The following is a 115,343-nucleotide window of genomic DNA, read 5'->3' as shown; positions in this document are numbered from 1 at the left end:
ACCTACGAACGGGCAAAATGGGTTTCAGCCTGAGCGGGTTCGGCCGGGGCAACTACAACGTGCGCGGCCAGTTCGACAACACCCAGCAGACGTTCGGCACCAACGGCTCGACGACCCGGCAAACCGCCGATACGCGCAACAACGGCCTTTTCGGGCAATATACGCTGGGCTGGGATTACGACATCAGCAAGACCAGCGCCCTGACGGCCAGCCTGCGCTACGGTGCCCGCAACAACTATCAGTATCAGGATAATTTCATCACCCGCACCGTCAGCAATCAGGGATATTTCCCGTCGCTGAACGCCCGCAACGTACTGACCAGCGATCTGTCGGGCACGGTCGACGCCAACCTCGACTACACCAAGACCTACAAGCCGCAGCAGGAATTGAGTGCGTCGGTGCAGTACAGCCGGAACAACCGCACCAACGATTTTACAGCCGATATTCTGAACGGAGCGGACAACTTCATGACCATCGCCAACCGGCAGCAGAACCTCAACCAGAGCCACAATCAGGAAACGACCGTACGGGTCGATTACCAGACGCCCGTCGGCCCTAACCAGCTGCTGGAGTTTGGCGGGAAAGGCATTTTCCGGCAGGTCGAAAGCGCGTATCAGTACAACCTGGCTACCGGCCCGACGGGTGGGTTTGTGACGGATTACAGCCGGGCGGCCAACACGCTCAACTACGATCAGAACATCGCGGCCGGCTACGTGTCGTACACGCTGACAACCAAAAACAAGTACACGATCAAGGCCGGTACGCGCTACGAATACACGACGATCAGGGCCTTCTTCGACCAGTCGCAGGGAGGGGAGCAGGCCGGGCAGCGGCTACCCATTCCGAACTACGGCAATCTGGTGCCTAGCATCAATATCTCGAAAGTGCTGAAGGGTGGCAAGACGATCAAGCTGGCCTACAACCGCCGGTTGCAGCGACCGGGGATTCAGTTTCTGAACCCCAACCCCAACGCAGCAAACCCGTTGAACATTGTTGAAGGAAACCCGCTGCTGTCGCCCGAACTGACCGATAACTTCGAGTTGGGTAGTAGCACCAACATCAAGTCGGTGTACCTCAACGCGACCTTGTTTGCCCGCACTACCAACAACTCGATCACCAGCGTGCGCGACACCAATACGTCGGCTATTGGTACCATCGTCAACCCCGTGCTGGGTCAGGCTCTCCGCACGACGTACTTCAACATCGGTAAGGAAGATGCGTATGGTGTCAACCTGTTTGCCAACGCGACGCTGTTCTCGAAGTTGCAGGTCGGTGGTGGCATCGACGCCTACTACTCGTTCCTGACCAATAACAGCACCAACGAAGTCTACCGGGCCACGAACTCCGGCTTCGTCATCTCCGGGCGGCTGTTTACCAGTCTGACGCTGAAAAATGGCTGGGGTGTGCAGGGCTTTGCGTTCGCGCGGGGCAAGCAGGTACAGCTACAGGGCTATCAGGGTGGTTTTGGCTTCTACAGTCTGGGCGTGAAGAAAGACCTGAAAAACAAGCGGGCCAGCTTCGGTATCGCGGGTGAAAACTTCTTCAATTACCCAATGCGTATCCGGTCGGAGTCGAGTTCGGTGCTGTTTGCCCAGCAAAGCGTGACGAGCCTGTACAATGCCGGTATCCGCGTCAATTTCAGCTACAAGTTTGGCAAGCTTAGCTTCGATCAGCAGCCCAAACGCCAGCGCAGCAAGGGCGGCAACGACGACCTGAAAGACGAAGGCGGCAACGACGCAAACGGCGGTGGTGGAGGCCAGCCTGCACCTGCTGCTGGCGGGGGCGGTGGAGCCCGCCCGGCAGGGGGCGCCCGGCCGAAGTAAGGCGTAGCTCGGCCCTAAGGCCCTCACCCCAACCCCTCTCCCAAAACGGGAGAGGGGCTTTTTTTTACAGTTTAGGTGACTGTTGAGTGATTTGAACTTCTTTAAGCCACACCATAACTGATATTGACTATGAGGGGCGCATCGAGTACGTCTTCGATGAAAGAATTGCGTCGTGAGTTGAGACAGCGGCAAACAGAAGCGGAGACGATATTGTGGGGCTTACTGCGTGATAGAAAAGTAGTCGGAGCGAAGTTTCGAAGACAGCACAGTTTCGGATACTTCATCGTTGACTTCTATTGTCAAGCGTACCGGCTAGTTATCGAGTTAGACGGATCGGTACATAATTCGCCCGAAGCTCGGCTTGCAGATGAAGAACGGGAAGGTGTATTACGTGATTTAGGGGTATTAGTCATCCGCTTTTCAAACGATGAGGTACTGTACGATGTAAATCACGTTCTGGAAAAGATTCGCGAGATCCTTGTGTAAAAAAAGCCCCTCTCCCGTTTTGGGAGAGGGGTTGGGACGGTCGGCCGCTGCCGTGAGGGTATTTACCCCGAAAACCTACAACATAGCTGCGCCGAAGACACCTGCGCTGTCGCCCAGTTTGGGTTTCAGGAAACGAGTGTTGACTTCGCCACTGTTGAAAATGTATTTCTTGATGCGTTCAACGCCTTCGGTGTACAGCAGGTCTATATTGCCGAGCCCACCACCCAGCACGATAGCGTCGGGGTCGAGGACGTTGATGATCGCTGACATCGACTTGGCGAAGTACTCCAGCAACCGGTTAACGGTCTGACTGGCGAACAGATCGCTGCCTGCGTGATAACGCTCCATGATCTCCGGCAGCAGCCGTTCTACACCACTAATCTGATGGTAGTACCGTTGCAGCGCCGGTCCGGAAATAACCTGCTCAACGCAGCCGCGCTTGCCGCAGTAACACGGGTAGCCGTTTTCTTCCACCACGTTGTGGCCCCATTCGCCCCCAATACCCTGTAGGCCATTCAGCACGATTGTTTGCCCGTCGCGACCGCGCACCGCGACGCCACCACCGACGCCCGTGCCCATGATGACACCGAACACCGTCTGATAATCGGGTACAACGTCGGGAACGATACCCATCGTCGCTTCCGACAGTACGAAGCAGTTAGCGTCGTTGGCAACTTCGACCGGTAGGCCCAGCAGGTTGGCTAAGTCCTGCTTCATCGGCTTTCCGTTGAGCACGGTCGTGTTGCAGTTTTTCATGGTCTGCCGAACGGGGTCGAACGTGCCCGGTGTACCGAAGCCGATCCGTTCGGGCGTAAGGCCCGTTTCGGCTTTTACCTGTTCGATGAGTGTTTTGGCCTGATTCAGGATATGCTCGTACCCTTTGCTGGCTTCAGTTTCGATACGTTTGCGGATTACGACGCTATCGAGCGAGGGAAGCGTACCGATTTCAGTTTGGAGAACGGCACACTCAATTTTGGTGCCGCCCAGATCAATGCCCCAGTAAGACTGCATAGTTGGGATAGGTGATAAAGGACCACGAAGTACGATTTTATTAACCAATGAACGTACTTTTGCCCCCATAAATAATTGAATTTTCATTCTCGGTCACTACTCCGTTATGCTCACGCCAGGTCAGCACGCACCATCTTTTTCGCTGTACAACACCGAAAAAAAGCAGGTGTCGCTAAGCGATTTTTCCGGCAAGAATCTCATTATGCTGTTCTTCCCGATGGCCTTTACCAGCACCTGCACGGCGGAACTTTGCCAGATGCGCGACGACATCGCTACCTACGCCGGTATGAACGCCGACGTAGTCGGTATCTCGGTCGATTCGCCCTGGACGCTGGCCAAATTCCGCGAGGAGCAGCACCTGCCGTTCGATCTGCTGTCGGACTTCAACAAAGAAGTGTCCCGCGCCTACGAGACCATTTACGAAACGTATCAGCTCGATCTCAAAGGTGTCAGCAAGCGGTCGGCGTTCGTGATCGACGGAGACGGTATCGTTCGTTACGCCGAAGTACTCGAAAGCGTGAAAGACGTCCCCAGCTTCGCCAATATCCAGCAAGTGCTCAGCACATTGTCCAATGGTTGAATGATAGAGTGACAGAATGATTGAATAGCTCGCGCAAGCATTTTTCAATCACTCTGTGCGCTACAGCATTCAATCACTCATTCACTCAATCGCTCATTCACTAATTGGCTTGGTATCATAATTTCTTTCATGGGCTGCCGCAGCTGGCCTGGAAAGCGGCCCAAACCGACGAACAGACGCAGCTTGACCTGGAGCTGATCGTCGACTCGCTCGACTTCGGCCCCGGCGACCGATTGCTTGATGTGTTCTGCGGCTACGGTCGGCACGCGCTGCCGCTGGCCCGAATGGGGGCGCACGTTACGGGCGTCGATATTGCGGCCGACTATATCGCGGAATTGACCGATGCGGCCCGACGCCAGAAACTGCCGGTTATGGCTATCGAGGGGGATATTCTGACACTGCCGACAGACGATGTTCAGGCCAGCGCGGGCGCGACCGGGCAGTTCGACGCGGCCTACTGTATGGGAAACAGTTTCAGCTTTTTCCCCCGCCCCGACTTGCAGCAACTCCTGACCCGGCTGGCCAACTGGTTGCGACCCGGCGGGCGACTGCTTATTCATTCGCAGATGGTGGCTGAATCTGTGCTGCCCGACTACCAGCCGCGTAACTGGCAACCGATTGAGCTGGGCGACGGATCGACGCTGTTATTTATGGTCGAAAACGAATACCACCCCCTCGATGGTCGTATCGATTCGCACCTGACCTACGTACACGGCGCGGAAACACAAACCCGCACGGCTCAGCACTACGTCTACACCCTCGCTGAGCTGGGTCAGTTGTTTCGGGCGGCTGGCCTGCCGATTATCGATGTGTACGGTACGGAGCAGGGAGACGCTTACGCCGTGGGCGATGCCGACGCCTGGCTGCTTGCGGAAAAGATCACGGGCTGATACGTTGTACGGCTACTCAGCGATTGGTAACTGTTTCTGTTTTCCGACAGGTGATAGACGACCAATATACGTTTTCTTCGGCGATCGTTTCAACGGCAGAAACAGCCTTACGAACGTGTAACCAGGTTGTTATAATTATTCGGATAAAGTAAAAACTTATAGGTAGTATCGGTATAAACCCGTAGTTTTCAGGCATATTAACACCGTTAACTGTTTTACCGCTAACCTACCGAAATGGACGTTTTAGAACGCAAACCACGAGCACATGAGCAAGTTCGGGCAGGCATCATCACTACCGCCCGCAAAATAGCGCGTCAGGAAGGCTGGCAGGCCGTTTCAATCCGTAAGATCGCCGATGCTATCGAATACAGTGCCCCCGTCGTTTACGAATACTTTGATGGCAAAGATGTGCTGTTCAGCGCTATTCGGGAAGAAGGGTTCGACTACCTGCACGAGCAATATCACCGGATCATGAAGCTGTACCGGGACCCGGAAAAGCGACTCTACGAAATTTCCCTCATTCAATGGGAGTTCGGACGTCGCCAGCCTGAATTGTATCAGGTCATGTACAATCTGGAAGGAGCCTATTGCAGTATACCCGGCCATCAGTCGGAGAAATTACAGGCGATCAGTGATACGGTTTGCGAAATTATTTTTGCGTTTATTCCCAAAGCGAAAGAAAGTATTCGCCGGCTTTATTTTGAATGGTGGGCCCTATCGCATGGCATGATTTCGCTGGCTATGACCATGCAGGACAGCCAGTTGATGGAGCAATCGGAGCAGACCTACCGCGAATCGATGCGGCAGTTTGTGCGACGGCTGCGGTAGAGCAGCGACCGTTTTAAAAACATTTAAATTCCATTGTGGGTAGTAAAGCAGCGATGACCAACCGGTTGTCGCTGTTTTGGTATTTACTATGCAACAGTCAGCAGATACCGGGTCGATGCACCTGGTTCATGACGATCTTCTTTTTATGCGTTGGGTATACGACCTGCCAACCTGGCTGTTTGGTTTGCTTACCGTCGGGGTATTTGTTGGGGCAGCTGTGCTGGGCCTACGCCTTACACACAGCCGACTGAACCGAAGTTCGATGGCGACTCTGATCGATAACGGTACGGTTGGCTGGTTCTTTTCGGGGGTATCGCTGCTGTACGGCCTGTTGCTGGGCTTGCTGACCGTAGCGACCTGGAGTAGTTTTACGCAGGCGAGCAGTCTGGCGTCGCAGGAAGCTTCTATCATCGCCGTATTGTACCGCGACCTGTCGGGTTATCCCCATCCTATTCGAGACACGTTGCAGGGCGATGTAAAGGAATACACCCATTTTGTGATCGAAAAAGCGTGGCCCGCACAGCGAAAAGGGTATATCTACGAAACTGGTTTGCTGACTCAGTTTCAGAATCACCTGTTGCCGTTCGAACCACGCACTAAAGCGCAGGAAGTACTCCACGGCGAAACGCTGGTAACGTTTAACCGGTTGGTGGAAACCCGACGGCTGCGCATCGAATCCGTCAAGGGCAGCGTACCGAGTGTGCTCTGGAGCGTCGTGATGCTGGGCGCAATCGCCACCATTGTATTTTCGTATCTGTTCGTGGTGAGCAGCTATCGGCTCCATGCCCTGCTGACGGGTATTATGGCGGGAATGGTCGGTCTGCTGGTCTTTCTGATCGCGGCCCTCGACCATCCATATTGGGGGGAAGTGAGCGTATCCGCTGATGCGTACCAGTTGGTGCTCGACCGGGTTATCAATCAGAAAATAGGGCTGCAACCTATCGATTGACAAATACTAGTGCATGGGTAAGAGCTTGATCTTGCCGCCCGTAACGTCGTCGACGCTGTGCTGAATGATGAACGCTTTCTCATCGACACCGTACACCAGCGTGCGTAACCGGCTGATTTCGAGTCGGGTCAGCACAACGTACAGCACGATCGTCTCCTGCTGACTATGCCCTTTTTTGCCATATCCCTGCTGCCCGGTCAGGACCGTGATGCCCCAGCCGTTGTCGATGATCTGCCGTTGAATGGCTTCGTGCTGTTCCGAAACGATTAGCACTGCCGTGTATTCTTCGACGCCGTGCAGAATGAAATCGATCGTTTTCGATGCTGCGAAGTAAGTAATCATCGAGTACAGCGCCAGATTGACGCTCAGAAAGAAGGCAGCTGCTCCAAAGATCAGCACGTTCATGACCAGAATTACGTCGCTGACTTTTAGTATCGGACGGCTGCGGCTGATGAGCAGAGCCGCAATTTCGGTACCGTCGAGCACGGCACCGCCCCGAATTGCCATGCCGATACCTGCCCCGATGAAGAAGCCCCCAAAGACCGACGTAAGCAGCAGATCGCGGGTTACGTCGGGGTAGGGAATCACGAGCAGCGACAGCGACAGCCCGGCGATGGCCAACGTACTGCGCAGCGCAAACAACCGACCAAACCGGCGGTAACCAAGCGCGATGAACGGCAGGTTGATAACCAGCAGCAGGATCGCGAGTGGTACGTTCAGCAGCTGAGACAGCAGCATGGAAATACCCGTAACGCCCCCATCAATGAATTGACTCGACAACAGGAAACCTTTCAGACCCATACCAGCACTGAGCACACCCGCGACGATAAACGTGGTGTCTTTTATGAGTCGAAAGGCCGAGTTGTTTTTAGACATAGGGAGGGGGCGTTTGATGCATGTAGTATACGGTTTTCGATGGCGCTGGTCAACTGGCCAGACGCTGTAAACGGGGCCAGAAACCCGACTCAGTACAACCCATCTACCGAGAGATAGCGCTCGCCGGTGTCATAGCAGAACGTCAGGATACGACTGCCCACGCGAAACTGAGATAGTTTTTTCGCTACAGCCGCCAGCGATGCTCCCGACGAGATACCAATGAAGATGCCTTCCTCGCGGGCCGCGCGTTCGGCCCAGGTAAAGGCTTCTTCCTTGCTGACGGTGATAGTACCGTCTATGGTGTCGGTGTGCAGATTTTGCGGAATAAAGCCCGCGCCAATACCCTGAATGGGGTGCGGACCGGGCATACCGCCACTAATGACCGACGATAATTCCGGTTCGACGGCGAAGGTATGCATGGCCGGAAACTGCTCTTTCAGCACTTCCGATACACCCGTAATATGCCCTCCCGTGCCGACACCCGTAATGAGTGCGTCGAAACCGTTGGGAAAGTCGGCCAGGATCTCGCGGGCGGTGGTTGCTTTGTGAATGGCGATGTTGGCGGGGTTGTCGAACTGCTGCGGCATCCACGAGTTGGGCGTTTCGAGCAGTAGCGCGTGGGCCCGTTCGATAGCCCCTTTCATGCCCCGTTCGCGGGGAGTGAGATCAAACTGAGCGCCGTAAGCCGCCATGATCCGTCGACGCTCAATACTCATCGACTCCGGCATCACCAGAATCAGCTTGTAGCCTTTTACGGCCGCCACCATCGCCAGCCCGATGCCGGTATTTCCCGACGTGGGTTCGATAATCGTACTGCCGGGTTTAAGGAGCCCCTTCGCTTCGGCATCGTCGACCATCGCCAGGGCTATACGATCTTTTATGCTGGCGCCGGGATTGGCCCGCTCCAGCTTCATCCAGACTTCGTGATTCGGAAATAACCGGCTTAGCCGGACGTGGGGCGTCTGCCCAATGGTATCGAGAATACTGTTTGCTTTCATATCGGATAGGGTTTAAGGTTCAAGGTCTAACGTTCAAGGCTGCTACTGAGACAACCTTAAACGTTAGACCTTAAACTTTAAACTCAAATAACAAAATTGATTGGTTCGGGCGACTCCAGCGACTTGAGCCGGATGTCGGTCTGGTGCTGATGGAAAACCAGCGAATGGGGTTCTACACTCTGCGTCAGCCAGACGTTGCCGCCAATGATCGAGTCGTGCCCAACGACGGTATAGCCGCCCAGGATCGTGGCATTGGCGTAGATTACCACGTTGTTTTCAATCGTCGGGTGCCGCTTTTTCTGCGCCATCGACTTGGCTACGTAGGTCGCCCCGAGCGTCACACCCTGGTAAATTTTGACATTGTCGCCAATGACCGTCGTTTCGCCGATGACGACGCCCGTGCCGTGATCGATGAAAAACGACCGGCCAATCTGCGCACCGGGGTGAATGTCGATACCCGTCTGCCCGTGGGCATACTCGGTGAGCATACGGGGCAGCAGCGGCACGTTCATCCGCATCAGTTCGTGGGCAATCCGGTAGACGGAAATGGCGTAAAAACCGGGATACACTGCCACGACTTCCTCCATGCCGACAGCCGCCGGATCGTTGTCGGCGATGGCGTGGGCGTCGAACAGCAGGTTGTCATAAATGACCGGCAGCCTGTCGAACAGCTGATTGGCCAGCGCTTCGGGCGTATCCGGCAAGTTGGTGTCTAACGGGCACAGCAGGTTGACAAGCTGCGTATTGAGCGACTGGTATGACTCGTCGATATTTTGCGAAAACGCCTGACAGTCCTGCGTGACGGGAAAGAGCAGGCGCATCAACTGGTCGATGAACTGCCCGGCCGCCGGACGCGACGGTAGTTTATAACGGTACTGGGCGCGTTGCGCCAGCAGATGATCGAGAAAAGGAGCGTTGGCAACCGTCATAGCGATAACCCGAGTGGCTTAGATTGATAGTGGAAAACCTGCCCCGCTGTGAGGAACGCAGCCAACAGCCGCCAGGACTGAGCGGGCATCTGTTCGTCGTTGGGGCGGCTAATATCTCATTTTTCAACTCGATACGGCTCTGTTAAGTTCGAGAGACGGGTTTGGCGTCAGCTTTGCAAACAACCTGCCAACTCTTCGTTATAAGTTATGTCTATTAAAGCAATAACCCCCTTCGGCATCTGCCTGCTGGCAACAGCAGGCTTTGCGTGGCTAGCAAATACATTTATTCAACCAACCGGTGTCAACGGTACCGCGCCGGTTGAGCAGGCATCTATGCTGCCTTCGTTCACTAGTAAATCCGGCAAGCTAAAACCGTCATCTGCCGTGCCAAAAGCCGCCGTCAACGTCGTTAACGCATACCCCAAGCTCACGTTCGATGCACCCGTCGAATACACATATGCGCAGGACGGCACCAACCGGGTGTTTGTGGTAGAGCAGGCCGGGCGCATCCGGTCGTTTGACAACAGTGTCAACGCCACGTCAGCACCGGTTTATCTGGACATCCGCAACAAAGTAGGGTACGGTGGCGAGATGGGGTTGCTGGGTCTGGCTTTCCACCCGAAGTTTCGCGAGAACGGCTATTTCTACGTCAACTACACCAAAAATAATCCGCGCGAAACCATTATCAGCCGATTTAAAGCCGCATCGCCATCGGCCACGACGATTGACCCGGCTACCGAGGTCGTCCTGATTCGGTTCAACCAGCCCTACGCCAACCACAATGGCGGTAAGGTGCTGTTCGGACCTGATGGATACCTGTATATCTCAACGGGTGACGGCGGCAGCGGGGGCGACCCACAAAACAACGCGCAAAATCGCCAGAGCTGGCTGGGTAAAGTGCTGCGTATTGACGTGAACAGCACCGAAAAAGGCCACTACGGTATTCCCGCCGACAATCCGTTTGCGAAGGATGCCAAGGCTCGACCTGAGATTTTCGCGTATGGCCTCCGTAACCCGTGGCGCATCAGTTTCGACGACAAAAACCGGCTTTGGGCGGGTGACGTCGGACAAAATGAGCTTGAAGAAGTCGACATTCTAACGAAAGGGGGCAATTACGGCTGGCGCATTGAAGAAGGTCGTCAGCCATACAAGGAGCCGGATGGCAAGAAACCTGATAACCTGATTGAGCCGATTTGGCAGTACAAACACGATGATGGCAACGTTTCGATCACCGGTGGCACTGTGTATCAGGGCAGTGCGGTTCCGTCGCTGAAAGGCAAATATATCTACGCCGACTTCGCCAGTGGACGCGTCTGGGCACTGACCACGACCGACGGCAAGAAAGTGACGAACCAGGAAATTGTTGCCCGTGCCGGTTCGATTTCAGCTTTCGGTGAAGACCAGAAAAAAGAGCTATACCTCTGCGACCTGTCTTCCGGCAAGATCCTGCGACTTGGCCGCTGATTTATCTTGAACTGTGATTTTTATGATTTTATGATTTCATGATTTCATTGATTGCAGGAAAAGGAAATCGTAATCCATTAGAGAAGTCAACCGAATCACAGTTCAAGATTGTCTGAACTATGATTCGGTTGACTTTTTGATTTCACTGATTACAAGAGAAAAAAATCATAGTTCATCCGCGTAATCAGATGAATCACAGTTCAAGACAATCTTGAACTGTGATTCATCTGATTTTTTGATTTCACTGATTACAAGAAGAAATCATAGTCCATCAGAGAAATCAGCGACAATCACAGTTCAGACAATCCTGAAGAAAAATCATAGTCCATCCGCGTAATCATAAAAATCACAGTTCAAGACATACCGCTTAATCAAAACACAACGCATGGCGTAATCTACATGTGTATGTTGCTGACCGTTTATTAGTCAACTACCCACCGTATACATCATGTTTCGTCGTTTACAGTCGCTGGTCAGCGACTATTTCCGTGTATCGTACCACGAAGGACGCGGTATTCTGGCTCTCTTGGCGTTCGTACTAATTGCCCTGCTGACGACCGTTTTGTATAAACGGCTGATGCCTACCCGCCCGGTCGACACGTCGGTTACGGATCAGAAAAAACTGGATAGCTTGCTGACGCTGATGCAGGACGAAGAAGCGACTCAGCCACGTTACGGTCGTAGTGAAGACCATGACCGCACCGACGCGGAACGATTTTCTCCCCACACCCGTCGCGCTGCCGAACGGTTTTTATTCAATCCAAACACCGTCAGTGTTGCCGATTGGGAGCGGTTGGGCGTACCGCAATGGATGGCCGAACGAATCGATAAGTATCGGAGTAAGGGCGGGCAGTTCAGGCAGAAAACCGATCTGCTGAAAATCTATAATTTCCCGCCAACGCTGTACGCTGAGCTAGAACCGTACATCACATTACCCCAAAACAATGCGTCGGCAGCTAACGGGGGTACACGTCAGTACGAGAATCGTCCGGCATCGTTTAGTTACGCGTCTGGCAATCGCTACCCCGACCGGCCTCGTACCGAACGGGCTGTGCTGCAACCGTTCGACATCAACACCGTCGATAGTGCGCAACTTGTCGCACTCAACGGCATTGGCCCCGCGTCGGCGAGCCGGATTCTGAAATTCAGGAATGCACTAGGGGGCTTTGTCTCGTCGGCACAGTTTGCCGATATCTACGGGCTAGATTCCATGGGGCGGGTCGAACTGACGCGGCTGGGACAGGTTCGCTCAGCCCCACGACGAATTTCCATCAACACCGCCAGCGCGACCGATCTGGATAAGCACCCGTTTCTGTCGCGTCGTCAGGCCGAGGTTATCGTCCGGTATCGCGAGCAGCACGGTGCCTACACGTCCGCCGAATCGCTGAAGCCAATCCGTATTCTCGACGCACCGACGATCGAAAAAATCGCACCGTATTTAGAATTTTGAATGACGGAGCGATAGAATGATTGAATCGATTTAGAATATATTCAATCATTCTATCACTCCGTCATTCTATCATTTCCTTAAAAGTTCGGCTTCAGCAGGTACTTCGTGTAGAAGTCATCGATGGCTTTTACGGCGTCTTCGGGGGTGTCGACAATCGTAATCAGCTTCATGTCTTCGGGGTTGATATTGTGTTCCTGCCCCAGCATGACCTCTGTGATCCAGTCGATCAGGCCCTGCCAGTACGTGCGGCCGACGAGCACGATCGGGAAACGCGCGATTTTCTTGGTTTGAATCAGCGTCAACGCTTCAAACAGTTCATCGAGCGTACCCATCCCGCCGGGCATTACGACGAAGCCCTGCGCGTATTTGACGAACATCACCTTGCGGACGAAGAAAAAGTCGAAGTTGATGCTTTTGTCGGCGTCTATGTAAATGTTGCTATGCTGTTCAAACGGGAGCTTGATGTTCAGACCGACCGATTTGCCGCCCTGCTCATACGCCCCTTTGTTGCCCGCTTCCATGATGCCGGGGCCACCGCCCGTAATGACGCCGTAGCCGTGCCGTACCAGTTTGGCCGCAATTTCTTCGGTCATCTTGTAGAACGGGTTGTCGGCTTTGGTGCGGGCCGACCCGAAGATCGACACGCAGGGACCGATCTTGGCCAGCTTGTCGAAGCCTTCGACGAACTCGGCCATCACTTTAAAAATAACCCACGAGTCGGCGGTTTTTATCTCGTTCCAGTTGTGATCCTGAAAGGCTTCTTTGATGCGTTGCTCGTCGGGGGTGAGCAGTAATTCGTCGCGTTTGGGTAAGTCCTGCGTTATGCGTTCGGTGCTCTGTGTTTCGGAGCGCTGAACATTTTCTTTCGTTGTTTCCATACTAATTCTTAACAGGCAGTGAGGGTGACTGACGGGCACATAATTGATTGATTCTTACTACACTTTGCAAATTGTCGAGTCTGTCTGTCAGCCATGCCAGTCAGATTAATTGCAGAGGGGATTGTAATAACGGATATTTTTGGAAAAACGTTTTGTTTTCGCGCTGTAATACGAGCCAACTGCCCATGCCTCAATCCATTGCCATCGGTGCCGATCACGCCGGATTTATGTATAAGGAAGCCATCAAAACCTGGCTGATCGACCACGACTACACGGTCGAAGATTTTGGTACGTACTCAGCCGATTCCGCCGACTACGCTGACTTTGCTCACCCCGTCGCCAATGCTGTTGAATCAGGAAAGGCCGAGCGGGGTATTCTGGTGTGTGGGAGTGGGGAAGGCGTATCAATGACGGCCAACAAGCACCAGGGCATTCGGGCCGCGCTCGTCTGGCGTCCTGATCTGGCGCAGGTAACCCGGCAGCATAACGACGCCAATATTCTGTGCCTGCCCGAACGATTTATTGATCTCGATACGGCCTACGCCTGCATCGATGCGTTTCTAAACACCGAGTTTGAGGGCGGTCGTCATCAGCGCCGGGTCGATAAAATGAGCTGCTGATTCGTAGAGACGCAATCCTTTGCGTCTCTGCACCCGGATGGTTGTTACACCGGATGAACTGGCTGATACGTTGTCCCCGGCAGCATCCTGCTGTCGGAGCCGACAGGCTAATTGGTAGGGACCCTTTTAGCCGCTAACGCGTCTCCGACAGCAGGATGCTGTCGGAGACAGCCTTGTCGCTCTACTCAAGCGTGTTGGATCGTGACCCCAACACCACACCATATACCGTTATTTCCGGCGGCTTTCCAGGAAGGCTTCGATGCGGTCCATGGCGATGGTTAACTCATCGACCGAGGGCAGGCAAACGACGCGGAAATGACCGTCGTTGGTGAAGTTGAAGCCCGTTCCGGCCACGACCAGTACTTTTTGTTCCGTCAGCAGATCGTACACAAACTCGTTGTCGTCGGCGATGCGGAACTGACTCAGGTCAATTTTGGGGAATACGTACAGCGCGCCCTTTGGCTTGACGCAGGTTATACCGGGAATGGCAACCAGCCGGTTATAAGCCAGCATGATCTGCTTGTAAAGCCGCCCCATTGGCATTACCAAGTCGTTGATGCTCTGGTAGCCACCGAGGGCCGTCTGAATAGCGTACTGCGTCGGAACGTTGGCGCAAAGCCGCAGACTCGCCAGCAGGGTCAGCCCTTCGATGTACGATTTGGCCTGCTGCCGTGCGCCACTCAGAATCAGCCAGCCACCCCGAAAACCTGCCGCCCGGTAGTTTTTCGACAGGCCACCCATCGAAATACAAAGCGTGTCGTGAACGAAACGGGCCATGTGGTGATGCACGGATCCGTCGTACAGGATGCGGTCGTAAATCTCATCGGCAAAGACGATCAGGCTGTGCCGCTCGGCGATACGAGCGATGCCCTCTAGTATGGCCTGATCGTAAACGGCACCCGTCGGATTGTTGGGGTTGATAACGACGACAGCCCGCGTCCGGTCAGTGATTTTGCTTTCGATATCGGCCAGATCGGGGTTCCAGTTGTTGACTTCGTCGCAGTGGTAGTGAATGGGCTTACCCCCGCAAAGGGCTACCGATGTGGTCCAGAGCGGATAGTCGGGCGAGGGGACCAGTACTTCGTCGCCCTCGTTGATGAGCGCCTGCATCGACAGCAGAATCAGCTCGCTCACCCCGTTGCCAATGTACACGTCGTTGATCGTAACGCCCGGCAGTCCGAGCGTCTGCGTGTAGTGCATGACCGCTTTACGGGCCGCAAACAGCCCCCGCGAGTCAGAATACCCCTGCGCGTTGCGGATGTTGAGGATGATGTCGTGAACGATCTCGTCGGGTGCATCGAAACCAAACGGAGCCGGATTCCCGATGTTCAGACTGATGATTTTGTACCCCTGACTCTCCAGTTCGAGGGCTTTTTCGTAGACCGGGCCACGGATGTCATATTTCAGATGCGTCAGTCGTTCACTCTTGCGTATTTCCCGGTCGGTACGTTCCATGCCGCAAAAGTACGGAAAGCCCTAGTGAAACACCATAGGCCGCCCTTCCTGCGGAACGATGAAGCGGCTGGCCGGCAGGTTCCGGTTCAGCAAAGCCTGTTTCAGATCAGCCGCCGGTTCGTACAAACCATCGTCTCCCTGTTGAAATGTGCCAAAGTGAATGCCCACTGCCTGAGGTACTTTCAGATCGAGCATCGTCTGTACGGCCCCGGCGGGCGACATATGGACGGGGGCCATAAACCACTCCGGCCGGTAGGAGCCAATGGGTAGCAGGGCGAGTTTGATCGGCCCCGCCTGCTCGCTTAGCCGCTTGTAATGCGGTCCGTAGGCGCTGTCGCCACAGAAAAACAGGGTGCCAAACGAGGTATGCAGCAAGTAGCCCGCCCACAACGTTTGGTTGCGGTCGAACAGACCCCGATTGCTGAAGTGCTGGGCCTGCGTGCAGGTCAGCGACAGCTTGTCGTTGACGCGGAGGGTGTCGTTCCAGTCGAGTTCTTTACTCACGCGACCACCCGCTCCCTTCGGCAAATACGATACGCCCAACGGTGTGACAAACAGCGGGTTGTACGCCTTGACGAGTTTTTTGATCGTGGGCAGGTCGAGGTGGTCGTAATGGTTGTGGCTCAACAGCACGACGTCGATAGGGGGTAATTCCTCAAAGCGCAGTCCCGGTGGCCGCTTGCGCTTGATACCCAGCCACGACGTTGGCCCGACGCGCTCCGACCAGACGGGGTCGGTCAGGATGTTCAGTCCGTTGGTTTGAATCAGAAACGTCGAGTGGTTAACGAATGTCAGCACAACGCTGTCGCCTTCCACGCGGGTTTGTGGTTTGCTGCCTACATACGCGTCGGGCTGTTCGGGCCACGGGCCTTTGTCGCGGTGCAGCAGCCATTCGAACACACTACCCGCCGATTGCTTTGGCTGACCGGGGTTGACGAATTGCTTGCCGTTGAAGTGATCCGTTTTCGGGCCCCGGTAGCGGGGGCGCAGCCCGGCAGTTGAAACAGCATAAAACAGGCGAAAACCAGTAAAAAATAGCGTTGCATCGATGGGGTAGAAACCGGTCGGGGTAGTGTCGTTATTGTTCAACTACGGATGTGCGGTCAGGGTTATGTTGCCGAAACGAAACGGTTAGACAGCGTCGCCACCCAGTAGGTTCTCCAAATCCTGTAAGTCCTGAGGGCGGGCCAGTGCACGTTTGTTTCGAATCAAGTCTGGCAGGCTGATAACGTTCGTGGGGATACCGTTGATTGGTAGAACAATGCGGTTTGCGTAACATTCCTCAAACGTCACGCCCAGTGTGAACGTCATCAAATCAATCCATTCATCGTATCGGCTGAACGATAAGTAGTTAGGGACTGTCGTAAAGTCCGCTAGTTCGAATTCGCTATCTGTATATCCGTAGCGATGCAGGGCACGTAATAACCGCTCCGCATTTTCGGTAGACGGTTTTACAAAAATATCGATGTCTCCTGTTGTCCTCACATAACCATGAGCAATAACAGCATGGCCCCCAGCACGACGTATTCAACGCTTTCTTCGTTGAATAGGCTTATTAGATTTAAGTACCTGTCCTCCATTGCCGAGTGGCGGGTTTGCCGGGTTTGCGTAGTAAATGGCTTTAGCCCGGCGGATGAGTTTCAGAGCCGCGTCGAGCCGTTCCTGCGGTGTTTTCGACCACCAGTATGCCTTGTCGTATTTCGGAATATCGTCGGGATTGCTGGATTTATAAATCTTCGCCATAGCCTGATAACAAGTCGCGATGCCTGATCGGTTTATGCATACTTACCGAAAAGTTGGCCGATTGCCAAACCTTACGCCAGAACAGCTACTTATACCGGCTCGACATATGCGTTTATGGAAACCAAAGAAAAGCTTAGTCCCCACGAGTTCAATAAGATCAAAAAGAATATTCAGGACATCAAACTGGCCCTGCTGACGACCCAGTTGCCGGATGGTAGCCTGCGTAGCCGCCCCATGCTGACGCGCCAGCTTGACCCCGACGGAACGATGTGGTTTTACACCCGCAAAAATTCAGATAAAGTCGCCCAGATCGAACAGCATCCTGCCATTGCCCTCGGCTTTTCCAGCCCCGAAAAACAAGTGACAGTCAGCACATCGGGAACGGCGGAGGTGGTAAGCGATCAGGCGAAAGTCGATGAATTGTGGGACGACAATGTGCAGGAATGGTTTCCCGAAGGCAAAGATGACCCGAATATCGTACTGTTACGCATTACGACGCTGGCCGGAGAGTGCTGGTCAGATGAAAAGTAGCGTCAGCCAAGTAGCGTAATTAGCATTGCTCCAGCAACCATAATGCCCGCGCCCAGCAGTTTGCGGGCAATATGTTGTTCCCGGAAAAAATGGTAGCCCAGCCCCACGCTGACCAGTGCCGATAGTTGAAACAGGGCCAGCGTATAACCGACTGACATTCGGGACAAAACGATGTTACTGGTAAACTGCGTCAGCCCGACCAGCACACATAGCCCGGCAAGTTGACCTTTGTGAGACATCAGGGCGGTGAACTGGGGTTGCCAGCCGCGCCGGGCGGTCAGGCTTATCCAGCCGAGGGTAAAGGCGAAGCTTAGTCCACACCAGTAAAAGAAAGCCACGAAGGGTGTCGATTCCAGAATAGCTTTTTTCAGAAACGCACCGTCGGCGGCTGAAAAAACGAGTGCCAGCAGCCGCAACCGTACTTCGGGTCGTTGCAGCGTATCCCACGACAGCGGTTCATGCCGGTTGGTAATGACGACGTAACTGCCCGCGATGATAAGCAGCATACCGACCATGCCCCAGCCGTTCGGTACTTCGTGGAGCAGCAGCACGCCTAACAGCAACCCAACGACCGATTTATAGGCGTTGATTGGCCCCAGCACCGACAGATCACCGACACGCAGTGCCCGCACCAGAAACACGTTGCCCAGCACCGCAAACAGGCTGGTTAGTACCATGTTCAGCCAGAACGTGTCGGACAGGCCAGCGAACATCAGTTGCTGCCATCCGGTTAGACAAGCTACTGTAAGCAGCCCAAACGTGGCACTTGTAAGAATCAACGGATCGATGGCGCGGTGGGTCAGTTGTTTCTGAAGAACGTTTGCCAACGGGTTGGCCAGAATCCGCACCAGCACGGCAAAGCCCGTCAGCGAAAATAGCGTCGTCTCCATCGAGGTAACTGGTGAAGGTTTGTTACTACCAAAGTAACCGGTTTTTTGATGGGAGAATGACCAGACAGTTTCCCGTGTCTGCGAAGACACCGCGCCACGGAGGCAGACACCTTCCCGGTAGGTTGCGGATGGCTGACGCATAGGTGTCTTCCTCCGTGGCGCGGTGAGGACACAGACACAGGAGAATCAGTACGTTGCTAAGAACGAGTAACCCACCAATAAAAAAGCCCCGGCTTTGCGTGCCGGGGCTGATTATCAATAGTTCTTATCGTTGCTGAAATCGAGGTATCGACTGTTGCCCGTACCCCGGCTCGGCTTTTCATCGCCGTCGCGGTTTGGCCGTCCCGACTGATTCGGGTGTCCATCGCGTCGACTGTTGCTTTGTGGCTGACTGTTACTGTTGCGGCTGTCGCGCCGGTCGTTTGATTGACCATTGCGGTTGTCCCGCCCTGATTCTGACCGGCCCCCGGCAGGACCGCCCTGCCCAGAGCGACCCTGACCAGACGAGGGGCGGCTGTTCGATTGAGACCGCTGACCCGATGGGGCGTCTGACCGCTGCTCGTTGCTCCGGCTTTGCTGCCCCGATGGACGGTTGCCATTGCCGCTGCGTTGTTGCTGTGGCCGTTGACCACGACCCTGCCCACGCTGCTGTTGCGGAGCTTTCGGCGTTACCGTCGATGCATCGATGTTGAGCACGTACGGGTGTTCTTCGATGACGGGCACCTTCTTGCCAATCAGCTTGTGAATGTCGCGCAGGTACTCGGTTTCTTCCTCATCGCAGAACGACAGCGCAATACCGTCATGCCCCGCCCGGCCCGTCCGCCCGATGCGGTGAACGTAAGTTTCGGGGATGTTCGGCAACTCGTAGTTAATCACGTGCGACAGTTCATCGACGTCGATACCACGGGCTGCAATGTCGGTCGCAACCAGCACCCGGGTTTCGCGGCTTTTGAAATTGGTCAGGGCGCGTTGCCGGGCGTTCTGCGACTTGTTGCCGTGAATGGCTTCGGCCTGAATACCAGCCTTTACCAGATCTTTGGCAACCCGGTCTGCACCGTGTTTCGTCCGGGCAAATACCAGCACCGATTTGATGCGGCTATCTTCCAGAATATGTGTCAGCAGTTTCCGCTTGTCGTCTTTGCTGACGAAATACATGGCCTGCTGAATCGTGTCGGCGGTCGACGAAACGGGGGTTACTTCAACCTTCGCCGGATTGTTCAGAATCGTATCGGCCAGTTTCGCCACATCGGGCGGCATCGTTGCCGAGAAAAACAGCGACTGCCGACGCTCCGGCAACTTGGCAATTACCCGCTTTACATCGTGGATAAAGCCCATGTCGAGCATGCGGTCGGCCTCGTCCAACACGAAGTATTGAACGTCGCGCAGGTTGATAATGCCCTGGTTCATCAGGTCGAGCAGACGACCCGGTGTTGCCACCAGAATATCGATACCCGACCGGATGGTGTTGACCTGGCTGTGTTGCGAAACGCCACCGAAGATAACGGTGTGCTTCATGTTCAGGTGACGGCCGTAGGCAGCAAAACTCTCGTCGATCTGAATAGCCAGTTCGCGCGTTGGGGTCAGCACCAGCGTTTTGATTCGCCGGGGCGCGTTTGCCTGCTTTGCCTTGTCGGCGGTGAGCAGTTGCAGAATGGGAATGGCAAAAGCGGCTGTTTTACCGGTGCCGGTCTGGGCGCAGCCGAGCAGGTCCCGGCGGTTGAGCAACAGGGGAATTGCCTGCTGCTGAATGGGTGTGGGTGATGAGTACCCTTCTTCGGTCAAAGCCGCCAGAATAGGGTCAATCAGTTCTAAATCAGTAAATTGCATGAATGAAGTGGACGTCGGCAGGCAAGGGTGACATACCCGCTTTGGGTATTTACAATCACCGGCATCCAACGTCGGAAAGTGAATTATGTCCTTATAACCCGGTATCTGCAAAGAAAGTGCCACGATAGATCGGGCGGTCTCTACTCGTAGATGCTACCCGCTGTCGTTTCAACCAAACCTTTGGGTAGCAGCCAGGCCATAAGTTTACCCAGCTTGTTGAGGGCGCCCGTAACCAGTTCGGCCTGCCCCGATAGCGTAGCCGCAACCGCCTGCCGCGCTACCTCGGCCGGTGTCATGTTTACTTTTTCCGCTGCTTTCCGTCCTTTCTCGCCGATCTGCGCCCGGTCGACAAAGTTGGTATCGGTAGCGCCGGGGCAGACGCAGGTAACGCTGACTCCCGTTTTCTTCAGCTCCTGCCGCAGGCCACGGCTGAATTGCAGGACAAATGATTTGGAAGCAGCATACAGACTCAGGCGGGGAATCGCCTGATAAGCTGCCGAACTGCCGATGTTCAGCACGTAGGCGCGGGATTGCTGCTTGAGTTGGGGTAGGAACAGATAGGTCAGCTCGACCAGCGTAGTCATGTTGACCTGCATCATCGCGAGGTGTTCGCCCAGCCGGTGCTGCTCAAACAGTCCGCTCAGCCCGTAGCCCGCATTGTTAACCAGCAACTGCACGGTGTATTGCCGTTGCTGGCACCAATCGAATACCCGCTGGGCTGCACCCGTTTCGGCCAGATCAACCGCCAGCGTATCGGTCTTGATACCATACGTCGACGCCAAACGAGCGGCTTCTTTCGTCAGCAGATCGCCCGAACGGGCTACCAGTAGCAGATCGTACTTACGCCGGGCTAATTCGTCGGCGATGGCCAGACCAATACCTTTGCTGGCACCGGTGATGAGGGCGTAGGGCATTTATAAGTTGTAAAGTTATAAGGTTGTAAAGTTGAAGAGTTGCTAACGCCAGTACTAAACGTAACAGACGTTGGGTGCTGGAAGGCGCCAAAAAGCAAAGAGTTGTAAGGTTGTAGGTTACACTGGAGGCAACGTTACAACCTTACAACTCTATGACTTTACAACTCAATTAGATATTGACCTTCGAGATAAACCGGTGGTAGAACGGCGTTTTGCTGTGCTCGTTCTTCGGCATGTACTTACCCGTCACGACCGGTACGTACATTACCCGACGGCGACTTGCTTCGCCGACATGGGGCGACTGCTGCGCCCGGTGCCACAACCGACCGTCGTGTACCGACAGGTCGCCCGCGTTTATATCGAAACCAATTTCTTTCTTGTCGGGGTCGTTATCGACGAAATACTTTTTGCGGAACAGCATTTTCAGGATGCCCTGCTTGTGCGTACCCGGAATTACGCGCAGACCACCGTTTTCGTAGGGCGTAGCGTTGAGGTGAATACCCACGTTCAGCATTGGCATGATCCGCTGACCCAGGAAGATATCGCGGGGGCTGTCGGTGTGCCAACCCATCTGCGAGAACTTGCTGTTGGGCGTTTTGATGTAGTGGTTCAGGATCAGCCCGTCTTTCTCGATTTCGGCGATGCGGCCTTCGTACGGCTGCAACAGGTCAACAACGGCCTGTAGACGGGGGTCCTGCAAAAATTCATGCAGGGCACTGCTATGCTGCGAAAGGAAACACATTCGCTGAATCATCGGGTTTCCACCCTCATCCTGCCCAAATTTCAGCGGAACACCGTTAACCTTGTCGCGGCCTTCGGCCAGCCACTCTTTTTCAATACGGTCAACTTCGCTGATGAATAATTTTACCGTTTCGGGATTGATAAAATTTCGAAAAACGATTACACCATGTTTGTTGAAAAACTGACGTTGTTCGGACGTAATCGTTTCGCCCAGTGTGAAGGGCGGTAAGTCTATTTTGCTCATATCGGTGGTTTACAATTCGGGGTCTCCGCGTTCGATGCCAACCGTTGCCGGGCGCTGTTGTGTACGCCAGGCTCAATGGTTTTGTAAAGCCCCAAATCTACAAAATTTACAATTTTAGGAATACGTAGACTGAATTTAATTAATGTGACTTTAACTATTTTCAGGCTGTTTATACCCCTCATTTAGACCGATTAACGGTTTAATTTACTACTAATCAACGGGTTGTTTTGATTTTTCGGGGATTTGACCGTTTTGTACAATTTATCTCCCTGACCGGGTAAACCCGTAATTTTTAAAATAGGTTTGCCTCAATCAGGCCTTGTATCGACCTGATTCCAGCCCGACAGCGCCAGTTTTTTGCCCAGCCAATACAGCGGATACGTAAAGACGAAAGCGCCGATAACGTCGATTGTATAGTGTACGTGCTGAACCAGTAACAACCCCCCGACGATCAGCGAGCCGACAAAGGCAAAAAGTCGGTCGCCGGGTCGGCGCAGGCAGAGAAACATCAGGAAAATCGTCGATGTGTGCCCGGAATAAAACAAATCTTTGGTGATGTACGACTTGCCGTAGAAGGCATTGCTGATCGGGTCAATGAGCGGAATAAGACCAACGGGCGGGTTGAGCGGTACCAGGTTGATACTGAGCATTCGTGACAGACTAACGATCAGGTAGCCATAGATAAACAGCATGAATATGGCCGGGCTGCGTCGGGCACGGACAACCAGAATGGCGGCTGTGGCCCAGATCAGCAGGAAGATGGCGATGGAGACGTCGCGGGGTGGCAGTTGAGCCAGCACCCAGTCGCTCAGGACGGGGCCGGTATGCTTTTCGATTGTCTGGAAGAACAGCGGAAACGTCAGCAGTAATGTAATAACCCCGATCAGTCCAAGTATGAATTTCCAACGGAAAGTTGTCGATTGCCAGGCGACTCGCCAGGCCAGATCTCCCGTCGGATCTGGTGTAAGTATACCCATGTAATATACGCTGCAAAAGGCGGCAAAGGTACGAACCGATGCGCCACGATGCTAACGGGTCGAATATGATACTTGACAGACGTACTACACGGTCGTGTGTACTATTTATTTGCTATGTATAATACAAATGTAATAGTCTGTCATTACTTTTGCTCAGCGACCCAAACCAATACGTGCAGCACGTGTCGGTTTATTTACCTGACTATCATGGCAAACAAAAAGAAACAGCTGTTGCGGATTATATTCGATGTGCTTGACAGCATGAACCAGCATATTTTACTTAACGTAGACCGGTCTATCGCGGCTGCCGACCCCGACGAAGCTATCGATATGGCTTACGATGAAATGCAGCGGCAGTTCAAGGGAGCTGATATCCGGCTGACACGCGTTCGTATCGGCTTCTCTGCTGCATAACGCAGGGTAGCCTGGCAAACAGCATCTTGCTGTTTGGATGTATGTGTAGTTTAAGCAAACAGCATCTTGCTGTTTGAGACAATCGGTCAGACCATCAGCAGCCGCCAGATGCCGGAGAGCAGGAGCAGGAGCAAACCGGCGGGAGTGAGCACTTTCCAGCACAGAAACATCATCTGATCGACGCGGACGCGCGGTAACGTCCAGCGAACCCACATCTGCACCAGCACGGCCAGAAAGACTTTGCTTAGCAGCCAGAACGCCCCGTGACGTTGCCCCAAATGGTGCCGGGCGCTCCGCTTGTCCAGTCGGCGAGCCGGACGGGCCCCAGGTTGGGTAGGGGCGTATTCCAGCTACCCAGAAACAATACCGCGCCCAGAAACGACACGAGCAGCATCATGGCGTATTCTGACAGGTAGAGCAGGGCAAACCGCATCCCCGAATACTCGGTGTGAAAACCGCCCACAATCTCGGATTCACCTTCGGGCAGGTCGAACGGGGCTCGGTTGCTTTCGGCCAGGGTGCAGATGAAAAAGATGACGTAAGCAACGATCAGGAAGGGGTTGCGAACGATATTCCAGCTAAAAATACCGCCCCAGTGCGTCACGTCGATGCCCAGCGATTTCAGGCCAAAGAGGTAATTCGTGTCTGTGGTAAAAATGCCCTGCTGTGCGCTGATAGTCTGTAAATCAAGCGTCTGGCAAATCATGACGACGCACAGGATCGTCAGGCCGAGGGGGATTTCGTAGGAGATGATCTGCGCCACCGACCGCATGGCGCCGAACAGCGAATACTTGTTGTTGGAGCCCCAGCCCGCCATCAGAATACCGACGACATCGAACGACACGATGGCCATGAGGTAGAACACACCCACGGCCGCGCCCGATCCCTGTAAGTCGGGGGTGAGGGGCAGCACGGCAAAACCGGCAAAGACCGACGCGAAGATAACCGCCGGGGCCAGCAGAAACAGCCGCTTATCGGCTGCCGTCGGTACGATGTCTTCCTTTTGCAGCAGCTTCAGCAAATCGGCGAAGAGTTGCAGCAGTCCCCACTTCCCCGTCTCCATCGGCCCCAAACGGTCCTGCATAAACGCCGAGATTTTTCGCTCGGTATACACACCGACGACGACAAAGCCAGACGACAACGCAAGAAAGATTGGGAGGGCAAGGAGCATGCTGCGCGGGTTTAATGTTTAAGGTTTGTAGTTCAAGGTTTGGCTGATTACATCAACTTTAAACGTTAAACAACAAACCTTAAACGCAACGATTAAAATTCTGCCTGTTTGGGGGCGCGGGGGAAGGGGATAACGTCGCGGATGTTGCCCATGCCCGTTACGAACAGCACCAGCCGCTCGAAGCCCAGTCCGAAACCAGCGTGCGGAGCCGAACCAAACCGGCGCGTGTCGAGGTACCACCACAGTGCGTCGGGCTCGATACCGACTTCTTCCATGCGGGCCACCAGCTTGTCGTAGTTGTCTTCGCGCTGCGAACCGCCGATGATTTCGCCGATACCCGGAAAGAGCACGTCCATCGCCCGAACGGTGGGGCCAAATACCTGCCCCCGGTCATTGGTGGCGGGTTCGTCGTCCTGCTTCATGTAGAACGCCTTGATCGCGCGGGGGTAGTTGGTCAGGATAACGGGCTTCTTGAAATGCTTCTCGACCAGATACCGCTCGTGCTCCGATTGCAGGTCGACACCCCAGCTAACCTCATACTGGAACTGCCCTTTCTTGGCTGGTTTCGAGTTGAGCAGAATCTCGATGGCGTCGGTGTAGGTCAGCTTTTGAAACTCGTTGTCGACCACAAACCGCAGCTTTTCCAGTAAGCTCAGTTCGCTTTGCTCTTCTTTCTTCTTCGTTTTTTCTTCCTCCTTGAGCCGGTTGTCCAGAAAAGCCAGATCGTCGGCGCAGTTGTCAAGGGCGTAGCGAATGACAGTTTTAACGAAGTCTTCGGCGAGCGCCATGTTGTCTTCTAGTTCGTGGAAGGCCATTTCCGGCTCAATCATCCAGAACTCGGCTAGGTGGCGGGTCGTGTTGGAGTTCTCAGCGCGGAAAGTCGGGCCGAAGGTGTAGATCTTGCCCAATGCCATCGCCCCCAGTTCGCCTTCCAATTGACCCGATACGGTCAGGTTGGTTTCGCGCCCAAAAAAGTCCTGACTGTAGTCGACCTTGCCTTCCTCGGTAAGGGGTGGTTTGGTCGCGTCGAGGGTTGTTACGCGAAACATTTCGCCGGCTCCTTCGGCATCAGACGCCGTAATAATCGGCGTGTTGAGGTAATAGAACCCGTTGTCGTTGAAGTACTTATGTACGGCAAACGCCAGCGCGTGGCGAACGCGCAGGATAGCACTGAAGGTGTTGGTGCGGGGCCGCAGGTGGGCGATCTCGCGCAGAAACTCCAGCGAGTGCCGCTTGGGCTGTAGCGGGTATTTGTCGGGGTCGGCGGGGCCGTAGACGAGCACGTCGCTGATTTTCAGTTCGACCGCTTGCCCCGAACCCTGCGACTCGACCAGTTCGCCCGTAACCGACAGGCAGGCACCCGTCGTGATGAGCCGCAACAGATCGTCGGACAGTTGGTCCGGCTGGGCTACGGCCTGAATGGTATTGATGGTGGAGCCGTCGTTGAGGGCGATAAATACGGCGTTTTTACTTTCGCGTTTGGTACGCACCCAGCCTTTCACGGTAACGACCGTGCCGACAGGGGCGGTCTTCAATAACTGCTGTATGGATTGATAAGGCATAGAATCAACGGAAACCGGCTTGCATTCGATGCGCAAAAATAGGCATTGTCGACCGAACCGCCGAGCCCGGACGTAAGTTGAGCGTTGCTTCCACAAAACAGTCCTTTTCGACGTATATACTAACCTGTACCTTATACGCAACGTATAGCCATGTTTGTTTGGCGATGGTAGGGGTAACCTTAAACAGGCTGGTAACGACTTGACCAGCCCGGATGGACTAGCAGTCAGTATCAATCAGTTATCGAACCAGTGATGGCGGTCGAGAGACTGGGCCAGAAAACTAAATTCCGACCGGTGAACATCGACTTGTACCCGCAGCGGAAAAGCCGTATCCCAGCGCCACCACTCCGGGACTTCCGCCAGACCGAACTGAATTTCAAACGTGAGTAAGTCACTGTCAATTGGCGTGAGCCTGCGGGCCAGTTGCAGCGGTTCGGGGAGCAGAATATCGTCGTCAGCGCCATTCAACAGCCATTGTTGCAGCAGATCAACGTCGTCTGGCGTGAAGAAGGTGCTGAACGGAACACTCGGTCGGACGGCTTCGTACTGCGGATTTGTCGAGCCACGGGGCCACACCGTTCCCTGCAACTGTACCTGATTTTTGCGGGGGTACAGGCCAAAAGACAACGTACAGGTATCTCCTTCGAAGCGCATGTTGCTTTTAGCCCGGTACGGGCGGGTTGATTCGTTCAGTGCGAATGATTTCGCTATACACACTACCAGAAATTACCGAATCTGTTTAACCAAGTCAAGACAAAACCAGTAACGTTAGCTTGGTTAAAGTCAAAATTGAGGGACTACCCGGCTATTGATTGACGGGCATGTTGGTACTTTTGCAGCCAAAGAATCCCGCAAACAGACACTATGACACGTACCTTGTACATCGTTCGCCACGCAAAAGCCGAGGATCGGGCTACTTTCATGAGCGACCATGATCGCGAACTGATTTCAGAAGGCATCATGGCGGCTGCTCGCATCGGACGGTTTCTGCATGACAAATCGGTTCAGCCCGATCAGGTGATCAGCAGCACGGCCCCCCGCGCCCGTGACACGGCAAAAGTTATCGCCGAGCAGATTGGATTCGACCGGGAGCAAATACAGCTCGATGAAGCGTTGTTCGAGGGTGGGCCGAAGGCTTATTTAGCGGCTGTCAATGGCTTGCCCGATTCAACACAGTCGGCTATGATCGTGGGGCATAATCCTGACGTATCGTACTTCGCGGAGTTTCTGACGCATCAGTCCGTTGGTTCGATGAGTAAAGGGGCGGTAGTAGCGGTGCAGTTCGATGGACTGAACTGGGCGGAAGTCTCCGGCCGGACGGGGTCGATTTTATTTACCATCGCGCCGAAAGAGCTGCGCCAAAGCTAGTTTTTAGTTCAACGTCTAACGTTTAAGGTTTAACGTTGACGCACACGCCAGTAGTCGTAACTTAGCAACGTTAGACATTGAACCACAAACATTAAACTCACTAATGAACCGCAACCGACGCATCTTTATCGTGGTTTTCGTCGTCTTCACGACTATTGTTGCCCTGCTCGCTATCGACATGGGCCGCCGGACGACAGCCCCCTGGAACAAGCGACGGGAGGCTGAACGTGCGTTTGATGGGACGAACAAAACCAAAAAAGACGTTACGCAGGTCGACACCCTGGGCGATACCCTGCTGACTCCCTAGCCTATGTCATTCCTACAAGCCCTTCACCACGTCGCCATTATCTGCGCCGACTATGAGCGGTCGAAGCGATTCTACACCGAGACGCTGGGCCTGACCGTTGTGCAGGAAACCTACCGCGCCGAACGGCAGTCGTACAAGCTGGATCTGGCCGTCAACGGTCATTACCAGATCGAGCTGTTTTCGTTTCCGAATCCACCCGCCCGCCCGTCGCGGCCCGAAGCATTGGGCCTGCGCCATCTGGCGTTTGCCGTAACGGACATCGATGCCGCGATAGCCGACCTGAACAGCAAAGGCGTTGAGACGGAACCAGTTCGCACTGATGAACTGACGGGGAAACGATTCACGTTTTTCGCCGACCCCGACGGGCTGCCGCTCGAATTGTATGCGGCATAAAACACGGACGTCATTCTGTCTAGCTAGTTTTCGTGCTAGGTAGAACGACGTCCGTGTTTAACTGATTTTTCGAGTATTATCGCAGCGCAATGTGTAGCGCGTCGACCAGTGCTTGTGCATCCTCAGGCGTATTGTAGAGGTGCGGGGCAATGCGCAGCACACCCGACCGGGCCGACACGGATACCTGCCGTTCGTGCAGTACCTGCGCCACCGTCATCGGATCGGCCTGTTCCGGCAACCACAACCCAACGAGGTGATGAGCGCGCCCAACCGTGCCGTCGACGGGGTCGACGTGGCAACCCAGCGTTTCCAGTTCGGACCAGACAGGGGCCATCAACGCTTCGGTATACTCCTGAATCCGGGCCGGTTGCCAGTCAAGCAACTGTGTCAGAGCCGCGTCGAGCATCGGCATCTGGATAAAGTGCGTTTGTTCACCCACGTTGTAGCGGTACGCTTTGGGGCGGTACGCCGACTGGTAATCCATCAGCCGGTGAAACTGATTGCTGTCGAGTCGGTTCATCCAGCTTTCTTCCAGGGGAATACCGTCGTCAAACGCAGGGCCGAAGCAGGCCAGCCCCATCGAATACGGCCCCATTAGCCATTTGTAGCCCGCGCAGATGAGTACGTCGGGCTGTACCGCCTGCCAGTCGAACGGGAGTGCCCCGACCGACTGCGTACCGTCGACGGCCAGCCATGCCCCGACCTCCCGTGCCCGCTGCCCAACCGCGACCAGGTCGAAGCGGGTACCGTACATCCAGTGGGCGGGCGGCACCACAACCAGCGCCGTATCGGGCGTAATGGCGTCGAGCAATTGCTCGTTCCAGCGCGGGCCTTTCGGGAAACCGGTGGGCATCGGCACCGTACGTATGGTCAGTCCCAGTTCTGCTGTGACTCGGTCCCACGCGTAAACGTCGCTGGGAAATTCATCGCCCACCAGCACGATCTGCTGCCCCGCCCGGATACCCGGCTTGCGCGACAGGTTACGGGCCACAATCGCCATCCCGTACGACACCGATGGAATCAGGGCCACCCGCTCCGGGTCGGGCAGGTTGATGAGCTGGGCGAACTTATCCCGTACTGATGCGCTGCCGTCGAAAAAGTCGTCGGGGCGCAGACCGAAGGGGTTCGCATGGCGCGTCAGCGCGTCGTGTCCCGCCTGCTCAACCGCCTGACTAGATGGCGACCGTGTGGCGCAGTTGATGTAGTGAACACCGTCGGGCAGGCGAAACAGGTGTTTCTGGCAGGGGAGGAGGGTAGACTGGACCATGAAAACAGGTGATAACGAATGTCTCAAACAGCAAGATACCGATCGGCGCTCCGATGTTTGAGGCATTTTGAGTATAACTAAGTACCAGGTCAAAAACAGTTTAACACAGAGGCACAGAAAACGCAGAGATAGATTGACAGTAATGCGCTAATTGTCAGCTAACTAAACTTCTGTGTTCTCTCTGCCTCTGTGTTGAATAATTTATGACCTATCACTTACTACTTCACCCGAACGTAGCGCTCGATGTTCAGCCGGTCAATTCCTGCGTCGGGTATTTTCTCGACGCCCTGCTGAACGAGGGTATCGTTCTTAATCGTGATGGCAAACGGAAAGGTGTGGCCTTCCCACTGCCGGTCGGTGCAGTAGTCGAGGTGTTCGGTATAGGTGCTGTCGGCAAGTGTGTAGGTTCCTCCGCCGGAGTTGTAGCTGGGCGATGGGCCTTTGCCGTGCGTCAGGTCGTGGTTGAAAAACGCGAAGTGTGAATCGTTGATGATCTTAATAAACGACGCGTCTTTGGTGTAGTCGGTTGTGGTCGTGTCGCCCTTCTCGATGAGCGTGCTCGATAGGAGTCTCCACGTACCGACGATGGGTAGCGACGCTGATTTTTCGTCGGTGGTCTGATTGGGCTTCGATTGGCAACCGATAAACAGGGTAGTGAGTAGAAGTAGTTTTTTCATGGCACTTTGTCATTCCGACGATAGGAGGAATCTTCGGAAAATTGAAATTTAGTTGACAACTACCGAAGATTCCTCCTATCGTCGGAATGACAACCGGGAAAAAGCATCTCGTTAAAAATCAATGTCCGTCAGCTCGAAATTCTGTTTGAGCGGGATGAGGCCGCCCTCTTCGGCGCCGGGATGGTAGATGATCGTTTCGGGCTGAATACCTTTCTGTACGTTGCCGATGTCGCGCCGTCGATTGCCGTTGGCGTCGACAACCAGCCGGACCCGGTAACGACCGGGTTTTAGCCGGGCAAAGCTGTACGATTTCGCGCCGTATGCCGACCGAATGAGGTTGTATTTGTCATCCAGCAGTTCAACGATGAATTTGTCGTCGGGGCGGTTGACGCGCCCGGCGATCAGGCCAAAACTCTCGTCGTCGGCCAGCCGGTATTTCGAGAAAAAACGGGGCAACGTATCGCCCTGTACACTGATGAATGATCCCTTTTCGAGCAACAGTATCAGACTATCACGCAGGTTGGTTTTCTGCTTGATGTTCAGGCGCGAATAGCTGTTGCTCCAGCGTAGCATGCTGGTGTCGAGTTTGATTGGCTTTGTGCTGTCTGGGCCGATGATGATCGAGGGCAGCGCGTACCGTAAGACGGGCTTGTTGAACGTCAGTATAAAATCAAGATCGTTGTCGATAGGGTCGCCATTGGTGGGGGTTACCTGCACAGACAGTGGTTTGCGGTCGCGGGCGCGGGTTTTTAGTGGTGAAAAGTAAACCCGTTCTTTTAGATCGGTGCTGTTACCAACGGAGTCGACGGCCGTAATGCCGATGTTGATAGTGTCGCCGGCGGCCCGGTTGGCGGGTCGGTAAATGCGAATCAGTTTGGGCGATTCCAGAAACGAAATCAGACTGTCGCTGGCCGTTGTCGATGCGGGTTTCGTGACTTTAAGCGTGTAGCTGGCGATGCCGCTGCTGAGTTCAAGCCCCAGTGTTTCGTCGGTCCGTTCGCGTCGGGTAACGCGGGGTTTGCCATAGCCCCGAAACGCCACCAAGTTAATATCGGTATAGTCGCGATTGAGATTCAGCACACTGTCGCGGAAGGCCACGCGTTCGCCGGGTGTGTTGTTCACCAGATTCAAATCCTTGTCGTCGAACCCGTACACTTTGTACTTGCCCGCCCGGACGTTTTCGATGCGGAAATTGCCGGTGCTGTCAGTACGGTCGAAATACTGCGGGCGTTTGCGGTTGATCGGCAGCGTATCGGTGGGGGCAAACAACCCGACCACAAACCCCAGAATAGGCAGCCGACTTTCGTCGTCAATTACCGTTCCTGTCAGGTAGAGCGAGTCGATAGACGGGCCGGTGCTGAACACGATTTTGGCATCTTTCGCGATGTTATTTTCGGTAATGTCCTTGATGCCGTCGGAAAAATCGATCGTATAGGTGGTGTTCGGCTGGAACGGTTTGGCGAAGGTCAGCCGGACGCCTTCGGGCAGCGATTTAACGAGGTACGTATTACTATCCTGGGGCGTTACGGTGATTTTCTGCTGAATATTTTCCGTCTTGACGTACTCGTTGAAATACAGCTCCACCGTCTTGCCATCGTAGTTCAACTGCCGCATCGTCGGGACGGAAGCAACAACCTGCGGGGCCAGCGAATCTTTCTTGCCGCCCGGCGGCTGCGCCACCTGCGCGCAGTTCTGAAGCAGGAAAGGAAGCGTAATCAGGACAAACAGAACCAGCCAGCGAAGCACTTTATACACGGGTCCAACCGCAGAAAAGGGATATGGAATCAGGCTTTCGCTCTTTCGCTCTTTCACTCTCTCACTCATTAAGTACGTCCACAAAGGTAAACGCCCGTTTATCGTTAAACCGTACCGGCCGACATAAAATGGGGGGTTGCTTCGTTACGTTTACTAGAAATTTAAGAAAATTTAAGCGTTGCCGGTAGCCTTGCGGTCAACCCGCTAGTTTTGCCAGTACGTAATCCCGTGCCATTCCCACCTAATTACCCACGAATGACCCGTATTTCTGTTTATCTGTCGGCCCTGCTGCTGGCGTCGGTCTGTGGGCTGTGCGGCTGTTCCAGCCCCGCCGACGACCTCGACGGGCAGGTGTCCGACGCCCTCAGCGACAACGCCATCGACGTGTCGGAAGCCGACGCCCTGCGCGTGTACATCGGTCGCGAAAACCGCGAACTTGGTAAGGACGACAAAACCAAAGCCATCGTCCTGCCCGACGGTACGGTCGACAACGCGGCTTTACTGGCGTTCGTGAAGCGCAACAAAACGTACCGCAAGCTGGCGCGTGAGGGCAAAACGCCGAGCATCGCGCTGTCGGGCGGAGCCGTGGCAACGACGAAACCGATCAGCCTGAAACTGTACCTTGAAGCCAGCGGGAGCATGTTTCCCTACGACGCGCCGGGTGGCAACGGCACGTTCAAACGCACGCTTAACGATGTGCTGACCGAGTTCGACGCGACCAATGCCGGGCAGGGCAAAATCTACGTCGTCAACACCGAAGTAAATCCGCTGGGGCTGTCGCTGTCGCAGTTTTTCAAGGAGCGCAACATCTTTACCGTCGCCAAAACGAAGGGCAAAACGACCAGTACCGATTTCGAAAAAATCTTCAAAACGATTCTGTCGGAAACGTCGGGCAACGACCTGAGTGTGCTGGCGTCGGACCTGATTTACTCGGACCCGGCCCTGACGGGGATGAGCGCGCAGAAGACCCTCGACGCGGCCAGTTCGCTGCTCTCGACGGTGTTCAACCCCTACGTTGACACCCATTCGATGTTGGTACTCAAGCTCGACGCCGACTTCGACGGAACGTATTATAGCTGGAACAACGCCAAGCACCCGTACAAAGGCGACCGGCCGTACTACCTCTGCCTGATTGGCCGCAACGAGGTGATGCAGCAGTTGTACACCAGCCCGGTTTACGCGCAGATTCGCCGGTTCGATCAGTTGCCGGGCTTCGCTGATTCGTGGTTCTTCGGCAAAACAAACGGCTCAGCCGCACCCGCTTATACGGTGCTTGTGAACGACCCCGCGAAGAAAGGCCGGTTCAAACGCTCGGCCGACGAAGTGCGCGAACGGGCTAAAGTCGTCCACGCCCTAATCGATGTGCAGCCCGACGTTGCCGATAAAAACCTGACGATCCCTGTCGCTGTCGACCTGTCGGCCCTGCACCTGCCCGCGTCCGTCCTGACCGACGCCAGTCAGTATGTCGTAGATGGTAAGGACAATTTCAAGGTATCGTCGGTGCAGCCGTATCAGGGAGCCAACGGCATGACCCATAAGTTGCTGCTGACCACCACCCGCCCATCGCGGGGCGACCGTACGGCGAGTATCCGGCTGCGTCGGCAGTTTCCGCCCCGCTGGATCGCCAACACGACCACGACCAACGACACAAAACCCGACGCCAACTCGACTTTCGGCCTGGAAAACCTCCTGCAAGGCGTCGACCGCGCCTACAACCCCAACAACCAACCTGAATATTTCACGCTAACGATCAATTTAGAATGATTGAGTGATGGAATGATAGAATGGTTTGCGCCAGCCCTATTCACTCATTCCATCACTCTATCATTCACTCATTGCAAAAACATGGAAGAATCGCTCTATAATTTTTACAACCTGTTTGTCAACAGCGCACTGCTGGAGGATCTGTATCAGGAAGAACTGCTGTCACCCCTGACGTGGACAGCCATCGGAATCGCCTTCGTCGTGGCGTTTGCCTTTTATATCTGGCCGTTCAATAAGGTCAGTTTCAGTGGTATGGGTCATTGGTTGCTGATGATGGGCGTCAGTGCCGCGACGGTGTTCGTGATCTCGCTGGTGACGCTCTACCAGAAAGCCGGTCAGGAAATCCCGCGCGACGAAGCCGATCTGGAGCAGGGCAACCTGTTCGACGAGGGCGTCAGCGTGTTCCTGAGCTATTCGTTTACGATGGCCCTGCTGACGGCGGTTATCTTCTTCATCATCTCCCTCATCCTCAAAAACTTCAGCAAAAACGCCCGGCATCGCCCCATGCTCTGGCCTTCCAAATAAGGGTTGACCGTTGACCTCACCCCCGGCCCCTCTCCTAAAACAGGAGAGGGGTGACTAGCGGTAAAGTAGCCTTCGGCTATTTTTCTGGTGTCTGTTCTGTATTGAGTACGTAACGAACTACTGTTTGTCTCTGACGACACCCCTCTCCTGTTTTAGGAGAGGGGCTGGGGGTGAGGTCAACCCCTTACTCCCACAAAACTGAAAACTATGTCTAAACTATTTGTCTTTGCGATTGGCGGGACGGGTTCGCGGGTGCTGAAGGCACTGACGATGCTGCTGGCGTCGGGCGTGAGCCTGAAAAATACCGACGAGGTTATCCCCATCGTGCTCGATCCCCACGCAACCAACGACGACCTGTTGCGGACCAAGGAACTGCTGCGCGAATACGGCAATATCCGGGCGGGGCTGCAAACCAAACCGACGTCGGGCTTTTTCGGGACGGAGATCAAGACGCTGAACCGCTCCATCGGCGGCAATGCGACCATCGCCGATACCTACGTGTTTGAGTTGCAGGGCGTGCAGCAGGAGAAATTCCGCGACTACATCAACTACGAAGGACTCGACGCGCCGAGCAAGGCGTTCGCCAGCCTCCTGTTTTCGGAGGAAAATCTGGAAACGAAGATGGACATCGGCTTCGTCGGTAACCCCAACATCGGTAGTACGGTGCTGAATCAGTTTCGGTATTCCGACGTGTTTCAGGCGTTTGCCGAGAACTTCGGTGCCAACGACCGCATCTTCATCATCAGCTCTATCTTCGGCGGGACGGGCGCGGCTGGCTTCCCGATTCTGCTGAAAAACATCCGGGGGGCGCAGGCCATCGGGCAGATTCCGAACCCGGCCTTCCTGCGCGATGCCAAAATCGGGGCCGTTACGGTGATGCCGTATTTCAGCCTGACCACCAACGACAACAAGCTGATCGATCCGGCTTCGTTTATCGCCAAAACCAAGGCTGCGCTCAACTATTATCAGAAGGGCGTCAACCCGTCGGTGAATGCGCTGTACTACATCGGCGACGATCAGACGAAGGCGTACACGTACGACCCCGGCGCGGGTGGACAGAAAAACGAAGCGCACTTCGTGGAACTGGCGTCGGCATTGGCGATTGTCGATTTTATGAATATCGACGACAGCAGCCTGAGCGTGTCGAACGGGCGACCAACAAGCCCGGTGTATAAGGAGTTCGGCGTGGAGCAGGACGGCACGACGCTGCAACTGGGCAACCTCGCCAGTGCGACGAAAGAGCAGATTAACCTGCCGCTGACCAAGATGGCCCTGTTCAGCACGTACCTCAGCCAGCGGCTCAAGTCGGCGGCAGGCACGGTGCAGTGGGCTAAGGCTAACCCGCCCATTTCGAGTTCGTTCGTCAACTCCGGCTTTTTCAACAGCGTCAAAAACTTCGATACGGGCTTTCGGCAGTGGCTGTCGGAGATGAGCGCCAACAAACGTTCGTTCGATGCGTTTGTGCTCGACGCCAGTAATCTGGGCCACACGGTGCGGGGCTTCGAGCCGAAAAAGCGCGGCCTGTTCGGCGGTGAATCGGACGTCAAGCTTGACATCGTGGACGACTTCGACCAAACGCTCAACAAAACCGCCGAGGGTAAAGCGTACCCCAGCGAAGCCGATAAATTTATCCAGCTATTCTCCGAAGGCACCGACCGCTTCACCCGCGACAAACTGCCGAAGGTGATGGATTATTAGTTCAAGGTTCAAGGTCTAATGTTCAACGTTGGCTACCGCCTGCTCACAGCTACTGCGCGTAGACATGAACATTAAACCTTGACCCTTAGACCTTAAACCACCTATATGCCTACAACATTCAGCTTACATAATCCGACGCCGGGGCTGCACTGGTACGTCAGCAAGCCGCTCGGTACGGATCAGATTGCCGCCATCCGCGACCCGCAGGGAGGGCAGACCGTGAAGCAGCCGACGTCGATTCCGAGTCCGTTTGCGCGGGTCGATTTAGTACGCTCGGCCTTCCTGAACCTGGCCCTGCGCCCCGACCTCAACGGCACCGTCAACGATCAGCGCGTTGTGTCGGATGCGCTCGACGTGGGCGAACTGTTTTTCAACTACGACAAGCTCAAAACCTACGTCACGATTACGCCCTTCGACGTCCGCACCGACCTCGATCGGCTGCGTAACTCAGCAAACACCGGACACCGGCGGTTGGGCGACGCGCTCAAACTGTTTCTCGATCAGGACGCGGCTGAGTACAACTTCAACGAGATCAACCGGCTATTCATCCTCAGCTACCGGGGGCGGGTTGTCGGTGGAACATCGCCCAAAACGCTGTTTTTCAGCGGGGGCAACGATCTGAGCTGGGTCGACGTGTCGATTGGCAACGACCGGCTGTTCGATCAGTCGACTACCCCGTTGTATCAGCGCGACATCGAATACCAGAAATTCTGGTACGCGATCAAGCTGTTCATGCCCAACTTCCGGGAGCGGTTCCGTGAGGTCGACGATTACCTGAACCGGAGCCGGACGCTCCTGCAACAGCAAAACCCAACGCTGTTTTACCAGCACATCGAAGCGCAGAACGGGCAGTCGCTGCTGACGCGCGAACAGTTCGACAACGAATTCGAAGAGCTTACCACCGGCCCCGGCGACATCGTGGAGGTGCTGGGCTTTCCGCTCCGCAAGAAGAAATCCGACTCGCGGGCTATCGCGCAGGTCAGCGATTTTATCATCAAATCCGACAAGTACAACCGGATTTACGGTAGCAGTTTGCCGCGCCCGATGGTGCTGCAAAACCGCTTCTTCCGGCAATTCACCTACGTGCCGCAGGCGCAGTGGAACCCCAACACGCCCGTGCCGTACTATGTCCGCGAGTCGTGGCGCGACAATGCGCGGTCGCTGCCCGGCCAGCCCGGAAACTATCCCTGGCTCACCGTCAGCGACTTCCTGGAGCCGTACCTGATTCGCCTGCCGTACCCCACCGATCGGGGCCGTTTTTACGATGGCAACCTGCAAACCCCGGCGACCGACAAAGGCTTTTTGTTGCCGTTGAAACGCGATTTCTTTGATTTCTTCGACGTCGACGATCTGCTGACGGGCCGCGTTCGGCTCAAGATGGTGCCGCAGGGCGGGGGCATTCAGGTCACGCTCGACATCCCCGTTACGGCCCCCGGTCAGCCCGGTAATCAGTTCGTGACCTTTGAGCGACTCTACAGCCCCGCCGTGGGGCAGTCGGCCGCGCCGAACGAAACGACCAACGAGGGGATCATTCTCGAAAACTCGTTCACCGTCAACATCTATCCGTTCGTGCGGTCGGGTTCGGTGACGGTGCCTGCCGATTACCGCGTGCAACTGATCGAGTCAGGTTTCGACAGCCAGAATCAGTACAAGCTGACCTACTATAAGCAGCAGGACAACGCCGACGTCGTGCCCGAATCGACGCATCAGCGCACGGCCCGGCAGCAGAACACCGACGGGTCGAGCGTGTACGACGTGCTGCGGCAGGAGTTTGACTACGTGCAGACAAACATTCGGGCCGATGGTCGCGAACTGAACGGCCTGCTCATCCCACGCTGGCAGGTGTACAATGGCGGCAGCAAGCAGTTTGCCTTTTCGGTGGACTTTGGTACGACCAACACGCACATCGAATACAGCGTCGACGGCGGCACACCCCGCCCGTTCGACGTGGCCGAGGTCACTCCGCAGGTTGCGACGCTGGTAGCTCCGGCGCAGTACAACCCGGCCCTGTTCGAGCTGTTCCTGCTCTACGATCTGGAGTTTGTGCCGCCCACGATTGGCCCCGGCCGTCCCGACAGCTTCCCGACGCGCACCGCCATTGCTGAGCCGCTGAACCTGAGTTTCAACCAGCAGACGCAGGCCCTGGCCGACTTCAACATTCCGTTCTACGTCGAGCGGCAACCGGCCGGATCGAACCGCATCACGACCAACCTGAAATGGGCCAAAAACAACGATCAGACCGAACGGCGGGTCGAGGCTTTTCTGGAAGAACTGCTGATGCTGATCAAAAACAAGGTGCTGACCGAAGGCGGCAATCTGTCGCAGACGACGGTATTCTGGTTCTTCCCGGCTAGTATGACCCCCGGCCGCGTCAGCCAACTTCGCGCCGACTGGCAGACGCTCTACGACCGCTACATCGGCGGTTCGCAGGGACGGTTGCGCGAGGTGTCGGAGTCGGTGGCCCCGTTCTACTACTACAAGCAGAACCCCACGCTGAGCGCGTCGGCCCGGCCGGTTATCAACGTCGACATTGGCGGGGGAACTTCGGACGTGGTGGTCTACGAACGCAACGAACCGCGTCTGCTGACGTCGTTCCGCTTCGCCGGTAACGCCATCTACGGCGATGCTTTCAGCGAGTACGGTGCCGCCACGCACAACGGCTTTGTTCGCAAATATCAGGACCGGATTCAGACGCTGCTCGACAGCCAAAGCCTCGGTAACCTGAGCGATAACAACCGCCGGATGCTCGATACCAACCGCTCGGAAGACATTCTGGCGTTCTGGTTTTCGATTGAAAAGAGCAACGACGTGAAGGCCAAGAGTATGCTGTCGTTCAACGGGATGCTGGCCAAAGACGAAGACCTGAAAGTGGTGTTTGTGCTGTTTTACACGGCCCTGATTTACCACATCGCGCAGTTGATGAAGCACAAAGGCATCGGCTTGCCGGGGGCCATCACGTTCAGCGGTACCGGCTCGAAACTGCTCACCATCATCAGTACCGACGATCAGACGCTGGGTAAACTGGCCCGTATTATTTTCGAGAAGGTGTACGACCAAACCTACGACGCGAGCGGCCTGACGCTGTTCTACGAGCGTAAAGGCCCGAAGGAAGTGACCTGCAAGGGGGCGCTGATGCAGCCCGCCAACAGCCGCCCGGTCGATACTGAAGCGATCAGCTACGTCTACCCGGCCACGTTCCAGGATGAATATGCATCGTTGACCTACGCCGACCTGCGCAAGCCGGAGGTGACGAATTCGCTGCTGAAAGAAACAGCTGCGTTCATCGATTTCTTCTTCGAGTTGAACCAGCAGTTCAGCTTCGCGCGGAACCTGAACGTATCGGCGCGGTCGCTGTCGATTGCCCAGCAGGAGCTACGGACGCACCTCGATACGTCGCTCATGGATGGTATTCAGCGGAAGGAAAGCGAAGTAGCGGCCGAGTTCAGCGGTATGTCCGACGCGCTGGCGTCGCCTATTGAGGAAACGCTGTTTTTCTACCCGCTAATCGGCGCGATCAACAAACTGGCAAACGCTTTGGCTTAATTGGTGTCGCTACAAAAAATGGCTGTGTGCAAAGGTAATGTGGTGTCAGGTCAGGGGCCTGACACCACGTCTACCACATCTGTAATTGGTACGGTGTAACCAAACTAGGTATGCGAACGAAATTTCTTTTTCTGGCTCTACTAACCAGCACCGCGACCCTGTCCGCGCTGGCGCAGACGCCGAATGATAATCAGGCGGCTGTCGATACGCTGACGAAAGAGGTGGCGAAAGCCGTTTTTTCGACGATCAATCAGCCCAAAGCGCAGGAGATTTACAGTCAGCTGCTGACCTGTGGCGATGGCTGCGATGCCCGCGACATCATCCGAACCGTGGGTAGCTGGGATCAGGTGGGGCAGCGAATCGAAGACCTGAGTACGCTGAAAAACACGAAGAATTTCGTGAGTATGGCCCCGGCCGACGCCAACGCGGCTATCCGGCAGCAGCTGGCGCAGTTCTACCAGAAAAATAAGCCGTACGCCAGCTACGCCAAGGCCCTGCCGCCCGCTGTTCAGCAGGGTATCCTCGCAAAAATAGACGTCATGCTTCCTCCCAACGCCACGGCGACTACTGCTGACGATGATACACCGCCCAGCGATGACCCGGCGGTGGAAGATGCGCAGTCGCCGGGTGTAACGAGTGGTGAGACGGGCGGGGACAACATCAGTGGCTCCGCTATGCAAGTCAGCAAACTGGAGCGGGATCTAAACGAGGCAAAAGACAAACAAATGTGGATGTTGCTGGGTGGCCTGCTGGCCGGATTGATCGTCGGGGCAGGGGGGATGTATATGCTGGCGAAAAAGCGGTACAGTGACGAGTCAGATGCGTACGACCGAGAAATTCGCCAGTTGTCGGCTGAACTGGATAGTGAGCGCAGAAAGGCGAAACCAGCACCCTCGACCAGCCGTACAAATCCTGCCCGCGAAACGGTAACCCAACAGACCGTGCCCCGCCCGACCGCTTCGGCTATTCCACCGACGCCATCGACCGAAGCGCAGCCGCCAATTGATCTGTCGAAACCCGCGCGGTCGGGCGATGTGAGCATGGGTGATGAGCCAGCACTGGTGCAGTTTGTTCCCGAACCAGCCATGCCCGTGTCGTCGCAGCAGTCGCAGTCGTTCAGTGCACCCCTGCGCCTGAACCTGCGCGCAGTCAGGTTTTCTACTGCCCGCCCCCGGACCCGAACGGGCAGTTCGACCCCAGTCAGCGAACGGATATGTTGTCGCCCGAATCGGCCTATCGGTTCAGTATCGATGCTGCTCAGCCTGACGCGGCTACGTTTCGTTTTGAAGCGGAACCCGGCCGACTGGCGCGGTTGCTCACATACCGCAACTACATGATCGAACCGGCCTGCGACAGCGAAAACACCTATGCAACAGGCCACACCCGCGTCGCGATGCGTCGGGATGGGGTGGCCGTGCAGGAAAACGGCGTTTGGCGCGTCAAGACGAAGGCGCTGATTCGGTATGAATAACGGTATTCGGTTTACCGTTTGTGGCGGGTCCGCGGTACGTCACAGAAAGACAGTAAATCGTAATAGCTTCTCAACGCGGCATGATGCTTAGTTCCAGATGCGACGGTTGTGTAGCAGAGCGAAAAATACGGTGCGTTGCCTTCTGGAAGTCAGCCTCCGTAGCTGCAAAGATGTTGGGTATATACCGCTGCGGATTTCGGTCGATCAATGGAAACCAGCTGCTTTGTACCTGCACCATAATCCGGTGACCTTTGAGGAACACATGGTCGAGCGAATGCAGGTCGACCGTAAACGTTTCGACTTTGTCGGGCTGTAAGGGCTGCGGTTTTTCGAAGCTTTTGTAGAATCGGCCGCGCAGAATATCGTTGGCGACCATAAATTGATAGCCAGCCATTTTAGGCTCCCTGGGATAGGTTTCCGGGTAAACGTCGATCAGTTTAACTACCCAATCGGCGTCGCTGCCCGTGGTGGCGGCAAACAGTCGGGCCAGTAGGGTGCCTGTTACGGCGACGTCTTCAGACAGCGGTTCGGTTTGCCAACTCAATACATCAGGACGATTTTGCACGAACCGCTGATCCTCGGTCAGCCACGTAAACCAGCGAGAGCCGGGTCCGTACGTCTGTTCAATCGGCCGGGACCGGTACGGCACCGGGTGAGCCGGATCAGAGATGTAATTGTCGACACCAGTCCCAGCAGTAGGTTTTTCAAACGACAGTTGCCCATTCTCCCGCAGATACAGCTTACGTTTGACGGTACCTGCCGGGGGCCATTGGGTGTATGTCTTCCACTGATTCCGGCCCGTTTGAAATGAAGTGACTTCGGGGAAATTACCCTCACCTTTGCCCTTCAGGTGGTGCGCGAACCACGGCGCAAACATACGTTGTCGGAAGTCGACAGCGGTGGTGGTATCGAAGCTGATGTTACCCAGCTTACGGCCATCTCCCCGCGCCCAGCCACCATGATTCCAGGGGCCGACAACCAGGTGATTCTGCCGCTTATCGTCACCTTTCTCCCAAAGCTGGTAGGCCGTAACGGGGCCGTAAAAATCTTCCTGATCCCACCAGCCAGCTACGTTCTGAATCGCTACTTTGGGTTTGCCAATTCGACTGGCAAGCCCCTGTTTACGCCAGAATTCGTCATAGTTGGGGTGACTGACGAAGTCGTTCCAGGTGGGTAGCTTACCATGGAAATACGTTTTGTTGACATTAAGGAGTGCCCCTAGCTTCAAGTACCAGTCGTAGGTATCGTATACACCAAACGGGAAAAGCGTATCGGTTCTGGCGGCTTCTTCCATGAATGCGTACTCAAATCCGTAGCTCAGCCGAAAAGCCCCCTGATGATGAAAATCGTCGCCCAGCCACATATCGGCGGGGCTGGCCTGCTCCGAAATCGCTTTCAGCGCCGGGTGCGGATCAATGGCACCCATTACACTTGTCCAACCGTCGTATGAACCACCATACATGCCCACCTTGCCGTTGTTGTTTGGTGCGTTTTTGAGCAACCACTCAATGGTGTCGTAGGTGTCGGTGCTTTCGTCGATGGCTTTCGGGTCGGCAGGGTTGCGCGAAAACCGCTGCATCTGAAACGTTCCCTCCGATTTGTACCGGCCCCGGATGTCCTGCGCTACGAAAATATAGCCTTCATCGGACAGCGGTCGGGTGTATGCCTGCTGGTCGGGGGCATCTCTGTCGCTTACACCGTAAGGCGTCCGGGTGAGGAGAAGGGGTAGTGGCTCCCCGGCTGTTTTTGGCGTGAAAATGACAGTGTTGAGCCTGACGCCATCGCGCATCGGAATCAGCACTTCCTGCCGGGCGTAGCGGGTTGAGGAAGGCGTCTGGGCAGCGGCCAGTCCGGCGACAATAGTCAGGCAGGTAGCCAGGGTAAGCATTAGAATTTGCTTCATCGCAGGTATCTGGGTTGATTAATACGACCTGGTGGGTCTGTTAGCCGGTTAAAAGGGTTGTTTACCGCAAATACGTAATATAGCAGGGACAGCCCGCTGAAGAAAGAGAAACGGAGAGAAAGCTTCATGATTTTGATGTCGCCGACACTATTCGTTCATATCCGGGCGGTTTCTGGCGTTCGGGATCTGGATAGCGTCTTGCGGGGATGTCCCGTTATCAATACAGTCCCATTCAGCAATAATTCAGGTACGAGCAGGGCGAATACGATCAGAAACCAGAAAAAAGATACGGCCGATTCGGCGCTCATCTGTCGCATGAAAGGTAGGGGCGCAAATACGCGGGAGAGGACGAAAATGAATGTGACACCGTAACTCCGGGCCATCCAGATTTTGTGTAGCTCGATCTGTTTGTTTCGGACTGCCAGCCACGCCACTACGGTCGTTAGCAGCCAGATGGTTGCCTGAACGAGGTTCTCAATCAGAAAATTGATGTTCTTGGGCGGGTAAACGCAGGTGATGGCGAAGGCAAAAGGGGCGGCAAACAGAATGGAGAAGACATACGCTTTTCCCAAACGCCGGTGCAGGGCCATCTTCCGTCGGCGCAGGCGGGTTGAAAACTGAAACGGCCCGACAACAAAGGCTGTAGTCGCAAATAGAATGTGAGGAAACAGGAGCCACTTCATCGACAATAACCTTGTCAGACTGGCCGGTACGTAAAGGGCGAGATATACCTCGTACCCGAATACCAGCAGGGTCATTAATCCCATGATGGCAAACAGCGTCAGCTTGGGGTAATTCCGGGTGGTTGGCGACAGATTCCGTTCAGAGAGATTCATACGTGTTTTGCCGATCAAGGAGAGGATGTGGTTAATAGCTAGAATCACCGGGTGATGGCATAAACGAGGCAGCAGGCTACCCCGTCGGTAGCCTGCTGCCTTAATACCCGCTTATTTCGATGCCTGCGCTGTGGTGGCGCCTTTCACGGCGTATTCGACCAGATAGTACACTTCCTGCCGACTAAACTTGCGGATCTCGTCCAGTTCCCTGAGGTACTGCTTCCGGTCAACGCCCGGCATTGCTTTCTTGAAGGCGTCTTCCATGTTGGGTTCATCCAGCAGGGATTTCATATCTGGAAGCAGAATCATGGAAGAGAAGTTGTACGGAGACTCGTCGGCCGAGGGATACGCCAGAGCTGAGGAAATCCAGGCGAATTCCTTACCCTGATTGACCAAATCCTGGTACATAGGCGTTACCTTGTTGACCCGACTGGCATACTCAGCCTCCTGCCCGTTTTTGACTTTAATGCCGTTTATCACCCATAAGGGTGCCTTGTCTGGCGACAGCGCGCTAGCGGGACCGGCGTATGCTTTTTGCTCCCAGATTTCAAATTTGGCCACTTCCTTTATCTCGCTCATCCGCTTGTAGAGGTCGCTCATCTTGGTCTGGTAGTCTGCGCCCATTACCTTCTCCATTGTCGCTTTTGAGTAGGGGTTATCCATGTATGCGGGGTCGCTGAAGGTGTTGATTGTGATGTAGTCGTATTCTTTGTTGGGATTAGACGTCATATCCAGTGCCAGCATATACCAGCCGCTGATTGATCCCTGGTCGGCCTGGTATTGGTGAATTTTTTTGAATCGCACCGGCGACCCGGTCATTTTCCATCGCACGGGCTTCGGCGAAGGTGTGGCCGGGCTTAATCTTATGGTAGTAAACCGTCGAATACAGCTTCTTCGGGGTCTGCCCAAACCCATTCAACGAGATAGACAGTGCCAGCACAAGGGCGGATAATAAACGGAATGTGGGGGTTGTTTTCATGTTTATACGGACTTGAACAGGGTGAGGAAGTAGACTAATTATTTTTTTGCCTGCTCCGTGGTGGGGGCTTTTACGGCATATTCCATTAAGTGATACTCTTCCTGCCGGACCACGTCGGCGAGGTTATTTAGTTCTTTGAGAACTTGTTTTCGGTCGACACCAGGCATGGCTTTTTTGTAGGCTGCCTCGGCGTTCGAATCATCAATCATCGATTTTCGATTAGCCATTTGAATCACCCAGGCCATATCATATTTTTTCTCGCTGCCCCAGGGAAATGCCAGCCCAGCGAAGGTATAAACACCACCGTCGCCCATGTTGAGTCGCTCCTGCATGTAAGGCTTCAGCTTTTTGACCTGATTGATATACTCCTCGTACTGCCCATTTTTCACCTTCGCATCGGCTATCATCCAGACCGGTAACTTATCAGGCGAAGGAATGGGCGTAATACTTGCTCCGTCGTAAATTTCCCATATCTCGCTTTTAACCAGTTCTATCAGTTCGCGCGACTGTTTGGTAAGTTCGGTGACCTTTTCCTGGTAGTTGTTGCCCCAACCTTTCTTCAGTGCAGCTTCCGGGTACGCGTTATCCATGTAATCAACATCGCTGAAGTTCTTGATCGTGATGTAATTGTATTCTTCATTAGGGTTAGTCGTTGTGTTGAGGGCCAGCATGTACCAGCCGTCAATAGTCCCTTCATTAGTTTGTGCCTGATGTACTTTCTTGAACTCATTCTCGAAGGCGCGGGCTTCGGTGAGGGTGTGGCTGGGCTTGATTTTATAGTAATGCACTTCCGAAAACATCTTTTTCGGAGCCTGCCCGAAAGCGGTGGTAGCCATGAATAATAGCGCCAGCGCAAGGGCGGGCAGGGAGCGGAACGTAGGGTTGGTTTGCATGTGAAATAGAGGAGTTGTGGTTTATTAAAAGATGTGGATAGAAGGCGAAAGCGTTAATGTGCTGGCGTTGCTCTGCGCATGGGCTGGCGTTGCCAGTATGTGAGCGATCGCCAGGCCCATTCGAGCGGACCAAACTGATAGTAGCGCAGCCAGATCGGGCTGATGATGAGTTGCAGCGTCCAGATGGCGGCTACCAGAAAATAGAGCTGGTAGAATTGCCACTCGTCGTATTGATTCAGCCCGTAGCCATAGAAAACGAAGGTGCAGATCAGTGTGTGCATGACGTAGTTGGTGAAGGCCATCTGCCCCACCGCCCCCAACCGGTTGAGTAGCCCCTGCACCGCGCCCGATTTGACCAGTAGAATCACCAGACTGGCGTGGGCCATCACCAGCAGGATACGCTGGAAGGAATAGATTAGCGACGTCCAGATGATCGGGTGCGTTTCCAGATAGGCCAGAAACCGTTCGGAGGTGGGGTAATGCTGATAGCTGTAGTAGAAGCTGAACGTTACCAGTGGCAGACCGAAGCCGTAGCCAAGCAGCATCGTCTGCCAATAGCGTCGGCGGGGTAATTGCCCCGTCACGAAGCCCCATTTGTAAAGCGCCATACCCAGCAGCATCAGGGCCAGCGGATCGGGAATGTAGGGTAGCAGGTAGTTGGTCTGGTAATTCAGCACCTCCTGCCGATACCGGGAAGCTACCGTGAAATAGTTGGGCGATTTCATTAGCCGGGTATGCTCGGCGGCTTCGGCTTTATCGGGGAAAAACTGTTTTTTTGCTTCCTGCCAGGTGGTAATGGCCTGCTGCTGACTGGCGGTTAGTATCTGACCCCGCTGCTGCGCGTTCTCGGCACTCAGAAAGGCCAGTCGTTTGTTACGGATGTCCTGATGGAACTGCACCGTAATCAGCGCGAATCCCACGACCGCGACCAACGGTACACTCAGGGCCAGATAGAGCGGCTTCATCCGGCGAAACCAGAAGGCAATCATGCCGATGATGCCGTAGTAGTAGAGGATGTCACCCATCCACAGCAGCACGTGCGAATCGATCAGGCCGAACAGCACCAGCCAGCCCATACGCCGGAAAAACAAGCCTGTTGCCGACTGCCCTGCCTGTTCCTTTCGGGCCATGAACAGAATGATGCCGACGCCAAAAATCATCGAAAACAGGGCGCGCATCTTGCCTTCAAACAGGATCGTGATGACGGCGTAAACCCAGAAATTGACGTTGGTCGGATCGCTTCGAAAGCTGTCGTCGAAATTATCCCCCAAAGCAAAGAATGGAATGTTCATCAGCAGAATACCCAGCAGGGCCACGCCCCGTAGGATGTCGATGGTCTGGATGCGCTCGGCCTGGGATACGGGTCGGGCGAGAGTTGATGTACTGACAGCGTCAGAAGCGAGAGCGGTGTTCATGAATAGAAGCGTTTTGGGAGAGGAAGATTTGAGCGGTGAAGCGGGTTAGGGGCGCGGTGGAGCCAAAGGTTCGATTACCGGTTCGGAGCGACCAAACAGCCATTTGGTCCGCAGCGGGTCGAGGCCGGGCCAGCCGGTCGAATACAATTGATTGCGGAAGGACCGAAAGGAATTATCGGTCGTTGATACGGGTGGTGGGATAGGGGTCGGTTCATATACGACCGGTGGAGCATGTCGGTTGTCGGGATTGCGAATAGTGCCCAGTAATCGTCGGAGCCAGCCAACTCGGTTTCTGGATACCTGTGTATGGGGGTCCGCCAGCTGGCCTTCCCGCCGGGCCAAGATTGGCATAGCAACCGGATCGACATAATCCGGGTTGCCATGCCGCCTGGCTGGGGAAGAATCGGCTGCTGTCGAATTGTCCTGCCCGTTAGCGGATAGCGTCATACCAATCAGCAACAGGACACCCAGGAGAGCGGTGACAGACATGTTCATAGGGAGTGTGGAAAAAGAGGAAGAGTCCTTACCGACGGTGTACTGGCTTATTTTCTTCCCGCCATTTCGGTCTGCTGCGCACTAGCTTGAAAATCAGGATGCCCAGCCTGCCAGAGGGCGAAGGCGAACATGTTGGCGAAGTTGCGGAAGGTGACGGCCTTATCTTCGGTGAAGTGGCCGTTGTCGTAGTTGACCTGCATCAGCACCGGCTTACCCGACGTGCTGGCGTTTTGCAGCGCAGCGGCAAACTTACCCGGTTGCCAGGTAATCACGCGGGGGTCGTTCATACCGCCTACGCAGATCACGGCCGGATACTTCGTACCATTCTGCACATGCTGCATGGCGTCCATTTCGTAGAGGGCCATACATTCTGTCGAGTCTTTCACGGTGCCAAACTCCGGCGTGTTGACGGGGCCGTTGGGCGAATTTTCTAGGCGCAGGGCATTGTTACACCCCACATTGCTGATGGCAGCGGCAAACAGATCGGGCCGCTCGGTAATGGCCCGGCCGATCAGGATACCGCCCGCGCTGGTGCCCATGCCGATCAGGTGAGTCGGGCTGGTGTACTTGTTGTTGACCAGATACTCCCCGCAGGCGATGAAGTCTTTCCAGGTGTTGGGCTTGGTGGTTTTATAGCCCGCCTTGTACCAGTTCTGGCCTTTTTCGGAGCCGCCCCGGATATGGGTCTGCGCTATGATGACTCCTTTGTTGAGCATCGCCAACGGGAGGGTACTGAAATACGGCGTGGCCGAATAGCCGTAGGCCCCGTAGCCTTCCATGAAGCACACCGCGCTGCCGTCGCGTTTCAGCCCTTTTTTATAGATCAGCGAGAGGGGTACCATCGCGCCGTCGTGACTCGGTACTTCGACTTCTTCCACGACCAGTTCGTCCACGCCCGGATACGTGGCCGGCACGTTGAACACACTAGGAGTCATGGCTTTTGTAACGGGATTATAGGCATAGTACGTAGTCGGCTGTTTCCAGGACGTAACGGCCAGGATCATGTCGTTGCTGCGGGGAGCATCCAGCGTCATCAGCCAGGCTGAGCCCGTCAGGGGTAATTTGACATCCGCCCATTGGTTAGTACGCGGGTCGTATTGCCGAATCTGATCATTGATGCCATCGTTGAGCGTGACAAACAGATAGTCTTTCGATGACACGATGCCGGTGATGTTGAGCTTACCCTGCGGCAGCAGTACTGTGGCGGTGGACGGGTTCGGATTGGCCGCATCGGTCACCAGAATCTGTCCTTTGGGCGTACCCTTCACGCTGTATAGAAACAACTGGCTACCTAATTTAAGAAAGCTGTAGACACTGTCGGTCGGGGCAGCCAGTCGTTTCCACTGAAGCGTAGCGTTCCCCAGGCTGGAGGGATCGGCGATGAACGCGTCCGCCCGGTTATCGACCGACGCTAGGATGCCGTACAGCTTCGTGTAATCGTCTGATAAGTACAGAATAGGAATTTGTTCGGGCCGGATGCCGAGGGTAGGATCATTGGCGCGCGAGAACAGGTCGGGGTCTTGGGACGGCTCTGTTCCGATGCGGTGTAGCCTGGCCTTCATGTCTGTTAGAGCCTTCGGGTCTTTCACATCCATCGAATTTCTGGGTGTGTAGACGAAGCTGCTGTTATCCGGCATCCATTGAACCCAGCCCGCAGCCGTGATCTTTTCGGGCTGGAAAGTACGTGTGGCTACGTTCATAACGTACAGAGTCGACACTTCGGCTCCTCCTTCCTGCAAGGCAATGGTTACCAGTTGCCCATTGGGGCTGGGCGAAAAACTCGATACCGAATAGGTACGGGTCTTGTCATAAGCTATCGGGTCGAAGAGTAGCTTTTCTGGGCCGGTCAACCCTTCGCGGGTGTACAGCTTGCTCACTTTTTCACTGGGGAGCGTTTTGCGGTAGAAATAGCGGTTGCCTCGTTTTTCTATAGCATTGTAGCGTACGGGCTTAAGCTTGTCGTAAGCCACGAAGGTTTCGACGAGTTGGTTGCGGCCCGGAATCTTGTCGAGTACGCTGTTGGTGTAATCGCCCTGTGCCTTGAACCAGTCTTTGGTTTCGGGACTGTTCATGTCCTCCAGCCAGCGGTAATTATCCGTGACGGCCTTGCCGAAATACGTATCGACAACAGGGCGCTTGGGCGTAGACGGTAGCGTCTGGGCTGAAGCCGTCAGGGCGAAGAGAGCAGGGAGAAGTAGTGAAATTTTCATGTGTTGCCGGGCTTGATTGACGTGGTCATTGATTGCTCAAAAATCAGCCAGCCGACACAGGCAGGCATTTAATTTGGGGTCAATTGCATTCAATTTTGGGTCATCGTATCCCGAACGAGTATTAACAGTCCACTTTCGTATGTGAATCGAGCGCCCGGTAGGCCGGTTTTTCGACGTATGAACGCGCCGACGATCAGGCGGGCGATGCGGCTAGGGCCGCTGTTGAGCCAGAAACTCGGAGGGTGTCTGTCGGAAGGTCTGTTTAAAGACCGTTGAGAAATAGCCCGGACTCTCGAAGCCGACGCTGTAGGCCGTTTCGGTGATCGAATGGCCGGCCCGTAGAAACTGAACGGCTCGCTGAAGCCGGTAGTGGCGAATAAAATCGATGGGCGTTAGACTGGTAACGGTCGTCAGCTTACGGTGAAGCGTCCGGCGGCTCATGGCTACGGCCTGCGCCAGCTCGTCGACGCTGAGGGTGGCGTCGTCCAGGCGGCTTTCGATAATCTGCTGCAACTGATCGACAAATGGGCTGGGAACGGGTTCGGCATCAGACGTGTCCTGCCTCGATAGCTGCTGGTAAAGCCGCGTTCGCAGATTGGCCTGGCGGGTCAGCAGGTTAGTCAGCCGCAGGCGCAGTTCATCGACGTGAAACGGTTTGGTCAGGTAATCGTCGGCTCCCCGCTCCAGTCCCTCGACCCGGCTGCGCTGCGCGGCCCGGGCCGTGAGCAGAACCACCGCAATGTGGTTGGTCGTCGGGGTCGATTTGATGCAATTCGTTAGCTGAAAGCCATCCATCCGGGGCATCATCACGTCTGTCAGTACCACATCGGGTAGTTCGCGCTGGCAGATCGCCCAGCCTTCTTCCCCGTCGGTAGCGGTCAGCACCCGATACCGGCCGGTCAGTTCCCCGGCTATGAACGTCCGCAATTCGTCATTGTCATCGACGATCAGCACCAGTGGCGTATCGGTTGTGGTGACGGCAATCGGCTGCTCGGCTGAGGGTGGCTGGGGAGTAGTCTCCGGGACCGCCACCGCCGTGTGTGGGTGCGACAGAGAAAGGAACGGAGCACCGGGCTGGGCCGAGGTGGGCAGGAGCGGCAGGGTCAGCGTAAAGGTCGTGCCGGGGGGATCTTCCGTCCGACTGTCGACCGTAAGCGTGCCACCGAGCAGCTCGGTCAGTTCCTTAGCGAGGGCCAGTCCGATACCGGTGCCTTCGTAGGCACGGGTTTGGGAGGTGTCGACCTGGTAGAACCGGTCGAAAATATGGGGCAGGTGCTCCGTCGGGATGCCGATCCCCGTATCAGACAGGCGGAGTCGTAGCTGGGTGGGCGTTGGCTGGTCGATCGTCAGTAACACCTGCCCACCCGTCGGCGTAAATTTCAGCGCATTGCTGACCAGATTGGTGATAATTTTTTCCCACTTGTCGGCATCGAACAGGTGCGTTTGGTCGGCGTGAGCACCGGGCTGACCAAACGTGTCGACGTGCAGGGTTATGTGCCGGTGGAGCGCCATCGGGAAGAACGGATCGATCAGCCGGTGAATAAACTGAACCGCATCGCCCCGCACCAGCGACACCGCCATCCGGCTCCCTTCCAGCTTGACGAGGTCGAGCAACTGGTTGATAAGGCGCAGGAGTTGTTCGGCGTTCTGATAGATCGAGCGAAGCGACCGGCGGGTTGTCGCGTTCAGGTCCGGCGTTTGTAGCAGCGTCTCGGCGGGCGACAGGATCAGCGTCAGCGGAGTGCGAAATTCGTGGGTGATGTTGGAAAAAAAGCGGGTTTTTACTTCATCGACGGCCCGGAGCTGTTCGGCTTCCCGGCGTTTGAGGATGATCTCCTGCTGCTGCTGTACCTGCCCAATCCGAAACCGGATGAAGCCCAGCACCAGACCGCCAAACGCCAGGGCGTAGAGCAGGTAGGCCCACCAGGTGCGCCACCAGGGGGGCAGAATCACCAGCCGGATCGCGGCACCCTTCTCGTTCCAGACCCCGTCGTTGTTTGAGGCTTTCACCCGGAACACATAATCGCCCGGAGCCAGAAACGAATACGTGGCCGTGCGCTGAGTCCCGCAGTATACCCACCCGCTATTCACGCCGTTGAGCTGATACGCATACCGGGCTTTTTTCGGGGCTATATACGTAAGGCCCACGAAGCTAAACGAGATGATATTGTCGCGGTAAGCCAGCGTTAGGGGGGAATCCGGAAACAGGCGGGTCGAATCCAGCACCTGCGCCTGGGTGATGTACACGGGCGGCTGGTACGGGTTTTCGCCCATTTCCGAGGGGCTGAATACCACCAATCCGTTCGTAGAACCAAACGCCAGTTCGCCCGTGGAGGTGCAGACCCGGGCACCCGTAAAGGTCTGACTCAGCAGCCCATCCTGGGCGTCGAACACCCGAAGTTTGCGCGTGGCGGGGTCCAGTCGGCATAACTCTTTCCCAGTGGCCATCCAGAGCATACCCGTCTGGTCGGCAATCAGGGCCACAACCTGGTTATCCGGCAGGCCGTCATGGCTGGTGAACGTTGAAACGGCGGCTGTTTTTGGATCGATACGAAACACGCCACCGATGTTGGTCGACACCCAGATGGCGCCATCGGCCGTTTCTCCTAGTGTCAGTACGTCCCGGCTGTAAAAAATCTTTCGATTGCCGGCCGGATGCGGGTGGTAACTGGTAAAATGACCGGTGCGGGGGTCTAGTTTGCAGGCACCGACGCCCGCTACGGCTGCCCAGATGTCGCCCGCCCGGCTCACCAGGATGTCGTTGACCTGACCACCACCTTTACCGATGGGGTAATCCTTATCGACCCGGTAAAGCGTGTGCCGGCCGTTGGTGGGGTCGAACTGCGCCAGGATTGACCGGCCACCGACCCACAGCCTTCCCTGCCTGTCCTCACCGATGCTGGTGACGGGAAAGCCGACCCGGTACTGCCGAAGCTGCCCCGTGGCATCCCGGCTTTGCAGGCCCGCCGGGGTCGCCACCCAGACCCGGCCGCTCCGGTCGCCGTGGATGGCCGAAATTACATCGGGGGAGTCGTTGTCGGTGAAGTTTTCGGGTGCAGGCCGCCCCGTTGCGAGCGGCTGTGATGCGTAGCCGGGGTGCGAGGTGTGGTTCGATGGGTCGAGCCGAAACACACCGTCGAGGTGAGAGCGATGGGGGTTGCTGAACCACAGATTGCCCCGTAAATCGGCGGTCAGCATCGTAACGTTGTTCTCAGTCCGGGGCGTCGCGTTGTGGTCTGGAACTGGTTGGTAAAAGGCAAATCGGGGCGTCAGCCCTGAGTAATAGTCGATGCCGTTGGCGGTACCGATCCAGAACGTACCCCGGTTGTCGGCCAGTAGTGCCCACACCTCGTTGTGGCTCAGCGAGTTTGCGACAGTGGGATTTTCCTGGTAGTTGTCGTAATAGCCGGTGGTGGGGTCAAGCCGAAACAGGCCCGACCGCGTGCCAACCATCAGGTTGTGGTGCTGATCTTCCCCCAGCCCCTTCGGCAGTATTTCCTGGTTAGTCAAATAGACCCGACCCGTTGGGGCGTAGGTCGTCGCGGAACTGCTCTGGCCGGATAATCCTTTTTTCGGCAGTAACCGGTGCAGCCCGTTGTATTTGGTGCCCAGCCACAGACTATTGTCGGCCGCGAGATATATCGACTCCACTCGAATTTGCTGCCTGGCCGGGTCGGCCGCGAAATGGAACGGACTGAACTGACCCGTGCGCCGGTTGAGCGTGAACAGCCCGGCAGACGTACCTACCCACAGCGTGCCGAACCGGTCTTCCTGAATCGTCCACACCCGCTGATCGGCGCCCTGCGGAACGGGTATGTTGTAGAGCCGATACTGTTTGGTGTAGGGATTGAATCGGGCTAGTCCGCCTTCCGAGCCAATCCAGAAAAAACCCTGTTTGTCTTCGAACAGGGTGTAGCAGATATCGTAGGGCGCAAACCGATTCGTTCCCGGCTGTTCGACCCGAAAGAAGTTAATCCGGCCGGTTTGTTTGTTGAGTCGATGCAGCCCACCACCCGGCGTGACAAACCAGATGTCGCCCGACCGCGACTCGACCATGTCCCAGATGGTGTTGTGGGCCATGTGGTTGTTGGGGTCGCCGGGGTCGGGCTTATACATGGTGAACGAGTAGCCATCGTAGCGATTGAGACCGTTGCCGGTGCCAAACCACATGAAGCCCTTCCGGTCCTGATAGATGCTGAAAACTCGATTGTGTGACAACCCCTGTTCCGTGCCGAGGTGCTCGAATCCCAGTGGATGCTGCCGCAGTGGATGCTGCCCGCGCGCGAAAGCCGTAATAAATACAGGCAGAACAACGACAAGCAGTCGGCAGCGTTGACGTATGTGTCTAGGCATGGAAATGAGTAGGACCGGACTGTCTGTTGAGACTAATTTTTCAGCATCTGAAAACTATCAAGTTGTTGAATATAAGGCTATTTGGTGGCGATTGCGTCGTAAATCCAAACCTGAACTTATTATTCGGTAGCTGGTCGGTAGCAAAGAGCTACGGGATGATTGGTCTGGTGCGGCCTCAGCGGCCGGCCGAACGCCTGTCAGCCTGATTGCGTTATACGGGCGGTACGATCACATGGATTAAACGATAGGTGCCCGTTCTGGTCAATGACTTATATAGGCACATACATAGGGGAGCGTCGCTACTCCGCTGCTGTGTGCGTAATACCTCGTAAACCAATCTATGCCCTCACAAATGCGCTATTACGTCTGGTTTTGTTTGTTTCTGCTAAGTCAACTGGCGGGCTGTTCCGGCTGCTCGCGGTCGGGTAGTCATCAGCCCCGCCGGCCGAAACGAAACCCGCCAACCGACAGCGTTACGACGCAGGCAACGACGAAACCGACCCTGAAACAGATCGGCGACGGCCCGACGGAAGTCGCGATGCAGAAACGCAACGGCGTGTATCTGGTGCCCGTCACGATCAACGGGCGTGCCATGCAGTTCATCCTCGATACCGGGGCCAGTCTGATTTCGATGTCGACCAGGGAAGCTGAATTGCTTTTCCGGGAGGGAACGATTACCAACCGCGACATCATCGGGCAGTCGGAGTTTCAGGATGCCAACGGTGATATTTCGCCCGGTGCCATCGTGCGGCTGCGCTCGGTCCGGATCGGCGACCGGGTGCTGGAAAACGTCAACGCCAACGTGGTTGGCAATGCGAAGGCACCCCTGCTGCTGGGGCAGTCGGCCCTGTCGAAGTTTGGTCGAATTTCGCTCGATTATCGACGAAATGTCGTGACGTTTGACTGAGTTTGGGTGTTTTGCCGGTATAGGCCGAACTTTGTTGCTACATACTACGACAACCTGTCTACGGGCGTACGTTCCCGACAGGGCGTCCCGGCTGACCCAACCAGACAATGACTGAAACGGAACTCACCGACCAACTGCGCGAACAACTTATTCTGAACGGACCCGATGCCTGGCAGTCGGGCGACTTTTTGTACCGGGCTGATCAACTGGGGTTATCGGATGATGATGCCCGCAAACGCGCCCTTGCCGTTCGGGATGAAGTGCTGGCGAATACCCTGTTGCTGGAACAAATACGCGTCCGGATCAGTCGGCTGATCGAGCCGTCGCGGGTGCATTTGTATGAGCAGGACCTGAGCAAGATTCTCAACGCGGCCGGGTCCGTGGGCCTGTCGGCCGACTTTGTTCGTAACCGCTGGATACCAGCGGAGAAAGCTCGTCTGAGTCCGGTGCCGCCGATAGTGCCAATCGAAACTCGCGCCGAATCGGAGCCGCCAACGCCCGAACCTACAGTTGTTGAGCCGTCGCGCCCGGTTTCGGTACCGCCAGTAATCGAGCTGCCACCTTTGGAAGAACCGTTGGCTCCAGTCGTCGTGCCTGAACCCGTAGCTGTAAGGCCGGCGCCGGTTGTTGTGCCCGAGCCGCAGCCTGTCTACAGCGAAAAGGCCGAACCGTCGCCTGGGCCACCGCCGGTTGTGCGGTCGTTTACGGCTACACCCGCCCGTGTGCGGAAAGGACAACCCGTTACGATTGACTGGGACGTTGCCAACGTGCTGGCCGTAACTATCGACGATCTAGGCGAGGGGCTATCGCCAAAGAATCGGGGTGGGTCAAACCGACGAAATCAACGGATTATACCCTGTTTGATGCCAATAACAACCCACTCAGCACCGTACGAATTGAAGTAATCCAGCCCGACCGGAGCGGGCTATACGGTATCCTGTTTGCGCTGGCGCTGCTGGCGGTCATTTACTGGTTTATTCGGTCGACGAACAATCGTCAGCCGCAGGAACGGCAACAAAACCGGCAGGAAGAACCCGACAAACGTTCGACGGACGGATCGGACATGACACCGCAAAACCCGACCGTCGACGAATCTGCCACAGCCCGCATCGATACCATACCGGCCCCGGCAACTGAAACGACGACTACGGCCGAAGCGGTTCAGGAGAAGCCAGCAACCGAAACGGAACCAGTGGCTGAGCAGGCAACAGATACCAAGACCGCCGGAGCCGATAACACACCCGTCACATCAGGCGATGCGCGTCAGGGCCGTTACGAAGAAGCGTTTGGCGATAGTCGATTCGACAAAGTCGAGCTGGGAGAAGACGATCGGGGCTGGCGACGCGCCCGCAAAAATGGCCGCTGGGGTTATATCGATCCAGAGAATAACTGGGTGATTCAACCCCGCTTTGAAGCTATCACCCCCTTTCGCAACGACGTCGCGTCGGCCTTTCTGGATGGGCAGATGCTGAAAATAGACCGTTCCGGCGAACCTGTCCGGCCCTGACTGGTAATTACCGATCTACCCAATCGTCCGGTCCGAGCGTAACGATGAGTTTCTGAAACGACGTCCAGCTTCCGGAACTGCTTACGCCGATGCTGTTGCCGGGCAGTAGCGCAAACACAAACGGACTGCCCCGCACTTCTTGCTGATTGATGTATACGTGCAGGGCTTTCTCGACACGCCGGATAACCAGCTGGTTGCGGTTTGGGGCAACGGAAACGCCCGGCTTAAAATAATCAGCCGTCATCACCGAGTCCGCAGCCTGTCCGTTGGTAAGCCGGGTCAGGGCCATCGTTCCATCGCTCCGTATCAGGAACGCGCACAGGTTCAACGAGTCACGCACACCAAACAACAGACCGCCCGTCGGTACCCGGCCCGAATCGGCTACCACGTCGAGTTTGATTGTGAAATGGGTGGCCAGATTAAGATTCATCTCCGTAGGCAGCGGCACAACGCTGTAGGCCACTTCGCCCGGTGCCGGATTCACGGGGCGGATGTTGTACCTGCCGAAACCGATCTGGTAATGATACCCCCCTTTTCGGCCCCCTTTCCAGCCATTGCGGTTGGTGGCAAAATCACCGGTAAAAGCAGGCCGGTAACGCTGTGGCTGGGCGGGTATACGGCCAACGGGTGGCGCAGAAACAACCGGTGAACGGCCGGGGCCTGCTGAGGGTGTGGCAACCGGCGCCGTTGATGCCGTACTGGTGGACCTTGTTGCGGCCTGCACTGGCGCGGCCTGTATTGGCGCGGTTCTGGGAGAAGTTGCCGTACTAGCCAACGGCGGAGTGACGCGGGAGGCAGACCGGGAGAGTGACACCCGTTGCCAGTCGCTGCTGGCGGATTCAATTTCTTCGACAGGCTGACTACCAACGGGCTGGACTGGCTCCGTCTGGGCGTAACCCGCCGGACTGTACAGACCCAGTAAAATCCCGAAAACGGCCAGATAACGCATAATCAATTCGTCAGAATGTGTACCGGAGTTGAGCGGTTGGTTGCCCTGCCTGCAAACCGGGTCGCACCGTTACGCCCTCTACGCGTAGTGCTCGCTTCTGCTGATTGTTGCGTAAGCCGCGCAGAAACGTTAGCACCACGTCGGCGGCAGCGATAGCGATAGCCCCGCGCGTGGCAATGTAATAACGATGATAATGGTCGTTTGCTGTCTGGTAATACGGTTCGGCGGCTGCACTATTTCGCTGCTGCTGGTAGAGGGCATAGGCATCGTCGGCGTCCCGCTTTTCCTTTAACCCGTAGAGAATCAGGCTGTAGGTCGTTGCGAAGATAATCGGCCGGAAGCCAACACGCGGCCGGGGCGTCTGCACGAAAATATTGCCGATGCCGGGCGCTACCGCCGATAGTAACGCCCAGGCCGGACCCGCGTACCGACCCGATGACCGCTCGACCACAGGGGCCGGTTCGGAGGCTGCGGGTGCGTTCGCAGGAGTATCCGCCACCGAGGTCGTGCTGCCGGGGCTGGATTGGGCTGGTTCGGGCACTGCTGCCGTGACCGGTGTTGCAGCTGGCTTGTCGGCCGGTTCGGTAGCGGCTGGTGAGGCAGGTTGTTCCGGGCTGGGTGCCCGGCGCGAACTGGCCGATGCGGCAACCGGAACGCGCGCCCGGATCAGTACCGACACCTTAATTTCTTCGTTCAGCGTATACCCGTTGGCGCGGGCATTCCAGACAATCTGCCGGTTGGTTCCAGCCGGCACGTTTATGCCAACATCGCCCTGAATCAGTTCGGGCCGAAGGCGCAATCGACCCCGAATCCGGCTTTGAATCTGCACATAAATTGAATCGCCGGGGCGGGTGTTGAACAGGTCGTACTGGATTTCCAGCCGGGCCGAATCGAGGCTACGGAACCGGATGTTATTAATGCGGTTCTGCGCCATTGATGACAGGGCCAGACCGAGAAAGAGAAGCAGATAGAAAAAACGCATGGCCGAAATTAGCGGACGGTAATCTGACGGGTACTGGTAAAGGTATCGTCGCAGGTGTTGACGATGGTGAGCCGGACCGTATAGGTGCCTGCCCGCGCGTAGCTGTACGCCACCCGCGTGCCAACCCGGTTGCTGCCCGACCCGTCGCCGGGGTCCCAGCCTGCCGCGCCAATGTCGCCCTGCGGACTCTCGAGGTAAAACAGCACGTCGAGCCCATCGGTGGTTACGCCGATGGTGGCTGTGGGTTTGGTGCAGGTGGGGAACACCTTCCGGTCGAGATCAAACGGCTGGCAGGCGGTCAGCAGGAGCAGCCCGAAGATGAGAAGCCGGGCGGGGTGAAGTAGGCGGTGTTGGCGCATGGCAGGGTTAGGCGGAGCAGGCTGATGTAAGGACGGGGTAGCCCCGAATCAGGCTTGTCCGTAAGCGATAATTTTTTGTAAATTTAATGGTTTTACGGTCACACCTCCGTGCCCTACCCTTATGCAAAGGTCTTCAAAAACCCAATCGAAACCGCCAGTAACCAGTGAACAGCCGATCCCGCAGCCCGACGTAACGTCGCTGGTTGCTGAACCGGCGCAACAACCCGACCGGCGAACGGTCGATCAGCTGAACCTGATCGGCGTCACGATCGAGCGCGACGGGACACTCACGTATGCTAACCCGTACACGGTTCGGGTAACGGCCTGGCAGGCGGACGAAATCGTCGGCAAAAACTTCTTCGACATATTCATTCCGGCTACCGACCGCGCCCGACTCGAGCTTGATTTCGACGATTTGCTGGTGCGCGGCCGACTGCCCGAAAACCGGGAAATTTCGCTGCTGACCCGTAGCGGTGCCCTGCGCAACGTGCAGCTTAACTCGCTGCTGGTCGAACGGGACGAGCGATCAAGTGAGATCATCACGGCCATTACGCTGATCGGGGAGGATATCACCAACAAACGGCGGGTGGCGTCGGCGCTGTCGAACACCAATGCGCAGTTGCAGGATCTGGTCGACAACACGTCCGATTTGATTCAGCTACTGACCCTCGACGGTAAGTTTATCTTCGTCAACCGGGCGTGGCGCGAAGTGCTGGGCTATGCTTCGAGTGAAATCGCGTCGCTCAACCTGCGTGATGTCTTACACCCCGATTACGTCGACACCACGCTCCGGATGCTCAAACGGATCGAAGGGGGGCGGTGCTGCCGTACTTTGAAACGGTTTTTCGCGACAAATCGGGGAAAACGATTTTCCTGTCGGGGAGCGTCAACTGCCGGTTCGACAACGGGCGCCCCACGGCTTTCCGCTGTATTCTGCACGACACCACCAGCCGGATACGGGCCGAAAAATCGCAGAAGCTGTACTATAGCATCGCTAACTGGACCATCAACACGCCCAACCTCGACGATCTCTACCAGAAGATTCATCAGGAACTGGGCAATATCATCGACGCGCGCAACTTCTTTATCGCGCTCTACGATTCGAGCAAAACCTACCTGTCGTTTCCCTACTACGTCGATGAATACTTCGGCAACAGCATGCGCTTTACGAAGCGTCGGCTGGGCAACGGTCTGACGGAGTACACTATCCAGGCCAACAAACCCTTGTTTCTCTACGAAAGAGACATTCGTCAGCTGGCCGAGGAAAATAAGATTGATCTGTACAACCAACGGCAGCCGCAGGTGATGTTGACGGCCCCGCTGCGCATCGGCGACGAGATCACAGGGATTATCGGCGTGAAATCGTACAACGACGCCCACACCTACGGCCCCCGCGATCTCGAACTGCTCGAATTTATTTCGGGGCAGGTTGCGCTGGCCATCGCCCGGAAGCAGTCGGAGCAGGTGCTCGATAAGCAGAACGCCCGGCTCAACGCCATTTTCGACAGCAGCACCTACCTGATCTGGTCGGTCAACAAAGGGCTGATGCTGACCTCGTCCAACAAAAACTACCTGCGCCTGATCGAGAATCAGACCGGTGAAAAACCCCGCCTGCAAACCAGTGTGTTGCAGAACGGCTGGCGGATGCTCAACGGCGACAGCCGCCGGATGATGGAAGATCACTACCGGCTGGCATTTCGCGGTATCGCCCAGAGTTTTGAACTGAATTTTACGACGGAAAAAGGCGAAACCTACCTCGAAATCCACCTGAACCCGATTCTGCTGACGGGGGGCGTTATCGAAGAAGTATCGGGTATTGCGCGCGACATTACCAACCGGAAACGGGCCGAGCTATCGACGCTGCGCAGCGAAGAAAAATTCCGGGGTATTTTCGAGAACCTACAGGACATCTACGCCCGCGTCGACCGGAAGGGTAAAATCACGATGGTGAGCCCGTCGGTGTTCAAACGCCTGGGCTACACGCCCGACGAGGTGCTGGGGCAGGACGTCACCCAGTATTTCGTCGACAAGAGCGTGATTCATCAGGCCATGATTAAGTTGGGTCGTACCCACAGCCTGCGGAATTTTGAAGTCAGCATGCGCCGGAAAGACGGCACCGAGCGGCAGTTTATGTTCAACATGCTGATGCTTCAGGACGACACCGGGCATTATTCGGTGGTGGCGGTGCTGGCCCGCGACATTACGGAGCTGAAGCGGCAGTCGGCCGAGCTGGTGAAAGCCCGCGACGAAGCCGAACGTTCGCTGAAGGTGAAAGAGCAGTTTCTGGCCAACATGAGCCACGAAATCCGGACGCCTATGAACGGCGTGATCGGTATGATCGACCTGCTCAACGACACGCAGCTCGACGATGAGCAGCGCAGCTACGTCAAGACGGTCAAGCGGTCGTCGGAAACGCTGCTCAATATCCTCAACGACATTCTCGACCTGTCGAAGATCGAAGCGGGTAAGATGGTGCTGCACGAAGCGCCGGTGGCTTTCCGCGAGATTTTCGAGAAGCTGATCGCCTTGTTCGGGCAGCAGGCCAACTCGAAAAACAACGATCTTACCTATCACCTCGCGCCCGATCTGCCGACCTTCGTTATTGCCGATCAGACGCGCCTGCTCCAGATACTGTCGAACCTGACATCGAACGCGATCAAATTTACCGAGAACGGCACAGTTCGGGTCAATGCGTCGCTGGTAAGCAAGCGGGGGAAGTTCAACCGGATTCGGGTGGCGGTCGAGGATTCGGGAATCGGTATTTCGCCCCAGAACATCAACCTGCTGTTCAACTCGTTTAGCCAGGTCGACACGTCGTCGCGCAAATCGTTTGGCGGGACAGGGCTGGGGCTGGCCATCTCGAAAGAACTGGCGCACCTGATGAAAGGCGAGGTGGGCGTCGAGTCGGTAGTAGGGCAGGGGAGCACCTTCTGGTTTATTATCGAACTGAAAGAAACGGCCATCAGCCCGTCGCAGCAGACAACCGAAGCGGCCGAGATTACGCTCGCCAATTTCTTCAGCACCTACCACCCGCAGGTACTACTCGTCGACGACAATGCCGTAAACCGCAAAGTGGCCAGCGAAATCCTGCGCAAATCGGGTTGCGTTGTTACTACGGCCGACAGTGGCCCGGCGGCTATCGCCCAGGTGAGCGAGCGCTTCCAGGCGATCGGACGGGGGGATACCAGCCCGTTCGATGTGATCTTCATGGACATTCAGATGCCCGATATGGACGGCGTCGAAACGACCCGCAACCTGCGCGAACAGTTTGGTAAAAAACTGCCAACCATCGTGGCCATGACGGCTTATTCGATGCGGGAGGACCGCGAACGGTTTATTCAGCAGGGGCTGGACGACTACATCGCCAAGCCGATCCGGGCGCAGAGTCTGATTGCCAAAGTGAAGGAACTCTCCGACGCCAGCCAGGCGCGGCAGCGGGCCGATGTACCTGCTGCGGCACCGGCACCCGTTGCCGTACAGGCGGAGCCGTCGCTGCCGATCATCGACGAGGAAATCGTTGGTCAGCTGCGCGATATTGGCGGGCAGGAACTGGTCGACAGCATCATGGAAGAGTTTGTGACGGAAGCAACCGAACTGGTCAACGGCTCGATCGACGCGTACAAGCTGGGCGACATACCAACCGTAAAAAGCCACCTGCATACGCTGAAAGGTTCGGCCGGAACGATCGGCGTGGCCCGCGTCGCTGACATTGCCCGCACTGCCGAGGGTAAGCTTAAAGTCGCCGACACGAGTGGCCTGTCCGACGCGCTCGACGCCCTGCAAGCCGCCTTCGCCGACTTTGTGGCAGAACGCGAAAAACAGGCGTAACTTTGCGCTGTGCGGATTTGAGACTGTTGTAGCCTGGACGTCCACGTCCGGGTGGACGCGGTAGCGGCCGAAAAAGCTGCCTCCTGCGAGAGTTGGCCTGACGGCCACCCGGACGTGGACGTCCAGGCTATGGCAGCCTTAACCCTTAAACTAAAGAAAATTGACCCTTCCTGCTGACCATATTCGATTGCTGTTTGGTTTGAAACTGCGGCAGTTGCGACTCGACAAAGGGCTGTCGGCCAGCGATCTGGCGCAGAAGTCCGGCCTGTCGGTTTCGTACGTCACCGAAATCGAAAAGGGCCGAAAATACCCGAAGGCGGATAAGATCGCGGCTCTCGCCAGTGCTATGCAGGTCGACTATGACACGCTGGTATCGTTGAAGCTGAGCAAAAAGCTGGAGCCGATTTCCGACCTGCTGCGCTCGAAATTCCTGACCGAAGTACCGCTCGAACTGTTTGGTATCGACCCGTCGGACCTGCTCGAACTGCTGTCTGATGCGCCCGCCAAAGTTAGCGCCATGATCCGCACGTTCATGGATATTGCCCAGACGTACAATATGAGCGTCGAACGGCTGTATCTCACGATGCTGCGGTCGTACCAGGAAATGCACGACAATTATTTCCCGGAAATCGAAGCGGCTGCCGATAGCTTTCTGGGTGAGTTTATGGCACCGGAGCAGGTCGTGTCTGATACGCTGCTGGTCAATCTGCTCAAGACCCGCTACGAAATACAGATCGAGCAGTTCGATCCGGCTGATCAGCCCGAACTAACGGCACTGCGCTCGATATACCGCCCCGAACGGCGCACGCTGCACCTCAACGCCAGCCTGAACACGGCGCAGCGCACATTCATTCTGGCACGGGAAGTGGCTTTTCAGTACATGGGATTGAAAATTCGCCCATATACGTACTCGTGGGTTGAAGCCGAGTCGTTCGAGCAGATTCTGAACAACTACCGGGCGTCGTACTTCGCCGGGGCTATCCTGATCCGACGCGATGTGCTGGTTGCCAAACTAACGGATCTGTTTAACCGAAGCACCTGGAGCAATGAGGCTTTTCTGCAACTGATTCAGGATTTTGGCTCGACACCCGAGCGGTTTTTTTATCGGCTCAGCAACGTATTGCCCAGTCAGTTTGGCATCGATCAGCTGTTCTTCTACCGGTTCAACCACACGGCGGGCGAAACCAACTTCCAGCTGACGAAAGAGATGCACCTGTCGCGGCAGCAGGGTGGCGGACCGCGCGGTATCGTCGATGAGCACTACTGCCGCCGGTGGATAGCCCTGACGATTTTGCAGGAGCTGCATTTTCTCCAGCAGAACAAAGGCATCGACAGTACGCTTTGCCGGGCGCAGTTGTCGGAATACGCCGATTCGGGACAGCAGTACCTGATTATTTCGGTGGCTCATTCGCACCGCCCCGAAGCGCAGCAGAACATGAGTGTGTCGATGTGTTTTGCAGTCAACGATGCCCTGCGCAGCCGAATGAAGTTTATGCAGCAGCCCTCAGCCGATGTGCCTTATCGGTTGGTCAACGAAGCCTGCGAACGCTGTGGCATTTTCGACTGTCGCGAGCGTGTAGCAGCGCCCATCGTCCTCCAGAAAAAACGCCAGTTTGCCGCCATGAAGCAGGCCCTAGGAAAGCTGGCGTAAGGTTTCTTGAACTGTCTTGAACTGTGATTCGTCTGATTTTTTGATTGCACTGATTTCTTTTTTGAATCACAGTCTATCAGCGCAATCAAAAAAATCACAGTTCAAGAATAAATCACAGTCTATCAGCGTAATCAGACGAATCACAGTTCAAGAATGTCTAACCTGTGATCGATTGCAACGGTAACTCCAGGAAATCGGCAGGGGTAATAATTGATATACCTCTAAACGGGTGCAGGCAGAGCAGGTCGAGATCGCCGGTGATTATGTAATCTGCTTCTCCACAGACGGCTGTTTCAAGAAACTTGTTGTCTTTCTTGTCGCGACAATCGTCGATTGTCAGGTGAATGTGTGTCGACAAGGTTACCCCGGCGTAACGACTGATGAATAAGTCAGCTTCGACAGGAGTAAGGTATCGGGAAAATTTGGGGCGGTGAAGGACGTCCGTCAGTTCGGCAAGACAAGCAGCCGAGGTTATCAGCTGACCATGTTGATACGCTTTGTCAAATGCTCGGCGGCTTACTGACTGGGCAAGTAAGGCCGCGCTCACCAATCCATTTGTGTCAAAAACGATAGTAGGACGCATTAGTCAGCAAGCAAATCATCCAATACGTCAGGTGTAAGTCCGCGTTTGTTGGCCTTGAAACTGATATAATCCATAATGTCAAGCAGGTCAGTTGTTTCGGCGACGCTATCGGCAATCAACAGGGTAATTGCCTTCTTCTGCTCATCGGAGAGTTGTTGATATTGCCGGGCCGTCGCTTCGGAAACCGGAATCTGTAGCATAGTCATCTCGATAAGGGGCTGATTAGGTACAATATAGCAACAACCTCAACCCGAAAGCAAAATGCCAGTTGGATTGAGGTTGTTGCCGAAATAAGATCGGAGTAGTATTACTCACCCTTACAGGATTTACCCTTTCTTCTGCTCTTTGGCCCAGCCGTCTTTGAGGGTGACAGTGCGGTTGAAGACAGGGAGTGCGTCGGTGGAGTCCTGATCGAGGATGAAGTAGCCCTTGCGCATGAACTGTACGTTGGTCAGCGAACCGCTACGAGTCGCTTTGACAAGCGCGGGTTCGACGAAGGCGCGGACCGTTTCGAGCGAGTTGGGATTTATCAGCTCCTTGAAGTCGCGGGGCCGGCCCTCCGGGTCGTCGGCGGCTGGGTTCTCGACCGAGAACAGCCGATCGTACAAGCGGACTTCGGCTTCGACGGCGTGCGGCACCGATACCCAGTGAATCGTGCCTTTGACGTTGATGCCCGACGTGTCGGAACCGCTGCGGCTTTCGGGAATGTACGAGCAGCGCAGTTCGATAATCTCCCCGGCGTTGTCTTTCACCACTTCATCGCACTTGATGATGTACGCGCCTTTCAGCCGGACCATACCACCCGGAAACAGCCGGAAGAATTTCTTCGGCGGGTTCTCCATGAAATCGTCACGCTCGATATACACCTCCCGGCTGAACGGCACGTCGCGCGCACCCGCCGACGGGTCTTCGGGGTTGTTTTCGATCTGCATGATCTCCTCGCGGCCCAGCTCGTAGTTGGTAATCACCAGCTTTAGCGGTTTCTCATCGAGCACGGCCATCAGGCGGGGGGCCGTCCGGTTCAGCTCTTCGCGGATGCAGAATTCCAGCAGACCCACATCAATGAGGTTATCGCGCTTGGCGATGCCGATGCGGTCGCAGAACTCACGTATACTGGCCGACGTGTAGCCGCGCCGACGAATACCGGCGATGGTCGGCATCCGGGGGTCGTCCCAGCCACTGACGTGCTTCTCTTCAACCAGTTGCTTCAGCTTCCGCTTGCTCATCACCGTGTACGTCAGGTTGAGCCGGGCGAACTCGATCTGCCGCGACGGAAAGAGGTCCAGCTTCTGAATGAACCATTCGTAGAGGGGGCGGTGAACCTCGAATTCCAGCGTACAGAGCGAATGGGTGATATGCTCGATCGCGTCCGACTGCCCGTGGGCGAAGTCGTACATCGGGTAAATGCACCAGGCGTCGCCCGTGCGGTGGTGGTGCGCGTGTTTGATGCGGTAGATGATCGGGTCGCGCAGCTGCATGTTCGGCGACGCCATATCGACTTTCGCCCGCAGCACTTTTGCCCCGTCGGGGTAGTCGCCCGCGCGCATCCGGCGGAACAGGTCGAGGTTTTCGTCGACGCTCCGGTCACGGTATTGACTGGGACGACCCGGCTCGGTAGGTGTACCTTTCTGCGCGGCAATTTCTTCAGCCGTCGAATCATCGACGTAGGCCAGTCCTTTCTGAATCAGCGATTCAGCGAACTGGTAGATCTGCTCAAAATAATTCGATGCGTAGAACTCGTTTTCCCACTCGAAACCCAGCCAGCGTACATCGTTTTTGATTGAGTCGACGTACTCGGTGTCTTCCGTAACGGGGTTGGTATCGTCGAATCGGAGGTTAGTCTGCCCACCGTATTCATCCGCCAAACCGAAGTTCAGGCAAATGGATTTGGCATGACCAATATGGAGGTAGCCGTTGGGTTCGGGCGGAAAGCGTGTGTGTACGCGGCCACCGTTTTTACCGGCTGCAATGTCTTCGTCAACAATCTGTTCGATGAAATTTAACGAGCGTTCGGCACGTTCGTCGGAGTCGTAGTGGGCATCCGTCATGAGTCGGGGAAACTGGTAAATAAGGCGAAATTTACGGGGAATGGGCGTCTTTGACAAATTGGCCCGTCAATACCCGTATAGACGATTGTAGCAGAATTTTAGCCCCTTGCGAACAAAACGTAGCCGTCTGGTAGTTGATAGATAGTACACAAGATTGACTATCCGGGTCATCGGGCGTGTACTGCTGTTCATTAAGTTATGAAAAAAGGGATTTTTGGGCTTCTCTGTGTGCTGCTAAGTACCCTCGGAAACCCGCTGCTGGCGCAGAAATCAACCGATTCGCTGACCAGACGAGCGTATTTGAACGATTGCCTGTTGTACGCACTGACTAATTATCCAATTGTTCGTCAGTCATTGATCGATCAGGAGATTGCTGACCGCAACATCAAAATTGCGCAGTCGAGCTGGTATCCGCAGCTGACGAGCGGCTATTCACTTATTCACTACCTGAAACTGCCCGTTACCCAGATACCCGACGCTACCACCGGGGAACGCCGGAACGTAACGCTGGGCGCGCAAAACACGTCGGTCGCGTCTTTTTCCCTGTCGCAGAGTATCCTCAGCCGCGACCTGCTGCTTGCCAACCGCACCGCCGACGCCTACCGGGTGCAGGCGGCTCAGACAACAACGCTGAACAAGATCGACGTAGTTGTCAATGTCAGCAAAGCCTATTACGATGCCGTGCTGACGCAACGGCAAGCCGATATTCTCACCGAAGACATTACGCGACTACAGCGCAGCCTGCGAGATGCCTCGAATCAATACCAGAGTGGGGTAGTCGACAAAACCGACCCGCAGCGCGCACAGGTGGCGCTGAACAACGCGCTGGCTCAGCGGAAGCAATACACCGATTTGGTGGGGGCCAAGATTCAGGTGCTCAAACAGTACATGGGCTACCCGCCGGCGCTTAATCTGGGTGTTGCCTACGACACCACACAGCTGGTCCGCGACACGGCGCTCGACACCACCCAGCTGGCTAATCCGGCAAGTCGGGTAGAATATCAACAGCTACGGACGCAGCGCGAATTGCTCGACGCCAACGTACGCTACGCCCGCTGGGCTTACCTGCCGTCGGTGTCGGCCATTGCCAACTACAATTTTCAGTATCAGAACAACACGTTTACCCAGTTGTACAGTCAGGTGTTTCCAAACTCGCTGATCGGGCTGTCGGTGGTGCTGCCCATTTTTCAGGGCGGTCGCCGGGTGCAGCAACTGCGTATCGCTGAGCTTCAGGTAAAGCGGCTCGACTGGGATTTTGTGTCGCTGACCAACAGCGTCGACGCGGAATATGCGCAGGCCCTGTCGGTGTACAAAGGCAATCTGGCGAACTATTACGCGCTGGTAGCCAATCAGCAACTGGCGCAGGACAACTACCGCATTATCAATTTACAGTATCGCTCCGGCGTCCGGGCGTATCTCGACGTGACCGTTGCCGAAGCCGACCTGCGTACCGCGCGACTCAACGTGTTCAACGCCTTGTATCAGGTGCTGGTCAGCCGCGTCGACGTGCTCCGCGCGTTGGGCGAGTATAGATTTTAATAATTGGTTTAAGGTCTACGGTTTACTGTTCAAGGTTTTGGGCAAGAGACGAAACAACCTTAAACGTTGAACTACAAACCTTAAACTCAAAGGTAAATTACGTTATGACAACGGGTAACTATCGATTACTGCTACTAGGAGGGCTCGTAACACTGGCCGGATGCGGGGGTGGTAAAGACGATAAAAAGCAGCAGGCCCCTCCGCCTACGGCAGTATCTGCGGTGGCGGTTACAAAGGGGAACGCAACGTATTACGACGAGTTTCCCGCAACGATTACGGCGTTTCGCGAGGTCGAAATTCAGCCGCAGGTGTCGGGCAACATCACCGGTATTTTCTTTGAAGATGGGCAGCACGTAACGCGCGGGCAGAAGCTCTACAGCATCGATCCGCAGCAGTATCGCGCCGGTTACGATCAGGCGGTGGCCAACCTGAACGTGCAGAAGGCTAACCTCAACCGGGCGCAGAAAGATGCCGACCGCTATGCAACCCTGGAAAAGCAGGACGCCATTGCCCGGCAGGTGGTCGACAATGCCAATGCGTCGCTGGAAGCCACCCGTATGCAGGTAGCAGCGGCTCAGGCAAACATTCAGCAAGTCGCCACAAACCTGAAATACACCACGATTTACGCACCGCTGGACGGCACGATCGGTATTTCGCAGGTGCGGCTCGGCGCGGCCGTGGCCCCCGGCGGTGGATTGCCGCTGAACACGATCTCGGCCGATAACCCGTTGTCGGCCGATGTGCAGATCGATGAGACGCAGATACCGCGTTTTACCGCGTTGCAAAACAGTGCCAGCAAGGGCGGAGACTCGACGTTTTTGCTCATGTTGCCCAACAACGCGCAGTACGCGTATCCCGGCTCCATCCGTATCGTAGACCGGGCCGTCGACCCGCAGACCGGTACCCTGCGTGTACGTATTGCGTTTCCGAACCCGAAGAATCAGCTGAAGGTCGGGCAAAACGTCAACCTGCGGGTGCGGAATCAGACGCCGGGGCAGCAACTGCTGATCCCGTACAAAGCCGTAACCGAGCAGATGAGTGAGTACTTCGTCTACGTCGTGGGCGACAGCAGCAAGGTGACGCAGAAGAAAGTGACGCTGGGTGCCCGGATCAACGATAAGGTCATCGTGAAAAACGGCCTGAACGAAGGCGAAATGATCGTAACGGAAGGCACGCAGAAAGTAAAGGAAGGCGCGAAGGTAAAGGTCACGAACAATCCAAAGAGCGAATGAGTGAAAGAGCGAAAGAGCGGCCATCTGGTGTGACACTCTTTCACTCTTTCAGTCTTTCGCTCTTTCACTCTTTGATTTATGTTTGAAGTATTCATCAACCGACCCGTCACGGCCATTGTGGCGTCCATTGTCATTGTGGCACTGGGCGTGCTGGCCCTGCTGACGCTGCCTGTCAGTCAGTACCCCGACATTACTCCGCCGGTGGTGCAGGTGACGAGTAACTATACCGGGGCCGATGCCCAGACGGTGGAACAGACCGTAGCAACGCCCATCGAAACGCAGGTCAACGGTACGCCGGGTATGGACTACCTGCAAACCAACGCCACCAACGATGGGCGGATGACGATGAACGTGACCTTTAAAGTAGGCACCGACGTAAACATCGCAGCCCTCGACGTGCAGAACCGCGTCGGTATCGCGACGCCCCAGATTCCCGAAGAGGTAACCCGGCTTGGCGTGACGGTGCGGAAGCGTAACCCGTCGCTGTTTATGCTGGTGGCGCTTTATTCGCCCAATGGCACTCACAACGTTTCGTTTCTCGACAACTACGTCAACATTTACATCCGCGACGCTTTGCTGCGGGTGCCGGGCGTGGGCGATATTTTCAGCCGGGCCGACGATTTCAGTATGCGAATCTGGCTCCAGCCCGACAAGCTGGCGCAGCTGGGCATGACCCCGTCTGATGTAACGGCGGCCTTGCAGGAGCAAAACCTACAGGTAGCCGGTGGGTCGGTGGGTGGCCCGCCACAGCCCAGTTCGCAGGCGTTCGAGTACACCGTCTTTACCAACAGCCGACTCAGCAAAGAGAGCGAGTTCCAGCAGATTATTGTCCGTAGCGACCCGAGTAAAGGCGCGCTGGTGCGGCTTGAAGATGTTGCGCGTGTGCAGCTCGGTAAGTTCTCCTACGCCAGCAACTCGTTTGTCGATGGTAAGCGGGCGTCGTACCTGCTGGTGTATCAGTTGCCGGGCAGTAACGCGCTTGAAACGGCGAAAGGGGTATACGCAGCGATGGATCAGCTGAAAAAGACCTTTCCCAAAGACATCAATTACGTAGTGCCGTTTGAGTCGGTATCGGTTATTCAGGTGTCGATTTCGGAAGTGGTCGAAACACTGGTCGAAGCGCTTATTCTGGTCGTACTGGTCGTATTCCTGTTTCTGCAAAGCTGGCGGGCTACGCTCATCACACTGCTGGCTATTCCGGTGTCTATCGTCGGTACGTTCGCGCTGTTCATACCGCTCGGATTCACGATCAACACACTGACACTCTTTGCGTTCGTACTGGCCATTGGTATCGTCGTCGATGATGCCATTGTGGTGGTCGAAGCCGTGCAGGCCAACATTGACCGGGGCAAAACGCCGAAGGAAGCGACGGTGGAGGCCATGCGCGAAATTTCGGCCCCGGTTATCGCCATCGCCCTGATTCTGGCGGCTGTGTTCGTGCCGGTGGGCTTTATTCCGGGTATCGTCGGGCGGTTGTATCAGCAGTTCGCCATTACCATCGCTGTGTCGGTGCTTATCTCGGCATTCGTGGCCCTCTCGCTGACGCCTGCCCTGTGTACACTGCTGCTGAAAGAAGAACGGATCGACGAAAATTCGACGGGTCTGAACAAGTTTTTCTACAAGTTTAACCAGTGGTTTGGGCGGGTATCGGATTCGTACACCAACGGGGTGAAACGGCTCATCAAAGCTACTCCGCTGGTGATTATCGGGCTGATCGCTGTCTATGTCGGTACCGTATTTCTGTTCCGTGCCAAGCCAACAGGCTTTATTCCGACGGAGGATGAAGGTCGTCTGATCGTCACCTACGAAATACCGGAAGCCGCTTCGACCACCCGAAGTCTGGAAGTGCTCAACAAGATGATGGCCACGCTGAAGCAACAGCCGTTCGTCAATCACTTTGCCGCGCTGGGCGGTCTGAACGCCATCACGTTTGCGTCGAAATCGAACAGCGGTACGGTGTTTATGCAGCTTAAGCCGTGGGAAGAACGAACCGAGCGGAACATGCAGGCCGATTCGCTGGTGGTGAAGCTCCAGAAGATTTTTGCCGGCCTGAACGATGCCCGGGTGCAGGTGCTGCAACCCCCGGCTATTCCGGGTTTGGGTCAGTCGTCGGGTTTTACGTTTGAGATACAGCAGCGGCAAACCAACGACGATGTGCAGGCGTTCGACAACGTGACGCAGAACTTCCTGGCGGCCCTTCAGAAGCGGCCGGAGATCGGTCGGGCTTACTCGTACTTCACCGCCAAATCGCCCGCTTACCGCGTCGATGTCGACCGCGACAAGGCGAAAAAGCTGGGCGTCAGTGTGTCTGATGTTTACCGAACCCTGCAAACGTATTTGGGTAGTCAGTACATCAACGACTTCATTATTTACGGTCGTAAGTTCCGGGTTGTGGCGCAGGCCGACACTTCGTTCCGTACCGACGTGCGCGACATCAGCCAGTTTTACGTGCGGAATCAGGCCGGGCAGCTGCTGCCGATGACCGCCGTTGCGAAAACAACGGTGATTGAAAATGCTCCGCTCATCTCGCACTTCAACCTGTTCCGGTCGGTGGAGGTCAACGGTCAGTCGGCACCGGGGTACAGTAGTTCGCAGGCCAACGACGCGCTGCGCGAAGTGGCCGCGCAGACGCTGCCGGAGGGATATGCCTACGACTTTTCGGGCCTGAGCCGCGAGGAGATTAACGCGGGCAGCAGTTCGGTGTACATCTTCGCGCTGAGTGTTGCCTTCGTATTCCTGTTCCTGGCGGCACTCTACGAAAGCTGGTCAGTACCATTCTCCGTTCTGCTGTCGGTGCCGATTGGTGCGCTGGGTGCCATTATCGCGCTGATTCTGTTCCCGTACCTGACCAACAACGTCTACGCGCAGATTGGTCTGATTACGCTGATTGGTCTGGCTGCGAAAAACGCGATCCTGATTGTGGAGTTCGCCAAAGAGCGGGTCGATAAGGGTGAGGATCTGCTGGACTCGACACTCGAAGCGGTCCGGCTCCGACTGCGCCCGATTCTGATGACTTCGCTGGCGTTTATTCTGGGCGTGTTCCCGCTGGCGCTCGCGAGTGGGGCGGGTGGTGTTGCCCGCGCCACCATCGGCCGGACGGTACTGGGTGGTATGCTGGCGGCTACCTCGCTGGCTATCTTCGTCGTGCCGGTGTTGTACGTGGGTATCACGCGGCTGGCTTACGGTAAGAAAGGGCTGGAGGAGCTGAAGAAAAACGCTGAGAAAAAGAAAGCAAACGAAGAGCAGCCCGAAGAGCAACCGCAGATGGTTGACAAGTAACGGCTGGCTCGCCAAACACAAATCCCCTGACTAGTCTCGCTGGTCAGGGGATTTGTGTTTGTAGCCTGTGTAGATGTAGCCTGAACCGGCCACCGCATGGGTCCACGTCCGGGTGCCCGTCAGGGCAATTACTGTAAGCGGAAGCTTTGCAGGCTGCTATCGCGTCCACCCGGACGTAGACCCACGCGGTGGCCGGTCCAGGCTACACAGCGATTAACAGTCAATTAAATAAGCGTAACTGGCTAAACTACCGGGTCGATCGCTCGTCTTACGAAGAAACAACCATCACGATCATGCTTACCAAACTTGCTTACACCGGGCTGCTTTGCGCACTGCTTTCACTGCCATCGCTGGCCCAACAAGCCCCCATGTCGACCGTGCCGCATCAGCAAGGCACCAGACAGGGTCAGAAAATGGCCGACCCCAGCATTCGCGCGCAGAAAATGACCGACCGGATGACGAAAGAACTGGGTCTGGATCAGGCAACGTCGCAGAAAGTCTACGCGGTTGCGCTAACCCGTGCCCAGAAAATCGACGGGATCCAAGCCAGCCCCGACGATAATCGCACCAAAGCGAAAGCACTGAAAGCCAACGCCGACGATTTCAAGGCACAGCTTAAAGGTATCCTGACACCCGATCAGTTCACGAAATACAGCGCCATGAAAGGGCACCGTCGGTCTGGTCGCGGAGGGGCTGCCAGTGCAGACAGCACGGACACTGATCAGATGTAAAGCTGTGCATTGTCTCCGGCAGCATCCCTGCTGTCGAGCCGAAGGCTAAATAGGCGCGACCTCGTGCCAGCCGTTATTGTAGCCCGACAGCAGGGATGCTGCCGGAGACAACAGCAGATCGGAGCCGGGCCGCTATCTTTGGCCATGCCTGATTCCTTACTCGTCCGTGCCCGGTTGCCGGTGATCGTGCTGGCGCAATTTGCCGGAACGTCGCTCTGGTTTGCCGGAAACGCGATTCTTCCCGATCTCCAGCCCTTGCTCAACAGCCCCGGCCTGAACGGCTGGATTACGTCGGCGGTGCAGATTGGCTTTATCAGCGGTACGCTTGTGTACGCCCTGCTGGCGTTGCCCGACCGTTTCCCCACAACGCGGGTGTTTCTGCTGTCGGTGGTGCTGGCAGCTCTGGCTAACGTCGGCTGGCTGTTTGTACCGCTCCGGGCCGAAACCGTGCTGACAAGCCGGGTGCTGACAGGCTTTTTTCTGGCCGGCGTTTACCCCGTCGGGATGAAACTGGCCGCCGACTGGTTTCGGCCGGTGCTGGGCCGGGCGATGGGCTTTCTGGTGGGGGCGCTGGTGCTCGGTACGGCGTTTCCGCATCTGCTGCGTGGGCTGGGTACGACCCTGCCATACCGGAGTTTGATGCTGGCCGTAAGCGGACTGGCCATTGGCGGGGGGCTGCTTCTGTTTCTGGTCGTACCGTCGAAACCCGTGTCGGGGCAGCGCGTTCGGTTTCAGGTCAACACCCTTCGTACACTGTTTCAGCCCTCGGCATTTCGCCCGGCGATGCTGGGCTATTTCGGCCACATGTGGGAGTTGTACACGGTCTGGGCGTTTCTGCCACTGCTCATCGGCCTGTACAACAAATCGCACTCGACCGAGCCGCTGAACGTGCCCATCTGGTCGTTTCTGACGATTGCCGCCGGTATGCTGGGTTGTGTGCTGGGTGGGTTTCGGGCGTTGCAGATCGGGAGTAGCCGGGTGGCTCGCTACCTGCTCATGACGTCGGGGCTGTGCCTGGTACTGCTGCCGCTACTTTCATCGATGCCTCCCGCGTTTTTCGGGGTTTTCCTGCTCATATGGGGAGCCGCTGCCGCTGGCGACTCACCCCAATTTTCGACGCTTGTGGCCAGTCAGACACCGCTCGACAGCCGGGGCAGCACCCTAACGCTCGTTACCAGCGTGGGCTTCCTGATTACCGTCGTATCGATTCAGACAATGGCCTGGCTGGTGTCGCATTACGGTGCATCGCTATGGCTGTTCTGGCTGCTGCTACCGGGGCCGGTGCTGGGTGTGCTGGCTATTCGGGAAAATCAGAACGGGTAACGGCTTTGCTTGTAACGCAAATGATAGGCTGATGGCCACACAAGTTATTTGCCTGAATGCAGTTGCCCTCGGCCTTTATAACCTTTCTCGGTTGGGCTGCGGTGCTTGACCTTTCGGCCTGCATCCTGTCACTTGAAAGCTGCCCACGCGAAGCGAACCGTCTATTTTGAAATGGGCCTATACGTTTTAGTATAATTCTCGTATTTCCATTCCTGCGCAGCGGGCTTGTCGCCGTTTATAGAAACATCCGAAAATTTTACAAGTGTGTAATCTTTAGGATTTAAATTGTCTCTCTGAACAACCTGAAGTGGCAAGTATCTGTCATCTACAATGACTGTGTATGTTAAATTCTTTTCAATACTCAGTTTCTCTAACTTACCGAACCTACTCATCATATAGTTATTCAAAGTGAAACGGAAAGCATTAAACTTTCTGCCGTCTATTATAGTATCAGCCGTTGATTTGTTTGTTGTATCGGACGACAGAATAATTGGTAAAAAAGACTTTAATGTATAGTAAGAGTTAACAAAGGAGGTTTGACTACGAAATGTGTTGTTAGATGGCCTCTTTGTCAACTCAATAGTATGTTTCTTTTTATTGATGTAGAAGTACTCTTCTCCGTTGAAAACGGAGGAATAATCTTTCTCGCTGTCAGTAAAAATCAGACCTAGTAACGGCTCATTCTTGTCAAATTCCATATAGACTTTCTTGTTAACGTATTTATGATAATTCTCAGATAAATAATTTGACTCGATATAATAATCGTACTTCACATGATGTATAGCATTTAATGCTCTTAAAGTGTTTCTAATTATTTTATTTACGGCTGCCGTATCGGAAGTGCTGTTCGCAAGAGTGCTATTAGTTGCGAAAAGTGCAAAAATATAAAGCAACGTTTTCATGAATTTTAGCGTAGATCAAGAGTTAAGAATGGCTACCTAAACAAATTTTGCTCTCGTGGTCGACATAACATGCTAACTTATCTAACAAACTTATACTAGCGTTCGTGATGTCGACCGAAGCTGGAAATGCAGACCTGAAAGATTGTCTGTCAGTCAAGTATAATTTGTCGCAGAAACGCTGGTAATTACGTACTTGTTGTCTTTACACCCAACGTATTGATATATGCAATTATCTCATCAACATCAACGAGTTGATCGAAGGCGTGCTGCTTGATCGCTTGCTGGGGCATTGTGTCGATGCGGGCGGTTTCGGGTTTTTGCACCAATGCCCGGCCCCCCGCCTTCCGAATCGCCAGTAGTCCGTTTGTGCCGTCGCCGTTGGCCCCCGACAGCAGAACGCCAGTCAGGCGGGGGCCGTAGACCGCAGCCGCTGATTCAAACGTTACGTCGATGGCGGGTCGCGTGTAGTTTACTTTCTCGGAATCGTCGAGCGAGAAAATGTGGTCTGCTTCGATCAATAAGTGGTAGTCGGCTGGGGCGAGGTAGATAACGCCCGCTTCGATGGGGTCTTTCTCGTCGACTTCCCGCAGCGGAATTTGCGTGCGATGAGCCAATAGATCGGTGAGGGTGGAGTCGGCGGTGTTTCCGCGATGGACAACGATAATCACGGTGCTGCGCAGTGGGGGTTGAAGCGCTGGCAGCAGCTCCAGCAGCACTTCGATACTACCGCTGGAACCCCCGATGAGAACAACGGGGTGGGCATGGGTCAGCCTATCTTGCGCCATATCTTTTCGTTGTTCAGTTGCCGGTAGCGGGGCTGTAGGGACGAGAATTTCAACGTTTCTTTCGAGCCCAGTGCCAGATAACTGAGTGGTGCCAGGCTTTGGTCGAATAGTGAAAGTACCTGTTCCTGCAACAATTTGTCGAAGTAGATCAGCACGTTACGGCACAGGATAAGGTCGAACTCGTTGAACGACCCGTCGGAAACGAGGTTGTGCGTCGAGAAGACTACCTTTTCGCCCAGCTCACTGCGAAATTTGGCGTAGCCGTAGTGAGCCGTGTAATACGTTGAGAAGTCCTGCGTACCGCCCGACAGCCGGTAATTTTCGGCGTACTGTTTGAGCGGAGCCATCGGGAAAATACCTTTCCGGGCTTTGCTCAGCACTTCAGAATTAAGGTCGGTAGCGTAGAGGAGTGATTTGTGCGCCAGATTGACTTCGCTGAGCAGAATCGCCATCGAGTACACTTCCTCGCCCGTTGAGCAGCCTGCGTGCCAGATACGGATAAATGGCTTGGCCGCCAGCGTGGGCAGCACATCCCGGCGAAGGACCTGATAAAAGAGCGGGTCGCGAAACATCTCCGTGACGTTGACGGTGATGCCCTCCACAAACTGCCCGGCATAGTCGGCGTCACTGCGCAGACGATGTCGCAGGGCCGCAAAACTGAGAAATTTACTTATGTGCCAAAGTCTGTTGACGCGCCGGGTAAGCGACGCCCGCGAATAATGGGTAAAATCGTACCCGTAATGGTCCAGCAGATCGGCTAACAGCAGATCCAGCTCGTCGTTCGTAATCATAGGTCTGTCAAAGGGTCGACAGTAAGGTGACCAGCCGGTCAACATCAATAGGTTTGGAAATATACTCGGTAGCTCCGGCACGCAGGCATTTTTCCCGGTCGCCAACCATTGCCTGCGCCGTTACGGCGTAAATCGGGGCATCGGCATACCCCGGCAGTGCCCGGATGCGCGGAATCGCTTCGTAGCCGTCCATGTCGGGCATCATCATGTCGAGCAGAACGGCGTCGATATGGGGGTCGGTTTGCAACAGCGTGAGTGCATCGGGCGCACTTGTACACGAAACACAGTCGAATGAACGGCTTTTGAGCAGGGCCGTCAGTGCGAAAATATTGCGGGGGTCGTCATCGACCAGCAGCAGTCGTTTCTTAGGCATAGGTTTGTCGGGATTGGGGGATCTAGCTTCGGTCGTACAGCCAGACACGCAGGAGTGAAACGAGCTGATCGATGTCGACGGGCTTGGTAATGTAATCGGAAGCACCAGCCTGAATACACCGGTCGCGGTCACCGGTCATGGCTTTCGCCGTTACGGCAATAACCGGCAGTTTTCGCCACAGCGCGTTTTCCCTAATTCGGGTTGCCGTTTCGTAGCCGTCCATCTGGGGCATCATCATGTCCAGCAACACCACGTCAACAGCTGGGTTTTCCTGTAGTTTTTGCAGGGCTTCTTTGCCATCCAGCGCCGGAATGATGGTCATGTTGTACTGCTCCAGCGCCTTCGTAAGCGAGAAAATGTTCCGCACGTCGTCATCGGCAACCAGCACGGTTCTGCCCGTCAGCACCTGGCTAAGTTCGTTGAGCCGCCTGCCGGTCAGCTGGTTGGCTGCGCCCGCTTTCTGCTCTTCGACCAGGTGCAGGAACAACGACACTTCATCGAGCATCCGCTGGTAGGAGTGCGCCGTTTTGACGATGATCGAATCGGCGTACTTGCGAATCCGCATCTCTTCGGCCATCGACAGGCTCTTTCCGGTGAAAATAATGATCGGCAGTTTCTCCAGCGTCGGGTCTTTGCGTGCTTCGTCGAGGAGGGTGTAGGCTTTGCTGTCTGGAATGCCCATGTCCAGAATAACGCAGTCGATGGCTTCCGTTTTCAGGGCGTCGAGCCCGGCAGACAGGTCGCTTTTCAGTTCCGAGTTGATATTGAACGTCGACAGGTAGTAGGCGAGGGCTTTGGCGTGCTTGGGGTTATCTTCGATGATGAGCACTTTGCGGGCGTCGCGGCTGAGGACGTACTCGATCTTGCTGAACACGTCGTCGAGCTGGTCAAACGCCACCGGTTTGTCGACAAAATCGATCGCTCCTTTCAGCAGGCTTTCTTTTTTGACTTTCATCGACGACATCACATGCACCGGAATGGGCCGGGTCTGCGGGTTGGCTTTCAGGGCATCCATAACATCCCAGCCGCTCATTACGGGTAGCTGCACATCGAGCAGAATCCCGGCGGGCTGGTAGTGCGTGGCCAGTCGTACCCCTTCGTCGCCCCGCACCGCCACCACGCCTTTGTACCCTTTCTGCCGGGTGTAGTCGAGCAGCGAACGGGCAAAATACGGGTCGTCTTCCACAATCAGCATCACCTTATCGGTCGATTCGATCGTGTCCCGATCGTCGGGAATGTCGTTGGGAATGACCGCGCTGATCAGCGGGTCGACCGAGCGGGCCGGAGCGGGCGCTGGTATCGACGGCTGGTGGACAACGGGCAGCTCAGCGGGGGTGGGGGCTGCGTAGTTGCCCTCACCTGATTCCTGACGGAGCGAGGTCGGTACGCACAGCGTAAACACACTGCCCTGACCAAGTTCACTCGTCAGGGTAATTTCGCCACCCAGCAGCCGGGCCAGTTCGCGACTGATGGAAAGGCCAAGCCCCGTACCGCCGAACTTGCGCTTCGTCGAGCCGTCGGCCTGCTGGAAGGCCTCAAAAACCAGCGCCTGCTTGTCGGGAGCGATACCGATGCCCGTGTCTTTCACGCTGAAACAAAGCGAACCGGCTGGCGTAGCGGCCCGGCTGACGGCGAGCGTTACGCTGCCTTGCTGCGTAAACTTCAGCGCGTTGGAAATCAGATTTTTAAGGATTTGCCCGAGCCGGACCCGGTCCGTTTCAAACGTCAGTGGAACGTCGTGGTCGACGTTGACTACAAACGACAGTCCTTTTTCGCGGGCCAGCAACCCGAACAGATTTTGCAGCTCCGCCGTGATTTCCTGCACCGACACGGTCAGGTATTCGAGCGACATCTGGCCCGCTTCGATCTTCGACAAATCCAGAATCTCATCGATCAACCCGAGCAGCCCGTTGCCCGACGACTGGATAACCTGGGCGTATTCAACCTGGTCGTCGTTGAGGTTTTGGTCGGAATTTTCGGCCAGCAGTCGACTCAGCAGCAGAATCGAGTTGAGTGGCGTCCGCAGCTCGTGCGACATATTAGCCAGAAACTCCGATTTGTAGCGCGTCGTCAGCTCCAGCTCGTCGGCCTTCTTCCGAATGTCGTTGTTGCGCTCTTCCAGCAACACCCCCCGTTCTTCGAGTTCGGCGTTGGTTTGCTGTAGTTCTTCCTGCTGCACCCGCAGTTCTTCTTCCGACGCCTGTAGCTTCTGGGTCTGTATTTCCAGTTCGGCGTTCAGCTTTTCGAGCTCATGCTGCTGCGCCTGCAACTCGGTGGCCTGCGCCTGCGATTCGTTGAACAGCTGCTGCAATCGGTTGTACGACAGGGCGGCATTCAGCCCGATGGCAATGGCTTCCCGGCTCGATTCCAGCAGTTCGACAACCTGCGCATCGGGTTTCTGGAAAAAGCCCAGTTCAATAACGCCGATGGTCGTTTCACCCAGCAACAGGGGCGTGACAAGCAAAGCACCTGGCACCGACTCGCCCAGCGACGAGCTAATGCGCAGGTAGCTGGTCGGGAGGTCGTCAATGACAATCGCCTTCTGCTGTTGCAGCGCCTGCCCGACGATGCCTTCGCCCACCGTCAGGGTCAGGGGAGCCTGTTGCGTGGCATAGTGCGCCAGCAGTTCGTAGCTACCCTGTTGATTCAGGTAGAGTGTCGCCAGCGGTGCCCCGACGTACTCGGAAACGGTCGTCAGCAACTGGTTGCCCAGTCTTGAGAGGTTCCTTTGGCCACGCAGCGCATCGCCGATGGCCGCCCGGCCCGTCCGCAGCCAGTTTAGCTGATTCAGGTCCGTGAACGTGCGCTCCAGCGAGTCGGTCATATTGTTCATCGACCGGGCAATGCGCCCCAGATCATCGTCGGCCGAATCGGGATTACGGCTGGTATAGTCGCCCGCAGCAATCAGGTGGGTCATACGCTCCATAACCGTGATGCGCCGGTTTGTTTCGGCGTAATCGGCTTCATCGCGCAGTTGCTTGGCCATCCGGTCGTCAAGCTCCCGTTTGATACGTACGTAAGCGAAAGCGGTTATGATGATCGAAAGCAGCCCCGTAATCAGCAACAGCAACGGCGTGTAACTGATGTACACCTGCTGCCGCGAAATCTGTTCGGCTAACAGCGCGTTTTCCTGCCGCTTGACCCTGTCGACCACGATCCGCACCTTGTCCATGATCAGCTTGCCGCGTTGCATCTCCTGATCGAGGGTTTCGAGCGGTAGTGTGCTGCCCGCCTGAAACAGCCGGACGATACGCTGCATCTGCTGAAACTTGGCCTCGTAAAGCTGCTTCAGCTCCGACATATTCTGCCGCTGATCGGGGTTGTCGATGGTCAGGTTGGTGATCTGATCGTAACTGGCAGCCGTCTTTTCGTAGGCTCCGTTGTACGGCTGCAAAAAGAGCTGGTTGCGCGTGACCAGATAGCCCCGCTGCCCCGTTTCGGCGTCCTTCAGGCTGGCCAGTATATTATCGGCCTGGGTCAATACCTGATTCGTATGATTGATACGCTGCGAATTTTCGATCAGCTGCTGAATGCTGTAATACGAAGCCCCCAGGCTGATGAGCAGCAGTATCGTTGAGGCAATAAAAACAAGTCGAAGCTGCCGGACAACCGGCGTTGAACTGGACATGGATCGAAAGTGAATGAGCGAGTGAGTGAATGAGTGAATGAGCGATAAGTTGCTGACGCAGGCCATCGCTCACTCAGTCTATCACTCTTTCGCTCGTTGACTAATTGGTAAAACAAACGTGAAACAGCTGCCTTCGTTGACCTTGCTCTGGGCCGAGATCAGGCCGTTATGAACACTGACGTTTTTCTGTGCGATGGCCAAACCGATGCCGGTACCTTCGTAGCGCTCCCGACTGTTCAGACGCTGAAAAATGACAAAAATGCGGCTCAGAAACTTGTCCTCGAAGCCGATACCGTTGTCGGAGACGGTAAACCGGTAGTAGTCGCCCGATGGGTCAACGGGGGCGTCGATGGCCCGCTCACCCACACGTTCGGCGCTGATTCTGATGTAGGGGGGGACACCGGGCCGGGCAAACTTCAGGGCGTTGGACAGCAGATTTTGAAAAACCTGCCGAATCCGGGTCGGCATCGCTTCGATCGTAGGCATCGGCCCGATATCGACGGTCGCTTCTTTCTGCCGGATAATGGGTTCGTAGTCGAATCGTAGCGTAGTCAGCAGTTCGTTCAGATCGGTAGTCGTAAACGTTTCGGGGGCCGACAACTGCGAGTAAGCCAGCAGATCGTTGATCATGGTCGACAGCCGGGCCGACGACTGAATCGTGCGGTCGAGGTACATGGTCGCTTCGGCATTGTCGCTCAGGTATTTCTGCTTGACGAGATCGCTCATCAGCTGAATCTTGCGGAGCGGCTCTTTCAGGTCGTGCGAAACCACCCACGTAAACTGTTGCATTTCCTGATTGCTGCGCTCCAGTTCGCTGTTCTTCCGTTGCAGCTCGCTCGTGCGTAGGGCCACCTCTTTTTCGAGTTGCGCGGCTGTTTGTTTCTGGTCCTGAATGTCGGTAAATGTGCCGATCCACCGCACCAGCTGGTCCTGCTGCCGAATCGGAATCACGCGGAGCAGGTGGCAGACGTGTGTGCCCGTGGCCAGCTCTTTCAGGTTGACCTCCCGGCTATAGCCCGCATCGCCCGCCCGAAGAGCTTCCTGCCAGATCGAAGCCATATCGTCGTTGGGGTGTGTTTCGGGCAGCGTCAGCGGGCTTCGGGCGTAGCGCAGCCAGTGCTGATTGACGTACTCCAGCTGCCCGTCGGGCGTGGTTGTGAAGGCCAGCTGGGGCAGCATCGTCAGCATCGCCTGTAGCTCCTGCATCCGAACGGTGAGGGCCTGCTCGGCCTGTTTGCGCACGTCGATCTCCTGCCGCAGCGATGCCTGCGCAACGCGGAGTGTTTGCTGCTGCTCGTATAGCTTGTGCAGGGTTTTTACTTTAAGCACCAGAATATCAGGGTCGACCGGCTTAGTCAGGTAATCGACGCCCCCCGATGTGTAGCCTTTCGTGATGAACTTCTTATCGGTGTTGACGGCCGACAGAAAGATGATCGACGTATGCTTGGCGCGGCCGAATCCGGCAATGGCGGTGGCCACCTCGAAGCCGTCCATATCCGGCATCTGCACGTCCAGAATGATAACAGAGTAGTCTGTTTTGAGCACCTTTTTCAAGGCTTCTTCGCCCGACCCGGCTGTATCGACCGTAAACTGGTGTAAATCGAGGATTTTTTTTAGCGGAAGGATATTCTCGGGTCTGTCATCAACAATGAGAATCATCTATAAGTCAAATTAACAAGAGGGAGAAGGCACATATAAGCCGTTATCACCTACCTACTGGTGGGTTTATGGGCCACAAAACCGGAAATTTTGTGAAGATACACGCTTTGGTGGAGAGCCGCCCAAAACAGTCTGGAATGGTACCAGTCGTCAGACCCTCACCCGTAAAGAAGCCGACCACCATGCCCCGTACATAGTGATCGACTCGAAAACAGAGAAGCCTATCGTCAGGCGGTAAAGGACATAATCTTGTCCGGGGTGATGGGCAGCTCCCGGATACGCTTGCCCGTAGCGTGGTAGATGGCATTGGCAATAGCCGCCACAGACCCCGTAATCCCAATTTCACCGATGCCTTTAACCCCCGCCGGGTTTACGATTTCGTCTTTTTCATCCACGAAAAATGCGTCGATGTCGGGGATGTCGGCATTCACCGGTACGTGGTATTCGGCCAGGTTGGCGTTCATGATTCGGTTGGTACGCGGGTCATGAATGGCATGCTCCAGCAAGGCCATGCTTACCCCCCAGACAATGCCGCCGACAAGCTGACTATGGGCCGTTTTGGCATTGACGATTCGCCCGGCCGCATACGCTCCCGTCAGTTTCGACACCCGGATTTCGCCCAGCGCTTCGTCGATCCGCACTTCGGCAAACTGCGCGCCGTGGGCGTACATCGAATACTTTTCCTTTTCATCGCCCGATTTCGAACTGGTCGACGCTTCCAGCGCGTTGCCGCCGTTACGCTTGAGCAGTGTCGTCAGTAGCTCGCCTTTTTTGGGGTCGCTTTTCAGGAAAAGCCGGCCTTTTTCGACGACCATATCGCTTTCCTTCTGCCCTTTCAAAGGCGACTTGAGATCGTTGAGAGCGAGTTGTTTAGCTTTGAGAATGACGGCTTCCGCGGCCTGTACCACGGCCGAGCCCGCACTGGCAGTCGTGCGTGAACCACCCGACACGGGTGTTTTGGGCTGACGGGTGTCGCCCGCCCGCAGCGTTACTAGATCGGTCGAAATACCGAACGCGTTGGCCGCCAGCTGCGTCATGGCCGTGTAGGAGCCGGTACCGATGTCCTGCGTACCGATGCTGAGCAGCACCGTACCGTCGGCGTTGAATTTGATTTTGGCCGAGGCTTCGTCGCGGATGGTCGGGTAAGTGGCCGTTGCCATGCCCATACCGATCAGGATGTTGCCGTCGCGCATCGAGCGGGGAGCCGCCGTCCGCTTCGACCAGCCAAAGCGTTCGGCACCCTGCTGGTAGCACTCCCGCAGCGATTTGCTGGAAAACGGCAGTTCTTTCTGCTGATCGGTTTCCGCGTAATTTTTCAGTCGCAGCGCAATCGGGTCCATGTTGAGCTGGTACGCCAGTTCGTCGATGGCTGATTCGAGGGCAAACATACCCGGCGCTTCGCCCGGCGCGCGCATGGGCGAGGTGGCGCCGATGTTTGCCCGTATCGACCGGTGCGTCACCTCCTGACTGGGGCATTTGTACAGTACCCGGGTCAGGATACCGGCCGGTTCGGAAAAATCGTCGAACACCGACGTCTGGTTCAGCGACCGGTGCGCCATACCCAGAAAATCGCCACTGCGCGACGCGCCGATTTCGAGCTGCTGAGTCGTGGCCGACCGGGAGCCAACCATGCCAAACATATCGCTGCGCCGGAGTTCGAGCTTCACCGGCCGTTTGACATACTGAGCTGCCATCGCGGCCAGAACGCCGTCGGCCCAGACGGGGCCCTTGCTACCAAATCCACCCCCGACAAACTGGGCGATGACCCGTACGTTTTCGGGCGGCAGGGCGAAGTACTCGGCGATGCGCTCCCGCGACGGGAAGATGCCCTGGGTCGCCTGGTAGATCGTCAGTTGTTTGCCCTCCCATACCGCTACCGACGTATGGGGTTCTAGCGCGTTGTGTATCTGCGTCGGGGTGGTGTACGTCTGTTTAAGCGAGACTTCAGCCGATGCCATTGCTTTCGTCAGATCACCCCGTTGCGTATCGACCGGGTCGTCGGGGCGGGGCAGTTTCTGCGGCCGGAACGGTTCGGCTTTGCTGGTCGGCAGGCCCGGAGCGGGTGTTTTGGGCTGGTACGTAACCCGTACGTGATTAGCTGCATCGACAGCATGCTCGAACGAATCGGCAATGGCCATGGCAATCGGCTGGTTGCTGTAATCGACTTGATTGTCGTGCAGCAAATGCAGCACCCGCCCGAGGGCCGTCGCGCCGGGTTTATTCGCGTCGTAGCCCGGAAGTTTTGGGGTGTTTTTGTGCGTCATGATGGCCAGTACGCCGGGCATCTTCTCCGCGCTGGCGGTATCGATGTCGCGGATGGTACCGTTGGCAATGGTGCTCATCACCAATACGGCATACGCCATTTCCGGCTGTTTAATGTCTGCCGAGTAGCGGGCCCCGCCGGTTACTTTTTGCTTGCCGTCGATACGATCGATCGGGTCGCCAATGAGTTTTGGTTCCATAACTAACTTGTTGGATTGATGGAATGCCGTTTTACGCGGCTACCGTTTGCAGGGCCCGGACAATAGCTGACTGAGCCAGCTCGATTTTAAACGCGTTGTGCTCGAAGCCCTTAGCCCCGGCCACCAGCTGACGGGCAGCTTCGCGAAACGAGGCTTCCGTAGCGGGCTTGCCAATCAACTGCTGCTCGACGCTGGTCAGCCGCCAGGGCTTGTGGGCAACACCGCCCAGCGCCAGCCTGACATCCTGAATCCGGTCGTTTTCGACAACCAGCCGGGTAGCAACCGAGACCAGCGCAAAGGCATACGACGCCCGGTCACGTACTTTCAGGTAGTGTGATTTGCCCGCCCGCTGGGGAGTCGCCAGATCGATCGATGTGATCAGTTCGTTGGGGGCCAGTGTCGTATCCTGCTGCGGTTTGTTGCCCGCCAGCCGGTGAAAATCCCGAATCGGAATAGTGCGCTGACCCCCTGGTCCGCTTACGTTCACCACGGCGTCGAGGGCCGCCAGTGCGACGTTTATGTCGCTGGGATTGGTAGCAATGCACGACTGATTCAGATTGCCCGTTTCCAGCCCCAGGATGGCATGAATGCGATTATAGCCGTCCAGCGCCCCGCACCCGGCCTGCGCAGTCGGACCCTGTCGTTTGTTACAAGGCTGGCTGACGTCGTAGAAATAGTTGCACCGCGTGCGCTGCATCAGGTTGCCACCCAGCGTTGCCATGTTCCGCAACTGGGGCGACGCGCCAGCCAGCAACGCTTCCGAAAGCAGGGGAAATTGCCCCGTTACGAGTGGGTGCTCGGCCATGTCGCTGTTGCGGGCCAGCGCGCCGATGCGTATGCCCGTGGCTGTTTTCTCAATCTTGGCCAGCTCCAGCCGACTGATATCGACCAGCGTGTTGGGCTGCTCAACCGTGTATTTCATCAGGTCGACCAGATTGGTACCACCTGCGATAAATTTCGTGTCTGCGCCAGTGCCGATCTGCTGAATAGCCTGCGCGGGTTGGTTGGCTTCGTTGTATCGAAAATTGTTCATCCTGGTGTTCCTCCTTTCTTAACCGACTGAATAGCAGATACTATACCCGGATAGGCCCCGCACCGGCATATGTTGCCGCTCATCCACTCCCGAATTTCGTCGGCCGAGCCGGTATGTCCCTCTTTGAGCAGGGCCGCCCCCGCCATAAGCTGACCAGGTGTGCAAAAGCCGCACTGAAACCCATCGTGTTCGATAAAAGCAGCCTGTAGTAGGTGCAGCGCCGATTCGGTGCCCAGCCCTTCGATGGTCGTGATATCGCGGCCCTGTTGCATAACCGCCAGCGTCAGGCAGGAGTAGGCCCGTCGCCCGTCGATGTGCACCGTGCAGGCACCACATTGGCCGTGGTCGCAGCCTTTCTTGGAACCCGTGAGGTTAAGCCGTTCCCGCATCAGATCAAGTAGTGTCTCGCGCGGTTCAGCCGTCAGCTTGTACGTCTTCCGGTTGATACGTAGGGTAATAGGCCGGGTGGTTGTATCCGCAGTTGGCGCGGCAGCAGGATGGGCCGATGATGAGGTAGCAAGCGGGGGTAGAAGCAGGGTGCCGGCCAGCGCCGTCGACTGCTTCAGGAACCATCGCCGTCCGGCACCGTCGACCACATAGTTGTCGTTGTCAGTCATAGGTTACGTCGAGTATTAATTTGTTTTTAATAAACTGATCAGGGAAAAAAGTGATTTAAAATCCAGTTCAACGGCCAGGCAAACTACGCTGTCGTACCGCTGTTTTTGTCGTATAAATAATAGTCAATGGTCTGTTAATCAGCTGGTTGAAAAGGGATAAAGCTGAACGATTAAAGATGATGAGACGTTATACTAGTAACCCATTGCTCCCTATATGCCTGACTTCAATCCCAGTCTGATTCTGTATACTGCCGACGCCATCAATCAGCACGGTTCCGACGTGCTGACCCGCTTCCCCGAGGCCGAGACAATGGCAATCCGGCAGCATAATCGTCTGCCGGAACTGGGAATGAATCACTTCAAGATCAAGTCTGATGTGCTGGTGCTGGGTACGCTCAAATCGAAGGAGATTCGCTGGAGCGGGCGCAGCTCGGACTTTATCGCGCCGAGTCTGGCCAACGGTTGTTTTGGGGGCTGTGCCTACTGCTACGTCGACCGGCACAAGAAAGTCAACCCAATTACGCTCTTCACCAATACCGACGAGATACTAACTGCCGTCGATCAACATGTGATGAGCCAACCGTGGCCCAAGCCCGCCAATCAGACCGATCCGGAGTTTTACACCTACGACATTGGCTGTAACTCTGATATTTCGGTTGATTACGAACTGAGCGACGGAATTCAGCAGGCGTTTGCGTTTTACCGCGATCATCCGCGTGCCAAAGCGACGTTCGCAACCAAGTTTGTCAACCCGGCCATGCTTTCGTTTGATCCGCAGCGTAAGGTCAGGATTCGGTTCAGTTTGATGCCCACCGAGATCAGCAAGCTGGTCGATGTGCGTACCGACAGCATTGAGAAGCGCATTGCTGCCATCAACGATTTCTACGAAGCGGGCTATGAGGTGCACGTCAATTTTTCACCAGTAATCGTCTACGGAGGCAAGCAGTGGCGTACCGATTACCGGCGACTGTTTCAGCAACTCGACGCGGCTCTGCGTCCCGAAGTGAAGGCGCAACTGAAGTGCGAAGTGATTTTCCTGACTCATAATCAGCAACAGCATCAGGCGAATCTGGCGATCAACCCGAAGGCGGAAGAATTGCTATGGGTGCCCGAATTGCAGGAAAACAAGGTGAGTCAGTTCGGCGGTTGGAACATTCGGTATCAGCACCAGCTAAAGAGCAAGATGATTACGGTGTTCGAACGGCTGCTGGCGGAGGAAATTCCCTGGTGTCAGGTACGCTACAGCTTTTAGAACCGGCGCTTGCCCAGCCGGGCGTCGAGGCTATACTCGCCCGGACCCAGAATGAGCAATACCAGAAACATGGTAATAAACAGTCCGTTTTTCTCGCCGTCGCCGAACAGCGCGCCCTGATGCGCCATAAACAAGGCTGTCAGCATCGTAATAATCAGCGGTATGGTAGCAAACCGCGTGAACAGGCCGACCAGCAACAGGATGGAACAGCCCAGCTCGGCCGACATCGCCAGCACCAGGGATAGTTTGGGGCCAAGTCCCATAAAACTGACAAACTCGTTCTGCATTTTGTCGAAACCGTTGAGCTTTTGCAGACCGTGTGGAATCATGAGCACGGCAATGCCAATACGCAGCAGCAGCAAGGCCCCGTCGACCATGGTAGCGGTGTAGCGGGTGGAGATGAGCGTGTTCATGGCAGGAGGGGTTTACGAGTGAGGGCTATAAACAAAAAGCGACTATCCCCATCAGAGATAGTCGCTTTCGGCTACTTGGTTCTAGTTGCTGTGGCCACCTTTTGAGCCGCCGGTCGAGCCACCCGCGCTGCTTCCGCCTTTCGACTTCTTGCTGCTTTTGTGCGAAGTTGAGCTGCCACCCGTACCGGTACTACCGTGTCCGGTGCCGTTATCACCACCACCGACCTTCTGGTCTTTGTATTCTTCTTCTACTTTTTCGAGCGTTTTATCTGCCATGACGTTGAGTAATTAGTGAATCATTGTTAGCCCATAGGTAACGTTCTGGGATAGCTGGGTGTTTAAAAATCCTGTTGCGGGAGGGTGGTGTGTGAGCCATTGGGAAGTCGTATCTTTGGGTATATGCCAACGAAGAAAGAACCCAACGCAACCTTAACGACGGCGACGCTAGCCTTTATGAGCGACCTCGTTGACAACAACAACCGGGAGTGGTTTCAGGCTAACCGTAGTCGGTACGATGCCGCTAAAGCTGAGCTGGTCCGCGTAGTCGATCAGGTGCTACTACGTATGAGCGCGTTTGAACCTCTTGCCAACACAGCCTCCAAGGATTGTATTTTCCGTATCAACCGCGATATCCGGTTTGCGAAGGATAAAAAGCCGTACAAATCCAATCTGGCGTTTGCCATTGGGCCCGGCGGTCGGCACTCTGGCCGAATCGATTACTACGTGCATATTCAGCCCGGCAATCAGTCGTTTCTGGGCGCGGGCATGTGGCAGCCGACCCCGGCCAATCTGGCCAAATTCCGGCAGGAGGTCGACTACAACGCGCAGGAACTGAAAGACATTATTGAGGCCGACGCGTTTAAGGCTTATTTTCCCGAAGCAGCGGGTGAGGTGATGAAAACAACGCCGAAAGGCTACCCCGCCGATCATCCCGAAATCGAATTGCTGCGCCGAAAGGAGTTATTTTTCATGCATCGATTCACCGACAAAGAAGTTGTCAAAGCTAATTTCGTGGATGAACTGGTGCGGGGCAGCCAGATCATGAAGCCCTACTGTGACTTCCTGAATTACCTATTTTACGACGAAAAGGAGGAGCCCGTCGAACTGTAATTCTGGCCCGATTTTTTCAGGTACTATACACAACCAGCTTGTCCGGCACACTTATGAACCGACATCTTTATTTATTGGCTGCGATGCTGATCGGCGGTGTCGCCCACGCCCAGACGACCACCGCGCCTTACAGACCTGGGTACACGTACAAGGTCGAAACCGCCATTCCCGGTCAGCAGGTGTACATCAGCGGGCAGCGGCCCTACAACGCTAATGGCCAGTTGGTTGGGCCGGGAAATCTGGCCCGGCAGACAACACAGGTGTTCGAGAATCTGAAGACTGCGCTCGCTGAATTCGGTATGACGCTCGCCAACGTGAAGCAGATAACGTACCACGTAAAGGGCGATACCAGCCGGATTGATCCGGTGACGACACAACTGCTCGACGCTGCAACCAATGATTATGTTACTCAGGCCAGTAACAGTACACCGATTCAATCGCAAAAGGCGATTCCCAAGATTGTCAGTGCCGACGTACTTATTGAGATTGAAGTGATAGCTGCCAAATAAAGCAACGGGGCCTTATCAACTGATAAGGCCCCGTTGCTTTGTGCAATTATAGCTGCTTAAGCCACTTCGATCATCGAAACAGCTTTGGCTTCGAGCATGGTTTCGCCCATCAAATGGCAGTCGGCGGCACGGGCGGCTTCGCGGCCTTCCGAGATCGCCCACACAACCAGCGACTGCCCCCGGCGCATATCGCCGGCCACAAACACCTTCTCGTTATTTGTCTGGTAATTGGTCGCTTTCACGTTGCCGCGCTCGTCGTATTCCAGCCCCAGCTCGTCCAGCAGCCCGTCGTGCTGTGGGTTGAGGAAGCCAGCCGCCAGCAGGGCCAGTTCGCAGGGCACGTCGCGCTCCGAACCCGGCATCTCGACCATCTGCATCCGGCCGTTTTCGTTTTTCCACGTCAAGTCGACCAGCCGCAGGGCTTTCAGGTTACCGTTCTCGTCGCCGATAAACGCTTTCGTGTTGATCGACCACTGCCGTTCGCAGCCTTCCTCATGCGAGGTTGAGGTGCGCAGCATCATCGGCCAGTTAGGCCATGGAGTGTTAGCAGCCCGATCTTTGGGGGGCATCGGCATCAGCTCGATTTGCGTGATGCTCGCTGCACCGTGCCGGTTCGACGTACCCACGCAATCGGAGCCGGTATCGCCACCGCCAATCACGACAACGTTCTTATCCGTCGCCAACAGTTCACCGTCGCCATACGCCACGCCCCGATGATCGACTTCGACCGGCCGACCCGCGTTGCGCTTATTCTGCTGACTCAGGAATTCCATCGCCGGGTAAACGCCCTTCAGCTCACGACCCGGAATTGGCAGGTCGCGCGGAACGGTCGAGCCACCCGTCAGCATGATCAGATCAAACTGCTCGAGCAGATCGTTGGCTTTAATATCGACGCCTACGTTGACGCCCGTTTTAAACTGTACACCTTCGGCTTCCATCACCGCGATGCGCCGGTCGATGGTCCACTTCTCCAGCTTGAAATCGGGGATGCCGTAGCGCAGCAGCCCGCCAATCTGATCGGCCCGCTCGAACAGCGTTACGGTATGCCCGGCTTTGTTCAGCTGAGCCGCTGCCGCCAGCCCCGCCGGTCCCGACCCAACCACGGCAACCTGCTTACCTGTACGGGTTTTGGGAGGCTTCGGTACGACGTAGCCTTTCTCGAAGGCCACCTCAGCGATCGACTTTTCGATAAACTCGATGGCTACCGCTGGTTTGTTGATACCCAGCACGCACGACGCTTCGCAGGGAGCGGGGCAGATGCGGCCTGTGAACTCCGGGAAGTTGTTAGTGCTCGACAGGATTTCGTAGGCATAGGCCCAGTTCTGCTCATACACCGCGTCGTTGAACTCCGGGATGATGTTTCCCAGTGGGCAACCGCTGTGGCAGAAGGGCGTGCCGCAGTCCATGCAGCGCGATGCCTGCCGTTGGGAGTCCTGCTCCGAAAACGGCATTTCGATTTCCTTGTAGTCGTGAATCCGCTGCTGCGGGTCGCGCTTCTTCGGTAGTTCGCGCGTAAATTCTAAAAATCCGGTAGGTTTTCCCATTGTATGCTGATTACGCTGCTTCCAGCGTTCGTTTACTCAAAACATCGTGGGCCGTCAATAACTCTAAGTCATCTTCGACAACGGTGAAAACTGCGATTGTCTCACCTATAGCGTTAAACGCTTCGACAACATACGCATTGGGTAGATCGCGACGAGCTTCGAGAAATTCAACCGTTGTAACGATATCCCCTTTTTGTAGCCCTTTATCGAGTACGTTGATTCGCAATGCAACATCTTTATACAGAGGCAACTTCATAACCTAGAGTCGTTTTCGTGGATATAACGTGATGAATTTAGTGATTTTCTGATCTACGTCACGCTTCCATATCGTCTTTACGCCAATAGAACGACCGTTAGGGCCGGTTAGCTCACCGGAAACACTGAACGATGGACCGTAGCCATCGTCTTCTTCGAAAACAGCTTCACCGCTGGCCGCCAGCCTGAGCAAATCCTGCTCTAGTGTAGGCCAATTATCCAGCTTATAGCCCGCCCTGCTCAGATAAAGAGATTTATCAGAGCGGGGTAGGACTATAAGTAGATAGTGTGTCAGCTTACGTGAGGCAATGCTGATGGGCGGTTCCAGTTGCACCTAACCCTGCGTCACGTCGACAGTGATATCCTGATAGACAACGTTTTTGTCGCGGATCTGATCGGCCAGTGAAATACCGCGACCAGCCAGTGCTTTCTGGAAATCGCCCGGCATCACCTTCACGAACTGACCAATCTGCGCGTCCCAGTTTTCAAGCAGGTTCAGCGCTACGTTGCTCGTCGTGTATTGGAAATGCTTCTCGACGTATTCGCGCAAAATGCCCTGATCTTCTTCGGTGAGCGCTTCCAGACTGACCATCTCGCCGTTTACTTTCGAAGCAAACGAACCATCCTGATCCCAGACATAGGCCACCCCGCCCGACATACCGGCGGCAAAGTTGCTGCCCGTCTGTCCCAGAATGATCGCCAGACCACCGGTCATGTATTCGAGACCGTGATCGCCGATACCTTCCACCACGACTTTCGCGCCGGAGTTCCGCACGCAGAACCGCTCACCGGCCATACCGCGAATGAATGCTTCACCCGCTGTAGCGCCGTAGAACGATACGTTACCGACGATGCTGTTGGCTTCCGGTTTGAACGTAGCCGTCCGGTCGGGATACACGATCAGTTGCGAACCGCACAAGCCCTTGCCGAAGTAGTCGTTGGCGTCGCCTTCAAGTTCGAGTTTCAGACCGGTTGTGGCGAAGGCGCCGAAGCTTTGTCCGGCCGTACCGCGCAGTTTAATGTGAATCGAACCGGCAGGCAGACCCGGACCACCGTACACTTTCGAAATTTCGTTCGACAGCATCGTACCGATGCTCCGGTCAATGTTCTGCACCGTAAACTCGCCGTAAATCGACTCGTCGGAGCCGAGCGTCGTACCCGACAGTGCGGGTTGCGCCAGCTCGATCAGTTTCCGGTCGAGTACGTCTTCCAGATGGTGGTTTTGCTCTTCCTGCTTGTACAGGGCCACGTCCAGATTGGTCGGCTCTTTGTAGAGCAGGGCGTCGAGTTTGAGGTTCTTGTATTTCCAGTGGGGGAGGTTCTGCCGCATCTCCAGCATCTGCGCCTGACCGACCATCTCGTTGACGGTGCGGAAGCCTAGCTCGGCCATGATCTCGCGCAGTTCCATCGCCAGGAACGTAAACATGTTCACGACGTGCTCCGGCTTACCGGTAAACAGCGCACGCAGTTCCTTGTTCTGCGTCGCGACGCCCACCGGGCAGGTGTTCAGGTGACACTTCCGCATCATGATACAACCCGTAGCCACCAGCGCAGCCGTAGCGACGCCAAATTCTTCGGCACCCAGCAGCGCGGCAATCGCCAGGTCGCGACCCGTCCGCATCTGCCCGTCGGTCTGTACCGTTACGCGGCCACGGAGTTTGTTGCGAACCAGCGTCTGATGCGCTTCGGCCAGTCCCAGTTCCCACGGCAGACCCGCGTGGCGAATCGAGGAGAGGGGAGAGGCACCCGTACCACCGTCATGACCCGACACCAGAATGTGGTCGGCGTGGGCTTTGGCAACACCGGCAGCAATCGTCCCGACACCCGCTTCCGATACCAGCTTCACGCTGATACGGGCGTCGCGGTTAGCGTTTTTGAGGTCGGAAATGAGCTGCGCCAGATCCTCAATCGAGTAGATATCGTGGTGGGGTGGGGGCGAAATCAGGCCCACACCTGGCGTCGAGTGACGCGTCCGGCCGATCCAGTCGTCGACTTTGAAGCCGGGTAGCTGCCCGCCTTCGCCGGGCTTGGCACCCTGCGCCATCTTGATCTGCAACTCGCGGGCGTTAGTTAGGTAGTAGCTCGTTACACCGAATCGGCCCGACGCTACCTGCTTGATTGCCGAATTCAGGCTGTCGCCGTTGGGCAACTCCTTGAAGCGCAGTTCATCTTCGCCACCTTCGCCGGAGTTACTCTTACCACCGATGCGGTTCATCGCAATTGCCAGCGTCGTGTGCGCTTCCCACGAAATCGAGCCGAACGACATAGCCCCCGTCGCAAACCGTTTGAAGATGGTTTCGATGGGTTCGACTTCGTCAAGCGGAACGGGCGTACCTTTCTTGAACTTGAGCAGGCCGCGCAGCGTGATCGCCTTCGCCGTCTGATCGTCGATCAGCTTCGAGTATTTCTTGAAAATGCTGTAGTCGTTCTTTTGGGTCGACTGTTGCAACAGGTGGATCGTGTCGGGGTTGAAAATGTGCTTTTCACCCCGCTGCTTCCACTGGTATATACCGCCCACTTCCAGCCGGGGAGCCGATACGGGCATGTCGGGGAAGGCGATACAGTGCCGCACCAGAATCTCGCGGGCAATTTCGTCCAGCCCCATCCCGCCAATGCGCGATACGGTACCGGTGAAATAGCGGTTTACCACCTCGGCGTTCAGACCCAGACACTCGAAGATCATCGCACCCTGATACGATTGCAGGGTGGAAATGCCCATCTTCGAGAAGATCTTCAGCAGTTCGCCGTTGACCGCCTTGACGTAGTTTTTGTAGAGCTTGTCGAGGTCGTAATCTACCTGCAACAGCCCTTTCTCCTTCATGCTGGCGATGGTCTCGAACGCCATGTACGGGTTCACGCCCGACGCGCCGTAACCGATCAGCGTGGCCACGTGGTGCGTTTCCCAAACGTCGCCCGCTTCAACCACGATACCAACCTTACCGCGCAGCCCCTGCCGGATCAGGTAGTGGTGAATGGCCGAGGTAGACAGCAGCGACGGAATCGGTGCGTGGCTCGAATCGATAGCCCGGTCCGAGAGTACCAGAATCGAGTAACCGTCCTGAATAGCGTCTTCGGCATAGCGGCAAATGCGGTCCAAAGCGCGTTCCAGCGACTTGCCGTCGCCGTCGGCCGTGAACAGACAGTTGATTGTCTTGGCCTGAAACTTCGGCTTGTCGATGAACCGCAGTTTGTCGAATTCCTGCGTGGTCAGCACCGGCTGCTCCAGTTCGACCTGCCGGCAGTGCTCGGGCGATTCGCTCAGCAGGTTGTAGGTAGCGCCCACAAACGAGATCAGCGACATGATCGACCGCTCCCGGATAGAGTCAATCGGCGGGTTGGTAACCTGCGCGAACAACTGCTTGAAGTAGTGGCTCATGTGCTGACTCTGCTCCGACAAAATAGCGAGCGGCACATCGGTACCCATCGAGCCGAGGGCTTCTTTCCCCGTCTCCACCATCGGGGCCAGAATCATCCGCAAATCTTCCGACGTGAAGCCAAACGCCTGCTGCATCCGCAACAGCTTGGCGGGGTCGTATGGATTATACGAGCGAATCGGGGCTTCGAGGTCCTGAATCTTGATCTTGTTATCTGCCAGCCAGTCGCCATAGGGCTGCCGGCTGCTGATCTGCTGCTTAATTTCTTCGTCGGCGACGATACGTCCCTGTTCCATATCGACCAGGAACATCTTACCCGGTTGCAGACGACCCTTCGACACGACTTTCGCCGGATCGATGTCGAGTACGCCCACTTCCGACGCCATAATCACGATGTCTTCGTTGGTAACCCAGAACCGCGACGGACGCAGGCCGTTCCGGTCGAGGGTAGCGCCGACCATGCGGCCGTCGGTAAACGAAATCGACGCGGGGCCGTCCCAGGGTTCGATCAGGGCCGCGTGGAATTCGTAGAACGCCTTCCGCATCGGGTCCATGTGTTCGTTGCCATCCCACGCTTCGGGTACCAGCATCATCATCACGTGCGGAAGCGACCGGCCGCTCATCACGAGCAGCTCGATGGCGTTGTCGAGGTTGGCTGAGTCCGACTGTTTGGGGTCGCAGATGGGCAACAGCATGTCCATCTCGTCTTTGGTGAACTTACTCGATTCGAGCAGCCCTTCAGCCGCTTTCATCCAGTTGACGTTACCGCGTACCGTGTTGATTTCGCCGTTGTGGGCGATGTAGCGGAACGGCTGCGCCAGCTTCCACGATGGGAAGGTGTTGGTCGAGAAACGCGAGTGAACCACGCCCAGTGCCGACACCACGTCCTCGTTTTGCAGGTCGGGGAAGTACGGCTCCAGTTGCAGCGTCGTCAGCTGACCCTTATAAGTAATAGTACGGCACGACAGCGACGAGAAATAAAAATGATCGACGCCGTTGACACTTTCGTTGATAATCCGGGTACTTGTGTTCCGCAGGATATACAGCTTCCGCTCGAAATCGTCGGCATCGGTAATCTCGGCGGGCCGTTTGATGAACACCTGTTCCATCTGCGGTTCTGCCGACCGCGACCCGGCACCCAGATCGCTGTTGTTGACCGGCACGACGCGGTAGCAGAGTAATTCCAGCCCCAGTTTCTTCATTTTCCGGTTCAGAATGGCGCGGCACTCTTCGCGCAGCCACACATCCTTGGGAAAATACACCATACCAACGCCGTATTCGAGGGCAGGTGGTAAGTGAACGCCCAGCTTACGGGTTTCGTCGACGAAAAATTCGTGGGGAAGCTGAATCAATAGCCCGGCTCCATCGCCGGAGTTCGCTTCTGCTCCTACTGCGCCCCGGTGTTCCATACGCCGAAGCATCTGGAGTGCATCCGAAACAATTTGATGGGATTTGCGCCCTTTAATGTGGGCAACGAAGCCGATACCGCAGTTATCGTGCTCGAATTCCGGGCGATAAAGGCCCGCAGGTACCTGCGCGTTTTGGTCAACCTGGTCAGACATGGTCGTACAGTGTTGGGTTGAGCCGTCATTTTTTGCAGACTGATTATCAGAATGGCAAAAAATGATCGAAATTTTTGAGAAATACTAAATTACGGTCGGTTCAAAGGAGTGATGTATCTGGCGATCAGAACCGAACTATCGAATGTTTGCGATAAAGTCTTGCAATATACTACATATAAAAATTTGGTAAAAACAGTATTTGTCGAAATTTCTTAGCGTATACTTAGTATTGTGAATTTGGTTATAAATGTTCTTGGTAAATGCCAATTATAACGAATGTTAATGCCCTCGTTACTAGAAGAAATACTTAGGCAATGCGTCTGGGGAAATAGGGCGTAAACAAGAAAGGCCACTCTGTACAGAGTGGCCTTTCTTGTCTTGGTGATCCGGCTGGGATTCGAACCCAGGACCCATACATTAAAAGTGTATTGCTCTACCAGCTGAGCTACCAGATCGTTTTCCCGATTTGGGAATGCAAAAGTAGGGTTTAAAAACCGTGGACGCAATAGCTACCCTAAAAAAAAGTTAGCTGCTGCGTCAGTTTAATGGCTTCAGCGGCCTCCCGTACGTCATGAACCCGCAGTATAGACGCTCCTTTTTGCAGGGCAACTGTGTTCAGTACGGTAGTGCCGTTGAGGGCTTCTTCGGCGGTGATGCCCAGTGTTTTCCAGATAGTTGTCTTGCGCGACAGACCCACGAGCAGTGGTTCGTCAAACAGCCGGAATGCATCGAGATTATTGAGCAGCTCAAAATTATGGGCGGGGGTTTTCGCGAACCCAAAACCGGGGTCTAGAAGGATGTCGGCTACCCCTAACGTGCGTAGCCGTACCAGTTGAGTGGCCAGTTCGTCGATAACTTCAGTCGCTACGTTTGTGTAGGTCGCCCGTGACTGCATCGTTTGGGGTGTTCCCCGCATGTGCATCAGTACGTAGGGTACGCGCAGGGCCGCTACGGTGTCGAACATGGTAGGGTCCAGTGTGCCGCCACTAACATCGTTGATCAGGTGGGCACCCGCTGCGATGGCCTGCCGGGCTACCGACGCCCGAAACGTATCGATCGACAGCAGGGCATCGGGGTAGTGCTGCCGGATGGCTTCGATGGCGGGGAGGAGCCGGTCGGCTTCCTCGGCGGGGCTAATATCGGCGGCACCGGGCCGGGTGGAGTAGCCGCCCAGATCGAGGAACGTGGCTCCTTCAGCAAGCATCTGTCCGGCGCGCTCCAGCACCAGGTCAGTCGTGTGTGCAGGGTCCATCACCCGGCTACCAGCATAGAAGGAATCGGGCGTGACGTTGAGAATACCCATCACGACGGGCGTGTCGAGCGCAACGAGCCGTCCCCGGCAGTTCAGCGTTTTTTTCGTACCTTTCGGCATGAATAAGTTCAAGGTTTATTGTTCAATGTTTAAGGTTTTAGCTGTTGATAACATTAAACTGTAAACCTTAAACCTTAAACTATGACAAAGACAGAGGCCGAATATCGGCAGGTAATTGAGCGGTGCAAAAGTCTGTTCCTGAAAAAAAACCAGGATTACGGTACAGCCTGGCGAATTCTGCGGCTGCCGAGCATCACCGATCAGATTTTCATTAAAGCCCAGCGCATCCGCACGTTGCAGGAGACGGGTGTCAGCAAAGTGGGCGAAGGTATTGAGCCAGAATTTGTTGGTATCATCAATTACTGCGTGATGGCACTCATTCAGCTCGCTTTTCAGAACAACCCTACCGACGAGCCGCCCCGCATGGACATTCCTACGGCCGAGCTGGAGCAGCTGTACGATGCGCAGGTAGGGCGGGTGATGGAGTTGCTGTTTGCCAAAAACCACGATTACGGCGAAGCGTGGCGCGATATGCGGGTCAGTTCGATGACCGACATTGTGCTGATGAAACTGCTGCGTACGAAACAGATCGAGGATAATCAGGGTGCAACGCTGATTTCGGAAGGTGTCGACGCCAATTATATGGATATGATCAACTACGCCGTTTTCTGTCTGATTAAACTGACAACTAAGGTATAGACAGGATTAGAGGATTTCCTTCATTTTTCATTGGCTGTGAATCGGCTAAAAAGAAAATCCTGTTCATCCTGTACTCCTGTCGATTCAACTATTAACACGCTACATGAATCCTGCAACGACGCAGCCCAAGATTAAGACCGGAACACCGCCGATGCTGTGGGCGGCCCGGATTGCCCGGTTTCTGGTCGGGATTGTGTTTATTTTTTCGGGGCTGATTAAGCTCAATGACCCCGTTGGCACGCAGATCAAGTTTGAAGAATACTTCGAGGTCTTCGCGCAGGATGTACCGCTGCTGCACAATTTCTTTCTGGCACTGGTACCGTTTACGCTGACGATGTCGGTGCTGTTCTGCGCGGCCGAGATTATTCTGGGGGTTGCCCTGCTGGTGTCGTACAAGCCGAAGCTGACGGTGTGGCTGCTTTTTTTCCTGATTACGTTCTTTACGTTTCTGACGTTTTACTCGGCTTATTTCAACCGCGTTACCGACTGCGGTTGCTTCGGCGACGCGATCAAACTAAAGCCGTGGACATCGTTCGGTAAAGACGTCGTGCTGACGGTGTTGATCCTGTTTATTATTGGGCACCGCAACCGTATCACACCCCGCAAAACGGGCTGGGTCGTTTTTCTGACGACGGTGCTGACGCTGGGGCTGGGTGTATACGCCATCTCGTTCCTGCCCCCGCTCGATCTGCTTCCCTACGCCGTTGGTAAAAGTATCCCGGCGCAGATGAAACCGTCGGAACCGCTGCGTTACCGGTACGTGATGGAGAAGAACGGCAAGACCGAAACCTTCGAGAAATACCCGACCGATACGACCTACAAGTTCAAGGAGATGCAGCTCGTCAACGAAAGCGCGAAGCCGAAGATCACCGACTATCGCGTCTGGAACGATGAAAGCGATTTCACGCAGCAGACGTTCGAAGGTAAAAAACTCTTCGTCATCGTTAAGAAGACGACCGATCTCGATGCTGGTAGCCTGCCTGCTATCCGCTCGCTGGTTGACGGACTGAAAGGTTCTGACGTCAAACCGTACATCCTGACGTCAGTGAGCGACGACGAAATCAAGGCGTTTCAGAACGAGTTTCAGTTAGGGGGCCTGCCTTATTACAAGGTCGACGCTACGGTGCTGAAAACGATCATGCGGTCGAACCCCGGCACCTGGTTGATGCAGGACGGTGTCGTGCGTGGCAAATGGCACTACAACACCACACCCAGTGCGGAGGAGGTAAAACAATTAGTGAATGGTTGAGTGATTGAATGATTGAGTGATTGAGTGACAGAGTGGTTGGCTACAAATCATTCAATCACTTAATCACTCAATCACTCATTCACTCAATCATTCGCTCATTCGCGAATGAAGAATATTTTTCTGATCGGGATGCCGTCGTCGGGGAAGAGTACGCTGGGGAAGCGTATCGCCGATGCGCTGCACTATCATTTTGTGGATACTGACCGGATGATCGTACGGGAAGAGGGGCGCTCTGTACCGGAGATTTTCGCGCAGTCGGGGGAAGCGTACTTCCGGGAGGCTGAACGGCGCGTGCTGCGTACGATTCAGCCGGGTCGCAGTCTCGTGGTATCGACGGGGGGCGGAATGCCCTGCCACTTCGACAACATGACGTACATCAACGAGACAGGTATTTCGGTGTTTCTCAATGTGCCCGTCGAGATTCTCCACCAGCGCATGGTTGCGCACGGACAGGCCGACCGGCCACTCTTCAACGCGTCTGATCCGAAACTGCTGCTTGATCTGCAAAAGCGCTGTGCCGACCGTTCGCATTTCTACACACAAGCCCACATCGTCGTCTCCGGCGAAACCGACGCAGACTACATCCTGAGACAGCTTGGGCGGTGGCTGTAGTTTCAAAGAGCGAAAGAGATAAAGAGTGAAAGAGCGAATATGCCGGATGGTTTTTCGCTCTTTCACTCTTTATCTCTTTCGCTCTTTAAATCAGAAGAACGTCCCTACCGACAGCGTCACGTTTGTGCCCCGGTTGTTGGTCAGCACGGTAGGTGTGTTGGCGTCGCTGGGGAGCGAATAGGGCGTGAAGCCCGACGAGTAGGTCAGGTATGACCCTGACAGGTCGGCGAAGAACCGCTCATTGCGAACGCCCAGACCAGCCGATACCAGTAGCTTGGACCGGTCGGCGCGGGGAACACGGTCGAGATCGAATACGTAGGCACTGGGCAGGTAGCCCACACCGGCCCGAATCCGGGCGATACCCGCACGGAACTCAGCCCCGGCCCGCAGATTCACCACGCTCTTGTACGTAGCCTGCACTTCCTGCCTCACATCATTGCGAAATTGATTATTCAACTGAACGTCGTTGAAAGCTGTGGTGCGCGCCCGCATACCTCCGTAACCAACGTATTCGGCCGTTGCGGTCAGGAAGCCTGCTTTTCCAAGGAATACCGTAGCACCACCCGTCGCCCGGAAAGGTGTCTGCATTGAGTAGGGAAAATCGTCGTTGCTCGTAACGACTGCAACGCTGCTCGGCGGGGTGGGGCCATTGGATGGGTTAATGATATTTGGGTCGCGGGGGCTGGCGGCCAGACTTTGCTGGAACAACTCGCGGACGCTACTAAACGTCGGGCTGACAACCGTAGCCCCGATCTGTACTTCCGGTGCAATTTTGTAGATGATACCCAGCGTGGCGTTGATACCCGTTCCGGTCGCGGTGAGCGTATTGGTCTGGCTGTAGTTGTTGAAGCTGCTTCCGTTGATCGGCGTTTCGGTAAACATAAACGTCGAGTTGAAGCGCAGCCGCGTAATGCCCAGCGAACCGCCGATGTACAGCTTATCGTCGAAATTACCCGCATAGGCCAGCGTCCACTGCGAGCTGGCTCCCGACCGGCTGATGGTGGCTTGTTGCAGTTTGGCGGTGTTGGCATCGGCACGCGAGTAGGGCGGGCCTGACGTGTTGGCACCTGTAGCGGTCGGGTCAATCAGGTAGAGCTGGTAGGCCGCTGCCGCTGCATTATCGGCCTGATTGGTGTTGAAATCGTACAGGTCGTTGAGTGCTGCACCCGTGTAGCCTGCCGAGTTAGCCGAGTTAACGTACGTTTGCAGGATCGACGAGTTGCGATTGTTGTTCTGCCCGATGGCATTGTAATAATCCTGAAAATTCAGGGCCTGCGAGTACGATATGCCAAACGACGACCGGCGAAAGCGCCGATTGTCGGGGCCATTGTCGCGACCGGCGAAAATAACGCTTAACTGCCCGATGCTCACGTTGCCCTGCGAACCTGTTGTTTGCGAGCCCAGAAACGAACTGCGGTTATTGGCCCCGTTGAACGAGGGGCTTATACTAAACTCCGACCGGTTGTAGAAACCCAGACCGGCGGGGTTGCCAAACAAATTACTGGCGTCGCCACCCAGAGCGGCATGGTTACCGCCAATTCCCCGGAAGCGGGCCGTTCCGTTAAGCACGTTGTCGGAATACTGATACGTTGCATCCGCGTAAGCAGAAGGCGTATCCTGCCCGTAGGTCAGCTGGGCTACCGATAGCAGCAGGGCTGTCGCATATAGTGTGTGTCTCATATAAAGTAGTGATTCAGGGGTACCTAAACGCCCTTTAGAGTGTGTGAATGCCGTGACGTTTAATCACCGAATCCGTGTTGTTAATACAAAACGAAAAAACCCGGCGATTGTAAGAGTCGCCGGGTTTTTTTTAGCTAAATCTAATGATGCTGACTAGCGCGGGCCACGTCCGCCACCGCCGACGCTGCCACCACCTACACTACCGCCACCGCCCCGGCTACCGCCCGAGAAGCCGCCACTCGATGGTGCGCTGAAACTGGGCTGGCTGTAGCTCCGGCTCTGCGACTGGTAAGACGGCTGCTGATAGCTGGGCTGCTGGTACGAGCGACTCTGGCTCTGATAGGTCCGCTGGGGAGCCTGGTAGCTGGGTTGCTGCTGATAGCTCGACCGGCCACCACCGTTGCTGTAGTAATCGTTCGAGTTAGAGTACCCCCGGCCACCGCGTGGTGCCGAATAGGTGCTCGTTGCGTTTGCATTGCCGCTGTAGGTCGGAACGCTGTTGCCCGATGTGCGGGCTGCACTACCGTTGTCGTAATAGTACGAGTTGTTGCGACCACCGCGCGGAGCGTAGTAACCACTGTTCGAGCTGGAACCCGTTGTTGCTGCTCCCGACGAATTGGCGTACGCACCCGTTGCTGCCCGACGACCACCGGCATTGTAACCCCGGTTGGTGTTGTCGAAATCCGACGAGTACCGGCCTGCCGTGCGGCTGCCACTGTAGTACGTCCGGTTGTTCCGGTAAGGGTCAGCACCCGTAACGATCACGTTGTTGACGTAGCCCGGATAACCGTAGCCACCGCCATAGTAACCGCCACCGTAGTAGTTACCCAGCCCATAGCCGTAGCCGAACGGGCTGTAGGCAAAAGCACTGTAGCCGAATGGCGAATAGAAGGGACTATACCCGAACCCGCCGAATCCGCCACCATAGCCGAATGGGCTGTAGGCAAACGAATCGTAGTAGTAAGGCGAGTTGAAGCCACCATAGAAGGGGCTGTAGCCGAAGCCACCAAAACCACCATAGCCCAGGCCGAGCCCTAAGCCCAGACCGCTATAGAAGCCGGTGTTGTTGAAGCCCCAGCGGTTCCAGCTAAGTGCTGACGTCTGGGCTGCATTATAGCCGTTGACGAATCCGCTGTTGTAACTGCTGGTGCCAGCGTACCCATTGGCTGAGTTGTCGCTCCAGCCCGGATCGGGCGAAATACCCCGGTTCAGGTTTCGGGTGCTCAGTTCCGAGTAGTACTCGTCGGTGTTGGAACCGTTGTTGTACTGCTGGTCGTCGTTATAATCCGGATTCGCGTTACGACCACGCACTGATGACCGCTGGCGCGTGTTGCGCTGCGTTGTCGCCGATGATGCGTTGTTGCTGGCGCTGGCGTATACCTGCGCGTTGCTCGATGAGCCGTACAGGTCATCGATTTCACCGGTGTTCTGCGCTGTTTGTATCGTTGAGGAACAACCCCATATACTTAGCAACGCGGCCAGTGACAGATAGCGATATAAAGGTTGCGTTTTCATTTGGCAAGGAATTTATTACGTCGTTCGAGCTGCACATATCTCTCCTGCATATATAACAGCAGAACAGGCCGATTGATTACAAAAATAGGATTAAAACCTATCTTTGCAAGGATTCATTCTATAGATTCCAGTTGAGCGCAACTGGTTTAAAACAGTCTAAAAAAATAAGTGATCGAGGGGCTTATCGACAGACAAACCGGATCACGATATACGCATGGCAAAAGCAATTCCGTCGCGGAGTGAAAACTACTCCGAGTGGTACAACGAGTTAATTAAACGCGCCGATCTGGCCGAAAATTCAGCCGTTCGGGGCTGCATGGTTATCAAGCCGTATGGCTTCTCGATCTGGGAAAAAATGCAGCGCGCCCTCGACGATATGTTCAAGGAAACGGGTCACTCCAACGCGTACTTCCCGCTGTTTATCCCCAAATCGTTTCTCAGCAAAGAAGCGTCGCACGTCGAAGGCTTTGCCAAAGAGTGTGCCGTCGTTACCCACTATCGGCTCAAGAACGCCGAAGACGGCTCGGGCGTAATTGTTGACCCGGAGGCCAAACTGGAAGAAGAACTGATTGTGCGCCCGACGTCGGAAACGGTTATCTGGAGCACCTATAAAAACTGGATTCAGTCGTACCGCGACCTGCCGTTGCTTATCAACCAATGGGCCAACGTCGTGCGGTGGGAAATGCGGACGCGGATTTTCCTGCGGACCACCGAGTTTCTCTGGCAGGAGGGCCACACCGCCCACGCAACGTCGGAGGAAGCCGAAGCCGAAACCCGGCAGATGCTGGAGGTATACGCGACGTTCGCTGAAGAGTGGATGGGCGTACCGGTTGTGCGGGGGCCAAGACCCCCTCGGAACGTTTTGCGGGCGCTGTCGATACACTTTGCATTGAAGCGATGATGCAGGATGGCAAAGCGTTGCAGGCCGGAACGTCGCACTTCCTGGGGCAGAACTTCGCCAAAGCGTTCGACGTGCAGTTTCTGAACAAACAGAATCAGCTCGACCACGTCTGGGGTACCTCGTGGGGCGTATCGACCCGGCTGATGGGGGCGCTCATCATGGCTCACTCCGACGACGATGGGCTGGTGCTGCCGCCGAAACTGGCGCCAATTCAGGTCGTGATCGTACCGATCTACCGTACCGATGAGCAATTGGAAACCATCTCGGCCAAAGTAAAGCCGCTGGTGCAGGAACTGCGTAAGGCTGGTATCTCAGTCAAATACGATGATTCGGACGCCAACAAGCCCGGCTGGAAGTTTGCCGAGTATGAGCTGCGTGGTGTACCGGTCCGGCTGGCGATGGGTGCGCGCGATCTGGAAAACGGTACCGTCGAAATTGCCCGGCGTGACCTCAAAACCAAGGAAACGGTTCCGTTCGACGGTCTGACCGATCGGATCAAAGCCCTGCTCGACGATATTCAGGCGAGCATTTATAACCGCGCCAAAGACTTCCGCACGGCCAACACGTTCAAAGTCGATACGTTCGAGCAGTTTCAGGAGCAGATCGAAAAGGGCGGCTTTATTCTGGCCCACTGGGACGGCACGGCCGAAACCGAAGACGCCATCAAGGAAGCCACCAAAGCCACGATCCGCTGTATCCCGTTCGATCAGGAACCCGAAGAAGGTGTCGATGTCTTCTCCGGCAAGCCATCCAAAGGCCGGGTGCTGTTTGCCAGAGCGTACTAGCTTTGCTCGTTTAATGTTTGAGGGTCAACGTTTAAGGTTGCATGGTCGATAGCCAGAAACCTTAAATGTTGACCCTCAAACGTTAAACTGAATACTGCTGCTCCCGGATGCGGGCGAGGTACCAGCTTACGCCCGCATAAGTCATACCCGCTACGCCCAGAATCCAGGCCAGGCCCGTCAGGCTGATATATGACCACTCTTTGCGATTTATGCCGTCGAGAATAGCGACCAGCATCAGGCAGAAGCTAATGCCCATGATGATCGCGTTGCGCATAGCCAACCGATACGATTGGCGAAGGTCGTAGGCACCGTAGGCTTTGTTGCGAAACTGAAAAACGATGTCGTCGAGGCTGGCCTGCTGTAGCTGCTCGTCAGACATGGTCAGTTCGACCTGATACGTTTCGCGCAAGTGCCGGACGGCTTTGTGAGTTGCCTGTTCTGTCACCGTTTCCAGGGCGCGGTCAAAAGGCAGGCCGAGCCAGATGTACCGTTCAACTTCACAGGCGAGGTGATCGATCAGTTCATTAATCAGGGCGTCGGAGGTACCGGTTGTGAGCAGGTGTTGGCGTAGCAGCGCTACTTGTTCGTCGCTAAGTTTTTCCATGACCGTAACGAGTGTTTGTAACGAAGGTTTAGTCAAAAAGAACAGGGCTAGAGACCCGGCGACAGTTCGCCCGGCGATTGGAGCAGACTCCTGACAGAGCGGACAAAGCGTTCGAAATCAGATGTTTTCTGGATAGCCACCTGATTGCCCTGCGGGGTCAGTGAGTAATATTTTCGCATACGTCCGTCTACTTCTTCGGTGTCTGTCAGCAACAGGCCGTCCTGTTCGAGCTTGTGCAGTACCGGATACAGTGCGCCGAATGAGAGCGTGATGTCGCCGTGGGTTCGGTCGTGAACGGCCTGCGTAATTTCGTAGCCGTACATCCGGCGGGGGCCACCGGGTGCGGGGTCGGCCAGTAAGTTGAGCACAATCGTTTTGAGCGTGCCGCGTAGAAATTCCTGACCCGATGCTTCCATAAAAAACTGGTGATTTATCGACTGAAAGCAAACATATATAAGTTTCCGATATAGTCAAATTTCCGCGGCAAGAAATTGCTGATACTGAGTATATAGGACGAAAAAGCAGATAAACATCCCGCGTTTCTGAACGCTTATCTTTCTTTTGGGTTATACTGCAAAACTAGTCCTACATACTATGGCACAAGCAAAATCCGGAGACACCGTTCAGGTACACTACAAAGGCACCCTGACAGATGGAACCGTGTTCGACTCATCAGAAGGTCGTTCTCCACTTGAATTTACGGTCGGCAGCGGACAGGTCATCAAAGGGTTTGATGATGGCGTGCTGGGTATGAGCGAAGGCGATAAGAAGACGATCAATATACCTGTAGAGGACGCATACGGCCCGGCCAATGAAGAGATGATCTTTACCCTGAACCGGTCTGACATTCCCGAAGATATTCCGCTTGAAGTGGGCATGACACTCAATATGCACGAAGATGGCAACCCACGTCCGATTCCGGTAATCGTGCGTAAACTGGACGATACCAGCGTAACGCTCGACGCCAACCACCCACTGGCTGGTCAGGATCTGGTGTTTGAAGTCGAACTGGTCGGCACCAAGTCGCCGTCGGGTATTATCATGCCCAACTAACTGGGGTAATGGGCATAAAAAAAGCGGCTGGAACAGATCCAGCCGCTTTTTTTATGCGTGTTCGGAATCAAGCAGATGATTTAATTCCCTGAATGCCGACTGGATGCCTTTCCGGTTGTCGCGCGCTACATACGATGCCAGCGCTACAATCAGCGCGCCCAGCGTGAGGGCTACCGGTATATTATTGATTATCAGCAGCCGGTCGCAGATGTAGCCGATTGTTTGCTGAATACGTTCAGTGAGCTTTTCCGCCTGATCGACGGCTGGGTTGACGGCCCGGGTCTGTATGTCATGTGCCCGATTGAGCAGGCTATTCTGGTACGCGTTCAGATCAAGCTGTTGTTCATACGTAAACTCGGGCCAGTGCGCCAACTGAAGTTCGGTCAGCGTTCGGGCCATACGCAGATAGCTATCGGCGATACTGGACAACTGAGCAAGCGTGAAATCATTCATCGTAGGTAGTTAGTAACGGTATGGGCATTAATATATAAGGATTCGACCTGAGGTCGGTTGAGCAGTCACCTACTTTTGACCGAACGGTAGTCCGCAAAAACCATCCACCAATACGGATCGTTGATTACCTATGGAATCGACATCGTCAAACGTGGGGTATGCCTGCATTAATCTGAGCCTACAGGCCGAAAAGATCACGACCAACCGGGGCATGATCCGAAAGACGTTTCTGACGAAAGGCATCGGCTATGCGTCGGAACTGGCCCTGAAAAACGTAACTGATCTGCTGAAAATCATCGACTGGAATCTGGAAAACGGGTTTCGCATCTTTCGAATGTCGTCGGATATATTTCCGTGGGCATCTGAGTACAAGCTGGCCGAACTGCCCGACTTCCCCGACATTCGGGCCACGCTGGAAGATATCGGTACCCGCCCCATTCGCCTGACAGTTCACCCCGGCCCGTTCAATCATCTGGCGGGGCAGGGGAGTGTACTCGACAATACAATTAAAGATCTCGAATACCAGTCTGAACTGTTTGACCTGATGGGGCTTACACCGTCACACTGGAACAAGATTAACATCCACGTTGGTGGTACCTACGGTGATAAGGAAGCGACGCTGATCCGGTTTGCGCAGAATTTCAACCTGCTTTCGGCTGGCCTGCGCGCCCGCCTGACGGTCGAAAATGACGATCGGGTCAGCCTGTACACGGTTGAGGATCTGGTACCCCTGTCGGAGACTATCGGCACCCCCATTGTCTTTGATTACTTTCACCATTCGTTGAATCCCGGCTCGCAAACCGAAGAGGAAGCGTTTCTCACTGCTTACAATACGTGGGATGTGCGGCCAGTGTTTCACTTTTCCGATTCCCGCCAGAACCACGAAGACAGTACCGCCCGGCGCGAAGCCCATGCCGACTGGATTTATTCGCCCATTAATACCTACGGGAAAGAGGTTGATATTATGGTCGAGTCGAAAATGAAGGAATTGTCGCTGTTGCGGATGCGCGGCATAACGGTGACTGTATAGCCAATTGCGCCAACGGGCGGTCGCGTTTCGACAAAAAAGGCCCGTTCCCTAAATCGGGAACGGGCCGCTTGTTTGCTGATGGTGAGATTGATAGCCGATTAGTGGCTGATGTTAACGCGCGTCACGAACTGCTTCTGCTCAGGACCAACTACGAACGTGTACGAACCGTCTGGCAGAGCCGACAGATCGAAACGGCCAACCGGACCCGAGAACGAACCGGTGTGTACCAGCGTGTTCTGCGCATCGTAGATAGCAACATTGGCGTCATCTACGTTTTTGGCGGGCATAACCACTTCTACTTTACTGTTGTTGTAAGCCGTTACCGTCGGGTGAACCACTTGTTGCAGCTTGCTGTCTTCGACCGTCAGGGCGTTGTTGCTGATGCTCAGGCCCTGCGACATCCACCAGGCGTTGTTACCGGCTGTCAGGTAGTACTGACCGTCGGGCAGGCCTTTAAGGTCAAACGAAGTCGAGTGCTTTTTGCCGGTCATGGCACCTTTGTACAGCACGTTACCACTGGCGTCGATGATGGCTACGTCAATAGGGGCACCAGCTTGAGTATATACGCGAACTTTTTTCTGATCGGCTTTCGTGATTTTCACCCCGTCAACGACCGAACCAGTGTCGGCTTTGGCGACTCCTGCGCCTGCCACACTAAGTACTGATACCAGTACAGCAATTGATAAACGGATCTGTTTCATTGGTTTGAAAGTTTTGTTTTACCGGGACAAAGGTGTGCGGGACAGACGTGTCAACGCAATAGGGCACAGGCTGATCGTCAGGCTTTTAGTGAAAATTCATTCTTTCGTTATATTCATTATTGCCATTGTAGGGCTATTATTAAAAAAATTCAACAAGTCCCTCATAATAGCGTATGTATTGTATTTTTCTAATATGAGTACTATTTAGGACTTTGTACTTTTTCCGAAAAAACAAATAGTAGAATAATGCAATTAGTTAAAAAACACCTCTTTCGGTAACAAATGAAGAGTGCTGTAAAATGGGCCGCCGTCACTGGTCTGCGCGGTGTTATACCCTGTTAAAAGGCTGTTAATTTATGCCGTAGTAGTGGTGAACAGCCGTCAATTGTGCGGTCCGTAAGTTTGCTTTGGGGAGCATGTGCAGGGTACACCGAACAAAGTGGACCGAAAAAAGTAGCTACTACAAACATCTCCTGATTGCAAACACATGGATAAAGTACTGAATGGGCAGATCGCGCTGATTACAGGAGCGAGCAGCGGTATTGGTGCGGGCGTTGCCAAATCGCTGGCGGATGCCGGGGCAACCGTTGTTGTCAATTACCCGGTCGAGGCAACGAAGGCAGCGGCTCAGGCCGTGCTAGATGAGATTACCTCGGCGGGCGGTAAAGGTATCATCGCCCAGTGCGACGTTAGTAAGGAAGATCAGGTCGAGAAAATGTTCGCCGATATCGTCGCGCAGTTTGGTACGCTCGATATTCTGGTGAACAACGCCGGGCTGCAACGCGACGCCAAGTTCGACGAGATGACGCTTGAGCAGTGGAACACCGTCATCGACGTCAACCTGACGGGTCAGTTTTTGTGCGCCCGTTCAGCCATCCGGGAGTTTTTGCGCCGGGGGCCACGCCCGGAGGTGTCGAGCGCAACGGGTAAGATCATCTGTATGAGTTCGGTACACGAGCAAATCCCCTGGGCAGGGCACGTCAACTACGCATCGTCGAAAGGGGCTATCAAAATGCTCATGCAATCGCTGGCGCAGGAATACGGCGACCGGCACATCCGGGTCAACAGCATCTGTCCCGGTGCTATTCAGACGCCGATCAACAAAAGTGCGTGGGAAACTCCGCAGGCTCTGAACAGCCTGATGACGCTGATTCCGTACAACCGCATTGGCAAGCCCGAAGACATTGGAAATCTGGCCGTCTTTCTGGCCTCCGATCAGTCGGACTACATCACCGGAGCCAGCATCTTCATCGACGGCGGTATGACGGTGCTGGAGAGTTTTTCGGATAATGGATAAGAAGCGAGTTTAAGGTTTAGGGTTTAACGTATAAGGTCGTTGGCGTCAACCGGAGGAACCTTGAACCGTCCGGCGGCCCGGTACAAACCTTAAACCCTCATAAAGATGACTACAGAACAGAAGCGGTTAAACGATCCGGCGTGGCGGCAGTGGGGGCCCTACGTATCGGATCGGCAGTGGGGAACCGTCCGGGAAGATTACAGTGCCAACGGCGATGCGTGGGGCTATACGACCCATGATATGGCCCGCAGTTATGCGTATCGCTGGGGGGAAGATGCCATCGCGGGCTTCTGCGACGACAAACAAACGCTGTGCCTGGGCCTGTCGCTGTGGAACGGGGCCGATCCCATTCTGAAAGAGCGGTATTTTGGGTTGAGCAACAGCGAAGGCAATCACGGGGAAGACGTCAAGGAGCTGTACTACTACCTCGACAACACGCCCACGCACTCGTACCAGCGGATGCTCTACAAGTACCCGCAGGCCGCGTATCCATACCAGCAGCTGATCGACGAAAACCGCCGTCGTACCCGGCTCGATCCCGAATACGAACTGCTCGACACGGGCCTGTTCGATCAGGACCGCTACTTCGATGTGTTCGTAGAGTACGCCAAAGCCGGGCCGCAGGACGTGCTGATGGCTGTAACGGTACACAACCGGGGAACCGAACGGGCGGACCTGACGCTGTTGCCGACGCTCTGGTTTCGCAACACCTGGGATTGGGGCGACGACACCGATGGCGTCAGTAGTCAGCGACCCGGCATCAACCTGCGGCAGGACGGTTTTCTCCGGGCGACGCACGCGCAGCTAGGTTCGTATGTGCTTTACGCTGACGGCAATCCGGACTGGTTGTTCTGCGAGAATGAATCGAACCGGGCGCGGTTGTACGCTGTACACGACGGTACGCCGTACCCGAAAGACGGTATCAACGATCACCTTATTCACGGCACTGACTCGATCAATCGAGAGCAGACGGGTACGAAAGCAAGTGCACACTACAAGCTGACGGTCGAGGCTGGTGGGCAGGCCGTTGTGCGGGTCCGGCTATCGCTCACGACCGACGTACACCCAACACTCCGCGAACCGTTCACCGATTTCGACTCGATCATTGCGCAGCGGAAAACCGAGGCCGACCTGTTCTACACGGCTGTACAACCGGCCAAAGCGACCGACGATGAGAAACTCGTGCAGCGACAGGCGTTTGCGGGGATGCTCTGGAGCAAGCAGTTCTACTACTACGATGTGTCGCGCTGGCTGTCTGGCGACCCGACTCAGCCGCCCCCGCCCCCTGAGCGGTACAATGGCCGGAACCATACCTGGTTGCAGCTTATCAACGCCGGGGTTATTTCGATGCCCGACAAGTGGGAGTACCCCTGGTATGCCGCCTGGGACTGGTCGTTTCACTGCGTCACGCTGGCCCTGATCGACCCTGAACTGGCCAAGCAGCAACTGATGCTGCTAACCAACGAATGGTATATGCACCCCAACGGACAACTACCGGCTTACGAGTGGAATTTCTCCGATGTGAACCCACCCGTACAGGCGTGGGCGGCTTTGCAGGTGTTCACGCTCGATCAGCAGCAACACCCGACTGGTGCCGCCGACCACAGTTTTCTGCGCGCGATCTTCCACAAGCTGATGCTCAATTTCACCTGGTGGGTCAACCGCAAAGATGAGCTGGGCAACAACATTTTTGAAGGGGGCTTTCTGGGGCTCGACAACATCGGCGTATTCGACCGGAATGCCGTACTGCCCAATGGCAGCCATCTCGAACAGGCCGATGGCACAAGCTGGATGGCCATGTACGCACTGAATATGCTGCGGATTGCGCTCGAACTGGCCCGGCACGACGATGTGTACAGCGAAATGGCGACCAAGTTCTTCGACCATTTTCTCTACATCGCCGGGGCTATTACGCGTATCGGGCAGGATGGCGTAGGCTTATGGGACGAGCAGGATCGGTTCTTTTACGATCAGCTTCGCATGTCGGACGGCAGCGTCGAGAAAATGCAGGTTCGCACGCTGGTTGGGTTGATTCCACTGTTCGCCGTCGAAGTACTTGACGATGACATTCTGCGGCAAAATCCGACGTTTCTGGCCCGGATGGAGTGGTTTCGCAGCCATCGCCCCGACCTGTACAACCAGGTGTCGCGCTATACCGAGAAAGGAACCGACGAAACCCGGCTGTTGAGTTTACTCCGGGGTTTCCGGCTTAAATCGCTGCTACGCTGGATGCTCGATGAGCAGGAGTTTTTGAGCCCGCACGGCATTCGGGCGGTGTCGAAAGTGTACCGCGACCAGCCGTATACCTTCACGCTCGACGGTACCACGTTCCGACTTGATTACACACCCGCCGAGAGCAACAGCGATTTGTTTGGTGGTAACAGCAACTGGCGCGGGCCGGTCTGGATGCCCACCAACTACCTGATGGTACTGAGCCTCGACAAATTTCACCACTATTTCGGCAACGGCTTTACCGTCGAATACCCGATTGGCTCTGGCAAACAGATTACCCTGCACGACGCGGCCGACGAAATTGCGAATCGCCTGATCTCGCTGTTTACGGTTGATGCTAACGGACACCGGGCGGTGTTGCAGCAGTACGCCAAAAATGAGGACCCTCACTTCCGCGACTACATCCTGTTCTACGAGTATTTCGACGGTGATAATGGCCGTGGGGTAGGGGCAAGTCACCAAACCGGCTGGACGGGGCTGGTTGCTGAACTCATCCACCGCAAATACACCGGGACAGTATGACAACCGGTCTCTGAATCAAATCTGCCCGGGCGGTCATAAACTGCTTATCGTAGTGGGCTGAGGTCGTCTGTAAATCCAGCTTCCCGGAAGTGCGGCATCATTACCCATACTGGCTACGCGTTCGCAGAGACGATCCGACGCAGACTACAAGTTGAAATCCGTCCTTTCGTAAACTCCTTACAAGACGGTTAAGAAGTGATTAGAAACACTGACGGGGCAAGAACGCTGACATCAATTCGCCTACTTTTAGGTGTCCGGTGCGTTTGCGTCGGCGCGCGGTAGGTACAGCGGAAAGCCAGTCCCGGAAGCAGTAATACGGGTAAAAAGGTGATAATCAATATGTTAGCACCGCAGCCGATCGACGTTCTATTTAGTTACTGAAAACCTCAATGTAATGACAACCTTCTTTACTAAGTCGCTTTGCAGCACAGTACTTGCCATCGCCATGCTCGCTTCCTGTAGCCGTCCGGTGGCTTACTTTCAACGTGGGCCAGTTCAGCCCGCATCCCGCGTGAGCGAACAGAGCGTGGCGGTAATCAGCCCCGTTCAGCAGATTGCCGACCCGAGTCAGGCGACTGTTCAGGCAGGTACGACGATCGATCCGTCTGACGTCTACGCTAAGCAAACCAGCGAGTTACCAGCCAGTAAGTCGCTGACCAACCATGTGAGCCGTATTGAACGAATGCTGGTGCCGACCACCGGAACCCAGCGGTTAACGAAAACGGCTACGCCCCAACACCTGACGGGTATTGAGCGGCTGATGTTGCGGAAAGTAAACAAACAGATCAGCCGTCAGCTGGCACCCAATCAGCCGCAAAAGGCTATGATTAAGAAGGGGAAGCTGATCGGCAGCGTAGTTCTATTAATTGCGGGACTACTGATGCTGATTTTCGGTACGGGTACTCTTGCCTTTATTGGTCTGATTGTCAGTCTGGTTGGGGCAGTAGGCACGATCGTCAGTTTGATCGGGATTGATTCGTACTAACCGTACTACCAATAACGAACCGAGCCCGGGGTAGACCATGTACTGATCTACCCCGGGCTCGGTTCGTTATTGGTTGATTACCCGTGATTGGTACGCCCTTCTTCGGAACGGCTTCGCTGGTAAACGCATCAATGTGCCGCTACAACCTCAGCCAGTTCGCTGACGTTCATCAACCCATCGGGGTGAGGCCCGTTAGTTGCACCGGCTTCAACTCGTTGATAAGCAGCGGGTCGTAAGTCGCTACGACGCGGACGTAGTTTTCGGTAAAGCCCTGCATCTGTCCGTCGGCAATGTCTTCTTCAAACAAAACCGTTGCTGCCCGGCCCACCTGTGATTCGTAGAACGCCCGTCGTTTCTTGTCTGATAGTATGTGCAGCATCTTCGACCGTTCGGCCCGCACCGACCCCGGCACAACCAGTTTGA

Annotated in this window: 95 protein-coding genes, 1 tRNA gene and 5 pseudogenes (2 of these 101 cut by a window edge); 43 read left to right on the top strand and 58 right to left on the bottom strand. The window is 55.5% G+C overall.

Annotation, left to right across the window (positions count from 1 at the left end; translation table 11 throughout):
* Both HH216_RS21270 and HH216_RS21265 read left to right on the top strand, forming a co-directional pair.
* Nucleotides 1–1,823: pseudogene (locus tag HH216_RS21270) on the top strand (TonB-dependent receptor domain-containing protein) (it extends 822 nt beyond the left edge of the window).
* 156 nt (nt 1,824–1,979) lie between these two features.
* Nucleotides 1,980–2,309, top strand: coding sequence for an endonuclease domain-containing protein (locus tag HH216_RS21265; protein WP_169552680.1), 330 nt, complete (start codon nt 1,980–1,982; stop codon nt 2,307–2,309).
* A gap of 75 nt (nt 2,310–2,384) precedes the next feature.
* On the opposite strand, the gene HH216_RS21260 is transcribed toward HH216_RS21265, so the two are convergent.
* On the bottom strand, nt 2,385–3,320 hold the full coding sequence (locus HH216_RS21260; RefSeq protein WP_169552678.1) for an ROK family protein: 936 nt from the start codon (nt 3,318–3,320) through the stop codon (nt 2,385–2,387).
* Nucleotides 3,321–3,426: 106 nt separating this feature from the next.
* Between HH216_RS21260 and HH216_RS21255 the strand changes: the two genes are divergently transcribed.
* From HH216_RS21255 to HH216_RS21240, 4 genes are all read left to right on the top strand, one after another.
* Nucleotides 3,427–3,900 (top strand): redoxin domain-containing protein, encoded by a 474-nt coding sequence (locus tag HH216_RS21255; protein ID WP_169552676.1) that lies wholly within the window; start codon nt 3,427–3,429, stop codon nt 3,898–3,900.
* 104 nt (nt 3,901–4,004) lie between these two features.
* Nucleotides 4,005–4,790 carry a class I SAM-dependent methyltransferase gene (locus tag HH216_RS21250; RefSeq protein ID WP_169552675.1) on the top strand — a complete coding sequence of 262 codons (786 nt, stop codon included), beginning with the start codon at nt 4,005–4,007 and terminating at the stop codon, nt 4,788–4,790.
* A gap of 234 nt (nt 4,791–5,024) precedes the next feature.
* A complete protein-coding gene (locus HH216_RS21245) occupies nt 5,025–5,618 on the top strand; it encodes a TetR/AcrR family transcriptional regulator (protein ID WP_169552674.1) in 594 nt (197 codons plus the stop codon).
* 88 nt (nt 5,619–5,706) lie between these two features.
* Nucleotides 5,707–6,567: a bestrophin-like domain gene (locus tag HH216_RS21240; RefSeq protein ID WP_169552672.1), complete on the top strand. Its 861-nt coding sequence runs from the start codon at nt 5,707–5,709 to the stop codon at nt 6,565–6,567.
* A 6-nt stretch (nt 6,568–6,573) separates the two neighbouring features.
* Here the strand turns inward: HH216_RS21240 and HH216_RS21235 are convergent, their stop codons facing one another.
* The 3 genes from HH216_RS21235 to epsC all read right to left on the bottom strand — a co-directional run bounded on the left by HH216_RS21235 (nt 6,574) and on the right by epsC (nt 9,370).
* Nucleotides 6,574–7,443 (bottom strand): YitT family protein, encoded by an 870-nt coding sequence (locus tag HH216_RS21235; RefSeq protein WP_169552670.1) that lies wholly within the window; start codon nt 7,441–7,443, stop codon nt 6,574–6,576.
* Between the two features lie 89 nt (nt 7,444–7,532).
* Nucleotides 7,533–8,441: a cysteine synthase A gene (cysK, locus tag HH216_RS21230; protein WP_169552669.1), complete on the bottom strand. Its 909-nt coding sequence runs from the start codon at nt 8,439–8,441 to the stop codon at nt 7,533–7,535.
* Between the two features lie 83 nt (nt 8,442–8,524).
* Entirely contained in the window at nt 8,525–9,370 is an 846-nt protein-coding gene (gene epsC, locus HH216_RS21225; protein ID WP_169552667.1) for a serine O-acetyltransferase EpsC, read from the bottom strand.
* 207 nt (nt 9,371–9,577) lie between these two features.
* Here epsC and HH216_RS21220 point away from each other — a divergent pair, with 207 nt between their 5' ends.
* Both HH216_RS21220 and HH216_RS21215 read left to right on the top strand, forming a co-directional pair.
* Nucleotides 9,578–10,834: a PQQ-dependent sugar dehydrogenase gene (locus HH216_RS21220; protein ID WP_169552665.1), complete on the top strand. Its 1,257-nt coding sequence runs from the start codon at nt 9,578–9,580 to the stop codon at nt 10,832–10,834.
* A 448-nt stretch (nt 10,835–11,282) separates the two neighbouring features.
* Nucleotides 11,283–12,284 (top strand): ComEA family DNA-binding protein, encoded by a 1,002-nt coding sequence (locus tag HH216_RS21215; RefSeq protein ID WP_169552664.1) that lies wholly within the window; start codon nt 11,283–11,285, stop codon nt 12,282–12,284.
* A 77-nt stretch (nt 12,285–12,361) separates the two neighbouring features.
* On the opposite strand, the gene HH216_RS21210 is transcribed toward HH216_RS21215, so the two are convergent.
* On the bottom strand, nt 12,362–13,162 hold the full coding sequence (locus HH216_RS21210) for an LOG family protein (RefSeq protein ID WP_169552662.1): 801 nt from the start codon (nt 13,160–13,162) through the stop codon (nt 12,362–12,364).
* Between the two features lie 185 nt (nt 13,163–13,347).
* Between HH216_RS21210 and rpiB the strand changes: the two genes are divergently transcribed.
* A complete protein-coding gene (gene rpiB / locus HH216_RS21205; RefSeq protein ID WP_169552660.1) occupies nt 13,348–13,782 on the top strand; it encodes a ribose 5-phosphate isomerase B in 435 nt (144 codons plus the stop codon).
* Nucleotides 13,783–14,010: 228 nt separating this feature from the next.
* Here rpiB and HH216_RS21200 read toward each other — a convergent pair whose 3' ends face one another.
* The 3 genes from HH216_RS21200 to HH216_RS21190 form a co-directional block, all read right to left on the bottom strand.
* On the bottom strand, nt 14,011–15,237 hold the full coding sequence (locus tag HH216_RS21200; protein ID WP_169552658.1) for a pyridoxal phosphate-dependent aminotransferase: 1,227 nt from the start codon (nt 15,235–15,237) through the stop codon (nt 14,011–14,013).
* 21 nt (nt 15,238–15,258) lie between these two features.
* Nucleotides 15,259–16,326 carry an MBL fold metallo-hydrolase gene (locus HH216_RS21195; protein ID WP_254448553.1) on the bottom strand — a complete coding sequence of 356 codons (1,068 nt, stop codon included), beginning with the start codon at nt 16,324–16,326 and terminating at the stop codon, nt 15,259–15,261.
* Between the two features lie 438 nt (nt 16,327–16,764).
* Entirely contained in the window at nt 16,765–16,980 is a 216-nt protein-coding gene (locus tag HH216_RS21190) for a hypothetical protein (RefSeq protein WP_169552657.1), read from the bottom strand.
* Nucleotides 16,981–17,094: 114 nt separating this feature from the next.
* Here HH216_RS21190 and HH216_RS21185 point away from each other — a divergent pair, with 114 nt between their 5' ends.
* Nucleotides 17,095–17,511: a pyridoxamine 5'-phosphate oxidase family protein gene (locus HH216_RS21185; RefSeq protein WP_169552656.1), complete on the top strand. Its 417-nt coding sequence runs from the start codon at nt 17,095–17,097 to the stop codon at nt 17,509–17,511.
* A 2-nt stretch (nt 17,512–17,513) separates the two neighbouring features.
* Here the strand turns inward: HH216_RS21185 and HH216_RS21180 are convergent, their stop codons facing one another.
* The 5 genes from HH216_RS21180 to HH216_RS21160 form a co-directional block, all read right to left on the bottom strand.
* Nucleotides 17,514–18,401, bottom strand: coding sequence for an EamA family transporter (locus HH216_RS21180; RefSeq protein WP_169552655.1), 888 nt, complete (start codon nt 18,399–18,401; stop codon nt 17,514–17,516).
* A 255-nt stretch (nt 18,402–18,656) separates the two neighbouring features.
* The gene (locus tag HH216_RS21175) at nt 18,657–20,228 is read right to left on the bottom strand and encodes a DEAD/DEAH box helicase (RefSeq protein WP_169552653.1); all 1,572 of its coding nucleotides are present in this window, start codon (nt 20,226–20,228) and stop codon (nt 18,657–18,659) included.
* A gap of 140 nt (nt 20,229–20,368) precedes the next feature.
* Nucleotides 20,369–21,142, bottom strand: coding sequence for an SDR family NAD(P)-dependent oxidoreductase (locus HH216_RS21170; protein WP_169552651.1), 774 nt, complete (start codon nt 21,140–21,142; stop codon nt 20,369–20,371).
* A 169-nt stretch (nt 21,143–21,311) separates the two neighbouring features.
* Entirely contained in the window at nt 21,312–22,127 is an 816-nt protein-coding gene (locus tag HH216_RS21165) for a phytanoyl-CoA dioxygenase family protein (protein WP_169552649.1), read from the bottom strand.
* A gap of 308 nt (nt 22,128–22,435) precedes the next feature.
* Nucleotides 22,436–23,104 carry a phosphatase PAP2-related protein gene (locus HH216_RS21160; protein WP_169552648.1) on the bottom strand — a complete coding sequence of 223 codons (669 nt, stop codon included), beginning with the start codon at nt 23,102–23,104 and terminating at the stop codon, nt 22,436–22,438.
* A gap of 207 nt (nt 23,105–23,311) precedes the next feature.
* Here HH216_RS21160 and HH216_RS21155 point away from each other — a divergent pair, with 207 nt between their 5' ends.
* The gene (locus HH216_RS21155; protein WP_169552647.1) at nt 23,312–23,518 is read left to right on the top strand and encodes a hypothetical protein; all 207 of its coding nucleotides are present in this window, start codon (nt 23,312–23,314) and stop codon (nt 23,516–23,518) included.
* A gap of 86 nt (nt 23,519–23,604) precedes the next feature.
* Here HH216_RS21155 and HH216_RS21150 read toward each other — a convergent pair.
* The 3 genes and pseudogenes from HH216_RS21150 to HH216_RS21140 all read right to left on the bottom strand — a co-directional run bounded on the left by HH216_RS21150 (nt 23,605) and on the right by HH216_RS21140 (nt 26,905).
* Nucleotides 23,605–24,689: pseudogene (locus HH216_RS21150) on the bottom strand (complex I subunit 1/NuoH family protein).
* Between the two features lie 92 nt (nt 24,690–24,781).
* Nucleotides 24,782–26,251 (bottom strand): asparagine--tRNA ligase, encoded by a 1,470-nt coding sequence (gene asnS / locus HH216_RS21145; RefSeq protein WP_169552645.1) that lies wholly within the window; start codon nt 26,249–26,251, stop codon nt 24,782–24,784.
* Between the two features lie 234 nt (nt 26,252–26,485).
* A complete protein-coding gene (locus tag HH216_RS21140) occupies nt 26,486–26,905 on the bottom strand; it encodes a hypothetical protein (RefSeq protein ID WP_169552644.1) in 420 nt (139 codons plus the stop codon).
* Nucleotides 26,906–27,115: 210 nt separating this feature from the next.
* Here HH216_RS21140 and HH216_RS21135 point away from each other — a divergent pair, with 210 nt between their 5' ends.
* The 3 genes from HH216_RS21135 (at nt 27,116) to gloA2 (ending at nt 28,319) form a co-directional block, all read left to right on the top strand.
* Complete coding sequence (locus HH216_RS21135) at nt 27,116–27,619, top strand: SixA phosphatase family protein (protein WP_169552643.1); 504 nt, start codon at nt 27,116–27,118, stop codon at nt 27,617–27,619.
* Nucleotides 27,620–27,722: 103 nt separating this feature from the next.
* Nucleotides 27,723–27,926: a hypothetical protein gene (locus HH216_RS21130; RefSeq protein ID WP_169552641.1), complete on the top strand. Its 204-nt coding sequence runs from the start codon at nt 27,723–27,725 to the stop codon at nt 27,924–27,926.
* A 3-nt stretch (nt 27,927–27,929) separates the two neighbouring features.
* Nucleotides 27,930–28,319 (top strand): SMU1112c/YaeR family gloxylase I-like metalloprotein, encoded by a 390-nt coding sequence (gene gloA2, locus HH216_RS21125; RefSeq protein ID WP_169552639.1) that lies wholly within the window; start codon nt 27,930–27,932, stop codon nt 28,317–28,319.
* 76 nt (nt 28,320–28,395) lie between these two features.
* Here gloA2 and HH216_RS21120 read toward each other — a convergent pair whose 3' ends face one another.
* The 3 genes from HH216_RS21120 to HH216_RS21110 form a co-directional block, all read right to left on the bottom strand.
* A complete protein-coding gene (locus tag HH216_RS21120; protein WP_169552638.1) occupies nt 28,396–29,586 on the bottom strand; it encodes an aminotransferase class V-fold PLP-dependent enzyme in 1,191 nt (396 codons plus the stop codon).
* A 218-nt stretch (nt 29,587–29,804) separates the two neighbouring features.
* Entirely contained in the window at nt 29,805–30,263 is a 459-nt protein-coding gene (locus HH216_RS21115; protein WP_169552636.1) for a hypothetical protein, read from the bottom strand.
* A gap of 111 nt (nt 30,264–30,374) precedes the next feature.
* Nucleotides 30,375–32,009, bottom strand: a complete 1,635-nt coding sequence (locus HH216_RS21110) for an Ig-like domain-containing domain (RefSeq protein ID WP_332871430.1) — start codon at nt 32,007–32,009, stop codon at nt 30,375–30,377.
* Between the two features lie 264 nt (nt 32,010–32,273).
* Between HH216_RS21110 and HH216_RS21105 the strand changes: the two genes are divergently transcribed.
* The 6 genes from HH216_RS21105 to HH216_RS26295 all read left to right on the top strand — a co-directional run bounded on the left by HH216_RS21105 (nt 32,274) and on the right by HH216_RS26295 (nt 41,019).
* Nucleotides 32,274–33,782, top strand: coding sequence for a hypothetical protein (locus HH216_RS21105; RefSeq protein ID WP_169552632.1), 1,509 nt, complete (start codon nt 32,274–32,276; stop codon nt 33,780–33,782).
* Between the two features lie 81 nt (nt 33,783–33,863).
* Complete coding sequence (locus HH216_RS21100) at nt 33,864–34,307, top strand: hypothetical protein (protein ID WP_169552630.1); 444 nt, start codon at nt 33,864–33,866, stop codon at nt 34,305–34,307.
* A gap of 207 nt (nt 34,308–34,514) precedes the next feature.
* Nucleotides 34,515–36,005: a hypothetical protein gene (locus tag HH216_RS21095; RefSeq protein WP_169552628.1), complete on the top strand. Its 1,491-nt coding sequence runs from the start codon at nt 34,515–34,517 to the stop codon at nt 36,003–36,005.
* A gap of 105 nt (nt 36,006–36,110) precedes the next feature.
* Nucleotides 36,111–39,548 carry an acetate and sugar kinases/Hsc70/actin family protein gene (locus tag HH216_RS21090; protein WP_169552627.1) on the top strand — a complete coding sequence of 1,146 codons (3,438 nt, stop codon included), beginning with the start codon at nt 36,111–36,113 and terminating at the stop codon, nt 39,546–39,548.
* Between the two features lie 110 nt (nt 39,549–39,658).
* On the top strand, nt 39,659–40,885 hold the full coding sequence (locus HH216_RS21085; protein WP_254448551.1) for a hypothetical protein: 1,227 nt from the start codon (nt 39,659–39,661) through the stop codon (nt 40,883–40,885).
* Entirely contained in the window at nt 40,882–41,019 is a 138-nt protein-coding gene (locus HH216_RS26295; protein WP_254448550.1) for a hypothetical protein, read from the top strand. The genes HH216_RS21085 and HH216_RS26295 overlap by 4 nt, the downstream gene beginning before the upstream one ends.
* Before the next feature lie 70 nt (nt 41,020–41,089).
* On the opposite strand, the gene HH216_RS21080 is transcribed toward HH216_RS26295, so the two are convergent.
* The 9 genes from HH216_RS21080 to HH216_RS21040 all read right to left on the bottom strand — a co-directional run bounded on the left by HH216_RS21080 (nt 41,090) and on the right by HH216_RS21040 (nt 54,103).
* Nucleotides 41,090–42,922: a CocE/NonD family hydrolase gene (locus tag HH216_RS21080; RefSeq protein ID WP_169552625.1), complete on the bottom strand. Its 1,833-nt coding sequence runs from the start codon at nt 42,920–42,922 to the stop codon at nt 41,090–41,092.
* 155 nt (nt 42,923–43,077) lie between these two features.
* On the bottom strand, nt 43,078–43,758 hold the full coding sequence (locus HH216_RS21075) for a DUF2306 domain-containing protein (protein WP_169552624.1): 681 nt from the start codon (nt 43,756–43,758) through the stop codon (nt 43,078–43,080).
* 111 nt (nt 43,759–43,869) lie between these two features.
* On the bottom strand, nt 43,870–44,502 hold the full coding sequence (locus HH216_RS21070) for a hypothetical protein (RefSeq protein WP_169552622.1): 633 nt from the start codon (nt 44,500–44,502) through the stop codon (nt 43,870–43,872).
* Nucleotides 44,477–44,737: a hypothetical protein gene (locus tag HH216_RS21065; RefSeq protein ID WP_169552621.1), complete on the bottom strand. Its 261-nt coding sequence runs from the start codon at nt 44,735–44,737 to the stop codon at nt 44,477–44,479. The genes HH216_RS21070 and HH216_RS21065 overlap by 26 nt, the downstream gene beginning before the upstream one ends.
* 38 nt (nt 44,738–44,775) lie before the next feature.
* Nucleotides 44,776–45,630: a hypothetical protein gene (locus tag HH216_RS21060; RefSeq protein WP_169552619.1), complete on the bottom strand. Its 855-nt coding sequence runs from the start codon at nt 45,628–45,630 to the stop codon at nt 44,776–44,778.
* A 53-nt stretch (nt 45,631–45,683) separates the two neighbouring features.
* Nucleotides 45,684–47,045: a DUF418 domain-containing protein gene (locus HH216_RS21055; protein WP_169552617.1), complete on the bottom strand. Its 1,362-nt coding sequence runs from the start codon at nt 47,043–47,045 to the stop codon at nt 45,684–45,686.
* Between the two features lie 45 nt (nt 47,046–47,090).
* Nucleotides 47,091–47,540: a hypothetical protein gene (locus tag HH216_RS21050; RefSeq protein WP_169552615.1), complete on the bottom strand. Its 450-nt coding sequence runs from the start codon at nt 47,538–47,540 to the stop codon at nt 47,091–47,093.
* 47 nt (nt 47,541–47,587) lie between these two features.
* Nucleotides 47,588–49,750: a prolyl oligopeptidase family serine peptidase gene (locus tag HH216_RS21045; RefSeq protein WP_169552614.1), complete on the bottom strand. Its 2,163-nt coding sequence runs from the start codon at nt 49,748–49,750 to the stop codon at nt 47,588–47,590.
* Nucleotides 49,751–49,960: 210 nt separating this feature from the next.
* Nucleotides 49,961–54,103, bottom strand: a complete 4,143-nt coding sequence (locus HH216_RS21040) for a hybrid sensor histidine kinase/response regulator transcription factor (RefSeq protein WP_169552612.1) — start codon at nt 54,101–54,103, stop codon at nt 49,961–49,963.
* 340 nt (nt 54,104–54,443) lie between these two features.
* Here HH216_RS21040 and HH216_RS21035 point away from each other — a divergent pair, with 340 nt between their 5' ends.
* The 3 genes from HH216_RS21035 to HH216_RS26285 all read left to right on the top strand — a co-directional run bounded on the left by HH216_RS21035 (nt 54,444) and on the right by HH216_RS26285 (nt 56,517).
* Nucleotides 54,444–55,010: a retropepsin-like aspartic protease family protein gene (locus tag HH216_RS21035; RefSeq protein WP_169552610.1), complete on the top strand. Its 567-nt coding sequence runs from the start codon at nt 54,444–54,446 to the stop codon at nt 55,008–55,010.
* 107 nt (nt 55,011–55,117) lie between these two features.
* Nucleotides 55,118–55,915: a hypothetical protein gene (locus HH216_RS26290; RefSeq protein ID WP_254448549.1), complete on the top strand. Its 798-nt coding sequence runs from the start codon at nt 55,118–55,120 to the stop codon at nt 55,913–55,915.
* A 158-nt stretch (nt 55,916–56,073) separates the two neighbouring features.
* On the top strand, nt 56,074–56,517 hold the full coding sequence (locus HH216_RS26285; RefSeq protein WP_254448548.1) for a WG repeat-containing protein: 444 nt from the start codon (nt 56,074–56,076) through the stop codon (nt 56,515–56,517).
* A 7-nt stretch (nt 56,518–56,524) separates the two neighbouring features.
* On the opposite strand, the gene HH216_RS21025 is transcribed toward HH216_RS26285, so the two are convergent.
* From HH216_RS21025 to HH216_RS21015, 3 genes are read right to left on the bottom strand one after another with little or no spacing between them, the layout of a single operon-like run.
* Nucleotides 56,525–57,466 carry a hypothetical protein gene (locus tag HH216_RS21025; RefSeq protein WP_169552609.1) on the bottom strand — a complete coding sequence of 314 codons (942 nt, stop codon included), beginning with the start codon at nt 57,464–57,466 and terminating at the stop codon, nt 56,525–56,527.
* 10 nt (nt 57,467–57,476) lie between these two features.
* The gene (locus HH216_RS21020; protein WP_169552607.1) at nt 57,477–58,448 is read right to left on the bottom strand and encodes a hypothetical protein; all 972 of its coding nucleotides are present in this window, start codon (nt 58,446–58,448) and stop codon (nt 57,477–57,479) included.
* 8 nt (nt 58,449–58,456) lie between these two features.
* Nucleotides 58,457–58,807, bottom strand: a complete 351-nt coding sequence (locus tag HH216_RS21015) for a PKD domain-containing protein (protein WP_169552606.1) — start codon at nt 58,805–58,807, stop codon at nt 58,457–58,459.
* Between the two features lie 121 nt (nt 58,808–58,928).
* Here HH216_RS21015 and HH216_RS26280 point away from each other — a divergent pair.
* The 3 genes and pseudogenes from HH216_RS26280 to HH216_RS21005 form a co-directional block, all read left to right on the top strand.
* A pseudogene (locus HH216_RS26280) lies at nt 58,929–59,639 on the top strand (PAS domain-containing protein); the annotation flags it as partial.
* Nucleotides 59,627–62,635 carry a PAS domain S-box protein gene (locus tag HH216_RS26270; RefSeq protein WP_408641742.1) on the top strand — a complete coding sequence of 1,003 codons (3,009 nt, stop codon included), beginning with the start codon at nt 59,627–59,629 and terminating at the stop codon, nt 62,633–62,635. The pseudogene HH216_RS26280 and the gene HH216_RS26270, both read left to right, overlap by 13 nt.
* A gap of 160 nt (nt 62,636–62,795) precedes the next feature.
* Nucleotides 62,796–64,286, top strand: coding sequence for a helix-turn-helix domain-containing protein (locus HH216_RS21005; protein ID WP_169552604.1), 1,491 nt, complete (start codon nt 62,796–62,798; stop codon nt 64,284–64,286).
* A gap of 157 nt (nt 64,287–64,443) precedes the next feature.
* Here HH216_RS21005 and HH216_RS21000 read toward each other — a convergent pair whose 3' ends face one another.
* The 3 genes from HH216_RS21000 to HH216_RS20990 form a co-directional block, all read right to left on the bottom strand.
* Nucleotides 64,444–64,869, bottom strand: coding sequence for a putative toxin-antitoxin system toxin component, PIN family (locus HH216_RS21000; RefSeq protein ID WP_169552602.1), 426 nt, complete (start codon nt 64,867–64,869; stop codon nt 64,444–64,446).
* Entirely contained in the window at nt 64,869–65,075 is a 207-nt protein-coding gene (locus HH216_RS20995) for a hypothetical protein (RefSeq protein ID WP_169552601.1), read from the bottom strand. Before HH216_RS20995 ends, HH216_RS21000 begins: the two co-directional genes overlap by 1 nt.
* A 120-nt stretch (nt 65,076–65,195) precedes the next feature.
* On the bottom strand, nt 65,196–66,917 hold the full coding sequence (locus HH216_RS20990; protein WP_169552599.1) for a glutamine--tRNA ligase/YqeY domain fusion protein: 1,722 nt from the start codon (nt 66,915–66,917) through the stop codon (nt 65,196–65,198).
* 198 nt (nt 66,918–67,115) lie between these two features.
* Here HH216_RS20990 and HH216_RS20985 point away from each other — a divergent pair, with 198 nt between their 5' ends.
* The 5 genes from HH216_RS20985 (at nt 67,116) to HH216_RS20965 (ending at nt 75,021) form a co-directional block, all read left to right on the top strand.
* On the top strand, nt 67,116–68,456 hold the full coding sequence (locus HH216_RS20985; protein ID WP_169552597.1) for a TolC family protein: 1,341 nt from the start codon (nt 67,116–67,118) through the stop codon (nt 68,454–68,456).
* A gap of 104 nt (nt 68,457–68,560) precedes the next feature.
* A complete protein-coding gene (locus HH216_RS20980; RefSeq protein ID WP_169552595.1) occupies nt 68,561–69,688 on the top strand; it encodes an efflux RND transporter periplasmic adaptor subunit in 1,128 nt (375 codons plus the stop codon).
* Between the two features lie 78 nt (nt 69,689–69,766).
* A complete protein-coding gene (locus tag HH216_RS20975; protein ID WP_169552593.1) occupies nt 69,767–72,967 on the top strand; it encodes an efflux RND transporter permease subunit in 3,201 nt (1,066 codons plus the stop codon).
* Between the two features lie 293 nt (nt 72,968–73,260).
* Nucleotides 73,261–73,698 carry a DUF4890 domain-containing protein gene (locus tag HH216_RS20970; RefSeq protein WP_169552591.1) on the top strand — a complete coding sequence of 146 codons (438 nt, stop codon included), beginning with the start codon at nt 73,261–73,263 and terminating at the stop codon, nt 73,696–73,698.
* A 144-nt stretch (nt 73,699–73,842) separates the two neighbouring features.
* The gene (locus tag HH216_RS20965) at nt 73,843–75,021 is read left to right on the top strand and encodes an MFS transporter (protein ID WP_169552589.1); all 1,179 of its coding nucleotides are present in this window, start codon (nt 73,843–73,845) and stop codon (nt 75,019–75,021) included.
* Between the two features lie 161 nt (nt 75,022–75,182).
* Here the strand turns inward: HH216_RS20965 and HH216_RS20960 are convergent, their stop codons facing one another.
* The 9 genes from HH216_RS20960 to HH216_RS20920 all read right to left on the bottom strand — a co-directional run bounded on the left by HH216_RS20960 (nt 75,183) and on the right by HH216_RS20920 (nt 87,271).
* The gene (locus HH216_RS20960) at nt 75,183–75,923 is read right to left on the bottom strand and encodes a hypothetical protein (RefSeq protein WP_169552587.1); all 741 of its coding nucleotides are present in this window, start codon (nt 75,921–75,923) and stop codon (nt 75,183–75,185) included.
* A 185-nt stretch (nt 75,924–76,108) separates the two neighbouring features.
* Complete coding sequence (locus HH216_RS20955) at nt 76,109–76,708, bottom strand: chemotaxis protein CheB (RefSeq protein ID WP_169552586.1); 600 nt, start codon at nt 76,706–76,708, stop codon at nt 76,109–76,111.
* Complete coding sequence (locus HH216_RS20950; protein ID WP_169552584.1) at nt 76,690–77,499, bottom strand: CheR family methyltransferase; 810 nt, start codon at nt 77,497–77,499, stop codon at nt 76,690–76,692. The genes HH216_RS20955 and HH216_RS20950 overlap by 19 nt, the downstream gene beginning before the upstream one ends.
* Nucleotides 77,500–77,506: 7 nt before the next feature.
* On the bottom strand, nt 77,507–77,872 hold the full coding sequence (locus tag HH216_RS20945) for a response regulator (RefSeq protein WP_169552582.1): 366 nt from the start codon (nt 77,870–77,872) through the stop codon (nt 77,507–77,509).
* 22 nt (nt 77,873–77,894) lie between these two features.
* Entirely contained in the window at nt 77,895–81,500 is a 3,606-nt protein-coding gene (locus HH216_RS20940; RefSeq protein ID WP_169552580.1) for a response regulator, read from the bottom strand.
* Nucleotides 81,501–81,581: 81 nt separating this feature from the next.
* The gene (locus HH216_RS20935) at nt 81,582–83,159 is read right to left on the bottom strand and encodes a hybrid sensor histidine kinase/response regulator (RefSeq protein WP_169552579.1); all 1,578 of its coding nucleotides are present in this window, start codon (nt 83,157–83,159) and stop codon (nt 81,582–81,584) included.
* Nucleotides 83,160–83,386: 227 nt separating this feature from the next.
* Complete coding sequence (locus HH216_RS20930) at nt 83,387–85,621, bottom strand: xanthine dehydrogenase family protein molybdopterin-binding subunit (protein WP_169552577.1); 2,235 nt, start codon at nt 85,619–85,621, stop codon at nt 83,387–83,389.
* A 31-nt stretch (nt 85,622–85,652) separates the two neighbouring features.
* The gene (locus HH216_RS20925; RefSeq protein WP_169552576.1) at nt 85,653–86,654 is read right to left on the bottom strand and encodes an FAD binding domain-containing protein; all 1,002 of its coding nucleotides are present in this window, start codon (nt 86,652–86,654) and stop codon (nt 85,653–85,655) included.
* Complete coding sequence (locus HH216_RS20920; RefSeq protein ID WP_169552575.1) at nt 86,651–87,271, bottom strand: (2Fe-2S)-binding protein; 621 nt, start codon at nt 87,269–87,271, stop codon at nt 86,651–86,653. Before HH216_RS20920 ends, HH216_RS20925 begins: the two co-directional genes overlap by 4 nt.
* Before the next feature lie 214 nt (nt 87,272–87,485).
* Between HH216_RS20920 and HH216_RS20915 the strand changes: the two genes are divergently transcribed.
* Entirely contained in the window at nt 87,486–88,523 is a 1,038-nt protein-coding gene (locus tag HH216_RS20915) for a spore photoproduct lyase family protein (protein WP_169552574.1), read from the top strand.
* On the opposite strand, the gene HH216_RS20910 is transcribed toward HH216_RS20915, so the two are convergent.
* Nucleotides 88,520–88,936, bottom strand: a complete 417-nt coding sequence (locus tag HH216_RS20910) for a DoxX family protein (protein ID WP_169552573.1) — start codon at nt 88,934–88,936, stop codon at nt 88,520–88,522. The two genes, HH216_RS20915 and HH216_RS20910, sit on opposite strands and share 4 nt — an antisense overlap.
* 81 nt (nt 88,937–89,017) lie before the next feature.
* Nucleotides 89,018–89,212: a hypothetical protein gene (locus HH216_RS20905; RefSeq protein WP_106138349.1), complete on the bottom strand. Its 195-nt coding sequence runs from the start codon at nt 89,210–89,212 to the stop codon at nt 89,018–89,020.
* A 123-nt stretch (nt 89,213–89,335) separates the two neighbouring features.
* Between HH216_RS20905 and HH216_RS20900 the strand changes: the two genes are divergently transcribed.
* Nucleotides 89,336–90,046: a DUF2461 domain-containing protein gene (locus HH216_RS20900; RefSeq protein ID WP_169552572.1), complete on the top strand. Its 711-nt coding sequence runs from the start codon at nt 89,336–89,338 to the stop codon at nt 90,044–90,046.
* A gap of 53 nt (nt 90,047–90,099) precedes the next feature.
* Nucleotides 90,100–90,555, top strand: a complete 456-nt coding sequence (locus HH216_RS20895) for a RidA family protein (RefSeq protein ID WP_169552571.1) — start codon at nt 90,100–90,102, stop codon at nt 90,553–90,555.
* Nucleotides 90,556–90,611: 56 nt separating this feature from the next.
* Here the strand turns inward: HH216_RS20895 and HH216_RS20890 are convergent, their stop codons facing one another.
* From HH216_RS20890 to folP, 6 genes are all read right to left on the bottom strand, one after another.
* The gene (locus HH216_RS20890; RefSeq protein WP_169552570.1) at nt 90,612–92,099 is read right to left on the bottom strand and encodes a glutamate synthase subunit beta; all 1,488 of its coding nucleotides are present in this window, start codon (nt 92,097–92,099) and stop codon (nt 90,612–90,614) included.
* Nucleotides 92,100–92,109: 10 nt separating this feature from the next.
* A complete protein-coding gene (locus tag HH216_RS20885; RefSeq protein WP_169552569.1) occupies nt 92,110–92,355 on the bottom strand; it encodes a DUF4926 domain-containing protein in 246 nt (81 codons plus the stop codon).
* A 3-nt stretch (nt 92,356–92,358) separates the two neighbouring features.
* Nucleotides 92,359–92,688, bottom strand: a complete 330-nt coding sequence (locus HH216_RS26955; RefSeq protein WP_408641741.1) for a DUF6883 domain-containing protein — start codon at nt 92,686–92,688, stop codon at nt 92,359–92,361.
* A complete protein-coding gene (gltB, locus tag HH216_RS20880; RefSeq protein ID WP_169552567.1) occupies nt 92,689–97,290 on the bottom strand; it encodes a glutamate synthase large subunit in 4,602 nt (1,533 codons plus the stop codon). It lies immediately after the preceding gene.
* A gap of 379 nt (nt 97,291–97,669) precedes the next feature.
* Nucleotides 97,670–97,745: transfer RNA gene (locus HH216_RS20875), tRNA-Lys, on the bottom strand.
* A 59-nt stretch (nt 97,746–97,804) separates the two neighbouring features.
* Nucleotides 97,805–98,662, bottom strand: coding sequence for a dihydropteroate synthase (gene folP, locus HH216_RS20870; RefSeq protein WP_169552565.1), 858 nt, complete (start codon nt 98,660–98,662; stop codon nt 97,805–97,807).
* A gap of 81 nt (nt 98,663–98,743) precedes the next feature.
* On the opposite strand from folP, the gene HH216_RS20865 reads away from it, so the two are divergent.
* The 3 genes from HH216_RS20865 (at nt 98,744) to HH216_RS20855 (ending at nt 101,162) form a co-directional block, all read left to right on the top strand.
* Nucleotides 98,744–99,301: a DUF1599 domain-containing protein gene (locus HH216_RS20865; protein ID WP_169552563.1), complete on the top strand. Its 558-nt coding sequence runs from the start codon at nt 98,744–98,746 to the stop codon at nt 99,299–99,301.
* Between the two features lie 103 nt (nt 99,302–99,404).
* A complete protein-coding gene (locus HH216_RS20860) occupies nt 99,405–100,550 on the top strand; it encodes a BT_3928 family protein (protein WP_254448546.1) in 1,146 nt (381 codons plus the stop codon).
* A 105-nt stretch (nt 100,551–100,655) separates the two neighbouring features.
* Complete coding sequence (locus HH216_RS20855) at nt 100,656–101,162, top strand: shikimate kinase (RefSeq protein WP_169552562.1); 507 nt, start codon at nt 100,656–100,658, stop codon at nt 101,160–101,162.
* Between the two features lie 90 nt (nt 101,163–101,252).
* On the opposite strand, the gene HH216_RS20850 is transcribed toward HH216_RS20855, so the two are convergent.
* Together HH216_RS20850 and HH216_RS20845 are read right to left on the bottom strand one after the other, a co-directional pair.
* The gene (locus HH216_RS20850) at nt 101,253–102,842 is read right to left on the bottom strand and encodes a hypothetical protein (RefSeq protein ID WP_169552561.1); all 1,590 of its coding nucleotides are present in this window, start codon (nt 102,840–102,842) and stop codon (nt 101,253–101,255) included.
* A 153-nt stretch (nt 102,843–102,995) separates the two neighbouring features.
* The gene (locus HH216_RS20845) at nt 102,996–104,357 is read right to left on the bottom strand and encodes a hypothetical protein (RefSeq protein WP_169552560.1); all 1,362 of its coding nucleotides are present in this window, start codon (nt 104,355–104,357) and stop codon (nt 102,996–102,998) included.
* Between the two features lie 214 nt (nt 104,358–104,571).
* Between HH216_RS20845 and proS the strand changes: the two are divergent.
* Nucleotides 104,572–106,043: pseudogene (gene proS, locus HH216_RS20840) on the top strand (proline--tRNA ligase).
* 82 nt (nt 106,044–106,125) lie between these two features.
* Here proS and HH216_RS20835 read toward each other — a convergent pair.
* Complete coding sequence (locus tag HH216_RS20835) at nt 106,126–106,647, bottom strand: hypothetical protein (protein ID WP_169552559.1); 522 nt, start codon at nt 106,645–106,647, stop codon at nt 106,126–106,128.
* 47 nt (nt 106,648–106,694) lie between these two features.
* Nucleotides 106,695–107,063 carry a PadR family transcriptional regulator gene (locus HH216_RS20830; RefSeq protein WP_169552558.1) on the bottom strand — a complete coding sequence of 123 codons (369 nt, stop codon included), beginning with the start codon at nt 107,061–107,063 and terminating at the stop codon, nt 106,695–106,697.
* Between the two features lie 178 nt (nt 107,064–107,241).
* On the opposite strand from HH216_RS20830, the gene HH216_RS20825 reads away from it, so the two are divergent.
* Nucleotides 107,242–107,700 (top strand): FKBP-type peptidyl-prolyl cis-trans isomerase, encoded by a 459-nt coding sequence (locus HH216_RS20825; protein ID WP_169552557.1) that lies wholly within the window; start codon nt 107,242–107,244, stop codon nt 107,698–107,700.
* Nucleotides 107,701–107,751: 51 nt separating this feature from the next.
* Here HH216_RS20825 and HH216_RS20820 read toward each other — a convergent pair whose 3' ends face one another.
* Nucleotides 107,752–108,153: a hypothetical protein gene (locus HH216_RS20820; RefSeq protein ID WP_169552556.1), complete on the bottom strand. Its 402-nt coding sequence runs from the start codon at nt 108,151–108,153 to the stop codon at nt 107,752–107,754.
* A gap of 130 nt (nt 108,154–108,283) precedes the next feature.
* Here HH216_RS20820 and uvsE point away from each other — a divergent pair, with 130 nt between their 5' ends.
* Nucleotides 108,284–109,183, top strand: a complete 900-nt coding sequence (gene uvsE, locus HH216_RS20815) for a UV DNA damage repair endonuclease UvsE (RefSeq protein WP_169552555.1) — start codon at nt 108,284–108,286, stop codon at nt 109,181–109,183.
* Between the two features lie 98 nt (nt 109,184–109,281).
* Here the strand turns inward: uvsE and HH216_RS20810 are convergent, their stop codons facing one another.
* Entirely contained in the window at nt 109,282–109,884 is a 603-nt protein-coding gene (locus tag HH216_RS20810; RefSeq protein WP_169552554.1) for a T9SS C-terminal target domain-containing protein, read from the bottom strand.
* A gap of 487 nt (nt 109,885–110,371) precedes the next feature.
* Between HH216_RS20810 and HH216_RS20805 the strand changes: the two genes are divergently transcribed.
* From HH216_RS20805 to HH216_RS26265, 3 genes are all read left to right on the top strand, one after another.
* Nucleotides 110,372–111,181: an SDR family oxidoreductase gene (locus tag HH216_RS20805; RefSeq protein ID WP_169552553.1), complete on the top strand. Its 810-nt coding sequence runs from the start codon at nt 110,372–110,374 to the stop codon at nt 111,179–111,181.
* A 105-nt stretch (nt 111,182–111,286) separates the two neighbouring features.
* On the top strand, nt 111,287–113,935 hold the full coding sequence (locus tag HH216_RS20800; protein ID WP_169552552.1) for an MGH1-like glycoside hydrolase domain-containing protein: 2,649 nt from the start codon (nt 111,287–111,289) through the stop codon (nt 113,933–113,935).
* 394 nt (nt 113,936–114,329) lie between these two features.
* The gene (locus HH216_RS26265; protein WP_254448545.1) at nt 114,330–114,920 is read left to right on the top strand and encodes a hypothetical protein; all 591 of its coding nucleotides are present in this window, start codon (nt 114,330–114,332) and stop codon (nt 114,918–114,920) included.
* Nucleotides 114,921–115,048: 128 nt separating this feature from the next.
* Here the strand turns inward: HH216_RS26265 and mtaB are convergent.
* A pseudogene (gene mtaB / locus HH216_RS20790) lies at nt 115,049–115,343 on the bottom strand (tRNA (N(6)-L-threonylcarbamoyladenosine(37)-C(2))-methylthiotransferase MtaB); it runs 1,033 nt beyond the window's last position.

Source organism: Spirosoma rhododendri, assembly GCF_012849055.1.
Lineage (GTDB): Bacteria > Bacteroidota > Bacteroidia > Cytophagales > Spirosomataceae > Spirosoma > Spirosoma rhododendri.
This window is presented reverse-complemented; position numbering and strand designations above follow the sequence as displayed.

What these genes read in the sequence shown, in the direction of transcription:
- gloA2 (WP_169552639.1), top strand. Translation starts at nt 27,930, where the DNA reads ATGTCATTCCTACAAGCCCTTCACCACGTCGCCATTATCTGCGCCGAC.
- folP (WP_169552565.1), bottom strand. Translation starts at nt 98,662, where the DNA reads ATGCCGAAAGGTACGAAAAAAACGCTGAACTGCCGGGGACGGCTCGTT.
- HH216_RS21210 (WP_169552662.1), bottom strand. Translation starts at nt 13,162, where the DNA reads ATGGAAACAACGAAAGAAAATGTTCAGCGCTCCGAAACACAGAGCACC.
- HH216_RS21080 (WP_169552625.1), bottom strand. Translation starts at nt 42,922, where the DNA reads ATGAAGCAAATTCTAATGCTTACCCTGGCTACCTGCCTGACTATTGTC.
- HH216_RS21165 (WP_169552649.1), bottom strand. Translation starts at nt 22,127, where the DNA reads ATGAGCAAAATAGACTTACCGCCCTTCACACTGGGCGAAACGATTACG.
- HH216_RS20980 (WP_169552595.1), top strand. Translation starts at nt 68,561, where the DNA reads ATGACAACGGGTAACTATCGATTACTGCTACTAGGAGGGCTCGTAACA.
- HH216_RS26285 (WP_254448548.1), top strand. Translation starts at nt 56,074, where the DNA reads ATGACACCGCAAAACCCGACCGTCGACGAATCTGCCACAGCCCGCATC.
- HH216_RS21015 (WP_169552606.1), bottom strand. Translation starts at nt 58,807, where the DNA reads ATGCGCCAACACCGCCTACTTCACCCCGCCCGGCTTCTCATCTTCGGG.
- HH216_RS21220 (WP_169552665.1), top strand. Translation starts at nt 9,578, where the DNA reads ATGTCTATTAAAGCAATAACCCCCTTCGGCATCTGCCTGCTGGCAACA.
- HH216_RS21060 (WP_169552619.1), bottom strand. Translation starts at nt 45,630, where the DNA reads ATGCAAACCAACCCTACGTTCCGCTCCCTGCCCGCCCTTGCGCTGGCG.
- HH216_RS21070 (WP_169552622.1), bottom strand. Translation starts at nt 44,502, where the DNA reads ATGCTGGCACTGGATATGACGTCTAATCCCAACAAAGAATACGACTAC.
- HH216_RS21100 (WP_169552630.1), top strand. Translation starts at nt 33,864, where the DNA reads ATGGAAGAATCGCTCTATAATTTTTACAACCTGTTTGTCAACAGCGCA.
- HH216_RS20965 (WP_169552589.1), top strand. Translation starts at nt 73,843, where the DNA reads ATGCCTGATTCCTTACTCGTCCGTGCCCGGTTGCCGGTGATCGTGCTG.
- HH216_RS21020 (WP_169552607.1), bottom strand. Translation starts at nt 58,448, where the DNA reads ATGCGTTTTTTCTATCTGCTTCTCTTTCTCGGTCTGGCCCTGTCATCA.
- HH216_RS21155 (WP_169552647.1), top strand. Translation starts at nt 23,312, where the DNA reads ATGGCAAACAAAAAGAAACAGCTGTTGCGGATTATATTCGATGTGCTT.
- HH216_RS21245 (WP_169552674.1), top strand. Translation starts at nt 5,025, where the DNA reads ATGGACGTTTTAGAACGCAAACCACGAGCACATGAGCAAGTTCGGGCA.
- HH216_RS21095 (WP_169552628.1), top strand. Translation starts at nt 34,515, where the DNA reads ATGTCTAAACTATTTGTCTTTGCGATTGGCGGGACGGGTTCGCGGGTG.
- HH216_RS20805 (WP_169552553.1), top strand. Translation starts at nt 110,372, where the DNA reads ATGGATAAAGTACTGAATGGGCAGATCGCGCTGATTACAGGAGCGAGC.
- HH216_RS20940 (WP_169552580.1), bottom strand. Translation starts at nt 81,500, where the DNA reads ATGTCCAGTTCAACGCCGGTTGTCCGGCAGCTTCGACTTGTTTTTATT.
- HH216_RS20975 (WP_169552593.1), top strand. Translation starts at nt 69,767, where the DNA reads ATGTTTGAAGTATTCATCAACCGACCCGTCACGGCCATTGTGGCGTCC.
- HH216_RS21085 (WP_254448551.1), top strand. Translation starts at nt 39,659, where the DNA reads ATGCGAACGAAATTTCTTTTTCTGGCTCTACTAACCAGCACCGCGACC.
- HH216_RS20860 (WP_254448546.1), top strand. Translation starts at nt 99,405, where the DNA reads ATGAATCCTGCAACGACGCAGCCCAAGATTAAGACCGGAACACCGCCG.
- HH216_RS20835 (WP_169552559.1), bottom strand. Translation starts at nt 106,647, where the DNA reads ATGGAAAAACTTAGCGACGAACAAGTAGCGCTGCTACGCCAACACCTG.
- HH216_RS21000 (WP_169552602.1), bottom strand. Translation starts at nt 64,869, where the DNA reads ATGCGTCCTACTATCGTTTTTGACACAAATGGATTGGTGAGCGCGGCC.
- HH216_RS20865 (WP_169552563.1), top strand. Translation starts at nt 98,744, where the DNA reads ATGACAAAGACAGAGGCCGAATATCGGCAGGTAATTGAGCGGTGCAAA.
- HH216_RS20855 (WP_169552562.1), top strand. Translation starts at nt 100,656, where the DNA reads ATGAAGAATATTTTTCTGATCGGGATGCCGTCGTCGGGGAAGAGTACG.
- HH216_RS20945 (WP_169552582.1), bottom strand. Translation starts at nt 77,872, where the DNA reads ATGCCTAAGAAACGACTGCTGCTGGTCGATGACGACCCCCGCAATATT.
- HH216_RS20825 (WP_169552557.1), top strand. Translation starts at nt 107,242, where the DNA reads ATGGCACAAGCAAAATCCGGAGACACCGTTCAGGTACACTACAAAGGC.
- cysK (WP_169552669.1), bottom strand. Translation starts at nt 8,441, where the DNA reads ATGAAAGCAAACAGTATTCTCGATACCATTGGGCAGACGCCCCACGTC.
- HH216_RS21065 (WP_169552621.1), bottom strand. Translation starts at nt 44,737, where the DNA reads ATGAAAACAACCCCCACATTCCGTTTATTATCCGCCCTTGTGCTGGCA.
- HH216_RS21105 (WP_169552632.1), top strand. Translation starts at nt 32,274, where the DNA reads ATGACCCGTATTTCTGTTTATCTGTCGGCCCTGCTGCTGGCGTCGGTC.
- HH216_RS20820 (WP_169552556.1), bottom strand. Translation starts at nt 108,153, where the DNA reads ATGAATGATTTCACGCTTGCTCAGTTGTCCAGTATCGCCGATAGCTAT.
- HH216_RS20890 (WP_169552570.1), bottom strand. Translation starts at nt 92,099, where the DNA reads ATGGGAAAACCTACCGGATTTTTAGAATTTACGCGCGAACTACCGAAG.
- HH216_RS20935 (WP_169552579.1), bottom strand. Translation starts at nt 83,159, where the DNA reads ATGATTCTCATTGTTGATGACAGACCCGAGAATATCCTTCCGCTAAAA.
- HH216_RS20830 (WP_169552558.1), bottom strand. Translation starts at nt 107,063, where the DNA reads ATGGAAGCATCGGGTCAGGAATTTCTACGCGGCACGCTCAAAACGATT.
- HH216_RS21175 (WP_169552653.1), bottom strand. Translation starts at nt 20,228, where the DNA reads ATGCAATTTACTGATTTAGAACTGATTGACCCTATTCTGGCGGCTTTG.
- HH216_RS20885 (WP_169552569.1), bottom strand. Translation starts at nt 92,355, where the DNA reads ATGAAGTTGCCTCTGTATAAAGATGTTGCATTGCGAATCAACGTACTC.
- HH216_RS21045 (WP_169552614.1), bottom strand. Translation starts at nt 49,750, where the DNA reads ATGAAAATTTCACTACTTCTCCCTGCTCTCTTCGCCCTGACGGCTTCA.
- HH216_RS20955 (WP_169552586.1), bottom strand. Translation starts at nt 76,708, where the DNA reads ATGGCGCAAGATAGGCTGACCCATGCCCACCCCGTTGTTCTCATCGGG.
- HH216_RS20895 (WP_169552571.1), top strand. Translation starts at nt 90,100, where the DNA reads ATGAACCGACATCTTTATTTATTGGCTGCGATGCTGATCGGCGGTGTC.
- HH216_RS21235 (WP_169552670.1), bottom strand. Translation starts at nt 7,443, where the DNA reads ATGTCTAAAAACAACTCGGCCTTTCGACTCATAAAAGACACCACGTTT.
- HH216_RS20930 (WP_169552577.1), bottom strand. Translation starts at nt 85,621, where the DNA reads ATGGAACCAAAACTCATTGGCGACCCGATCGATCGTATCGACGGCAAG.
- HH216_RS21140 (WP_169552644.1), bottom strand. Translation starts at nt 26,905, where the DNA reads ATGCGCTTCGAAGGAGATACCTGTACGTTGTCTTTTGGCCTGTACCCC.
- HH216_RS21035 (WP_169552610.1), top strand. Translation starts at nt 54,444, where the DNA reads ATGCCCTCACAAATGCGCTATTACGTCTGGTTTTGTTTGTTTCTGCTA.
- HH216_RS20900 (WP_169552572.1), top strand. Translation starts at nt 89,336, where the DNA reads ATGCCAACGAAGAAAGAACCCAACGCAACCTTAACGACGGCGACGCTA.
- HH216_RS26265 (WP_254448545.1), top strand. Translation starts at nt 114,330, where the DNA reads ATGACAACCTTCTTTACTAAGTCGCTTTGCAGCACAGTACTTGCCATC.
- HH216_RS26290 (WP_254448549.1), top strand. Translation starts at nt 55,118, where the DNA reads ATGACTGAAACGGAACTCACCGACCAACTGCGCGAACAACTTATTCTG.
- gltB (WP_169552567.1), bottom strand. Translation starts at nt 97,290, where the DNA reads ATGTCTGACCAGGTTGACCAAAACGCGCAGGTACCTGCGGGCCTTTAT.
- epsC (WP_169552667.1), bottom strand. Translation starts at nt 9,370, where the DNA reads ATGACGGTTGCCAACGCTCCTTTTCTCGATCATCTGCTGGCGCAACGC.
- HH216_RS21025 (WP_169552609.1), bottom strand. Translation starts at nt 57,466, where the DNA reads ATGCGTTATCTGGCCGTTTTCGGGATTTTACTGGGTCTGTACAGTCCG.
- HH216_RS21120 (WP_169552638.1), bottom strand. Translation starts at nt 29,586, where the DNA reads ATGGTCCAGTCTACCCTCCTCCCCTGCCAGAAACACCTGTTTCGCCTG.
- HH216_RS21215 (WP_169552664.1), top strand. Translation starts at nt 11,283, where the DNA reads ATGTTTCGTCGTTTACAGTCGCTGGTCAGCGACTATTTCCGTGTATCG.
- HH216_RS21255 (WP_169552676.1), top strand. Translation starts at nt 3,427, where the DNA reads ATGCTCACGCCAGGTCAGCACGCACCATCTTTTTCGCTGTACAACACC.
- HH216_RS21130 (WP_169552641.1), top strand. Translation starts at nt 27,723, where the DNA reads ATGAACCGCAACCGACGCATCTTTATCGTGGTTTTCGTCGTCTTCACG.
- HH216_RS21240 (WP_169552672.1), top strand. Translation starts at nt 5,707, where the DNA reads ATGCAACAGTCAGCAGATACCGGGTCGATGCACCTGGTTCATGACGAT.
- HH216_RS21135 (WP_169552643.1), top strand. Translation starts at nt 27,116, where the DNA reads ATGACACGTACCTTGTACATCGTTCGCCACGCAAAAGCCGAGGATCGG.
- HH216_RS20970 (WP_169552591.1), top strand. Translation starts at nt 73,261, where the DNA reads ATGCTTACCAAACTTGCTTACACCGGGCTGCTTTGCGCACTGCTTTCA.
- uvsE (WP_169552555.1), top strand. Translation starts at nt 108,284, where the DNA reads ATGGAATCGACATCGTCAAACGTGGGGTATGCCTGCATTAATCTGAGC.
- HH216_RS20810 (WP_169552554.1), bottom strand. Translation starts at nt 109,884, where the DNA reads ATGAAACAGATCCGTTTATCAATTGCTGTACTGGTATCAGTACTTAGT.
- HH216_RS21260 (WP_169552678.1), bottom strand. Translation starts at nt 3,320, where the DNA reads ATGCAGTCTTACTGGGGCATTGATCTGGGCGGCACCAAAATTGAGTGT.
- HH216_RS20910 (WP_169552573.1), bottom strand. Translation starts at nt 88,936, where the DNA reads ATGAACACGCTCATCTCCACCCGCTACACCGCTACCATGGTCGACGGG.
- HH216_RS20920 (WP_169552575.1), bottom strand. Translation starts at nt 87,271, where the DNA reads ATGACTGACAACGACAACTATGTGGTCGACGGTGCCGGACGGCGATGG.
- HH216_RS21050 (WP_169552615.1), bottom strand. Translation starts at nt 47,540, where the DNA reads ATGAACATGTCTGTCACCGCTCTCCTGGGTGTCCTGTTGCTGATTGGT.
- HH216_RS21160 (WP_169552648.1), bottom strand. Translation starts at nt 23,104, where the DNA reads ATGGGTATACTTACACCAGATCCGACGGGAGATCTGGCCTGGCGAGTC.
- HH216_RS21185 (WP_169552656.1), top strand. Translation starts at nt 17,095, where the DNA reads ATGGAAACCAAAGAAAAGCTTAGTCCCCACGAGTTCAATAAGATCAAA.
- HH216_RS20925 (WP_169552576.1), bottom strand. Translation starts at nt 86,654, where the DNA reads ATGAACAATTTTCGATACAACGAAGCCAACCAACCCGCGCAGGCTATT.
- asnS (WP_169552645.1), bottom strand. Translation starts at nt 26,251, where the DNA reads ATGCCTTATCAATCCATACAGCAGTTATTGAAGACCGCCCCTGTCGGC.
- HH216_RS21170 (WP_169552651.1), bottom strand. Translation starts at nt 21,142, where the DNA reads ATGCCCTACGCCCTCATCACCGGTGCCAGCAAAGGTATTGGTCTGGCC.
- HH216_RS21200 (WP_169552658.1), bottom strand. Translation starts at nt 15,237, where the DNA reads ATGGAACGTACCGACCGGGAAATACGCAAGAGTGAACGACTGACGCAT.
- HH216_RS20985 (WP_169552597.1), top strand. Translation starts at nt 67,116, where the DNA reads ATGAAAAAAGGGATTTTTGGGCTTCTCTGTGTGCTGCTAAGTACCCTC.
- HH216_RS21190 (WP_169552657.1), bottom strand. Translation starts at nt 16,980, where the DNA reads ATGGCGAAGATTTATAAATCCAGCAATCCCGACGATATTCCGAAATAC.
- HH216_RS20950 (WP_169552584.1), bottom strand. Translation starts at nt 77,499, where the DNA reads ATGATTACGAACGACGAGCTGGATCTGCTGTTAGCCGATCTGCTGGAC.
- HH216_RS21180 (WP_169552655.1), bottom strand. Translation starts at nt 18,401, where the DNA reads ATGGAGACGACGCTATTTTCGCTGACGGGCTTTGCCGTGCTGGTGCGG.
- HH216_RS20960 (WP_169552587.1), bottom strand. Translation starts at nt 75,923, where the DNA reads ATGAAAACGTTGCTTTATATTTTTGCACTTTTCGCAACTAATAGCACT.
- HH216_RS20800 (WP_169552552.1), top strand. Translation starts at nt 111,287, where the DNA reads ATGACTACAGAACAGAAGCGGTTAAACGATCCGGCGTGGCGGCAGTGG.
- HH216_RS21115 (WP_169552636.1), bottom strand. Translation starts at nt 30,263, where the DNA reads ATGAAAAAACTACTTCTACTCACTACCCTGTTTATCGGTTGCCAATCG.
- HH216_RS20845 (WP_169552560.1), bottom strand. Translation starts at nt 104,357, where the DNA reads ATGAAAACGCAACCTTTATATCGCTATCTGTCACTGGCCGCGTTGCTA.
- HH216_RS21090 (WP_169552627.1), top strand. Translation starts at nt 36,111, where the DNA reads ATGCCTACAACATTCAGCTTACATAATCCGACGCCGGGGCTGCACTGG.
- HH216_RS21040 (WP_169552612.1), bottom strand. Translation starts at nt 54,103, where the DNA reads ATGCCTAGACACATACGTCAACGCTGCCGACTGCTTGTCGTTGTTCTG.
- HH216_RS20990 (WP_169552599.1), bottom strand. Translation starts at nt 66,917, where the DNA reads ATGACGGATGCCCACTACGACTCCGACGAACGTGCCGAACGCTCGTTA.
- HH216_RS26295 (WP_254448550.1), top strand. Translation starts at nt 40,882, where the DNA reads ATGATCGAACCGGCCTGCGACAGCGAAAACACCTATGCAACAGGCCAC.
- HH216_RS21265 (WP_169552680.1), top strand. Translation starts at nt 1,980, where the DNA reads ATGAAAGAATTGCGTCGTGAGTTGAGACAGCGGCAAACAGAAGCGGAG.
- HH216_RS20915 (WP_169552574.1), top strand. Translation starts at nt 87,486, where the DNA reads ATGCCTGACTTCAATCCCAGTCTGATTCTGTATACTGCCGACGCCATC.
- HH216_RS20905 (WP_106138349.1), bottom strand. Translation starts at nt 89,212, where the DNA reads ATGGCAGATAAAACGCTCGAAAAAGTAGAAGAAGAATACAAAGACCAG.
- rpiB (WP_169552660.1), top strand. Translation starts at nt 13,348, where the DNA reads ATGCCTCAATCCATTGCCATCGGTGCCGATCACGCCGGATTTATGTAT.
- HH216_RS20995 (WP_169552601.1), bottom strand. Translation starts at nt 65,075, where the DNA reads ATGACTATGCTACAGATTCCGGTTTCCGAAGCGACGGCCCGGCAATAT.
- HH216_RS20850 (WP_169552561.1), bottom strand. Translation starts at nt 102,842, where the DNA reads ATGAGACACACACTATATGCGACAGCCCTGCTGCTATCGGTAGCCCAG.
- HH216_RS21075 (WP_169552624.1), bottom strand. Translation starts at nt 43,758, where the DNA reads ATGAATCTCTCTGAACGGAATCTGTCGCCAACCACCCGGAATTACCCC.
- HH216_RS21055 (WP_169552617.1), bottom strand. Translation starts at nt 47,045, where the DNA reads ATGAACACCGCTCTCGCTTCTGACGCTGTCAGTACATCAACTCTCGCC.